This is a genomic window from Pseudomonas sp. HMSC063H08, from assembly GCF_001813645.1.
Taxonomy (GTDB): domain Bacteria; phylum Pseudomonadota; class Gammaproteobacteria; order Pseudomonadales; family Pseudomonadaceae; genus Pseudomonas; species Pseudomonas aeruginosa.
This window is the reverse complement of the sequence record NZ_KV813465.1, coordinates 95202-185473: the sequence shown is the minus strand read 5'-3', so window position 1 is coordinate 185473 and position 90272 is coordinate 95202. Positions and strand designations below refer to the sequence as shown.

Sequence of the window (90272 nt, the reverse complement as noted above, 5' to 3'; positions counted from 1 at the left end):
AGGGGGATGAAGGTGGAAGGGGACTGTGCGGTGACGGTTTTGCCCGGACAAGGCGCCGCTCGGGCAAGGTGCGAAGCGCTTCACAAAATGCCAAACAGAGGGCGAGCGCATCCCAGCGCCAACACGCAATCGCCTTGAATGGCCGCTTCGATTCCTCGTCATGCGGGGATGCCGTGCCCGGCTCCAGCGCATCGCCACCCACACCGGAAACCCCATGCCCTACCGCGTTCTCCTGCTCATCCTGGCCCTGACGCCCGCCCTCGCCTCCTCCGCCACCCTGGACGAACGCCTGGGCGACCTTGAACACGCCTTCAAGCCCGACCTCGACGGGACGGAAAGCGCAAAGCCGGCCAGCCCGCCGCCGGAGCGGTTCAAGCTGGCGCCGCTGGGTAGCGTGGTGCGCAAGAAAGAGTGCGCAACGTCGAACCTGCCGGATGAGCAGTCCAGCTGCGCGGCGCTGGAGTTCTGCACGGACTGCGCGCAGTAAGCGCAGCCTCCAGGCGGAGCGCCGGCAATCTCACTTGGCGAACAACTGGTCCATGTCGCGGAAGCTCTTGAACTCCAGCGCGTTGCCGCAGGGGTCGAAGAGGAACAGCGTGGCCTGCTCGCCGACCTGGCCCTTGAAGCGGATATAGGGCTCGATCACGAAGCGGGTGCCGCGCTGCTTCAGGCGTTCGGCCAGGGCGTGCCAGTCGTCCCAGGCGAGGACCACGCCGAAGTGCGGCACCGGCACGTCGTGGCCGTCCACCGGGTTGCTACCGGCGTGGCGCTGGGAGTCGGTCTGCGGGTGCTGGTGGATGACCAACTGGTGGCCGAAGAAGTCGAAGTCGACCCAGTGCTCGGCGGAGCGGCCTTCGCTCAGGCCGAAGACCTCGCCGTAAAAGCGCCGGGCGGCGGGCAGGTCGTGGACGGGGATGGCGAGGTGGAAGGGCATCAGGCTCATGGCGCGGTTCCTCTGTGGGTGTGCCGGGATTATTTGCCGTGCCGATTTCGATGGAAAGCGCATAATATTTCGCCTGAGCAATACTTTTTTCGAGGCTTGGATGATCCGCGAACTCCGCACCCTGGTCGCCGTGGCGCGCCGGGGCTCCTTCGCCGCGGCGGGGGAACAGGTGGGGCTGACGCAGTCGGCGGTGAGCGCGCAGATCCGCGCGCTGGAACGCAGCGTCGGCGTCGAGTTGTTCAAGCGCACGCCGCGCGCGGCGAACCTGAACGAGGCCGGGCGGCAGGCGGTGCGTACGGCCGAGCAGATCCTCGCGCTGTTCGACGGCATCGGCCAGGGCGACAGCCCGCGCGGACGCCTGCGCATCGGTGCGGTGAACACGGCGCAGACCGGGCTGCTGCCGGAGGTGCTCAAGCGCCTCGCCGAACAGGCGCCACACATCGAGCCGCAGGTGGTGCCGGGCGTCTCGCTGCACCTGCTGGACCAGGTGGACGCCGCCGAACTGGACCTGGCGATCCTCATCCGCCCGCCGTTCAACCTGCCGCGCGGGCTCTCCGCGCAACGGGTCGAGCGCCAGCCGTTCGTGCTGATCGCGCCGCCGCAATGCACCGCGACGGATGCGCTGGAATTGCTGCGCACGCAACCGTTCATCCGCTACGACCATGTGTCCTTCGGCGGTCGCCTGGTGGGCGATTTCCTCGAGGCGCAGCAGCTCAGGCCGCGCCAGGTGATGGAGCTGGACGAGATCGACGCGATCGCGCGGATGGTGGAGAACGGTCTCGGCGTGGCGCTGCTGCCCCGGGCCGGGCTGTGGCTACGCGAGCCGGCGCGGGTACGGGTGATCGAACTGGGCGCGCTGGAATTCCAGCGCGAGCTGGTGATGGTCAGCCGCAGCGGTTCGGCGCAGGACGACCTGGTCGGTGAATTCCGCCGCGCCCTGCTGGCCGAGACGGCGGCTCAGGAGGCCGCGCCGACCACCGCGTAGCGCGGCGCCGGGCGCGCCAGCTCGCCGAGGAAGGTCCACAGGCGTTCGGCCTCGCCGGGTAGCGGCAGGCGGCGACGGATCAGGGTGTAGCGCAGCGGTACGTCGAAGCGCTGGCCGCCGGCGCGCACCAGGCGACGGCTGGCGAGGTCCTCGCGGACCAGGGTATGCGGCAGCCAGGCGACGCCCAGGCGCGATTGGGCGAAGAAGCGCAGCCCCTCGGTCTGGCTGGAGCTGTGATGGCGCTGGAGGAACAGGCCGCTGTCGCGCAGCAGCGGTTCCAGGGCCCAGCCCAGGTGGCATTCCTCGGAGTAGCCGAGGAACGACAGCGCTTCGGTCTGCAGGCGGTCGAGGTTGAACAGCGGCTGGCCGGCGGCGTCCGGCGCGCAGACCGCCACCAGTTGTTCGTGACCAAGCTCCAGGCGCTGGAACTCGGCTTCGCTGTCGATGCCCAGGCGGCGCGACACCGCCTCGCCTTCGTCGAGCAACGCCACCACGTAGTCCACCGAGCCGTCGCGCAGGCGCGACAGGCATTGCGGCAGGTAATCGCAGTCGACGCTGAACTTGGCGCTGCGGAAGTCCGCCTGCAGACGCGGAATCCAGTGCGGGAAAAACACCGAGGAGAGGATGTGCGGGGCGCAGAAACGGATGCGCCGCTGGGCGTCTTCGTCGCGCTCGCGGATCGACTGGCGCAGGTTGTCCAGGGCGCGCACCGCGTCCTGCGCCACGCCTTGCAACTGACGGCCGGCCTCGGTCAGTTCGAGGGCGTGCTTGTGGCGCTCGAACACCGGTGCACCGAGCCACTGTTCCAGGGTCTGGATACGCCGGCTCAACCCGGACACGGAGACATGGCACTCCTGCGCCGCACGGCTGAAGCTCTTGATCCGACAGAGGACGAGGAAGTCCTTGAGCATCACCAGGTCGATCATCGTTGCGCGTTCCTCAACGGTCGGGCGTTTTCAGTCTACTTCGCGCGGCGGTGCCTGTTGCAAGGCTAAAGTTCGGTTTGTTTTGCCGATTTGGCAAGCAGCTCGTCGACTCCCGCAAAACAGACCGGGAAAACCGGCCCACAGTAGTGAGGTCGCGCTTTTCCAGCCATCGACCCGCCCGAGCATCGTGGCCGGGCGGGTCCGCCACGAGGACAGGACCATGCAGACATCCCCCGCTCCGGCCATCGTCGCCGGCGGCGCCTACCAGCCGGTGGTGCTCCACGCCGGCATCGCCTACGTCAGCGGCCAGTTGCCGCGCCAGCACGGCGAGCTGCGCTGGACCGGCAAGGTCGGCAGCGAACTCGACCTGGAACAGGCCCGCCAGGCCGCCCGGCTCTGCGCGGCGCGCTGCCTGCTGGCGCTGGAGGAGGCGCTGGGCGGCCTGCAACGGGTCGAGCGGCTGCTCAAGGTGACCGGCTACGTCGCCAGCGCGGCGGGTTTCGTCCAGCAGCCGGCGGTGATCGATGCCGCCAGCGAGTATTTCGACGAGGTGCTCGGCGCGCGCGGCGGCCACGCCCGCGCCGCCGTCGGCGTGGCCGAGCTGCCGCGCGGCGCCGCGGTGGAGGTGGAACTGATCGCGGCGGTGCGGCCATGAGCGCGCTCTTCCCCGCCGGCCCCGACGCCTTCGGTGCCGACGAACTGCTGCGCCTGCGCCGCGAGACCCCGGCCTGGGGCAGCTACGCGCACTTCGCCCATGGCTCCGCCAGCCTGCCGCCGCAGGTGCTCTACGACGCCCTCGACAGCTGGCTGGAAGCCGAGCGGCGCTGGGGCGTGCAGCGCGCCGCCGAGCATTTCGCCGAGCCCTTGCTGGCGGTCCGCGACAGCGTCGCGCGAGTGCTCGGCACCCAGCCACGGCACATCGCCCTGCTCGACTGCGCCAGCCGCGCCTGGTCGGTGGCCTTTGCCGCGGCCCTGGCCGCCCATCCACGGATACGGGCGATCAGCAGCTTCGACGAATACGGTTCCAACAGCCTGTGCCTGCTCGCCGCGCGCCAGCAGCGCGGGCTGGAGCTGCGCCTGATCGACGCACGCGGCGACGCCGCACAGCTGTTGCAACGGCTCGACGAGCAGTTGCACGACCTCGCCCCCGGCCAGACGCCGCTGCTGTCGCTCAGCGCGGTGCCCACCGGGCATGGCGCGGCTACCGCGCTGGAGGGCGTAGCCGAGCGCATCCGCGCCCATGACGGGCTGTTCTTCCTCGATGCCAGCCATGCGGTCGGCCAGTTGCCGCTGGCGGTGGAGGCGACCGGCTGCGACGTGCTGGTGTTCCCGCCACGCAAGTGGCTGCGCGGGCCAAAGGGACTCGGCGTGCTCTATCTCGGCGAACGCGCCCTGGAGCGCCTGGCCCTGCCCGACGGGCTGGACGTCGGCGGCGCGCAATGGAGCGACGCCTTCGCCTTGCAGGCGCGGGATGACGCGCGGCGCTTCGAATGCTCGGAGTTCAACCCGGGGCTGCGCCTGGCGCTCAAGGCCAGTTGCGACTACCTGTTGCAGACCGACGTCCGGCGCATCGCCCGGCGCAACCGCCAGTTGCGCGAACGCATCGCCCAGCAGCTCTACCGCCGGCTCGGCTGGACGCCGCTGGAACAAGGGCCGCACGCCAGCGCGCTGATGACCTACGCGGCCCCCGAACTGAGCGGCGAGCAATGGTTGAAGCGCCTCCACGCGCGCGGCGTGAACGCCTCCTACATTGGCCCGCAGTATGCCCGCTGGGCGCTGCGCGAGCAGGCGCTGCCGGGGGTCCTGCGCCTGACTCCGCACTACCTGACCGACGACGGCGAGATCGAGCGCCTCGGCGAGGCCCTGGAGGATTGCCTGCGACAGCGCGCCGCCAGTTGAGCGAGCTTGCGCGAATGGCAACGTTGCGCCGCCGTGCCGGCGGTTGGCGCAACGCCGGGCGATTTGCGCAAGGTCTTTGTGCCGGCGGCAACGAGCGTTGCCGAATGCGCCGCGCACGGCCGCCGCCATGCGGTTTAAATCCCTCTCGTAGAACAACGCATAACGATCCCGCCAGCGACATCTTTCACCTGCCTGAGACACCGACGACTTTCGACGCCCTGGGCAGCCTTTCGGTCCGCCGCGGACCGCTCCGCCCTCAATGGAATGATGAATGGAGGAAAGACGACCATGACCGGATCCCGGAAAACCCTGATTCTCGGATGCGCCTCCACCGGCGCCAAGTTCACCCCGCGCAACCACGCCGCCACCGGCGACCGCCTGCTCGACAGCATCTGCACCGGCGCCACCATCCGCACCGCCCCCGGCGAACTGCTGGACGAAGCGCGCCAGCTCTACGAGATGGGTTGCCGCTACTACCACTATCACGCGCGCAACCCGCTGACCCAGGAACAGACCACCGACAACGACATCTACCAGGCGGTCAGCCGCGCCCTGCAGAACCGCTTCCCCGACCTGATGCTGAGCTTCGGCGCCAGCCGCAACGGCAGCGAGGTGCAGGAGAACATCCGCCGCTTCGGCGAGTGGGAGCGGGTCAGCCACTGCGCCATCCCGCTGCATCTGGGCGGTGCGCACTTCGTGACGATCCAGGCGGCCATCGAATTGCAGGTGATCTGCGAGCTGGAGAAGCAAAGGCGCAAGCTCGACCTCGACTATGCCTCCAGCCCGGCCTTCCTCGCCGACCTGCGCGACTACCAGCCGTCCACGGCGCTGGAAAAGGCCGAGTTGCAGACCCACTCCACCAGCAAGGGCGCCGACTACGGGGTGACCTCGCCGATGACCCAGTTCCAGGTCTACCGCAACGCCATCCAGGCGCGCCAGAAGCTCGGCCTGTTCCACGAGGTGGAGTGGGTGCAGCATGTGCGCAGCTACGCCATGACCCGTTTCGCCGTGGAGCACCCGCGCCTACGCCTGGGCGGTTCCGGCCAGTTGAACGTGATCCTGCTGTTCGGCTTCTCGCCACGCCTGCCGTTCCCGGAGACCTACCAGCAGTTCCGCGCGGTGATCGAGAGCGCCAAGAGCCTGGAGTACGACATCGGCGAACCCGGCGTGCGCAAGCGCAAGGTCAGCATCACGGTCGGCGCGGCGGTGATGCCGCAGCATGCCGCGCAGCACTTCCGGCCGCTCGACGTCGGTCCTCGCGCCGGCACCCCGCTCTGCGCGGTGCGCCGGCTGGCCGCCTATGCCGCGCAGGCGGACAGCCAGGTCGATGTGCTGCGGGTCGGCATGGAGGACACGCCCTACGCGGTGGACGATGACGGCCGGGTGACGCTCAGCGACAACTGCCAACTGCTGCGCCAGGCCCTCGACGAACTGCGCGCCAACGGCGCCGAGGCCGAGCTCGACGGCGAACGGATCTTCCAGCGCATGGGCATGGAACGCACCCTCGGCGAATACCTGTCGCTGCAGCGCCTGCATCCGCTCGGCGAAGCCAACTTCACCCTCGCACGGGAGTTCGTCCAGTGACCGCCGCCCTCGCCGCGAACCCGACCCAGCGCTACCGCTGGGTCATCCTGCTGATCGCCACCTTCGCCCAGGCCTGCGCCTGCTTCTTCGTCCAGGGCATCGGCGCGATCGCCGTGTTCATCCAGAACGACCTGCAACTCTCGTCGCTGCAGATCGGCCTGCTGGTGTCGGCGGCGCAGCTGGTGCCGATCGTCGGCCTGCTGGTGGCCGGCGAGCTGCTCGACCGCTACTCCGAACGGCTGGTGGTCGGCCTCGGCACGCTGATCGTCGCGCTGGCCCTCTGCGCCTCGCTGTGGGCCACCGACTACCTGACCATCCTGCTGTTCCTGGTGGTCGTCGGCGCCGGCTACAGCACGGCGCAGCCGGGCGGCAGCAAGTCGGTGTCGCGCTGGTTCGCCAAGACCCAGCTGGGCTTCGCCATGGGCATCCGCCAGGCCGGGCTGCCGCTGGGCGGCGCGCTGTCCGCCGCGCTGCTGCCGTACCTGGCGGGAGTCTACGGCTGGCGCAGCGCGTTCCTCGCCGGCGGCCTGGTGGCGTTCCTCGGCGCGCTGGCCTTCATGCTCTTCTACCGCACCCCGCCGGACGCCCCGGCGCCCGGCGCGAACCCCGCCGAACGCGACCTGGGCGCGGTGGTGAAGTCGCGGCTGGCGATGATCACCGACCCGGCGATGAAGAACATCGTCTGTTCCGGGGTGGCGCTGATCTCGGTGCAGTACGGCATCCTGGTGTTCACCGTGCTCTACCTGCACGAGGCCCTGGAGATCGGCATCGGCATGGCCGCGACCCTGCTGTTCGTCGCCCAGGGCAGCGGCGTCGCCGGGCGCATCCTGCTGGCCGCCTGGAGCGACCGCTGCCGCGCCGGGCGCTACTTCCCGGTGATGGTCTGCCTCGGCGCGGTGATCCTCGGCCTGCTGGCGCTGGTCCTGCTGCCCCTGCAATCGCCGTTGGGGATGGGCCTGGTAGTGGCCTGGCTGGGCTTCTTCGGCTTCGGCTGGTACGGTCCCTGGGTGGCCTATGTGGCGGATACCGCGCCGGTCGGCAAGACCGGCTTCGCCCTCGGCCTGGCGATGGCCATCAACCAGCTGGCGATCGTTCTCGCGCCGCCGGCGCTGGGGCTGCTCAAGGACTTCAGCCACAGCTTCGTCCCCGGCTGGCTGGCGCTCTGCCTGATGGCGGCGGTAGCCCTTGTGGTCACCGCCTGGAGCGGCCGCGGCCTGCCCACGGCGCTGCCACAGAAGCACTGAAGCGATGACGGCCATGGCCGAGGAGGCACGATGCGCGCGATCCTGTTCGATGTGTTCGGTACCCTGGTGGACTGGCGTTCCAGCCTGATCGAGCAGTTCCAGGCGTTGGAGCGCGAACTCGGCGGAACCCTGCCCTGCGTGGAACTGACCGACCGCTGGCGCCAGCAATACAAGCCGGCGATGGACCGGGTACGCAACGGCCAGGCGCCCTGGCAGCACCTCGACCAGTTGCACCGGCAGAGTCTCGAGGCCCTGGCCGGAGAGTTCGGCCTGGCGCTGGACGAGGCCCTGCTGCAACGTATCACTGGCTTCTGGCACCGCCTGCGGCCGTGGCCGGACACGCTCGCCGGGATGCACGCGCTGAAGGCCGACTACTGGCTCGCCGCGCTGAGCAACGGCAACACCGCGCTGATGCTCGACGTCGCGCGGCACGCCGGGCTGCCCTGGGACATGCTGCTGTGCGCCGACCTGTTCGGCCACTACAAGCCCGACCCGCAGGTCTACCTCGGCGCCTGCCGCCTGCTCGACCTGCCGCCGCAGGAGGTGATGCTCTGCGCGGCGCACAACTACGACCTCAAGGCCGCGCGCGCCCTCGGCCTGAAGACCGCGTTCATCGCCCGGCCGCTGGAATACGGCCCCGGCCAGACCCAGGACCTCGCCGCCGAGCAGGACTGGGACCTGATCGCCAGCGACCTGCCGGACCTGCACCGGCAACTGGCGGCCTCGGCCTGACCGAATTCCTACTTCCTGCCCCTGAACCGCTCGCCCAACCCGCGCGCTACGGCGCGCCGGGAAAGGCGCGCAGCGCCGGCACGCGTCCGGCAGGAGCTTCGTCATGTCCGCGAAGGATACCCCGGCCACCCAGGCCGCCGAGCCCGGTCGCGCACAACCGGTCGAAGTCCCCGGTGGCGGCCACTGGTGGCGCCGCCTGCTGGCCTTCGCCGGCCCCGGCTACCTGGTCGCGGTGGGCTACATGGACCCGGGCAACTGGGCCACCGACGTCGCCGGCGGCGCGCAGCTGGGCTACCTGCTGCTCTCGGTGATCCTGCTCTCCAGCCTGATGGCGATGCTGCTGCAGGCGCTGTCCGCGCGCCTGGGCATCGCCAGCGGCCTGGACCTGGCCCAGGCCTGCCGCGAACGCTACTCGCCGAGCACCTGCCGCCTGCTGTGGCTGGCCTGCGAGACGGCGATCATCGCCTGCGACCTGGCCGAGGTGATCGGCACCGCCATCGCCCTGAAGCTGCTGTTCGGCCTGCCGCTGGCCTGGGGCGCGTTGCTCTGCGTGGGCGACGCGCTGCTGGTGCTGGTCCTGATCGGACGTGGCCAGCGGCCGCTGGAGGCCTTCGTGGTGGCGTTGCTGACACTGATCTTCGCCTGCTTCGCGGTACAGTTGCTGCTCTCGCGCCCCGAACTCGGCGAGGTGCTCCAAGGGTTCTTGCCGAGCCCGCGAGTGCTCAGCGACCCGGCTGCCCTGTACCTGGCGATTGGCATCGTCGGCGCGACCGTCATGCCGCACAACCTCTACCTGCATTCCTCGCTGGTGCAGAGCCGCGCCTACCCGCGCAGCCTTGCCGGCAAGCGCCAGGCGCTGCGCTGGGCGGTGGCCGACAGCAGCCTGGCGCTGACCCTTGCGCTGCTGGTCAACGCGGCGATCCTGATCGTCGCCGCCAGCGTGTTCCACCGCAACGGGCACACCGAAGTGGTCGATATCGAGCAGGCCCACGCGCTGCTCTCGCCATTGCTCGGCCTGGAACTCGCCTCGCTGCTGTTCGCCGTGGCGCTGCTCGCGTCCGGCCTCAACTCGACGGTCACCACCACCCTGGCCGGGCAGATCGTCATGGAGGGCTTCCTCCGCCTGCGCCTGGCGCCCTGGGCGCGGCGCCTGCTGACCCGGGGCGTCGCGGTGCTGCCGGTGCTGCTGGTGACCCTGCTCTACGGCGAGGACGGCACCGCGCGGCTGCTGATCTTCAGCCAGGTGATCCTGTCGATGCAGTTGCCGCTGGCGGTGATCCCGCTGCTACAGTTCGTTTCTGACCGGCGCCTGATGGGCCCGCTGGCGATCGGCGCCGGGACCCGGTGGCTGGCCTGGGCGGTAGCGCTGGCGATCGTCGGCCTGAACCTGCAACTGCTGGCCGACTTCGCGTTCGGCTGAGCATTGCCTGAAGGCACGCTGCGCGGTGCGGGACGCGCACTCAGGCAATGCTCAGCCATCGAGGCCGCGGGGAAAACGGTCGGCCACCAGGTTCAAGGCGATGCCATGCTCCAGGCAGGCCTTGAGTCCGGCCAGCACCAGGGTGAAACCTTCGGTGGCGTCGACCACCCGCGGGATGACTTCTTCCGGGGTGCCAACGAAACCGCTGTTGCGGATGCTGACGAAGGTCCCGGCGCCGGGCAGTTCCTCGAACAGCCACTCCACCTGGGAAGGGTTGCTGTCGCCATTCGGCCATTCGATGAGGATGCGGCGGTTCGTCTGCAGGTCCTTCACTTCGATTTCCTGGGAAACCCCGTACATGTCCCAGTGCCAGCGCAGCCGTTTCCCGGCTTCGAGGCGGGCATCGCCGCGGCTGAACCAGAACCTGGCGGTGATGGCCGGATCGACGAAGGCTTCGAAGACCTCGGCGATGGGGCGGCGGATCAGCATTTCCGCCTTGGCGACGACCTGTGCGACGGCAGTCATGGCAAGTCCTCCATGGGGGTGGGCAAGGGAGCGGCCGCCGCATCGGGCGGCCGCTCGCGGTTAATGGCTCAGGCCGGGTATTTCTCGTTCAGAGCGTAGAGGATCGCCGCCGTCTCCACATCCAGCGCGCCGTCGTAGTTCTCCGGGCGGAAATGCATCTGGAAGGCGCGCAGCAGGCTGGCGAAGTAGGCGTCGTCGACCGTCGCCGGCAGCGCATAGCCGTACAGGCGGAACGCCTCCAGCAGGTCGGCGCGCGGCGGCAGGCCGTCGCGCTCGAAGCCTTCGCGATAGCGATCGCGGGTGGCGTCGTCGTACCAGGCGCCGATACCGGCCTCGTAGAGTTCCTTCCAGGGCAGCTTCGGACCCGGGTCGGACTTGCGCCCGACGGCGATGTCGGAGTGGCCGACCACGTTCTTCGGGGTCATGTCCGGGTAGCGCTGCAGGATGTTCTTCGCCAGTTGCTTGAGTGCGTTGATCTGCGAGCGCTCGTAGTCGGGGAAGGTGAACACGCCGTCGTCGTCGCGGGCGAGGTTGACGATCTCGATGCCGATGGAAGTGTCGTTGAGGTTGTCGCGGCGCGCCCAGCCGCTGACGCCGGCGTGCCAGGCGCGGTCTTCCTCGGCGACCAGGTTGAAGATGCGCTGGCCCTTGAAGCCGGCGGCCTTGTAGCTGGGGTCGTGCGGCGCCGGGATCAGGTAGTGGGCGCTGGCGGCGCCGGTGGTCAGCGCCTTGACCGAGGCGGCGAAGTCGAGCGCGGTGTAGTGCAGCACCAGGAAGCGCACGCGTTTGCCGTAGGGGGTAGTGGTGCGATAGCTGTTGTAGTCGATGGTCAGCATGGTTTTCACCTTTTTGCGGATGATGGAAAGCCCCCGGCCACAGGCTCGCCTGTAGCTAGGGACGTCGATGCAGCGATGAGGTTCAGGGGCCGGCCAAGGAAACGCGGGCCCCGGCTAAACCGGAAGGAAGAAGACCGGGCATAAAAAAGCCCGGCACGCGGCCGGGCAAAAGGGATACACCAAAGGCAAGCCCCAGCGAACTGGGGGTACGGGGGCTCACCGAGGCCACTGAACGATGGCGTTATGACAGCACCCGGCACAACCGAACTTTAAGTTGGCCGGACGCCGTGCGGGCGCACCCCAGAGCCTTTCGCACCGGTCGCCGCCCGCTGCGTCCGGTTGCGCGGCGGGCGGAAACGACGAAGCCCGGCGCTGGGGCCGGGCTTCGAGGGCGACCACGGGAAACGTGATCATGGGAAAAAACTACCGCGAGCGTCCCGCCGCGTGCAACACCGTTCGTCCGTTGGCCGCTCTACTTTGCACTTCTTCACAAAGTTCACCAATAGCCATACAGACCCTCGACAGAGCGGCTACTACTCTATCCACGCCAGGTCCGATTGCTCCTCCATCTCCTGGCATTCCCGGCCACTGTCCACCCCCGCACAGTGGCTTTTTTTCGCCTGCGCCTAGCGTTGTGCCAGCGGCGCCTCGTCCCGCGCCAGCATCAGCGCCAGGATGCAGCCGAGGAGGAACGCCTGCAGCGCCAGGCGAGCGGCCAGCAGCGTCGGCGGGAAGGATGGGAACAGGTCGGGGTGCTGCCACATGTAGAGGTTGGCCGGGGTCACGCAGAGGGTCAGGATGAACAGCCCGCACGCCGCCAGCCGGCGCCATGCCGGCACCAGCAGGGCGGCGGCGCCGAGCAGTTCGAAGACCCCGCTGACCCACACCGCCGCCAGCGGCCAGGGCACGTAGGGCGGGACGATGCCGACGAAGAAATCGGTGAAGACGAAATGGCCCAGCCCACCCAGCAGGAACCAGGCGGACACGAAGGCCACGAGCAGCGTGCGAGCGGGCGACGGCATGGATAACCTCGGCGCGGCGATGGAACGGCAATCCTGCCACGCGCCGCCGACGCCAGGCCCATAACCTTTGCCCGGTTGGCAGGCGTCCGCCGAAACAAATGCTCAAACATTCCCGCCGCCGGGACGACATCTGCTCAAAAAATGTCCTGGCCTTTCTTCGTCGAAAGACATAGAATCCGGGACTGCGTACCAAACTGAAAGTCAATCAGGCTTTACCCCACGACCGGGCCCACAGATGAAAAGGGCTCTACCATCAGGGTTACAGCCTTCCGATGGTTCTTCGGTCGCCACTCTTCTGAAGCAATCCCCTGCCACGCAGGGCCGATGGGAAGACCGGCGTCCCGCAATACCACCCGCAGATTGATCAGGATCCTGGCCTGGAAACTTTCCTGCCAATCGATCCTCTGATTAGTACCTGAACTGCCAGCTTGCTCTTTTCGAAAAAAGCCGGCATAACCAGTACGTTCCCCCGACACAAAGCTTTCTTGGCACTGTCACGGAGCGGGAACATTTGCAATATACGCTGCTCCATAAGCGTGAAAGTAAAGGAACATAAGAATATGTCTATTCAACATCGTACTCAGGATGCAATTCGCACCCTAACCGCCGCATTTGCGCCGTTCGACTGCCTGATCCAGGCAACTCGTAAAGGAAACTTCAGTTTCACCATCGTTGACCAGCATGGCGTGGCCTGCCACAGCGAGCGCCTGTATCCGGAGCAGTACGACGACTCCGGCAAAATGGAAGAAGTGATCAATCGAGTTCGCAAGAAAACACTGGCTGCCTGAATCATGCAAGCATCAGCGCGAATGCAAGGAAAAGCCCCGTCCCCGACGGGGCTTTTTTGTGGGACAGCGAAAAATACAGGTTAAGTTGAAGAAAGTTCCCACGCAGGAAATAAATATTTACTTATTCCTTTTTAAATATTTCCTCGGCAACTTCGTCATATTCCCGTGGCCAGGGGAAACAAGCGCAGGCCGTTTCTCCCGTACTCCACTCAGACGATCGCCAGGTTTCGCTTGCGGGTAGGCGGCGGGAACGCCTGGTCGAGCGCCCGCAGGTCGTCGGCGCTCAGTTCCAGGTCGGCCGCCGCCGCATTCTGGCGGATGTGAGCGGACGTCACCGCCTTCGGGATCGCGATCACCCCCTGCTCCAGTAGCCAGGCCAGGGCGACCTGGGCGCTGCTGGCGTCGTGGCGCGCGGCGATCTCGCCGAGCGCCGGGTGCCGTAGCAGCCTGCCGCCCTGCCCCACCGGACAGTAGGCCATCACCGGCATGCCGCGCTCCTGGCACCAGGGCAGCAGGTCGTATTCGATACCGCGTTCCTCCAGGTTGTACATCACCTGGTTGGCGGCACAGGCGCTGCCGTCCAGTTCGTACATGTCGCCCAGGTCGAAGTTGGACACGCCCCAGCGCAGGATCTTGCCCTGGTCGCGCAACCGCTCGAAGGCTTCGATGGTTTCCTCCAGCGGATACCGGCCCTGCCAGTGCAGCAGGTAGAGGTCGATGGTTTCGCAACCGAGCCGGCGCAGGCTGCGCTCGCAGGCCGCCGGCAGGCCCTTGCGGCTGGCGTTGTGCGGGTAGACCTTGCTGACCAGGAAGACCTCTTCGCGGCGTCCCGCGATAGCCGCGCCGACCACGTCTTCGGCGCCGCCCTCGGCGTACATCTCGGCGGTATCGATCAGCGTCATCCCCAGCTCGATGCCTTCGCGCAGCGCCGCGACCTCGCGCTTGCGTTCGCCGGGCTGCTCGCCGATATGCCAGGTACCCTGGCCGATGGCGGCGACCTCCTGGCCATCGATCAGCGTGAGCGTTTTCATGCAGCGTCTCCTGTGGTGAATGGACGGGGCCTCATGCCCAGGGATCATAGCTGCCGAAGCTCCAGACGTGGCCCTCCGGATCGCGGCAAGTGAAGCCGCGACCGCCGTAGTCCTCGTCCTTGATGTCGATGACGATCTCGGCGCCGGCGGCCTGGGCGCTGCGGAACAGGGCGTCGGGATCGGCGACCACCAGGTAGAGGCTCTGGGTATTGCCGCCGGCTTCGTCGACGTGCCGCATCAGCCGACCGTAGGCGTTGTCGCGGACGCTCGAACCGAGCATCAGCATGCCGTTGGCGCCGTTCGGGCTGGCGTAGGTCAACTCGGCGTGGAGCACCTGTCCGTCCTCGCCGGGCACCACCAGCTTGCGCTGGAAGCCAAAGGTCCGGCACAGCCAGTCGATGGCGGCCGGCGCATCGCGGTAACGCAGGCAGGGAATGACGCTGGCGACGGTGTTGCTGGCGGGCGTGTGCATGGCGCATACCTCCGGGGGAAAGCACGACCACCAGCATAGACGCTGGACCGGGCCGCCCCCGAGGCACGGATGGGCGGCGCGCCCTTCAGCGCAGCAGCGCCAGCACCCCGCCGAGCAACGGCACTCCGGCGGCGCAAGGCAATGCCCAGCGTGGCCGCCAGGCGAGCAGCAGGACCAGCGTGCCGGCCGCCAGCATCAGCAGGCAGGACCAGAAGACGATGCCGATCTCCACGCCCTGCCGGTGGATCGAGAAGGCCAGCGCCAGGCCCAGGTCGAGCAGCGCCACGCCGCGTAGCAGAAGCACCCGGGAAGCCGACGGCTGGTGGCCGAGGAGGTTCTTGTGGTGGCGGTTCATGGCCAGGCAGAGAGCGGTGAAGGCCAGCAGGTTGAGGCCGAAGACCAGCAGCATCAGGCCACCTCCTGGACGTTCAGGCGTCGCCGGGCGGGCTTGCTCGACGCTTGCCGACGTCGCCAACCTAGCCAGGCGCAGAGCAGGCCAAGGCCCAGCAGGCTGAGGTCGACGCCGGCCAGCACCCAGTCGCCGCGCTGCAGGCTGGCCAGCAGGTTGCCTTCCGGGCTACGCAGCAGGCCGAGCAGCGGCAGGCCCAGCGCCAGCACGGCGGCGAGGCGCAGTTGCGTGCGACCGAGGGTCCCGCTGTTGCGGCGGACGATGGCCCACAGCGCGACCAGCGCCCAACTGGCGCAAAACACGCGGATCTCCCAGGTGTCGCGGCCGGCCAGTTGCGTCGGCAGCAGGCGGTTGCCCCACAGCAGCGCCAGGCTGGCCAGCGGCAGGCCGCCGCAGACCGCCAGGTTCAGCGCCCGCACCAGACCAACGCCACGACTGCCGCGGACCTCGCGCTTGGCCAGCCAGACCTGCAACCCGCCGAAGATCATCATCGCCCCGGACAGCCCGAGCAACAGGTACATCCAGCGCACCAACTGGCCGCCCCACTGGATCATGTGCAGGCCGGTCAGCCAGCCGTAGGTGGCGTAGCCGGGCGCATAGGACGGCTGGGCATGCAGCAGTTCGCCGCTGGAGGCATCGAAGTTGACCGTGCGCTGGTCGTCGAGGATGCGCGAGGCGTCGCGCCGGCGGATGTCCACGGTGGCCGCCTCGTCATAGGGATGGTGGACGCTGATCCAGCCCGGCGCGCCGCCGTCGGCCCAGACCTTGCCGGCCTCGACGATCAGGCCGTCGATGGACGCCGGCGGCCCCGCCGGGCGGCCGACTTCCTCGCGTTCGTAGGAGCCCTGCACTTCATGGAAGAAGCGCTCGCCATCGTTCTGGTAGACCACCTGCAGGCCCGCCTGCATGTAGTAGACGATGAAGATCACCAGGCCGGTGTAGGCGATCATCAGGTGGAACGGCAGGCCGATCACCCCCAGCACGTTGTGCGCGTCGAGCCAGGCGCGCTGCCGCGCCGCCTGCGGGCGCAGGGTGAAGAAGTCCTTGAAGATCCGCCGGTGCACGATGGTCCCGCTGACCAGCGCCACCAGCATCAGCATCCCGGCGATGCCGACGATGTACAGGCCGACCATGCCGGCGTGCAGGTCGTAGTGCAGGGTGAAGAAGAACTCGCCGCCGACCGTCTTCGGCAGCGGCTGGCCGCTCACCGCGTCCAGCTGGAAGACCTTGAACTCGCTACCGTCGCGCGGCTCCCAGCCGGCGTTCCAGTAGGGCGCCCGCTCGCTCGGCGGCAGCATCCACCAGGCATGGGCATCGGGCGCGCGCTGGCGCAACCAGTCGCGCACCTGGTCGGCGCCCAGCGACTGCGCGCCGGGCAGGTGCAGGTCCGGCTGCATCCAGCGGGTCAGCTCCTTGTCGAAGCTGGCCAGGCTGCCGGCGAAGACGATGACGAACAGCAGCCAGCTGACCAGCAGCCCCGACCAGGTATGCAGGCCGGACATCGATTGACGCAGGTTCATGGACGCGCTCCGTAGTCGAGGCCGAGCCAGGCCAGGCCGCCCAGCGCCAGGCTGGCCAGCGCCAGCACCCAGCAGGCGCGCCAGGCGCTGCGCGCGGCGAAGGCGTAGACGATGGCCGCGACCCACACGGCGAAGCAGCCGAGGCTGCCGAACGAGACCCGGTCGGGACGCGGCAGCGGCAGGTAGATGCTCAGGCAGGCGGTGACCGCATAGGCCAGCGCGTAGCCAAGCAGGACCGCGACGAGGATGCGGCCGGTGACGGATAGTCCGCCGGCCAGGGCCTGGCTGGTCATGGGGCGGCGTCCCGGGTGGAAACAGGGCCTTGCATCGTCGCTACCTCGTCTGGCTGGCACGGCGACGCCGCGCTCGCGGGTGGCGAGGCGGTCGTCGATTCGGAAGGTTTGCGACTGTATCTCAATTACGTTCGCATTTGTACTTGCTCCGGACGACCGCCAGGTCGCGGCACGCCTGGGATTGCCGGGGTCCGACGAGAGCGGGTCGTATCCCGCCGTCCCCGCCCGCCTCGCCATACGTCCATCTCCGCTCTGCGCAAGCGCGTCGAGCTTGGTAATATCGGCTGTTTGCGGTTTCGGCTGGTTCCGCCGAAGGACATACCGGATGACTTCACCCTCCGCCCCAGACACCCAGCTCAGCCTGGCCATCGACCCGGCCCGGCCGTATGCGCGGCTGACCCTCGGCAGCCACGTGCACAGCGGCTACGACCTGCGCAGCGGACGCATGCAGAGCATTTCCCGGCACCGCGCGGCGCTGGCCTTCATCTATGCCGGCGAGGCGGTTTCCGGGCGTCCCGGCAGCGAGCCACGGGTGGCCCAGCGGCGTATAGAACGGCGTCCGGCGCACGAGCAGGAATACCGCGAGACCCTGCGCCGCCTCGGCTTCAAGCCGGCGACCCGGCGCAGCGACGCGCTCGAGGAAAGCGCCGGCGAGATGTTCGAACTGCCCGGCGACAACGCCTGGCTGCACTTCATGCAGGACGACCTGCCGCGCCTGCGCCAGCAGGGCTGGTTCATCGACATCCGCGCCGACTTCGCCTACGACCTGACGCCCATCGACGCCTGGTACGCCGAGGTCGAGGAAGCCGACGACCGCCAGTGGTTCGAGCTGGAACTGGGCATCCAGGTCGCCGGACAGCGGGTCAGCCTGCTGCCGGCTCTGACCGAGCTGATCCGCCGCAGCCCGGCCCTGCTCGATCCGCGCGCCCTCGCCCGGCACGCCGACGAAGAGCAACTGGTGCTGCGCCTGGAACTCAACCCGCCGCTGCGCGTGGCGCTGCCCTTCGGCCGCCTGAAGCCGGTGCTGGCGACGCTTTCCGACTTCTACCTGGGCGACCCCGAACCGCAGCGCAAGCTGCGCCTGGGCGCGCCGGACGCGGCGCGCCTGGCCGATCTCGACGAGTTGCCGCTGGCCTGGGAAGGCGGCGACAACCTGCGCGACTTCGCCCGCCGCCTACGCAGTTTCCAGGCTCGTCCGGCGACCCCGCCGCAAGGCCTGCGCGCCGAACTGCGGCCCTACCAGCTCGAAGGCCTGAGCTGGATGCAGACCCTGCGCGAACTCGACAGCGGCGGCGTGCTGGCCGACGACATGGGGCTGGGCAAGACCTTGCAGTCGCTGGCCCACGTGCTCCTGGAAAAGCAGGCCGGGCGGCTCGACACGCCGGCGCTGGTGGTGATGCCCACCAGCCTGATCCCCAACTGGCTGGACGAGGCCGAGCGCTTCGCCCCCGATCTGCGCGTGCTGGCCCTGCACGGCGCCGGCCGGCGCCGCGACTTCGCCCGCATCGACGAGCACGACCTGGTGCTGACCACCTATGCCCTGCTGCCACGCGACGCCGCCGAGCTGGGCAAGCGGCGGTTCCACCTGCTGATCCTCGACGAGGCGCAGAACATCAAGAACGCCACCACCAAGGCCGCCGTCGCCGCCCGCGAGCTGGCGGCACGGCATCGCCTGTGCCTGACCGGCACGCCGCTGGAGAACCACCTCGGCGAACTCTGGTCGCTGTTCCATTTCCTGATGCCCGGCTGGCTCGGCGACGCCCGCCAGTTCGCCCAGGACTACCGCACGCCGATCGAGAAGCACGGCGACGAGGCACGCCTCAGCCACCTGGCCGCGCGCCTGCGGCCGTTCCTGCTGCGACGGACCAAGGAACAGGTGGCCTCGGAACTGCCGCCGAAGAGCGAGTTCACCCAGTTCGTCGAACTCAGCGAGGCGCAACGCGAACTCTACGAGACCGTGCGCCTGGCGCTGGACCGCAAGGTCCGCGAGGAGATCGCCCGGCGCGGCCTGGCGCGCAGCCGCATCGTGATCCTCGAGGCGCTGCTCAAGCTGCGCCAGGTCTGCTGCGACACGCGCCTGCTGCAACGCCAGGAAGACGGCGCGCGCAGCGGCCGGGCGCTCAGCTCGGGCAAGCTGGCCTACCTGCTCGACATGCTCGACGAACTGATCGCCGAGGGTCGCCGGGTCCTGCTGTTCTCGCAGTTCACCTCGATGCTCGCGCTGATCGAGGACGCCCTGCGCCAGCGCGGCGTCGACTACGTCCTGCTGACCGGCGAGACCCGCGACCGCCGCGCCCCGGTACAGCGCTTCCAGAGCGGCAAGGTGCCGGTGTTCCTGATCAGCCTGAAGGCAGGCGGGGTCGGCCTCAACCTGACCGCGGCGGACACCGTGATCCACTACGATCCCTGGTGGAACCCGGCGGTGGAGAATCAGGCCAGCGACCGCGCCTACCGCATCGGCCAGGACAAGCCGGTGTTCGTCTACCGGCTGATCGCCCGCGGCACGGTGGAAGAGAAGATCCAGCACCTGCAGCAGGAAAAGGCCGCCCTCGCCGACGGCCTGTTCAGCGAAGGCAACGGCGACGGCTGGAAGCTCGACGAGGCCGATATCGACGCGCTGTTCGCGCCCTTGCCCAAGGCGCTCTGAGCGCCGCCCGGATTCAGCGCGCGACGCCGCGGTAGACGTAGGTCATCGGCCGCGGCCCGGGCAGGTAGCCCTGTTCCAGCTCGTCGATGCGAAAGCCGGCCTCGCGCAGCAAGGCCGGCATGTCGCGGTCCAGGTGACAACCGCCGGCCAGCGGTTTCCACCAGGGCGTCAGGCGCCGTTGCCAGGCCAGCACCGAGGCGTCCGGCGCGCGCCCGTGCTCGCAGAACAGCAATTCGCCGCCACGCTTCAGCACCCGACGCATCTCGCCCAGCGCCGGCAGCGGCGCGGCGATGGAACAAAGGGTGAAAGTGCAGACGATGGTGTCGAAGCTTTCCGCCTCGGCGCGGATCTCGCCAAGCTCGAGGGCGACCATTTCCACCGGGATGCCGATTTGCGCCGCGCGCTCGCGGGCCAGCGCCTGCATTTGCGCGGCCGGGTCGACGCCGACGATCGCCGACACCTTCGCCGCGTCGTAGAAGCCCAGGTTGAGCCCGGTGCCCAGACCGATCTCCAGCACCCGCCCATGGGCGCGCGGCACCAGCAGCGAACGCTGCTTCATCACGTCGCCCATGCCGCAGGCGAAGTCGATCAGGCGCGGCAACACGTAACGGTCATAGATGCCCACGAAACTCTCTCCTGGCACAGCGGCTGGAGGGGAAAGCATAGACCAGCGATGCATTAGACGATTGTCGACAATCAAGCGACGAATGATTGACCCCACGCAATCCAGGCGGTAGCTTTCGCAAACATTGTCGACACATCTACCTGGACAGCCAGTACCATGACCCAGAACCCGCCCCCTCTCGAAATTGCCCATGACGACGGCGAGACCTTGTCGGAACACGTCTTCCGCAAGATCCAGAGCGCCATCGTCAGCGGCGAGATCGCGCCGGGCAGCAAGATCTCCGAGCCGGAGCTGGCGCGCACCTACGGCATCAGCCGCGGCCCGCTGCGCGAGGCGATCCACCGCCTGGAAGGCCTGCGCCTGCTGGTGCGGGTGCCGCATGTCGGGGCGCGGGTGGTGTCGCTGAGCCACGCCGAGCTGATCGAACTCTACGAGATCCGCGAGTCCCTGGAAGGCATGGCCTGCCGACTGGCCGCCGAGCGCATGAGCCAGGCCGAGATCGACGAACTGCGCCGGGTGCTCGACACCCACGAGCGCGACGAGGCGTTCCAGGCCGGGCGCGGCTATTACCAGCAGGAAGGCGACTACGACTTCCACTACCGGATCATCCAGGGCAGCGGCAACGCCACCCTCACCCGCATGCTCTGCGGCGAGCTCTACCAACTGGTGCGGATGTACCGCATCCAGTACTCGACCACACCGAACCGGCCGCGCCAGGCCTTCGCCGAACACCACCGCATTCTCGACGCCATCGCCGACCGTGACGGCGAACTGGCCGAGCTGCTGATGCGCCGCCACATCAGTGCGTCGCGCCGCAATATCGAGCGCCAGCTGGAACCCCAGCCGGCGAAGCTCGCCTCCGCTTCCTCCACCGTCTAAGAGGTCCGTGATGAGCCAGACGTCCCTTACCCCCGGCCAGCGCTTCCGCGAAGCCGTGGCCACCGAGCACCCGCTGCAGGTGGTCGGCACCATCAACGCCAACCACGCCCTGCTGGCCAAGCGCGCCGGCTTCAAGGCCATCTACCTGTCCGGCGGCGGCGTCGCTGCCGGTTCCCTGGGCCTGCCGGACCTGGGCATCAGCGGCCTCGACGACGTGCTCACCGACGTGCGCCGGATCACCGACGTCTGCGACCTGCCGCTGCTGGTGGACGTCGACACCGGCTTCGGCTCCTCGGCGTTCAACGTCGCCCGCACGGTGAAGTCGATGATCAAGTTCGGCGCCGCCGCGATGCATATCGAGGACCAGGTCGGCGCCAAGCGCTGCGGCCATAGGCCGAACAAGGAGATCGTCTCGCAGCAGGAGATGGTCGACCGCATCAAGGCCGCCGTCGATGCCCGCAACGACGACTCCTTCGTGATCATGGCGCGCACCGACGCGCTGGCCGTGGAAGGCCTGCAGGCCGCCATCGACCGCGCCTGCGCCTGCGTCGAGGCCGGCGCCGACATGATCTTCCCGGAAGCCATGACCGAACTGGCCATGTACAAGGAGTTCGCCGCCGCGGTGAAGGTGCCGGTGCTGGCCAACATCACCGAGTTCGGCGCCACCCCGCTGTTCACCACCGACGAACTGGCCTCCGCCGACGTGTCCCTGGTGCTCTACCCGCTGTCGGCCTTCCGCGCCATGAACAAGGCGGCGGAGAACGTCTACACCGCGATCCGTCGCGACGGCACCCAGAAGAACGTGATCGATACCATGCAGACCCGCATGGAGCTGTACGATCGCATCGATTACCACAGCTTCGAGCAGAAGCTCGACGCGCTCTTCGCGCAGAAGAAGAACGCCTGAGCATCGAGCCCGGCGTGCGCCTGAGCGCCGGTCCGCGAACCCCGTGAAACCGAGTTGCAGCATCCAGAAAAAATTCAAGAAAGGAGAGAGCAATGGCTGAAGCAAAAGTACTGAGTGGCGCCGGCCTGCGTGGCCAGGTGGCCGGCCAGACAGCCCTGTCCACCGTCGGCCAGGAAGGCGCCGGCCTGACCTACCGTGGCTACGACGTCCGCGACCTGGCGGCGGCGGCGATCTTCGAGGAAGTCGCCTACCTGCTGCTCTACGGCGAACTGCCGAACAAGCAACAGCTCGACGCCTACCTGAAGAAGCTCCAGGGCCAGCGCGACCTGCCGCAGGCGCTGAAGGAAGTTCTCGAACGGATTCCCAAGGACGCCCACCCGATGGACGTGATGCGCACTGGCGCCTCGGTCCTCGGCACCCTGGAACCGGAGCTGAGCTTCGACCAGCAGCGCGACGTCGCCGACCGCCTGCTCGCCGCCTTCCCGGCGATCATGACCTACTGGTACCGCTTCACCCACGAAGGCCAGCGCATCGACTGCAACAGCGACGAGCCGACCATCGGCGGGCACTTCCTCGCCCTGCTCCACGGCAGGAAGCCCAGCGAGCTGCACGTGAAGGTGATGAACGTCTCGCTGATCCTCTACGCCGAGCATGAGTTCAACGCATCCACCTTCACCGCGCGGGTTTGCGCCTCGACCCTGTCCGACCTGTACTCCTGCGTCACCGGCGCCATCGGCTCGCTGCGCGGCCCGCTGCACGGCGGCGCCAACGAGGCGGCGATGGAACTGATCGAACGCTTCTCTTCGCCGCAGGAAGCCACCGCCGAGCTGCTGAAGATGCTCGAGCGCAAGGACAAGATCATGGGCTTCGGGCATGCCATCTACAAGGATTCCGACCCACGCAACGAAGTGATCAAGGGTTGGTCGAAGCAGCTCGCCGACGAGGTCGGCGACAAGGTCCTGTTCGCGGTTTCCGAGGCCATCGACAAGACCATGTGGGAGCAGAAGAAGCTGTTCCCCAACGCCGACTTCTACCACGCCTCGGCGTATCACTTCATGGGCATCCCGACCAAGCTGTTCACGCCGATATTCGTCTGCTCGCGGACCAGCGGCTGGACCGCCCACGTCTTCGAACAGCGCGCCAACAACCGCATCATCCGCCCGAGCGCCGAGTACACCGGCGTCGAGCAGCGCGCGTTCGTGCCGCTGGAGCAACGCTGATCCACGCCGTCCGGCGCGCCGAACGCGAGCGCGCCGGACGGTTGCCGCACCCAGAATTCGAAAGGCCGGCGTGGGCTGCGCCACGGCGCGAGCGACACGCTTCCGAACACCCCGTGATTGAGTCCGAGCCATGAACAGCGCACACCGCAAACCGCTCCCCGGCACCCGCCTGGACTACTTCGACGCCCGCGAGGCGGTCGAGGCGATCCAGCCCGGCGCCTACGCCAAGCTGCCCTATACCTCCCGCGTGCTCGCCGAGAACCTGGTGCGCCGTTGCGACCCGGCGACCCTGGAGGCTTCGCTGCGCCAACTGGTCGAGCGCAAGCGCGACCTCGACTTCCCCTGGTACCCGGCGCGGGTGGTCTGCCATGACATCCTCGGGCAGACCGCGCTGGTCGACCTCGCCGGCCTGCGCGACGCCATCGCCGACAAGGGCGGCGACCCGGCCCAGGTCAACCCGGTGGTGCCGGTGCAACTGATCGTCGACCACTCGCTGGCGGTGGAATGCGGCGGCTACGACCCCGAGGCCTTCGCCAAGAACCGCGCCATCGAGGACCGCCGCAACGAGGACCGCTTCCACTTCATCGACTGGACCAAGCAGGCCTTCCGCAACGTCGACGTGATCCCGCCGGGCAACGGCATCATGCACCAGATCAACCTGGAGAAAATGTCGCCGGTGATCCAGGCGCGCGACGGCGTGGCCTTCCCCGATACCTGCGTGGGCACCGACAGCCATACCCCGCACGTCGACGCCCTGGGCGTGATCGCCATCGGCGTCGGCGGCCTGGAAGCGGAAAACGTGATGCTCGGCCGCGCCTCCTGGATGCGCCTGCCGGACATCGTCGGCGTCGAGCTGAGCGGCCGTCGCCAGCCGGGCATCACCGCCACCGACGTGGTGCTGGCCCTGACCGAGTTCCTGCGCAAGCAGAAGGTGGTCGGCGCCTACCTGGAGTTCTACGGCGAAGGCGCCTCCAGCCTGACCCTCGGCGACCGCGCGACCATCTCCAACATGGCTCCGGAATACGGCGCCACTGCGGCGATGTTCGCCATCGACCAGCAGACCATCGACTACCTGCGCCTCACCGGCCGCGACGACGAGCAGGTCGCCCTGGTGGAGGCCTATGCGCGCACCGCCGGACTCTGGGCCGACAGCCTGGTCGACGCCGAGTACGAGCGGGTACTGAAGTTCGACCTGTCCAGCGTGGTGCGCAACATGGCCGGCCCGTCCAATCCGCACGCCAGGGTCGCCACCAGCGAACTGGCGGCGAAAGGCATCGCCGGCAACCTCGAGCGGGCCCGCGCCGAGGAAGCCGAGGGCCTGATGCCGGACGGCGCGGTGATCATCGCCGCGATCACCAGTTGCACCAACACCAGCAACCCGCGCAACGTGATCGCCGCCGGCCTGCTGGCGCGCAACGCCGACCGCCTCGGCCTGGTCCGCAAGCCATGGGTGAAGACCTCGCTGGCACCCGGCTCCAAGGTGGTCACCGAATACCTGCGCGAAGCCGGCCTGCTGCCGCACCTGGAAGCCCTCGGCTTCGGCGTGGTGGCCTACGCCTGCACGTCCTGCAACGGCATGTCCGGCGCCCTCGACCCGGCGATCCAGCAGGAGATCGTCGAGCGCGACCTGTACGCCACCGCGGTGCTCTCCGGCAACCGCAACTTCGACGGGCGCATCCACCCCTACGCCAAGCAGGCCTTCCTCGCCTCGCCGCCGCTGGTGGTGGCCTACGCCATCGCCGGGACCATCCGCTTCGACATCGAGCGCGACGTGCTCGGCGTGGTGGACGGCAAGGAGATCCGCCTGAAGGACCTCTGGCCGAGCGACGAGGAGATCGACGCAGTGGTCAGGGCGGCGGTGAAGCCCGAGCAGTTCCGCCAGGTCTACATCCCGATGTTCGACATCACCCACGGCGAGCGCGAGAAGGTCGACCCGCTCTACGCCTGGCGCCCGACGAGCACCTACATCCGCCGCCCGCCGTACTGGGAAGGCGCCCTCGCCGGCGAACGCACCCTGCGCGGCATGCGCCCGCTGGCGGTGCTGCCGGACAACATCACCACCGACCACCTGTCGCCGTCCAACGCGATCCTCGCCGACAGCGCGGCGGGCGAGTACCTGGCGAAAATGGGCCTGCCCGAGGAGGACTTCAACTCCTACGCCACCCACCGCGGCGACCACCTCACCGCGCAACGCGCGACCTTCGCCAACCCGAAGCTGTTCAACGAGATGGTGCGCAACGCCGACGGCAGCGTGAAGCAGGGTTCGCTGGCGCGGGTCGAGCCGGAAGGCAAGGTGATGCGCATGTGGGAAGCCATCGAGACCTACATGGAGCGCAAGCAGCCGCTGATCATCGTCGCCGGCGCCGACTACGGGCAGGGTTCTTCGCGCGACTGGGCGGCCAAGGGCGTGCGCCTGGCCGGGGTGGAGGCGATCGTCGCCGAGGGCTTCGAGCGCATCCACCGCACCAACCTGATCGGCATGGGCGTGCTGCCGCTGGAGTTCAAGCCGGGCACCACCCGCCTGACCCTGGGGATCGACGGCAGCGAGACCTTCGACGTGCTCGGCGCTCGCCGGCCGCGCGCCGACCTGACCCTGGTCATCCACCGGCGCGACGGGGAGCGGCTCGAAGTGCCGGTGACCTGCCGCCTGGACAGCGACGAGGAAGTCTCCATCTACGAAGCCGGCGGCGTACTGCAACGCTTCGCCCAGGACTTCCTGGAGGCGGCCGGCGCCTGATGGCGCCGGCGAAACACCCTGGTAGGACGGGCGACGCGTAGCGTCATCCGCCGACGACCGGCAGCGGCTGTCGAACGCAGCCGCTGCCCTTGAATTCGATTGCCGAGGACGACGACGCATGGCCCACCCCCCCCAGATCCGCATCCCCGCCACCTACCTACGCGGCGGCACCAGCAAGGGCGTGTTCTTCCGCCTGGAAGACCTGCCGGAATCCTGCCGGGTCCCCGGCGAGGCGCGCGACCGGCTGTTCATGCGGGTGATCGGCAGTCCCGACCCCTATGCCGCGCACATCGACGGGATGGGCGGCGCCACCTCCAGCACCAGCAAGTGCGTGATCCTCTCGAAGAGCAGCCAGCCGGGCCATGACGTCGACTACCTCTACGGCCAGGTCTCCATCGACAAGCCCTTCGTCGACTGGAGCGGCAACTGCGGCAACCTCTCCACCGGGGCCGGCGCCTTCGCCCTGCACGCCGGGCTGGTGGATCCGGCGCGGATACCGGAAAACGGCATCTGCGAGGTGCGCATCTGGCAGGCCAATATCGGCAAGACCATCATCGCCCACGTGCCGGTGAGCGGCGGCCAAGTCCAGGAAACCGGCGACTTCGAACTGGACGGAGTGACCTTCCCGGCGGCCGAGATCGTGCTGGAGTTCCTCGACCCGTCCGACGACGGCGAGGACGGCGGCGCCATGTTCCCCACCGGCAACCTGGTGGACGACCTGGAGGTGCCGGGGGTCGGCACCTTCAAGGCGACCATGATCAACGCCGGGATTCCCACGGTGTTCGTCAATGCCGAGGAGATCGGCTACCGCGGCACCGAGCTGCGCGAAGAGATCAACGGCGACCCGCAGCAACTGGCGCGCTTCGAACGGATCCGCGTCGCCGGCGCCCTGCGCATGGGCCTGATCAAGACCCCCGAGGAAGCCGCGACCCGCCAGCACACGCCGAAGATCGCCTTCGTCGCCCCGCCCCGCGACTACCGCACCGCCAGCGGCAAGCTGGTGGCGGCCGGCGATATCGACCTGCTGGTCCGCGCGCTGTCCATGGGCAAGCTGCACCACGCGATGATGGGTACCGCGGCGGTGGCCATCGGCACCGCCGCGGCCATTCCCGGCACCCTGGTGAACCTCGCCGCCGGCGGCGGCGAACGCAGCGCGGTACGCTTCGGCCATCCCTCCGGCACCCTGCGAGTGGGCGCCGAGGCCAGCCAGGCGAACGGCGAATGGACGGTGACCAAGGCGATCATGAGCCGCAGCGCGCGAATCCTCATGGAAGGCTGGGTGCGCGTACCCGGCGAGGCCTTCTGAACCGACCTATCCTTGCTCCGGCCTTCCGCCACCGCGAAAGGCCGGGGCGTCTTGCAGCCACGACAAGAAAAACCATCCCCGAACCAGCCTGACCCGAGAGGAAACCCACCACTTACGAACCACTGGAGTACGCGATGAGTGCCAACGTCGATCTCAACCAACGTCCCGACTACGACGCCGTCCTGCAGGACATCGCCGACTACGTGCTGGACTACCGCATCGATTCCGCGGAGGCCCTGGACACCGCCCGCAACTGCCTGATGGATACCCTCGGCTGCGGCCTGCTGGCGCTGCGCTTCCCGGAATGCACCAAGCACCTCGGCCCGCTGGTCGAGGGCACCCTGGTCCCGCACGGCGCGCGGGTGCCGGGCACCTCCTTCCGGCTCGACCCGGTCAAGGCCGCCTGGGACATCGGCTGCATCGTCCGCTGGCTGGACTACAACGACACCTGGCTGGCCGCCGAGTGGGGCCATCCCTCGGACAACCTCGGCGGCATCCTCGCCGTCGCCGACCACCTCTCGCAGAAACGCCTGGCCAACGGCGAAGCGCCGCTGAGCATGCGCCAGGTACTGGAAGCGATGATCATGGCCCACGAGATCCAGGGCGTGATCGCCCTGGAGAACTCGTTCAATCGCGTCGGCCTCGACCATGTGCTGCTGGTCAAGGTCGCGTCCACCGCCGTCTGCGCCAAGCTGATGGGGGCCGACCGCGAGCAACTGCTGGCCGCCCTCTCCCACGCCTTCGTCGACGGCCAGGCCCTGCGCACCTACCGTCACGCACCGAACGCCGGCTCGCGCAAGTCCTGGGCCGCTGGCGACGCGACGAGCCGCGGCGTACGCCTGGCGGACATCGCCTTGCGCGGCGAGATGGGCATCCCCGGCGTGCTCAGCGCGCCGCAGTGGGGTTTCTACGATGTCCTGTTCAGCCACACCAGCAAGGACCTGGCGACCAAGCCCGAGGACAAGCGGCGCTTCAGCTTCCCCCAGGGCTACGGCAGCTACGTGATGGAAAACGTGCTGTTCAAGATCAGCTTCCCCGCCGAATTCCACGCGCAGACCGCCGCCGAGGCCGCCGTGCGCCTGCATCCGCTGGTGAAGGACCGCCTGCAACGGATCAGCCGCATCGTCATCACCACCCACGAGTCGGCGATCCGCATCATTTCCAAGGTCGGCCCGCTGGCCAACCCCGCCGACCGCGACCATTGCCTGCAGTACATGACCGCCGTGCCGCTGATCTTCGGCGACCTGGTGGCCGAGCACTACGAGGACGCCTTCCACGCCGCCCACCCGCTGATCGACCGCTTGCGCGAGAAAATGGAGATCGTCGAGGAGCCGCGCTACAGCCGTGAATACCTGGAGGCGGACAAGCGCTCCATCGCCAACGCCCTGGAAGTGTTCTTCGACGACGGCAGCAGCACCGGCCAGGTCGCCGTGGAGTACCCGCTCGGCCATCGCCGCCGGCGCGCCGAAAGCATTCCGCTGCTGCAGGAGAAGTTCAAGGCCAACCTGGCCACGCGCTTCCCGCCGCAGCGCTGCCAAAGGATCTTCGACCTGTGCAGCCACCAGGCGTCACTGGAAGCCACGCCGGTGAACCGCTTCATGGACCTCCTGGCGATCTGAGCGCGCCCGCCTGGAAGGCGCTGGGCGGCTGGCCGAGGACCCGGCGGAACATGGTCGAGAAGGCTGCCGGGCTCTGGTAGCCGCAGTCCAGGGCGATGGCGGTGACCGTTTCGCCGCCGGCCAGCCGCGCCAGTGCCTGCACCACGCAGGCGCGTTGCTTCCAGGCCCCGAAGCTGAGGCCGGTGTAGCGACGGAAGGTGCGGTTGAAACTGCGCAGGCTGGTATGCAGCAGCCCGGCCCAGCGCTCGGCGCTGGCGCGGATGTCGGGCTCGACGAGGAACGCCTCGCAAAGCGCCAGCCAGCGCGGCTCGGGCGGCAAGGGCACGTGCAGCGGCAGCGTCTCGGCCGCCGCCAGCTCATGGAGCAACAGCGTCGCCAGCGCGCCGTCGCGACCTTCGGTGTCGTATTCCAGGGGCATGTCCACCGCCGCCAGCAACAGTTGCCGCAGCAACGGCGACACCGCCAGCACCTGGCAGTACGCCGGCATCGCCGTGGCGCTGCCGGGCTCGATGTACAGGCTGCGGGTGCTCACCCCGAGCATTCGCACCTCATGCTCGACGCCCGGCGGAATCCACACCGCGCGCTGTGGCGGCACCACCCAGCCGGCGTCGCCGGTACGCACCTGCATCACTCCGCTGGCACCGTACAGCAATTGCGCGCGACGGTGCCGATGGCGCGGCAGCAGGTAGCCGTCGGGATAGTCGGTACCCATGGCCACCACGGCCCGGGGCGTGGCGTCGTACTGCTCGATGGAAGCGTTGCGCATGGTCGAAGCACCTGGCCGAAACACGAATAGTATTGGCCAACCTCGCGAAGCGGGCCAACCCCGGGACACCTAAGCTGGCCTTCCGCTCTCGTTCCGGAAACCCGCCATGTTCTATCTCCTGCTCTTTCTCTGCGGCTGCCTCACCGGGGTCAGCGCCGTGTTGTTCGGCTTTGGCGGCGGCTTCGTGGTGGTGCCGCTGCTCTATCACCTGCTGCAACTCGGTCGCGCCGCCGACGACCCGCTGGCCCAGGCGGCCATGCAGGTCGCGGTGGCCACCTCGACCTGCGTGATGATCGTCAACGCCGCCCTCGCCACCTATCGCCACCGGCGCGCCGGCAGCCTGCTGCGCGCCTATGTCTGGCCGCTGGGCGCGTACATCGGTGTCGGCGCGGTGCTCGGCGCGGCGCTGGTCGGCCTGGCCAGCGGCGACTTCATCCGCCTGGCCTTCGTCGCCTACCTCGCCATCACCATCCTCGACTGCCTGTTGCGCCGCGGCTTCCTCAGCCGCGCCGAGGAGCGCCAGGCGCGGCCGCTGGGTGTCGGCGAGACGCGCCTGGGCGGAACGCTGATCGGTGCGATCGCCACCTTCCTCGGCGTCGGAGGCAGCGTGATGACCGTACCGCTGCTGCGCCGCTGCGGGCTGAGCATGACCCAGGCGACCTCCATGGCCAACCCGCTGAGCCTGCCGGTGGCTCTTGGCGGCACCCTTACCTATCTGGTCCTGGCCGGCTACCAGGAGCAAGGCCTGGGCCGAGGCTTCGTCGGCTACATCGACCTGCTGGCCTTCGCCACTCTGGCCGGCGGCGGCTGGCTCGGCATCCGCCTGGCGACCCCGCTGATCGGGCGGATTCCCGATGCGCTGCATGCGCGGGTGTACGTCGGCCTGCTGGCGGCGGTGATGCTGAGCATGCTGGCGGGCTGATGCCCCAGCCTGGGTAGGGCGAATAACGCCAACGGCGTTATCCGCCGGATGCACCGGACCGGATATCGGCGCAACGAAAAAAGGGCCTCGTCCGAGGCCCCTTTTCTTTTCCGGCGCTACACCGCTCAGGACGCCGCGCGGCTTACCGAGCCGGTGCCGGCAGGCTCCTTCGGCGCCAGGTTGAAGGCGTAGTACAGGACGGTCAGCAGCAGGATGAACGGCGGGCCGATGTAGAGGGCGATGCGGGTGTCCTCGAAGAAGGCCATCAGCACCACCACCATCACCAGGAACGCCAGCGCCAGGTAGGAACTGAGCGGGTACAGCCACATGCGGTATTGCAGCTTGTCGCACTCGGCCGGGCTGAGCGTCTTGCGGAAGCGCAACTGGGCCAGCAGGATCATCGCCCAGGTCCAGATCGCGCCGAAGGTGGCGATGGAGGTCACCCAGACGAACACCTTCTCCGGCACCAGGTAGTTCAGCAACACGCCCAGCAGCAGCGCCAGGATCGACAGGATCAGCGCCCGGCGCGGTACGCCGCTGCGCGAGGCCTTGCCGAAGAAGGCCGGGGCCTGGCGATGCTGGGCCAGGCTGTAGAGCATGCGCCCGGTGCTGAAGATGCCGCCGTTGCAGGACGACAGCGCGGCGGTGATCACCACGAAGTTGATGATCCCGGCGGCGGTCTTGATGCCCATGCGCTCGAAGGTCATCACGAAGGGGCTGCCCTGGGTGCCGATCTCGTTCCACGGATAGAGCGACATGATCACGAACAGCGAGCCGACATAGAACAGCAGGATGCGCCAGAACACCGAGTTGATCGCGCTGGGAATGGTCTTGGTCGGGTTACGCGCTTCGCCGGCGGTGAGGCCGATCATTTCCACCCCGAGGTAGGCGAACATCACCATCTGCAGCGACATCAGCACGCCCTGGATGCCATTGGGCATGAAGCCGCCGTGGGCCCAGAGGTTGGAGATGCCGGTGGCGATGCCGTCGTTGCCGAAGCCGAAGGCGATCATGCCGATGCCGACCACCACCATCGCCAGGATGGTGACGATCTTGATCAGGGCGAACCAGAACTCGAACTCGCCGAAGGCACGCACCGCGATGAGGTTGATCGTGCCCATGCTCGCCAGGGCCGCCAGGGCCCAGATCCAGCGCGGCACGTCGGGGAACCAGATGCCCATGTAGACGGCGACGGCGGTGATCTCGGCGACACAGGTCACCAGCCAGAGGAACCAGTAGTTCCAGCCGGTGATGAAGCCCGCCAGCGGGCCCAGGTAATCCTTGGCGTACTGGCTGAAGGAACCGGCCACCGGATTGTGTACCGCCATCTCGCCGAGGGCGCGCATGATCACCAGGATCGCCAGGCCGCCAAGGATGTAGGAGATCATGATGGCCGGGCCGGCCATCTGGATGGCCTTCGCCGAGCCCAGGAACAGGCCGACGCCGATACAGGCGCCGAGCGCCATCAGGCGGATGTGTCGCTCACCGAGCTCGCGCTTCAGGGAGCCGTCTTGAACCTTCTGTTCGCCGACAGACGACATGGGAACAACCTCATTTTGTTATTGAGATAGATCAGTTGCGGACTCGCTCGTACGGTCGGGGTAGGGAAGCGGATTTCACCAACGGCGCGGCCCCTGCGCGATACCGCACAGCGGGCGACGACGGGGCGTCATAGGTTCCAGGACTGCACACCGGAAGAGGCTGTCCGCTCTCGTGGAGCGAACGTGGGCATTGCGGGAGTCGACTACAACTGAGGTCGGGCCGGAGTTTTACACAAGATTTCGAGGCCGTCATGCCCCGCGACAGGGCAACTGGACCAAAGGCGTAAGCGCTCTGCAACGCCCATTGCGGGGCTGAAAGGTTTCATTCGGCGAGTCCCGCCCGCAGCAACAGGGACAGCGGCCTGCCGAGCCGGGGATGGACGGTTTCGCTCAGGCCCCGCAGGCGCCAGCCGCTGCCGTCGAGCAGCGCCAGCCAGGACTCCAGGGTGCGGAAATACCAGGGCATGCTGTCGCGGAAGCCTTCGCCGAAACCGTCGAAGCGCTCCTCGCGCCAGCCGTCGCGGTAGTCCTCGTCGCCGGCGGCCCAGGGATGCAGGGTCTGGATCAGCAACTCGCCGCCGCTTTCCAGCAGAGCCGGCCAGGCCGCCAGGCAACCGGCAAGGTCTTCGTCGAGCAGGGAGAAATTGCACACCAGGGCGTCGAAACGACCGAGCCCCGAGGCCGCATCCAGCTCGCGGTAGGCCAGGCGCCGGAAGCTACCGCCGCCCGCCGCGCGGGCGAGTTCGATCAGTTCCGGCGAGGCGTCGATGCCGACGCATTCGCCGACCTCGCCGGCCAGCGCCCGGCACAGCCAGCCCTCGCCGCAGCCGATATCCAGCAGGCGCCGCGGCGCGCGCTGGCGCAGCGCCTGGAGAATCGCGTCGTCGGTGGCCAGGCGGCGGCTTTCCAGGCGTCCCTCGCGCACGGCGCGGGCCCAGGCCTCGGCATTGCCGCGCCAGCTGCGCTCGAGCCGTCGGCTGCGCTCCATGGGGTCAGCGCAGGGGTTCGCGGCAGCGGAGGTCGCGGTAGGGGCCGTCGAGCCTGACCCAGCCGTCTCCCGGCGAGGTCTGCATGCAGGCGACCTGGCCGTCGAGCTTGCTCTGCCATTTGTAGAAGGGCGCCGGCGCGGCCTGCGCCGCGAGGCCGGAGAAACCCGCCAGGACGACACCGACGAGAAGGGGGAAAAGTGTGCGCATCGACATTCCGGACCCGAAACACAAGGAACTCAGACAGACACTCTAACCCCTGCGCCACGCCGCTCCAATCCTCGGTCGTCCGATTGCCGCCGGGGAGATTTTCCTTGCACGAATGACAGCAGGGTTGCAGCGGGACAACTAGACTTCCCCCCAGGTGCGGATGAATTGCGCAGCTACAGGCGGTGCGAGCATGGGTGCATCAGAACGATCCACGAACGACCCTTCCGAGCTGCAACCCTGCAGTCTCCCTGCCTCCGCTTCTCCTCGAAAAAGCCGTCTCCGCCAACGCCTGATGCTGATCGGCTTCGCCTTGCCGATCCTCGCCGCGGTGGGCATCGTGGTACTTCACGAAGCGCACACCTCGCGGCTGCAGGCACGCGAGCTGGCACGCTACGCTGCGACCCTGGACTACGAGGTGCGCCAGGGTCCCAGCGAGGCCATCCTGTTCCCGGCGGACGGCCCCTTCGACCGCCGCCTCGGCTACCAGTTGCTGCCTTCGTTCATGCAGCGCCTGTACGACCGCGACTACGCCATCACCCGCCAGGCGCACTTCTCCCCGGCGCTGATGCGCTACGCCGAACACCGGCTGTTCCCGCCCTACGCGGAAAAGGCCCAGGCCGGGCTGGACATCGCCGATTGCCGCGGCGTGCCGATCTACGACTTCCGCTATCCGCAACGGCGCTACGCGAACTTCGCCAGCCTGCCGCCGCTGGCGGTGCAGAGCCTGCTGTTCATCGAGAACCGCGACCTGCTCGATCACGAACGCCCCTACCTCAACCCGGCGGTGGACTGGGGTCGCTTCACCCAGGCGGCGCTGTCGCAGGTCGGCAAGATGCTCGGCTTCAGCGCGCACTCCTCCGGCGGCAGCACCCTGGCGACCCAGATCGAGAAATACCGCCACTCTGCCGAAGGGCGCACCGGCAGCATCGGCGACAAGCTGCGGCAGATGCTCTCGGCCAGCGTACGCAGCTATCGCGAAGGCCCGGCCAACTTCGCCGCGCGCCAGGACATCGTGCTCACCTACCTCAACTCGGTGCCGCTATCGGCGGCGCCGGGCTACGGCGAGGTCACCGGCCTGGCCGATGGCCTGTGGGTCTGGTACGGCGCCGACTACCGGCAGGTCGGCGAGGCCCTCGACGGCAAGGCCGGACTCGCCGCCCAGGGCCTGGCCCTGCGCCAGGTGCTGGCGCTGATGATCGCCCACCGCCGGCCTTCCTTCTATCTGGCGCCGCGCGGCCGCGACGAGCTGGACCGGATGACCGACAGCCACCTGCGGGTCCTGACCCAGGCCGGCGTCATCGAGGCGCCGTTACGCGATGCGGCGCTGGCGCAGAAGCTGGCGTTCCGCGACCCACGCAGCCAGCCGACGGTGCAACCGCTGCCGACCAACAAGGGCGTGACCCTGGCTCGCACCCGCCTGGCCGGGATGCTCGGCGTGCCACTGTACGACCTCGACCGTCTCGACCTGCGGGCCAATACCACCCTCCAGCACGAGTTGCAGGAAAGCGTCACCGCCTACTTGCAGAAACTCGCCGACCCGGACTACGCCGCCCAACTCGGGCTGATCGGCGAACGCCTGCTGACCCCGACCTCGACCCGCTCGGTACGCTACAGCTTCACCCTGTTCGAACGTACGCCGAGCGGCAACCAGGTGCGGGTGCAGACCGACAACACCGACCAGCCCTTCGACATCAACGAAGGCAGCAAGCTGGAGCTGGGCTCCACCGCCAAGCTACGGGTGCTGGCCAGCTACCTGGAGACCGTCGCGCAGATCCACCGCGACTATGGCGGCATGAGCGTCGCCGAGCTGCGCAAGGTGGAAGTGGAGCCGCTCGATTTCATCCTCCGCTGGGGCATCGACCACCTGGTGGCCAGCCGCGACCGCGATCTTTCCGCGATGCTCCAGGCGGCCATGGAACGGCGCTATTCGGCCAGCCCCTACGAGAGCTTCTTCACCGGCGGCGGGCTGCACACCTTCAACAACTTCCGCAAGGAAGACAACGGCCGCCGGCCGATGCTGCTGGAAGCCCTGCGCGAATCGATCAACCTGCCCTTCGTGCGCCTGCTGCGCGACCTGATCCGCCACGACATCTACCAGAACGCCGGGAGCAAGGTGCAATTGCTGGCCGACGACAAGGACCCGCGCCGCGCCGACTACCTCGACCGTTTCGTCGACAAGGAAAGCCAGGTCTACCTGCGCCGCTTCTGGGTCAAGTACCGCGACAAGGACGCCAACCAGCGCCTGGAGACCTTCCTCGACGGCCTGCGTCCCTGGCCGGTGCGGCTGGCTGCGATCCATCGCTACCTGCAGCCACAGGCCGACCTGGCGAGCTTCAGCGCCTTCCTCCGCGAACGCCTGCCCCGCGGCAGCCTGACCGACAAGCGCGCCGCCGAGCTGTACGAGCGCTACGGCCCGGGCAAGTTCAACCTCAACGACCAGGGCTACGTCGCCCGCGTGCACCCGCTGGAGCTATGGCTGCTCGGCTATCTGCAGAAGCAGCCGCAGGCGACCTTCGGCGAGGCGGTGGCGGCCAGCGGCGCCGAGCGCAAGGAAGTCTACGGCTGGCTGTTCAAGTCGCGGCACAAGAACGCCCGCGACAAGCGCATCCGCATCCTGCTGGAGGTGGAGGCCTTCCTCGACCTGCACCAGCAATGGAAGAAACTCGGCTATCCCTTCGATCACCTGGTGCCGTCCTACGCCACCGCCCTGGGCAGCTCCGGCGACCGCCCGGCGGCGCTGGCCGAACTGATGGGGATCATCGTCAACGATGGCGTGCGCATGCCGACCCTGCGCCTGGAGCACCTCGACTTCGCCCTGGGTACGCCCTACGAGACGCGCTTCGCCCCGGAAGCCACCCTCGGCCAGAGAGTGATGACCTCGGAGGTCGCCGCCACCCTGCGCAACGCGCTGTCCCAGGTGGTCGACGCCGGCACCGCGCGGCGCCTGCAAGGCACCTTCAGCCGTCCGGACGGCGCGCCGCTGGTGATGGGCGGCAAGACCGGCACCGGCGACAACCGCCTGCAGACCTTCAGCGCCGGCGGCCACGTGCGCAGTTCGAAGGCACTGAACCGCACCGCCACTTTCGTCTTCTACATCGGCCCGCGGCACTTCGGTACCCTCACCGCCTACGTCGACGGCAGCGAGTCGAGCCAGTTCAAGTTCACCTCGGCCCTGCCGGTGCAGGTACTCAAGGGCATGGCACCGCTCCTCAGGGACTACCTCGACCCACGCACCGCCACCCGCTGCCAGGTACCGTTGTCGCCGCAACAGATCGGCCGCCTGTAGCGGTTCAGCGCACCGGCCAGTACCAGGCCGGCCGGTCCAGCTCGCGCAGCCCCTGGATGCGGGTCTCGCCGAAGTCCTTCTCCAGCCCCAGCGAATGGCATTCCGGGTGTTCTTCGAGCGTCGCGACAAGCCGCGCGGCGTGCGACACCACCAGCACCTGGGAGTGCTGCGCGGCCTGGCCGACCAGGCGCCCGAGGGCCGGCAGCAGGTCGGGATGCAGGCTGGTTTCCGGTTCGTTGAGCACCAGCAGCGCCGGCGGCCGCGGCGACAACAGGGCGGCGATCCACAGCAGGTAGCGCAGGGTGCCGTCCGACAGCTCCGCGGTGCGCAGCGGCCGCAGCAGGCCGGGCTGCTCGATCAGCACTTCGAAGCGCCCTCCCGGGTTGTCGATGTGCAGGCGGCTGCCGGGAAAGGCATCGTCCACCGCCTCGTCCAGCGCCGCCGCATCGCCGATCTCGCGGATGGTCTGCAGGGCCGCGGCCAGGTCGGCGCCGTCGGCGCCCAGCACCGGCGTATGGGTGCCGATCTGCGGGCGCCGCGCCGGTGCCTCGGCGTCGCTGCGGAAATGGTCGTAGAAGCGCCAGGAGCGGATCCGCTCGCGCAGGCCGAGCAGTTCCGGCACCTGTCGCGGGTCCACCGCCGCGCCCAGCATGCTGTCGAAGGTGGCGAGGTGCTGCGCCGCCACTTCCCAGCGACCGCCGCCGCCGCGTGCGCGCAACAACGGCCCGCGACGGTCGACCAGGACATTGGCCGGGCGCAGGAACGGGCCGGCCCAGATGCATTCGCGCTTGATCACCGGGTCGAGACCGAACTTGCTCTGGCTTGGCTCCGGCAGGCCGAGGTCGATGCAATAACCGAAATCCTCCCCGGCGAAGCCCAGGCGCAGGTTCACCGACTGCCGGCGCACGCTGCCTTCGATCGGCTGGGCGCCACTGCGCATGGCCCGGCTGATGTCCTCCGGTCCCGCCCACAGGGTCGATGGCAGGCCGCCCTCGCGCGCCAGCGACGGGATCACTTCGCCGCGCGCGCTGTCCGCCAGCAGGCGCAAGGCCCGGTAGACGTTGGACTTGCCGGCGCCGTTGGCGCCGGTGATCAGGTTCAGGCGCCGCAGCGGCATCACCAGGTCGCGCAGGGTGCGGTAGTTGGACACCGCCAGGGTGGTCAGCATGGCTGCTCTCGAAGGAACGGAAACGCGGCCGATTGTAGGCCAAGTGCCGCATCGCTTACTTGAGCCCGGCCACCCCGGCGACGATCAACCCGACAGAAATCAGCTTCACCGCCGTCAGGCTCTCGCCAAGCAGCAGGACGCCGAGGAACACCGTGCCCAGCGAACCGATCGCGGTCCAGATCGGATAGGCGACGCTGACCGGCAACTCGCGCAGCGCCAGGGTCAGGAAATAGATCCCGCCGATCGCCGCGACCACCGTCAGCAGCGATGGCCAGAGCTTGCCGAAGCCGTTGGAGAACTTCATGCCCATGGCGAAGGCGACCTCGAAGGCCGCCGCCACCAGCAGATGGAACCAGGCCATGGCGGCTCCTCAGGCCGACTGCGCCAGCGCCAGCAGGCGCTGTTCCGCCTCGGCGCAGGAGTCCTCGAAGGACCTGCCGCCGGATTCCTCGCCTTCCGCCGCGACCACCGTGACCTCGTCGATGCCGATGAAACCCAGCGCGGTGCGCAACCAGGGATCGGCGTGGTTCATCGCCTGGTTCTCGCCGCCCGGGCCGAAGCCATGGCCACCGCGACTGGTGACGATCAGCGCACGCTTGCCGCGCAGCAGCGGCCGGTACTGGGCGACGCCATTGTCGAGGACGAAATCGAAGGTCACCCCGAGGCGCACGATCTGGTCGATCCAGGCCTTCAGGCCGCTGGGCACGCTGAAGTTGTACATCGGCGTGGAGATCACCAGTAGGTCGCTGTCGAACAGTTCACCGACCAGTTGGTCGCTCAGCGCCAGGTCGGCCTGCATCGCCAGCGAACGCTGTTCCGGCTGGGGATGGAAGGCGGCGGCGACGAAGGCCTCGGTGACCGCCGGAAGCGGTACCCGGCCGACTTCGCGGCGAGCCACGCGGGCCTGCGGATGGGCTTCGCGATAGGCCGCCAGGAAAACCTCGGCGAGACGCCGGGACTGCGAGCGCTCGCCTCGCGGACTGGCATGCACTGCAAGAATTCTACTCATCTGTATCTCCTTGGATTCGGCTAGACTCGAATGGCCTCAAGGCCCTTCTCCTGGAGCCAGAAATTATTGGCAGCGGGGGTTCCCGACAAATGAGCAATAGTTGTTCAGGGTGAATTCAGTTCACCCATGGAGATTCCCATGTTCGCTTCCCTGCCGCTGACCGCGTTGCGCACCTTCGAATCGGCGGCCCGCCAGTCGAGCTTCAAGGCCGCCGCCGAGGAGCTTGCGGTAACGCCAACCGCGGTTTCCCACCAGATCCGTTCGCTGGAAGCCTGGCTCGGCGTTCCGCTGTTCCAGCGCCTGCCACGGAAAGTGCGCCTGACCGACTGCGGCGAAAGGCTGTTCCGCAGCCTGCACGGGGCCCTACTGGAAATTTCGCAGAGCGTCGACACCCTGCGTCCGCAGCGCAGCGGCGGCAACCTGACGGTCTCCACCACCCCGGCCTTCGCCGCCCTCTGGCTGGTGCCGCGTCTCGGCCGCTTCTACGCCGCGCACCCGCAGATCAACCTGCGCCTGGACACCAACTGCGAAGTCCTCGACCTGCACCAGGACGCCAGCATCGACCTGGTGATCCGCTACAGCCTCGACGACTACCCGAACTTCTACGGTCTCTGCCTGTTCGACGAATGCTTCGCGGTCTACGGCTCGCCGGCCCAGGTCGCCCTGGCCGGAGAACGGCAGCCGACCCTGATCAGCGTGCGCTGGCACAACTCCAGGCTCTACGCCCACGGCTGGGAGGCCTGGTGCGCTCAGGCCGGCGAAGACTGGATGGAGGGCCAGCCGGTGATCCGCCAGTACGACGAGGAGCACTATGCCCTGCAGGCGGCCATCGCCGGCCAGGGACTGGTGCTGGCCAGTTCGATCCTGGTTTCGGAAAGCGTCGCCAGCGGCCTGCTGCAACCCTACAGAGCGGATATCAGTGTCGACGGCGCCGGCTACAGCGCGCTATGCGTGCCCGGACGGGAACGTCATCCGCCGGTGAAGGCATTCTTCGAATGGCTGAGGCTGGAGGCACGACAGTCGGGGCACGCTTGCCGGCTGGAGCGGGACGCCTGAGCGGCGCGGCGGGACAGGAACAACGCGGCTGCCGTTATCCGTCCTGCGCGGCCAGGCGCAGCAGCCGCCGGAAAAAACGACGGCCCGCACCTTGCGGGGCGGGCCGTCTCCATGCGCGGGCGCTTCACGCGCCCACAGGCTCGATCAGCGCTGGGTTACCGGAGCGGCGGAACCCTGGTGCGCCTCGCGGTACTCCTGCTCCGCATCGTCGAAGCGCTTGAGCATGCTCGTCGAAGGCGCCTTGCCGAGCAGGCTGAAGACGACGATGGCGACGCTGGCGAAGAGGAAGCCGGGGATGATCTCGTACAGGCCGGTCCAGCCCAACAGGTTCTTCCACAGGATCACTGTCGCTGCGCCGACGATCATGCCGGCCAGCGCACCGTTGCGGGTCATCCGCTTCCACAGCAGGGAGAACAGCACCAGCGGGCCGAAGGCGGCGCCGAAGCCGGCCCAGGCATAGGACACCAGGCCGAGCACGCGGTTTTCCGGGTTGGCGGCCAGCCAGATGGCGATCACCGCCACCAGCAGCACCATGGCGCGACCGACCCAGACCAGTTCCAGCTGGCTGGCGCCCTTGCGCAGGAAGGCCTTGTAGAAGTCCTCGGTGAGCGCCGAGGAGCAGACCAGCAGCTGGCAGCTCAGGGTGCTCATGACCGCGGCGAGGATGGCGGACAGCAGCACGCCGGCGACCCACGGGTTGAACAGGATCTTGGCCAGCTCGATGAACACCCGCTCGGGGTTGTCGCTGACCGCGCCGGCCTGCTCCGGATGCGCCTGGAAGTAGGCGATGCCGAAGAAGCCCACGGCCACGGCGCCGCCGAGGCAGAGGATCATCCAGGTCATGGAGATGCGGCGCGCGGCCGGGATCGATTTCACCGAATCGGCGGCCATGAAGCGCGCCAGGATGTGCGGCTGGCCGAAGTAGCCCAGGCCCCAGGCCATCAGCGAGATCACGCCGATGAAGGAGGCGCCCTTGAGCATGTCGAAGCTGGTCGCGTCCTTCAGCTCGATGGCGGTGAAGGTCGGCTCGACGCCGCCGGTGGCGAGCATCACGATCACCGGGGTGAGGATCAGCGCGAAGATCATCAGCGAGGCCTGCACGGTGTCGGTCCAGCTCACCGCGAGGAAGCCGCCGATGAAGGTGTAGGCGATGGTCGCCGCGGCGCCGGCCCACAGCGCAGTCTCGTAGGAGAGGCCGAAGGTGCTCTCGAACAGGCGCGCACCGGCGACGATGCCGGAAGCGCAGTAGATGGTGAAGAACACCAGGATCACCAGGGCCGAGAAGATCCGCAGCAGGCGGCTGTTGTCCTCGAAGCGGTTGGTGAAGTAATCGGGCAGGGTCAGCGCGTTGCCGTTGTGCTCGGTCTGCACCCGCAGGCGGCCGGCGACGAACAGCCAGTTGAGGTAGGCGCCGACGATCAGGCCGATGGCGATCCAGCTTTCGGACAGGCCGGACAGGTACACCGCGCCGGGCAGGCCCATCAGCAGCCAGCCGCTCATGTCGGAGGCGCCGGCGGACAGCGCCGTGACGAAGCTGCCGAGGCTGCGGCCGCCGAGGATGTAGTCGGAGAAGTTGTTGGTGGAGCGATATGCCGCCAGGCCGATCAGGACCATGGCCGCGATGTAGATCACGAAGGTGATCAGCGTGGGCGTATTGACACTCATAGGGACTCCCCTATTGCTTGTTTTTATCCGGGCCCTTGCGTGTGCAAGCAACGGGTAGCGGGCCCTTGGTTGGCAGAATGGCGCTTGTGGCGTCACTCCGTGAGCGCTTGCCGGAGCAAGCCGGAAACGTGGGTGGCCTCAAACGAGTCCGAACAGGCCCACGCCTCACGATCCTTCCCCTGTCGGGCAGGGAAAATCGTCCTTTATGGTCCGTTCCGGGCACGCACCGGAACGGCGGTCATTTCCCTCGGCGTTCGCTGCGGCGAACCCCGGAAACCGACCCGGGCGCCAAGGCGCCCGGGAACGGAGTATCACTCGGCGTCGGCCAGCGACAGCAGCGACGCGTTGCCGCCCACCGCGGTGGTGTTCACCGACGTGGTGCGCTCGCTGACGAAACGCAGCAGGTAGTTCGGCCCGCCGGCCTTGGGACCGGTGCCGGACAGCCCGTGGCCGCCGAACGGTTGCACGCCCACCACCGCGCCGATCTGGTTGCGGTTGATGTAGAGGTTGCCGACCCGCGCCAGCTCTTCGATGCGACGGGCGGTTTCCTCGTTGCGGCTATGGACCCCCATGGTCAGGCCGAAACCGGTGGCGTTGATCGCCTGCACGACCTTTTCCAGGTCCTGCGCGGCATAACGCACCACGTGCAGCACCGGGCCGAAGTTCTCTTTCTTCAGCTCGTCGATGCCGCTGATCTCGAACGCGACGGGAGCGACGAAGTGACCGTTCAGGTTGCCCGGCACCTTGGTCTCGGCGATCAGCTTGCCGGCGGCCTTCAGCGCGGCGATGTGCTGCTCCAGGCCGGCCTTGGCCTCGGCGTCGATCACCGGGCCGACGTCGCTGACGCGCACGTCGGTCGGGCCGACCTTCAGCTCGGCCATGGCGCCCTTGAGCAACTCGATCACCCGCTCGGCGATGTCCTGCTGCACGTACATCACGCGCAGCGCGGAGCAGCGCTGGCCGGCGCTGGTGAACGCGGATTGTACCGCATCCTTGATCACCTGTTCCGGCAAAGCGGTGGAATCGACGATCATCGCGTTCTGCCCGCCGGTCTCGGCGATCAGGGTGGCGATGGCGCCGGGCTTCTCGGCCAGTTGGCGGTTGATGATGCGGGCGGTGTCGGTGGAGCCGGTGAAGGCCACCCCGGCGACCCGCGCGTCACGGCAGAACACGCCGCCGAGGGTGGCGCCGTCGCCCGGCAGCAGGGCGATAACGTCCCTCGGCAGGCCGGCTTCGAACATCAGTTCGACGGTGCGCGCGGCGATCAGGCTGGTCTGCTCGGCCGGCTTGGCCAGCACGGTGTTGCCGGCCACCAGCGCGGCGCTGATCTGGCCGAGGAAGATCGCCAGCGGGAAGTTCCACGGGCTGACGCAGGCGAAGATGCCGCGGCCTTCGTAGAACAGCTCGTTGCGCTCGCCGGTCGGGCCGCGCAGTTCCTCGCGGACCAGGCGCTGGCGGGCCTGCTGGGCGTAGTAGCGGCAGAAGTCGACCGCCTCGCGGATCTCGTCGATACCGTCCTGCAACGACTTGCCGGCTTCCAGGGTGCACAGCGCCATCAGCTCGCCGCGCTGGGCTTCCAGCAGGTCGGCGAGACGTTCGAGGATGCCGGCGCGCTCGTCCACCGGGGTGGCGCTCCAGCGCGGCCAGGCCGCCTGCAACACGTCGAGGGCCTTGCCGGCCTGCTCGGCGGACGCGTACTGGACGCTGCCGACCAGCCTCTCCAGGTCGTACGGGCAACGCACTTCGTGGGCCGGGCCGGAAAGTTTCTCGCCGTTGACGATCGGCGCGGCTTGCCACTGGCGGGTCAGGTGCGGCTTGTAGGCGAGCTCCAGCTCGTTCCACTGGTTCTGGATGTTCATGTTGATGCCCTGGGAGTTTTTCCGCCCGGCGCCGAAGATCGCCTGGGGCAGAGGGATACGGTCGTTGGCCAGCGTCTTGAACTGGCGCAGTTGGGTAACCGGGTGCTGGATCAGCGTCTCCACCGGCACGCGCGGGTCCACCAGCTTGTGCACGAAGGAAGAGTTGGCGCCGTTCTCCAGCAGGCGCCGGACCAGGTACGGCAGCAGGTCCTTGTGCGCGCCGACCGGGGCGTAGATGCGCACGTTGCGGCGGTACTTCTCGATCACCGTGTCGTACAGCGCGTCGCCCATGCCGTGCAGGCGCTGGAACTCGAAGTCGCGCTCCTCGCCGCCGGCGGCCCTGGCTTCGTCGGCCAGGGCGAGGATGGCGGTCACGGTGTGGGCGTTGTGGCTGGCGAACTGCGGGTAGATCACCCCGCGGGTGTGCTCGCTGAGCAGGTAGCGGGCGCAGGCCAGGTAGGAAGTGTCGGTGCCTTCCTTGCGGGTGTAGACGGGGTAGCCATCGGCGCCCTGCACCTGGCACTGCTTGATCTCGCTGTCCCAGTAGGCACCCTTCACCAGGCGCAGCGGGATGCGTGCGCCAAGCTCGCGGCCGAGCAGGGTCAGCCATACCAGCACCGGCAGGCAGCGCTTGGAGTAGGCCTGGATGACCAGGCCGAACTCGCCCCAGCCGGCGATGGCCGGGTCGCGCATCAGCTTCTCGTAGAGTTCGAGGGACAGCTCCAGGCGATCGGCTTCCTCGGCGTCGATGGTGATGCCGACGTTCAGCTTGCGCGCGCGCACCGCCAGTTCCAGGACGTTGGCGAACAGCTCGCTGAGCACCCGCTCGCGCTGCGCCACTTCGTAGCGCGGATGCAGCGCCGAGAGCTTGATCGAGATCGACGGCCGCGGCCCCGGACCGACCTGCGGCTCGGCGCCGACAGTGTCGATGGCCTGGCGGTAGTCGGCCATGTATTTCTCGGCGTCGGCGGCGGTCAGCGCGGCCTCGCCGAGCATGTCGAAGGAATAGGTGTAGCCCTGCTCGCGGCATGGACGACCGTTCTTCAGCGCTTCGGAGATGGTCCGGCCAAGCACGAACTGCTTGCCCATCAGCTTCATCGCCTGATTCATCGCGGCGCGGATCACTGGTTCGCCGGAGCGCTGCACCAGCCGGCTGATGACGCTCGGGGCGCGGCCGTCGGTGCGTTCGTCGATGTTCACCACCTTGCCGGTCATCACCAGGCCCCAGGCGGCGAAATTGACCAGAACGTTGTCGCTCTGGCCGAGATGGCGCTGCCAGTCGGCGGCGGACAGCTTGTCGCGGATCAGCGCGTCGGCGGTCGCCGCGTCAGGCACACGCAACAGCGCCTCGGCCAGACACATCAGCATCAGGCCTTCCTGGGTGTCCAGGCTGTATTGGCGCAGGAGTGCGTCGAGGGTATCGACGGCGTTGTCCCGGCTGCGCACGGTTTCGATCAGTGCGCGGGCGTTGCGGCGGATAGCCTCGATGCCGTCGGGACCGGGGTCGGCGAGCTGCAGCAGTTCGCCCAGGTAGGCTTCCTCGTCGACCGCGTAGTTGGCGCTGATGACAGGGAAGAATTCGGCTGCGGACCGGGTCTGGTCCTCGCCCTGCAAGACGTGACTGGCTTTGAACATCACGCCCTCCTCTTGTGGAGCCATTGTTATTGAAAGAAGTCCAGCCAGGCGTCCATTGCCCGGGGCACCGCCGCCGACGGGTTGTGCCGGCGGCGCGGCACGTCCTGTGGCGCGGGAATACGGATCAGTATGGGTCAGGCCCATTCCGCCGGCGCGAGGCACCAGCGGATAGCGGAATGTAGTGGCTGCGAGAGGGGCGATTCTTGCGAAAGACTCTGGAGTTTTTGCGGAAAACTCCTGGCCGCGGAACTTTCCCGTTCCTCTTCGCCGGCAGGCATGCGGACATTGCCGCTGCTCGTCGGCACGACGCCATGCAGAGTGGCTACGCGGGTCTATCGACACAAAAAGAAATAATATAACATCCCAATAAATACGCCGACCCGACCCCGTCGCCCCTCCTCCGGGAAGGGCCTGGGTTCGCTTTGGCCTGAAAAAAGTCCGACCCATGACCATGGAGCCCGCAATGTCCTCTTCCGGCCTTTTCCCTTCCCGTCCGCTCTGGCCTCTCACGCCACTGGCGCTGGCCTGCCTGATCGTTTCGGGGGAAACGCTCGGCGCCGACGGCCGCCCCAGCGAATTGCCCTCCCAGGTGATCACCGCCAACCCACTGGGCAACGAATCTCCCGCCACGCCCAGCAGCGTGCTCGAAGGCGACGAGCTGACCCTGCGTCAGAAAGGCAGCCTCGGCGAAACCCTCAACGGCCTGCCCGGGGTGTCCTCCACCTACTTCGGACCGGGCGCCAGCCGACCGGTGATCCGCGGCATGGACGGCGACCGCATCCGCCTGCTGCGCAACGGCGTCGGCGCGCTCGACGCCTCGTCGCTGTCCTACGACCACGCGGTGCCGGAAGACCCCAACAGCGTCGAACGCCTGGAAGTGGTACGCGGCCCGGCCGCCCTGCTCTACGGCGGCAATGCCATCGGCGGGGTGGTGAACAGCTTCGACAACCGCATCCCCAGCGAACCCGTCGACGGCATCCACGGCAGCGGCGAACTGCGCTATGGCGGCGCCGACACCACCCGTAGCCGCTCCGGCGCACTGGAGGCCGGCGACGGCAACTTCGCCCTGCACGTGGACGCCGCCAGCCGCGAGTTCAACGACGTCAGGATTCCCGGCTACGCCCATTCCAGCCGCCAGCGGCAGATTGACGGCGACACCGGCAAGCATCGGGTGCAGAACAGCGACGGCCGCCAGGACGGCGGCGCCGTCGGTGGCTCCTATCACTGGGAGCACGGTTACGCCGGCCTCTCCTACAGCGGCTACGACAGCAACTATGGCTCGCCGGCCGAGGACGACGTACGCCTGAAGATGCAGCAGGACCGCTACGCCTTCGCCTCCGAGATCCGCGACCTCGAAGGCCCGTTCACCTCGCTGAAGCTGGACGCCGCCTATACCAAGTACGAGCACAAGGAAATCGAGGACGGCGAGACCGGCACCACCTTCAAGAACGAAGGCTACGAAGGCCGCATCGAGGCCCGCCACCGCCCGCTCGGCCCGCTGAACGGGGTGGTCGGCGCGCAGTTCGCCAACAGCCGCTTCTCCGCCCTCGGCGAGGAAGCCTTCGTGCCGCACACGGAAACCGACAGCGCCGCGCTGTTCGCCCTGGAGGAATGGAAGCTCAGCGACCGCCTCGACCTCAGCTTCGGCGCCCGCCTGGAGCACACCCGCGTGGACCCCGACGCCAAGGGCAACGAGCGCTTCGCCGAGAACGACGGTTCACAGAGCTTCACCACCGGCAGCCTGTCCACCGGCGCGGTGTACAAGCTGACGCCGATCTGGTCGCTGGCCGCCACCCTCAGCTACACCGAGCGCGCACCGACCTTCTACGAGCTGTACGCCAACGGTCCGCACGCCGCCACCGGCACCTACGAGGTAGGCGATGCCGACGCGGACAAGGAAAAGGCGGTCTCCACCGACCTCGCCCTGCGCTTCGACAACGGCGTGCACAAGGGCAGCGTCGGGGTGTTCTACAGCCGCTTCTCCAACTACATCGGCCTGCTCGCCAGCGGTCGCCATCGCAACGAGGAAGGCGAAGTGGTCGCCGCCGGCGACGACGAGGCGCTGCCGGAATACCTCTACAGCGGCGTTCGCGCGGACTTCTACGGCGTCGAGGCGCAGGACCGCATCCACCTGCTGGAAAGCCCGTACGGCAACTTCGACCTGGAACTCTCCGGGGACTACACCCGCGCCAAGAACAAGGACACCGGCGAACCGCTGCCACGCATCGCCCCGCTGCGCCTGAACACCGCGCTGATCTGGGAGTTGCAGCAGTGGCAGGCGCGGGTCGACGTCGAACACGCCGCCTCGCAGCACCGCGTGCCGGAGGAAGAACTCTCCACCGACGGCTACACCACCCTCGGCGCCAGCCTCGGCTACAACTTCGACCTCGGCGAGAGCCGCTGGCTGGCCTTCGTCAAGGGCACCAACCTGACCAACCAGACCGTGCGCTACGCCAGTTCGATCCTGCGCGACCGAGTGCCGGCGGCGGGACGCGGCATCGAGGCGGGGGTGAAGGTGGCGTTCTGAGACAGGCCGTGCGGGACGAATTCGCTCGGCGGATGACGTCCGCGCCGTTATCCGTATATGGACTCCTGCCGGTAGGGCGAATAACCGCCTGCGGTTATCCGCCGAAGGTGGCGGACGGCGCTCAGCCCTTGCGCAGCGACTTCGGCGTCAGCCCCAGGTAGCGGCGCATCGCCGTGGTCAGCGCGCTCTGGCTGGAGAAGCCGCATTCCTCGGCGATCCGCACCAGGGGCAAGCGGCTTTCCCGCAGCAACCGCGCGGCGCAGTCGAGGCGGACTTTGAGCAGGTACTGGTGCGGGGTCAGGCCGACGCTGTCCTTGAACTGCGCGTGGAAATGGCTCGGGCTGAGACAGGCGACCTGGGCCAGTTCGGCGACCGTGATGCGTCGCGCCAGGTTCCGCACGATATGCGCGTCCAGGCGCTCCAGGTCGAGCGGCCCGCTGGCCGCCAGGGGCTGCTGCTCGCCGAACAGGCGCAGGTGCAGGGCGCGGATCAGCACTCCGCCGAGGGCACGGGTCAGCAACGGGTCGCTGCCGTAGCGGGCCAGTTCGGCGCCGGCGTAGCTGAGCAGGTTCTGGAAGTCGGCGTCCAGGGTCGGGTAGCGCGGCGCCTCGAACAGGCGCGCGAGCAGGTCGGGGTCTTCCGGGGTCGGGTTGTCCTCGCCCAGGTCGATGATCAGCATGCGGTTGTCGCCCACCCCGGCGAACACGTGGCCCGCCTCGCCCGGCACCAGGCAGGCGCGCATCCGGCAGACTTCCCCGCCACAGCCGTTGACCTCGAATTCGGCGCGCCCGGCCAGCGACATCACCAGTTGATGATGTTCGTGGGCGTGGGTGTGCGACTGGTCGGGCAGACGGATGAGACGGGTGTCGAACATGAACGGCAACTGCTCAATTTTTGCGCACTCTACTCGACTTGCCCGACGCTGCCCAGCACCTTGCCGCAAGTGGTACCCGCGTACCGCGTGCTGCGTGGAAACCTTCGGCAACATCCTTGAACGGACAGGGATTGAAACCCGCCCCCGGGGCCCCATCTAGACTCTCATGTTTCAGTCAGTCAGGTGCCTCATGAGCGACCAGGACGTTAATCCCGAACACATCAGCGACGCGCAGCCCGCCGGCACCGGCCTGGTGCTGCCCGGCCAGACCCTGCCGACCACCCTCTACGTGATCCCGATCCACAACCGCCCGTTCTTCCCGGCGCAGGTGCTGCCGGTGATCGTCAACGAAGAACCCTGGGCGGAAACCCTCGAACTGGTGGCCAAGACCGACCACCATTCGCTGGCCCTGTTCTTCATGGACAATCCTCCGGAAGACCCGCGCCACTTCGACGTCAACAGCCTGCCCGAGCACGGCACGCTGGTCCGGGTGCACCATGCCTCGCGCGAGGGCGGCAAGCTGCAGTTCGTCGCCCAGGGCCTCTCGCGGGTGCGTATCCGGGGCTGGATCAAGCGCCATCGTCCGCCGTTCATGGTGGAGGTGGACTATCCGAAGACCCCGATCGATCCCAGTGACGAAGTGAAGGCCTACGGCATGGCCCTGATCAACGCGATCAAGGAGCTGCTGCCGCTCAACCCGCTGTACAGCGAGGAACTGAAGAACTACCTGAACCGCTTCAGTCCCAACGACCCGTCGCCGCTCACCGACTTCGCCGCGGCCCTGACCACCGCGCCCGGCGGCGAACTGCAGGAAGTGCTGGACACCGTGCCGATCCTCAAGCGGATGGAGAAGGTCTTGCCGCTGCTGCGCAAGGAGGTGGAAGTCGCGCGCCTGCAGAAGGAGCTGTCCGCCGAGGTCAACCGCAAGATCGGCGAACACCAGCGCGAATTCTTCCTCAAGGAACAGTTGAAGATCATCCAGCAGGAGCTGGGCATCACCAAGGACGACAAGAGCGCCGACGCCGACGAATTCCGCGCCCGCCTGGAAGGCAAGGTGCTGCCCGAGCAGGCGCGCAAGCGTATCGACGAAGAGCTGAACAAGCTGTCGATCCTCGAGAGCGGCTCGCCCGAGTACGCCGTCACCCGCAACTACCTGGACTGGGCCACCGCCCTGCCCTGGGGCGTGTACGGCAAGGACAAGCTCGACCTCAAGCATGCGCGCAAGGTCCTCGACAAGCATCACGCGGGCCTCGACGACATCAAGGATCGCATCCTCGAATTCCTCGCCGTGGGTAGTTTCAAGGGCGAGATCGCCGGTTCCATCGTGCTCCTGGTCGGCCCGCCGGGGGTGGGCAAGACCAGCATCGGCAAATCCATCGCCGAGAGCCTCGGCCGGCCGTTCTACCGCTTCAGCGTCGGCGGCATGCGCGACGAGGCGGAGATCAAGGGCCACCGCCGCACCTACATCGGCGCCCTGCCCGGCAAGCTGGTGCAGGCGTTGAAGGAAGTCGAGGTGATGAACCCGGTGATCATGCTCGACGAAATCGACAAGCTCGGCGCCAGCTACCAGGGCGACCCGGCCTCGGCGCTGCTGGAAACCCTCGACCCGGAGCAGAACGTCGAATTCCTCGACCACTACCTGGACCTGCGCCTGGACCTGTCCAAGGTGCTGTTCGTCTGCACCGCCAACACCCTCGACTCGATCCCCGGACCGCTCCTCGACCGGATGGAAGTGATCCGCCTGTCCGGCTACATCTCCGAGGAAAAACTGGCCATCGCCAAGCGTCACCTGTGGCCCAAGCAGTTGGAAAAGGCCGGCGTGCCCAAGGGCCGCCTGAGCATCAGCGATGCCGCGCTGCGTGCGGTGATCGAGGGCTATGCGCGGGAAGCCGGGGTGCGCCAGTTGGAGAAACAGCTCGGCAAGCTGGTGCGCAAGTCGGTGGTCAAGCTGCTGGAGGATCCCGAGTCGAAGGTGAAGATCGGTCCCAGGGACCTCGAGGACTACCTCGGCATGCCGGTGTTCCGCAGCGAGCAGGTGCTTTCCGGGATCGGCGTGATCACCGGGCTGGCCTGGACCAGCATGGGCGGCGCCACCCTGCCGATCGAGGCGACCCGCATCCACACGCTGAACCGTGGCTTCAAGCTCACCGGCCAGCTCGGCGACGTGATGAAGGAATCCGCCGAGATCGCCTATAGCTACATCGGCTCGCACCTGAAGAAGTATGGCGGCGACCCGACCTTCTTCGACCAGGCGTTCGTCCACCTGCACGTGCCGGAAGGCGCCACGCCCAAGGACGGCCCCAGCGCCGGCGTCACCATGGCCAGCGCCCTGCTCTCCCTGGCGCGCAACCAGGTGCCGAAGAAAGGCGTGGCGATGACCGGCGAACTGACCCTGACCGGCCAGGTCCTGCCCATCGGCGGGGTCCGCGAGAAGGTGATCGCCGCGCGCCGGCAGAAGATCTTCGAGCTGATCCTGCCGGAAGCCAACCGCGGCCACTTCGAAGAGTTGCCCGACTATCTCAAGGAAGGGCTCACCGTGCATTTCGCCAAGCGCTACGGCGACGTGGCCAAGGTGCTGTTCCCGGCCTGAGCCGGCGGCGGATGCCCGACCGGTTCGGCCATCCGCCGTGCCAACCTTGGCGCTCGGGCGCCGGCAGGGTTTATGCTGGCGCCCTTTCCATTCGAGCCGAGGAGCGCTGCATGTCCTTTTCCCCCTCCCGTCTGCTGCTGCCATTGTCCATCGTGGTCCTGGCCGGCTGCGCCGGGCAACAGAAGCCGGTGGTCACCCTGGACGACGCCGACGACTGTTCGCCGCTGAAGCTGACGCAAGGCCAGGAACTGGTGCTGACCCTGCCGAGCAATCCCACCACCGGCTTCCGCTGGGAACTGCGCAACCCCGCCGCCAGTGTGCTCAAGCGCCTTGGCCCGGAGGTCTACAGCAATTCCGAAGAAGACAGCGGCCTGGTTGGCAGCGGCGGCGAATCGACCTGGCGCTTCCGCGTCGCCGCCAGCGGCGACGACCGCCTGGAACTGGTCTACCGGCGGCCCTGGGAAAAGGACGCGGAACCGGCGGAAAGCTTTTCCTGCGCGATCCAGGTGCGCTGAAACCGCTGCCCGCGGCGGACACATTCTGTACGAAGACCGACGTCCTGCGCCGTGGCGACCTGGCCTATCCTGACAGGCCCCGTCGCCCCGAGGACTCCATGCTCCGCGCCGCCTTCGTCCTGCTCGCCCTGTCCTGCGCCGCTCCTCTGCCCTCGCTGGCCGAACCGTTGCGCTTCGCAGGCGACGACGGCTGCCCCTACCTGTGCCCTGGCACGCCGCAGCGGCCCGGCTACCTGGTCGAGGCGCTCAGCCAGGTCCTTCGGGAGCCACCGCACTTCGACAGCCTGCCCTGGCCGCGCGCCGTGCAGATGGTCCGCGACGGCCATCGCGACGGCCTGGTCGGCGCCTATGGACTCGACGGCCTGCGGGTCGGCAGCGAGCCCATCGGCTGGGTCGGGCTGGCCTTCTACACCCGCCACGACAGCGACTGGCGCTACTCCGGCGATGCATCCCTGCTCGGCCAGCGCCTGGGCCTCGCCCAGGGCTACGTGAACAATCCGCGCTTCGAAGCCTGGCGCAGCCAGGCCGGCGACGACGACCTGCACCTGCAGGTCCTCGGCGGCGAGCGCGTGCTGCCGCGCAACCTGCAGAAACTGCTGCTCGGCCGCATCGACGTGCTATTGGAAGACCGCGACATCATCGAGCACTACCTGGAGCATCATCCGCAGCTCGCCGGACAGGTCCGCCGCGCTGGCGAACTGCCCGGGCGGCAGCCGCTGCACGTCGGCCTCAGTCCGCACCTGCCGGAGGTCGACGCGCGTCTCGCGGAACTCGACGAAGGGCTGCGCCAACTGCGTCGCGAAGGCACCCTGAAGGTCCTCGGCGAGCGCTATAGGCTTTCTTTCGAATGACTTTCCGGGCCGCCGGAAATCCGCCGCCAGACCAGCAACCACGCTGCTTTCAGCCGATTGAATAAATTCCGGCAGGCCTTTTTGGCGTCGTCTATTACTCAATCTACGACGGCACCGAAAGGAGGCGCGTCATGGGCACCGCTCTTCGTTACTCACTACTCTGGGCATCCACTGTCTTCGTTTCCTCCTGCGGCAGCCTGCTGCCCAGCGAACGAGCGGAAGTCCAATCCCCCTTCGTCGACTACCTCGATGCCGAACTGCGCTATTCCCAGGCGCAACCCGGCAGCACGACCCGTTCGCAGCTGTTCGGGTTGGGTTTCGATCCATTGACCCAGGGCAACGGCCGCATGCTGTCGTTCATCGACGTGCGGCTCATGTTCATCCAGCCGAACATCCCCATCGATTACCTGCCGGGCGGCCTGGTGCAATGCCTGGAAGCGAAGGACCGCTGCATCGGCTACGCCTTCGATTTCAGCAAGACCGACACCCAGCGGGTCGGCAGCTTCTGGGCGGACGTGTTCAACTTCCGCAAGAAACGGGAGTTGCAGGGCTGGTCGTTCAAGGCAGTGTTCGTCTTCGTCAACGACGTGCTGGTGCACAAGGTCAGCAACGGCGAACCGAACATCCATCGCCTGGAAGACAAGAAGAACCCGCTGGGTCCGCTGCAGGGCGCGGGAGAGTACTTCTCCGACAAGCTCAGGTGATTCGCCTGCGCGCATGGGTGAATCGTCGCCGCGCAGTTGGGCGACGCTCGTCCCTCGGCTACAATTCGGCCCCCTGAAAAGCCGTGATGCCCGAGGTCACCCGCGTGAGCGAGTCCGATCGCCTGTTCGCCCAACCCCAGCAACGTGTCGCCGACTTCGTATTCAACGAAGACGTGGTGCGCGTGTTCCCCGACATGATCAAGCGCTCCGTGCCGGGCTACCCCACCATCGTCGAGAACATCGGCGTACTCGGCGCGCAGTTCGCCCAGCCGAACAGCGTGCTCTACGACCTCGGCTGCTCGCTCGGCGCGGTCACCCAGTCGCTGCGCCGCCACGTCCGCAACGACGGCTGCCGGGTGATCGGGGTGGACAACTCGCACGCGATGATCGAGCGCTGCAGTGAATACCTGCATGCCCAGGACGCCATGTACCAGGAGCTGCTGCCGGTCGAGCTGATCGAGGCCGACATTCTCGCCCTGGACCTGCAACCCACCTCGCTGGTGGCGATGAACTTCACCCTGCAGTTCGTCGCCCCCGGCCAGCGCCTCGGCCTGCTGCGCAGGATCCGCCAGGCACTGCTGCCCGGCGGCGCGCTGATCCTCTCGGAGAAACTGCGCTTCGCCGATGCGCAGGAGCACGCGCTGCTCACCGACCTGCACATCGCCTTCAAGCGTGCCAACGGCTACAGCGAGCTGGAAATCGCGCAGAAACGCAGCGCGCTGGAAAACGTCATGCTCCCCGACACCTTCGAGGAACACCGTGAACGGCTGCTGGCCGCCGGCTTCAGCCGGGTCAGCCAATGGTTCCAGTGTCTCAACTTCGCCTCGATGATCGCCCTGCCATGATCCAGCACCTCGCCCTCGACGCCCTCCAGCGACACCTCGCCGGCTCGCCGCTGTACGGCTGGGCGACCAGCCTGCCCGCGCAGATCGCCGCGCGCATCGAGGAAGGCCACGGCGACCTGGCCCGTTGGTGGAGCGCGGTCCAGCGCCTGCCCCAGGTGCCCGCGCCGAAGGTCGAACTGGCCCAGCGCTTCGCCCTGCACAGCGACCACGATGCGGCGCTGCAAGCGCAGGTGAAGGAAGCGCTGCAAGGGCTGATTCCCTGGCGCAAGGGGCCGTTCGACTTCTTCGGCGTACAGGTCGATACCGAATGGCGTTCCGACTGGAAATGGGAGCGTGTCTCGCCACATGTCGAACTGCGTGGCAAACGCGTCCTCGACGTCGGCTGCGGCAACGGCTACTACCAGTGGCGCATGCTCGGCGCCGGCGCGGAAAGCGTGGTCGGGGTCGATCCGAACTGGCTGTTCCTCTGCCAGTTCCTCGCCGCCAAGCGCTACCTGCCGGAGCTGCCGGCCTGGCACCTGCCGCTGGCCCTGGAAGACCTGCCGGAGAAGCTCGAAGGCTTCGACACGGTATTCTCCATGGGCGTGCTCTATCACCGTCGCTCGCCCATCGACCACCTGCTGGCGCTCAAGGACTGCCTGAAGCGCGGCGGCGAACTGGTCCTGGAGACCCTGGTGGTGGAAGGCGACGCCAGCACCGTGCTGGTGCCCGAGGACCGCTACGCGCAGATGCGCAACGTCTGGTTCCTGCCCTCGGTGGCAGCCCTGGAGCTCTGGCTGCGCCGCGCCGGGTTCGCCGACGCGCGCTGCGTCGACGTCAGCCTGACCAGCGTCGAGGAACAACGCTCCACCGAATGGATGCGTTTCCAGTCGCTGCCGGAATTCCTCGATCCGCAGGACCGTTCGCGAACCGTCGAAGGCCTGCCGGCACCGATGCGCGCCACGCTGGTGGCGCGCAAGCCCTGACAGCGAATAGGGAAAAGCCCATCCTCAGATGGGCTTTTTTTCATGGCTTCATCCGCCCCGCAGGTCGACGGCAAGCGGGGCGCGATTGCCTCAGCGCTTGGTCGCCGCGGCCAGCATCAGCGCTTTCATCTCGGCCACCGCCTGCCTGAAGCCGACGAACAGGGCGTGGGCGACGATGGCGTGGCCGATGTTCAGCTCGTTGATGCCGTCGATGGCCGCGACCGGCTCGACATTGTGGTAGTGCAGGCCATGCCCGGCGTTGACGATCAGGCCGAGGGAACGCCCGAGGGCCACGCCCTCGCGTACCCGCTGCAGCTCACGGGCCTGCTCCTCGGGGTCTTCGGCGTCGGCGTAGCGACCGGTATGCAGTTCGATAGCCGGCGCGCCGACCCGGGCGGAGGCCTCGATCTGCCGCGGATCGGGATCGATGAACAGCGACACTTCGCTGCCCACCGCAGCCAGGCGTCGTACCGCGTCGCGGATGCGCTGTTCCTGGCCGGCGACGTCGAGGCCGCCCTCGGTGGTCAGTTCCTCGCGGCGCTCGGGGACCAGGCAGCTATGCGCCGGCCGGATCTCCTCGGCGAAGGCGAGCATTTCCTCGGTGACCCCCATCTCGAAGTTCATCCGCGTCTGCAGCACTTCCTTGAGCACCCGCACGTCGCGTTCCTGGATATGCCGGCGGTCCTCGCGCAGGTGCACGGTGATACCGTCGGCGCCGGCTTCCTCGGCGTCCAGGGCGGCCTTCACCGGGTCCGGATAGCGGGTGCCCCGGGCCTGGCGCAGGGTGGCGACGTGATCGATGTTCACGCCGAGCAGAATTCGAGTGGCTTCAGTCACGGGGTGACTCCTTACGGTTCATGAACAGCTCGCGGCTGACCAGCGGCCGGCCGCCCAGATGGGGAGCGAGCGCCTGGCGCATCAGGCGCTTGGCCGCCGCCAGGGCGCCGGGGGCGCTCCAGTCGGCGTCGGCCATGGATAACAGTTCGGAGCCCTGGAACAGCCCGGGTTGCAGCTGCGCCACCGGCTCCAGGCCGGCCTCTGGCAAAAGCTGGTACAACGCCTGCGGCTCGATCGGGCGCCCATCGATGTCGACATCGAGAGCGAAACCATAGCCCAGTTGCTCCAGCAGGCGCCATTCGAACGCGCGCAGCAGCGGTTCGATGGGTCGCCCCGCCGCCAGCAGCGGCAGGGTCGCGGCGTAGTGGGCGAAGATTTCCGGCTGCGGGTCTTCCGTCGGCAACAGGCGGATCAACAGCTCGTTGAGATAGAGACCGCTGAACAGCGCCTGGCCATTGAGCAGGTTGGGAATGCCGGCGCTTTCCAGGCGGGCCACGGTCTTCAGTTCGCCGCGCCCACGCCACTCCGCTTCCAGCGGCACGAATGGCCGCGCCAGGGCGCCAGCCTTGCCGCGGGCGCCGCGCAGGACCGCGCGCAGGCGACCCAACGGGGTGAAGAAGTCCACCAGGGCGCTGGTTTCCTTGTACGGCCGGCTATGCAGCACGTAGGTGGCTTGGGCGGCGGCGAAGGACATGGCGGGTCGACCGGGCGCGAGAGGAATGGCGCCCGGCTGGCGCCGGGCTGCCGGGAACGGTCAGAGGTCGCCGTAGCCCAGCGAGCGCAGGGCACGCTCGTCGTCGGACCAGCCGCCCTTGACCTTGACCCAGAGGTTGAGCATGACCTTGGAGTCGAACAGCACTTCCATGTCCTTGCGCGCGTTCTGGCCGATGCTTTTGATCCGCTCGCCCTTGTCGCCGATGATGATCTTCTTCTGCCCCTCGCGCTCCACCAGGATCAGCGCATGGATATGCAGGATGCGACCTTCCTGCTTGAACTCCTCGATCTCCACGGTGATCTGGTAGGGCAGCTCGGCGCCGAGCTGGCGCATGATCTTCTCGCGGACCAGCTCAGCGGCCAGGAAGCGGCTGCTGCGGTCGGTGATCTGGTCTTCGGGGAAGAAGTGCTCGCTTTCCGGCAGACGCTCGGCGACCAGCTTCTCCAGCACGTCCAGGTTGGTCCCGTGCTGCGCCGAGATCGGTACTACCTCGGCCTTCGGCAACTGCTGGGTGAGCCATTCGAGGTGCGGCAGCAGGTCGGCCTTCTCCTCGATGCGGTCGGTCTTGTTCACCGCGATCAGCACCGGGCAACTGACGTACTGCACGCGCTCCAGGACCATCTGGTCCTCTTCGGTCCAGCGGGTGCGGTCGACCACGAAGATCACCACGTCGACATCCTTCAATGCCGCGCTGGCGGTACGGTTCATGTAGCGGTTGAGGGCCTTCTCGCCGCTCTTGTGCAGGCCGGGCGTATCGACGTAGACGGCCTGCACCTCGCCCTCGGTCTTGATCCCGAGCATGTTGTGACGGGTGGTCTGCGGCTTGCGCGAGGTGATCGCCAGCTTCTGCCCGAGGATGTGGTTGAGCAGGGTGGACTTGCCCACATTGGGGCGCCCCACGATCGCCACGTAGCCGCAACGGCTGCCGGCGGGGATGTCGTCGTGCATGTCAGTCATGGCCATTCTCCACGCCCAGGGCCACCAGCGCGGCGGCCGCGGCCACCTGCTCGGCGATGCGGCGGCTGCCGCCGTGCCCGTGGGTCTTGTCGCTCAGCAGGGCCACTTCGCAATCGACGAAGAAGGTCCGGCAATGGGGTTCGCCCTGGATATCCACCACCTCGTAGCGCGGCAGGTCGCAGCCACGCGACTGCAGGAACTCCTGCAGGCGGGTCTTGGGGTCCTTGTTGGTGTCCACCGGGGTCAGCTCGCGCAGTTGCGGTCCGAGCCAGGCGATGATCCGCTCGCGCGCGGAGTCCATGCCGGTATCCAGGTAGATGGCGCCGATCAGGGCTTCCATCGCATCGGCGAGGATCGACTCGCGGCGGAACCCGCCGCTCTTCAGCTCGCCCGAGCCCAGCCGCAGGTAGTCGCCCACCTCGAAGCCGCGCGCCAGCAGGGCCAGGGTCTCGCCCTTGACCAGTCGCGCGCGCAGGCGCGAAAGCTGGCCTTCGCGAGCCTGCGGGAAGTGGTGGAACAGCGCCTCGCCGATGACGAAGTTGAGAATGGCGTCACCGAGGAACTCCAGGCGCTCGTTGTTGCGCCCGGCGTAGCTGCGATGGGTCAGGGCCAGGACCATCAGGTCCCGGTCTTTGAAGGTATAGCCGAGCTTGCGCTCGAGTCGGTCCAGCGAATTACTCACGGCATGCGTACACGGAATTCTTTGTCGAAGTGGACCACCAGGTCGATGTTGCTGATCAGTGGCTCGCGTTTTTCATATTTCAGGTGCGCCCGGAATTGGTTGTCTTCCAGTTGCACCTCCAGGGCCTTCTCCAGGTCCAGGTTGCGGATGCCGTTGATCTGCATCCCCTTGCCGACGTAGCTGTAGAACTCCGGCACGGAACGCACCTCGGCCGCCTTGTCGGTCTCCACGGAAGTGATCACCTTCTCCAGCGAGTAGTAATCCATGTAGTGCGGGATGATCTTGAATGCGGCGCTGGCGAAGAACGCCACCACGCCCAGCACCACCAGCCACCCCAGCAGGGACATCCCCTTCTGCGAACGCGCGAACCTCATGTCGGACCTCATGTCAGTGTAGTTATTCCGTCCAGCGAGCGGTAACGCCATCGGGCAGGGCCCTGCGGCGGCGTTCGCGGAAGTGAAAGCGGGGCTGCCCTCGGGAGCAGCCCCGCTTCGCGATTATTCAGCAGGAGCGCCCTTCCGCGTGGCGAACCTGCGCACAGGTCAGTGAATCACGCCGACCCGGGAGAAGTTCGGCAGGTTGCTCATCTTCGGATCGGGCCAGCTCATCCACACGGCGAAGGCCTTGCCGACGATATTGCGGTCCGGAACCATGCCCAGCAGATCCTTGGGGATCTTCGGATCGTTCCAGTAGCGGCTGTCGTTGGAGTTGTCGCGGTTGTCGCCCATCATGAAGTAGTGGCCGGCGGGAATGGTCCACTGGCGGTCGGGCTCGATGCGATAGCGGCTCATTTCCTTGCGGATCAGGTGCTCGGCCTGGCCCAGCTTCTCCTGGTACAGGGTCACGCTGCCCAGGGTGCCCGGTTCCTCGCCGACCAGCTTCTCCGCTACCAGCTCACCGTTGACGTACAGGCGCTTTTCCTTGGTATAGCGCACGGTGTCGCCGGGCAGGCCGACCACGCGCTTGATGTAGTTGATGTTCGGTTCGCTGGGATAGCGGAACACCATGACATCGCCGCGCTGCGGATCACCGATCGGGATCACCTTGGTGTCCAGCACCGGCAGGCGGATGCCGTAGGCGAACTTGTTGACCAGGATGAAATCGCCGACCTCGAGGGTAGGTTTCATCGACCCCGAGGGAATCTGGAACGGTTCGACCAGGAAGGAACGCAGCACCAGCACGATGAACAGCACCGGGAAGAACGACTTGCCGTACTCCACCAGCAGCGGTTCCTTGTTGAGCTTCTCCAGCACCGCCGGATCGGGCTCGTTCACCTGCCCTTCGTAGGAAGAGATCGCGGCCCGCCGACGCGGCGCGAACAGCACCAGGTCGACCAGGGCCAGGGCGCCGCATACAGCCACGGCGATGACCAGCAACAACGGGAAATTGAGTGTCATGGGTTCTAGCTATCCACTTTGAGCACGGCGAGGAAGGCTTCCTGGGGAATTTCCACGCTACCGACCTGCTTCATCCTTTTCTTACCAGCCTTCTGCTTCTCCAGCAGCTTGCGTTTACGGCTCACGTCGCCACCGTAACACTTGGCCAGCACGTTCTTCCTGAGCGCCTTGACCGTCGAGCGGGCGATGATCTGCCCACCGATGGCTGCCTGGATCGCCACGTCGAACATCTGCCGCGGGATCAGTTCCTTCATTTTCTCCACCAGCTGGCGGCCCTTGTAGGGGGCGTTGTCGCGGTGGACGATCAGGGCGAGGGCGTCGACCTTCTCGCCATTGATCAGCACGTCGAGACGAACCAGGTTGGACGGCTCGAAACGATCGAAGCTGTAGTCCAGGGAAGCATAGCCGCGGCTGGTGGACTTGAGGCGATCGAAGAAGTCGAGCACCACCTCGTTCATCGGCAGGTCGTAGACCACCTGCACCTGGCCGCTGAGGAAGTGCATGTCGCGCTGCACGCCGCGCTTCTCGATGCACAGGGTGATCACGTTGCCCAGGTGGTCCTTGGGCACCAGGATGGTGGCGCGGCAGATCGGTTCGCGCATTTCCTGGATCGACGCCAGGTCCGGGAGCTTGGACGGGTTGTCGACGTAGATGATCTCGCCGTTCTTCTGCACGATCTCGAAGACCACCGTGGGCGCGGTGGTGATCAGGTCCAGGTCGTATTCGCGCTCCAGGCGCTCCTGGATGATCTCCATGTGCAGCATGCCGAGGAAGCCGCAACGGAAGCCGAAGCCCAGTGCTTCGGAGCTTTCCGGCTCGTATTGCAGCGACGAGTCGTTGAGGGTCAGCTTCTGCAGGGCGTCGCGGAAGTCCTCGAAATCGTCCGAGCTGACCGGGAACAGGCCCGCGTAGACCTGCGGCTTGACCCGCTTGAAGCCCGGCAGGACCTCGACGTCCGGCGTGTTGTTCAAGGTCAGCGTATCGCCCACCGGCGCGCCGTGGATATCCTTGATACCGGCGATGATGAAGCCCACCTCGCCCGCCTTCAGGTCGACGGTCTCGGTGTGCTTCGGAGTGAATACCCCGACGCTGTCCACCTGGTGGACCTTGCCGGTGGACTTCACCAGGATCTTGTCGCCCTTCTTCACCCGGCCGTTCTTCACCCGCACCAGCGAGACCACGCCGAGGTAGTTGTCGAACCAGGAGTCGATGATCAACGCCTGCAGCGGCGCCTCGATCTCGCCTTCCGGGGCGGGGATGGCGGTCACCAGGCGCTCCAGCACCTCCAGCACGCCCATCCCGCTCTTGGCGCTGCAGGCCACGGCGTCGGTGGCGTCGATGCCGATGATGCTCTCGATTTCCTCTTTCACCCGCTCCGGCTCGGCCTGGGGCAGGTCCATCTTGTTCAGCACGGGCATCACTTCCAGCCCCTGCTCGATGGCGGTATAGCAGTTGGCGACGGACTGCGCCTCGACGCCCTGGCCGGCGTCCACTACCAGCAGCGCGCCCTCGCAGGCGGCCAGCGAGCGGCTGACTTCGTAGGTGAAGTCGACGTGGCCGGGGGTATCGATGAAGTTGAGCTGGTAGGTCTTACCGTCCTGCGCCTTGTAGTGCAGGGTCACGCTGTGGGCCTTGATGGTGATCCCGCGCTCGCGCTCCAGGTCCATGGAGTCCAGGACCTGGGCCTCCATTTCGCGATCGGAGAGACCGCCGCACATCTGGATGAAGCGATCGGCCAGCGTCGACTTGCCATGGTCGATATGGGCAATGATGGAGAAATTGCGGATATGGCTCAGGTCGCTCACGGCTCAACACACTCGAAAAGGGCAAGGGCGGCAATCCGCCGAAAAATAGCCGGGGAGTTTACCTGATGCTCGGGCAAGGCGTCACGCAGGTAACGGATTGACGGGCATGAAAAAGGGCGGTGGAAACCGCCCTTTTTTCGCCAGCCGGCTTATTCGGCCAGCTTGAAGGTGATGAAGCTGGCGCGCCCCTGGCGCAGTACCCGCATCGAAACCGAACGGTTCTTCGGCAGGGCCTTGGCCACGTCGGCGAAGATCTTGGTCGAGGTCACCGCCTTGTTGTCCAGGTGGGTGATGACATCGCCCGGACGCAGGCCGATGACCGCGGCCGGACCGTCCTGGACTTCCTTGATCACCACGCCGCCCTGGATATCCAGGCTCTTGCGCTGCTCGGCGGTCAGGTCGGCGACGGTCACGCCCAGGCGGTTGCTGCTGCGCTCGGCGCCCGGAGCGCCCATCGAGGCGATTTCCTCGTCGTCGTCCGGAAGGCTGCCTACCGCCATGCTCAAGGACTTGCGCTGGCCGTTGCGAATCACGTCCAGGTTGATCTTGTCGCCCGGCTTCATGTTGCCCACCAGGTGCGGCAGGTCGGCGGACTCGTTGATCGACTGGCCGTTCAGGCTGAGGATCACATCGCCCACCTGCAGGCCGCCCTTGGCCGCCGGGCCGTCTTCCACCAGTTGCGCCACCAGCGCGCCGGACGGCTTGTCGAGGCCGAAGGACTCGGCGAGATCCTTGTTCACTTCCTGGATCACCACACCCAGCCAGCCGCGGCTGACCTTGCCGGCTTTCTTCAACTGGTCGGCGACGTTCAGCGCGACATCGATCGGGATGGCGAAGGACAGGCCCATGAAGCCGCCGGAACGGGTGAAGATCTGCGAGTTGATGCCGACCACTTCGCCCTCCAGGTTCAGCAGCGGACCGCCGGAGTTGCCCGGGTTGATCGCCACGTCGGTCTGGATGAAGGGTACGTAGCTCTCGTTCGGCAGGCTACGCCCCTTGGCACTGACGATACCGGCGGTGACCGAGTGATCGAAGCCGAACGGCGAACCGATGGCCAGGACCCATTCGCCCACTTTCAGCTTGTTCGAATCGCCCAGTTTCAGGGTCGGCAGGTTCTTCGCCTCGATCTTCAGCACCGCCACGTCGCTGCGCGGGTCCGCGCCGACCAGCTTGGCCTTGTGCTCGCTACGGTCGGACAGGCGCACCAGGATCTCGTCGGCATCGGCCACGACGTGATTGTTGGTGAGGATGTAGCCGTCGTTGGAGATGATGAAGCCGGAACCCAGCGATTGCGCCTCGCGCTGCTGGCCGCGCGGATTGCGCGGAACCTGCGGGATGCTGCGCTCGAGGAAGTCGCGGAACATCGGCGGCAGCCCTTCGAGGTCGGGGATCGACAGCTGCCCGCGCGCCATGGCGCGATCCGGCAGCTTCTGCCGCGTACTGATATTCACCACCGCCGGCGACGCCTGTTCGACCAAAGGCGTGAAGTCCGGCAGTTCTGCCCGGGCCGTCATCGCCAGGCTCAAGGCCAGCAAGGCCACCATCGCAGCCATACAGCGTTTTAGGGTATGCATCGACTACAGCTCCCGTGATGTTCGAGGGAAGAGAAAGACTCAGGCCGAATCGGACGGCCCGGAAATCAGCGCTCGCAGAACCACCGGCTGCGAGGCTGGATCATCGGCATGACGACGAGCATGCCGACGCACCAATAGCCAGGCCGCCAGCAAACCCGCCAGCCCGGACACGATGATCAGAGGTTCGACAAGGCCCGCCCGGGTCGCCAGCAATGCTGCCACGAAAAACCCGAGCAGAGGGAAAAGATAGAAGAGGACGGAGGCGCGCAACAACAGGTCTTCATGAATTCCTAGGACGACCGCATCGCCGACCCGCAGGCTCAGGTCGCTCAACGCGCGCACCCGGGCACGCCCCGCGCCGACGCCCAGGCGCTGCATCAGCCCCTGGCCGCAACCGGCATTGGCCGAGCAGGACGAGCAGGTACTGCGGCGCACGGTCTCGACCCATACCGCTCCCGGCTCGGTCGCCACCACTCGCCCCTGCTCCTCGATCATTTCTGGGCGGCGGCCTCGGGCCGGATGGACAGCGCCACCCGCTCGGCGGTGCCCAGCGGCACTTCGCCGACGACGGTCACCATCTGGCCGCCGTCATCGGTCTGCAGGCGCTTGGAAACCACCACGGTCGGGCCGAGCTGGCTGCGCGCGTCGCCAACCATGGCACCGTGCAGCGGCTCGATGAACACCGAGAATCGTGCCAGGCCATCGCCATAGGTCAGGCAGGCGACCGGATCGGGGGTGACCGGACTGCGACGCATGAAACTGCGGGTCAGGGTGAAACCTGGCGGCAGCCACTCCGAGCGCCAGGCCACGGCCTTCTCGCCGTCGGCCTTGGCCGGGCCGACGACCTGGCATTCGGCGCCCGCCTGCAACTGGTCTTCGGCAGGTGCCGCGCCGGTATTCAACTGGGTGAACTGGAAGCGCTCGAGCAACTGCCCCTTCTCGTTCAGCAGCAGCGATTTCAACGGCAGGCCGGTGTCGCGGTCCAGGTGCAGCTCGAAGCCGTAGCGATGCTGGTCGCGCGGGGTCACCGCGAGGACCACTGCCGGGCGGCCGGCGACACGGGATTCGCCGACCAGGCGCAGGTCGTACCAGGAAGCCAGTTGGGAAGGATCGAACTTGCGCACCGGCCACAGCTGGGCATCGGCCAGTTGGTCGGCAAGGCCGCCGCTGATGCACTGGGTGCGCCCATCGACCCGGACCACTTCCTGGCGCGCGCCGTCGAGCTGGAGCAGGCGCTCGCGAACCGCGCCATCGCTCTCCACGCGATGCCAGATCTCATGGGTGGAGAAGCTGCCATTGCGCTCGTAGACGAAGGTGCCTTGGAAACTGTTCTGGCGATCGGCCTCGGCGAGACGATTCAGCCAGTCGGAAGCGTCGGCAGCCTGAGTGGCGGGAACCGCCATCAGGCTGCCAAGCAAAAGCAACAGGGAGGTGGTGCGCATGTCTCTCCTCAGCGGTTTTCCAGGCTGGCTGCCCGAGCGTAGGGCAGCGCGCTCTCTGTACCACTGACGGCGGATTGTTGCACGTGCTGACGCAGGTAGATCGGCAGACGCTGCTCATGCCAGCGGGTATCGCTGGACGAGGAGTTGGTGATCACCTGCGGCGCCCCCTGCTCTTCGCTGTAGCCGGCCAGCACGGCCGGGCCTTTCACCTGCGGCAGGGCGATCTGCGGGGTGGTCCCCTGTTGCGCCATCTGCGGCAGGGCGTCGTTCTGGTTGTACAGACGCACGCCGGCCAGCACCGCCAGGGTCACCGAGGCAGCGACCGCCAGGCGACCGACCATCCGCCACGGCCCCTTCTCCGCTTTCGGCGGAGCGGCCTCGTCGGCCAGGGCAGCCGAGACCGCCGCAGCGATATCCAGCTTCGGCAGGGTAGGCTCGCGGTGCATGACGGACCGCGCCAACTGGTAGCGCGACCAGGTGGAACGCAGCTCGGCATCCTCGCCGCAAGCTGCGAGCACCCGCCGCAACTCGAGTTCATCCGCTTCGTTATCCATCACAGCGGACAGAGTTTCCTGCAGGGCTTCACGACTCATAGCGATACCTCTCTTGGCATTTGCCGCTGTGTCAGGCTTCTCGCAACAAAGGCTGCAGAGCTTTGTCGATTGCTTCACGAGCGCGGAAGATCCGCGACCGCACCGTCCCCACCGGACACTGCATCACGGTGGCGATATCTTCGTAACTCAAACCTTCGAACTCGCGCAGGGTCAGGGCCGTGCGCAAATCCTCGGGCAACTGCTGGATGGTCTGGTGCACGGTGGCCTCGATCTCATCCCGCAACATCGCCCGTTCCGGCGATTCGATGTCCTTCAGGGCGTGGTCGCCCTCGAAGAACTCCGCATCCTCTGCGGTCACATCGCTGTCCGGTGGCCGACGCCCGCGAGCGACCAGATGGTTCTTCGCGGTGTTGATGGCGATCCGATACAGCCAGGTATAAAAAGCACTATCGCCGCGGAAATTGCCGAGCGCGCGGTATGCCTTGATGAAGGCTTCCTGCGCTACGTCCTGGGCTTCCTGAGCGTCGTGCACGAACCGCACGATCAATCCCAGTATCTTGTGCTGGTATTTCAGTACCAGCAGATCGAAAGCCCGCTTGTCTCCGCGCTGTACCCGTTCAACCAGTTGCTGATCCTGTTCCTGGGTTAGCATGAAAGCTCCTCTTCGAACCTGGAGGAGCTTCGAGCGTCCCAGCGAATCGTCTTGCCAAGATAGACTCGGGCTTCTTGCAAAAGTTCTCCCCTCCAAGCATGCGTCACGAGTTTTTTCCTCGCTCGTGACGTGCGGCCCCGGACATCGTGTCCGGGCCCCGCGAAAATGGATTGCATCGGGCTCAGGGCCCGGCCTCTGTGCCGCTGGGTAGGCCAACCGGACGAGGTCTTCAGGCATCCTGCTTTGGAACCGATGCGTCTAAGAAAGTTCCAGCACTACATCGCCCCGCTCTGATGACGCCTGCCGATGACAGGCCCGCAGCTCATCCGCCGGACCGGCAGCGGGGGTGCGCTATTGTGCCGCCAGGCCCTTCTATATACTAGGGCTCCACCACGGGGAAATGCGGGCATGAGCCAACATTATCAACACGATGTACTGGTCATCGGCAGCGGCGCCGCCGGCCTGAGTCTGGCCCTGACCCTTCCGGAACACCTGCGCATCGCCGTCCTCAGCAAGGGCGAACTGTCGCAGGGCTCGACTTACTGGGCCCAGGGCGGCGTGGCCGCCGTGCTGGACGATACCGACACCGTGGAATCCCACGTCGAGGACACCCTGGTCGCCGGTGGCGGCCTGTGCCGCGAGGACGCGGTGCGCTTCACCGTGGAGCATAGCCGCGAAGCGATCCAGTGGCTGATCGAACAGGGGGTGCCCTTCACCCGCGACGAGCAGCACAACCACGAGGAAGGCAGCTTCGAATACCACCTGACCCGCGAAGGCGGGCACAGCCACCGGCGCATCATCCATGCCGCCGACGCCACCGGCGCCGCGATCTTCAATACCCTGCTGGCCCAGGCCCGGCGGCGACCGAACATCGAGTTGCTGTCGCAGCGAGTGGCGGTCGACCTGATCACCGAGCGCAAGCTAGGCCTGCCGAGCAAGCGCTGCCTGGGCGCCTACGTGCTGAATCGGGAAAGCGGCGAAGTCGATACCTTCCGTGCCCGCTTCAGCGTGCTGGCCTCCGGCGGCGCGAGCAAGGTCTACCTTTATACCAGCAATCCCGACGGCAACTCCGGCGACGGTATCGCCATGGCCTGGCGCGCCGGCTGCCGGGTCGGCAACCTGGAATTCAACCAGTTCCATCCGACCTGCCTGTACCACCCGCAGGCCAAGAGTTTCCTCATCACCGAGGCATTGCGCGGCGAAGGCGCCCTGCTCCGCCTGCCCAATGGCGAGCGTTTCATGCCGCGCTTCGATCCGCGTGGCGAACTGGCGCCCCGGGACATCGTGGCCCGCGCCATCGACCATGAAATGAAGCGCCTGGGGATCGACTGCGTCTACCTGGACATCAGCCACAAGCCGGCCGAGTTCATCAAGGCGCACTTCCCCACCGTCTACGAGCGCTGCCTGGACTTCGGCATCGACATTACCCAGCAACCGATCCCGGTAGTGCCAGCCGCGCACTATACCTGCGGCGGCGTGCTCGTCGACCAGCACGGGCATACCGACGTGCCAGGCCTCTACGCCATCGGCGAGACCACCTTCACCGGCCTGCACGGCGCCAATCGCATGGCCAGCAATTCGCTGCTGGAATGCTTCGTCTATGCCCGCTCTGCCGCCGCCGACATGCTCCAGCGCCTGCCCGGCACGCCCCTGCCGGAAAGCCTGCCGAGCTGGGACGCCAGCCAGGTCACCGACTCCGACGAGGACGTGATCATCGCGCACAACTGGGACGAACTGCGGCGTTTCATGTGGGACTACGTCGGTATCGTGCGCACCAACAAGCGCCTGCAGCGCGCCCAGCACCGGGTGCGCCTGCTGCTCAGCGAGATCGACGAGTTCTACAGCAACTACAAGGTCAGCCGCGACCTGATCGAGTTGCGCAACCTGGCACTGGTCGCCGAACTGATCATCCGCTCGGCCATGCAGCGCCGCGAAAGCCGGGGCCTGCACTACACGCTGGATTATCCGGACCTGCTGCCCGAAGCCCGCGACACTATCCTGGTGCCGCCCATCTACGGCGACTGAAGCGCAGGCGGACACGCAGGCGCCGATGGCTGTCGGCGCCCAACGCATCGGCCGGGATACAGCAGCCAAGGATGCGCCAGCGGCCCGGCAGGCGCACGCGCAGTACGATCAGCCAGGGCAGCGCCAGGCTGTCAGGGCGCAATTGCACCGCTTGCCAGCCGCTTCCGGCGCTCCACAGCTGCCAGCCCCGCTCGTCATGGCGCAACCCACGGAAGGCCCGCGAGCCGCGCAGCAGTACCTGGCGGTACAGCCCCCAGGCACCGTAGGCCAGGCAGACCAGCGCCAGCGGCGGCTTCAGCCAGACCGGCAGCGCCGCCAGCAGGATCGACAGCAGCGCCAGGGCCCACAGTGCCAGGCTCGCCGCCAGCAGGATCGGAGAGACCCGCCAGCGGCATTCGAACGGCTCAATCCGGCTGGACACGGTCCAGGATCATCCGCACCATCCGCCGCAGGTCGGCGTCTTCCGGCTCGCCGCGCTGCATGAACCAACCGAACATGTCCTGGTCCTCGCACTCCAGCAGCTTGCGGAAGCGCGCCTGGTCCTCGGCGTCCAGGCCCGGGTAAACCTCCTGCACGAAAGGCACCAGCAGCACATCCAGTTCCAGCATGCCGCGACGGCTGTGCCAGTAGAGTCGTTTCAGTTCGGTTTCATCTGCCATGTTCGGGCTCCTCGAAAACGCCCGGCATTATAGGGCGGTTGCGCTCGAATGGCGCGGCCCGATGACGAGGCGTCGCTCCGCCGGCGTCCGCCCTTGGTCGTATTGCCCGGCAAACCAAGGGCATCCGCGCGGGACGCAGGCCCATGCCGACGGCGGCCTCGGAAGTGTCCGACAACCGTCAAGGCGGATGCGCCAGGCATTCTTGCCCGCTGACAAGCCTCGGACCGAGTTCTATGATGACGGTCCTGACTGACTGACCGCGCAGCATCGCAATGGCCGACCCCGCTTTCCACACCCCGCTAGTCCATGAAGGCATCCTCGCCGTCCGCGGCCCGGACGCCGCCAAATTCCTCCAGGGCCAGTTGACCTGCAACCTCGCCTACCTGAACGACGAGACCTCCGGCCTCGGCGGCCGCTGCAACATCAAGGGCCGCCTGCTATCGAGCTTCCGCATCCTGCCCGAGGGCGACGGCCTGCTGCTGGCGATGGCCGGCGAGCTGCTCGAGGCCCAGTTGGCGGACCTGAAGAAATACGCCGTATTCTCCAAGGCCAGCCTTGCCGACGAGAGCGCGGCCTGGCTCCGCATAGGCTTGCGCGACGCCAGCGAGGCACTGCGCGCCCTGGGGATAGACACCCCGGCGGAGAGCGGCAGGATCGCCCGCCACGGCGACCTGCTCGCCGTCGCCCTGGGCGACGCCCGCGTCGAGCTATGGGTTCCGGCGCAGCGCGCCGAGGCGGTGCTTGCCACGCTCCGCGAGCACAGCCGCGAGGCGCCGCTCGACGATTGGCTGCTCGGCCAGGTGCGCGCCGGCGTCGGCCAGGTGTTCGGCGCTACCCGCGAGCTGTTCATCCCACAGATGATCAACCTGCAGGCGGTCGGCGGGGTCAGCTTCAAGAAGGGCTGCTATACCGGCCAGGAAATCGTCGCCCGCATGCAGTATCTCGGCCGCCTCAAGCGCCGCCTGTATCGCCTGGCGCTGGGCGGAGACGAGGTGCCGGCGCCCGGCACCGGGCTGTTCTCGCCGGTCCATTCCACCAGCGTCGGCGAAGTGGTACTGGCCGCCCGTACGCCGGAGAACAGCGTGGAATTGCTCGCCGTGCTGCAGGACGACGCCGTCGCCGACGGCCGGATCAGCCTCGGAAGCGCCGAAGGAGCGCCGCTCGTCCTCCTCAATCTGCCTTACACGCTGGACAGCGACCGCGAAATCCAGCGCTGACCGTAAACTGTGCCTCGCCGTCCGCGGACGGCCCGCCAGTATTCCCATGGCCGGTGCACGTACAGCGTGCTCCGGCCATTGCGTTTTCAAAGGAAATGCCATGAGCAAGCTTGCCGACAAAGTCCAACAGGACCTGATCCGCGCCATCGATCAGGATGAACTGGTGCTGCCGACCCTGCCCGAGGTGGCCCTGCAGGTCCGTGAGGCGGCGGAAGACCCGGATGTCAGCATCCAGGCCCTGAGCAAGGTGATCGGCAACGACGCGGCGCTGACCGCGCGCATCATCCGCGTGGTGAACAGTCCGCTGCTGCGCAGCCCGAAGGAAATCACCGACCTGCAGATGGCGATCAGCCGGCTGGGCATCAACTACACCTGCAACCTGGCCACCGGCCTGGCCATGGAGCAGATGTTCCAGGCCACCACCGACGTGGTCGACCGCAAGATGCGCGAAGTCTGGAACAAGAGCACCGAGATCGCCGGCATCTGCCACGTGCTGGCCCGTCACTACACCCGCCTGGCGCCGGACCAGGCGACCCTGGCCGGGCTGGTGCACCAGATCGGCGTGCTGCCGATCCTCACCTACGCCGAGGATCACAACGAGCTGCTGTCGGACTCCATCAGCCTGAGCCACGTGATCGAGCGCATCCATCCGCTGATCGGCGAGCGCATCCTCAAAGCCTGGGATTTCCCCGCGCCGATCGCCGAGGTCCCGCGCCAGCACCTGGACTTCACCCGCAACTCGCCGCGCGCCGACTATACCGACCTGGTCCAGGTCGCCACCCTGCAGAGCTACCTTGGCAGCGAGCATCCCTATACCCGCCTGGACTGGAGCCAGATCCCGGCGTTCGCCAAGCTCGGCCTCGAACCGACCGTCGACATGAAGGAAGACGAGGACCTCTCCAGCGCCCTGGAAGCCGCCACCAGCATGCTGCAATAGGCCCGCCCTACTCCGCCGGGAAGCGCACCCGCACCAGCAAGCCGCCCAGTTCGCCCTGGTCGAGCTGGATCTGCGCCCGGTGCGCCCGGCAGACCTCGCCGACGATCGCCAGCCCCAGGCCGCTGCCGGGGCTGTCGCCGCGCCGGTAGAAGCGCTGGAAGACCCGCTCGCGGTCGGCGGCGGGAATTCCCGGACCATCGTCTTCCACTTCCAGCACTCCCCCCTCCAGCACCCTGAGGATCACGTTGCCGCCCTGCGGGGTGTGCGCCAGCGCGTTGTCCAGCAGGTTGCTGAGCAATTCGTTGAGCAGCGTCGGTTCACCCTGGATCCACACCGGCCCGGCGCTTTCCAGCGCCAGCGAGGCTCCCCGCGCATAGGCCAGCGGCGCCAGCGCCAGGCCCAGTTCCCGGGCCAGGGCGGTCAGGTCGATACGCTCGGCGCCGCCCTCGGCGATGGCCTGGGCGCCGCTTTCGATGCGCGCCAGGGAGAGCAGCTGGTTGGCCAGATGGATCAGGCGGTCGGTGTTCTTCGCCGTGGTCTCCAGGGTCGAACGCCAGGCTTCCGGCTCCTGCTCGCGCAGGCCCAGTTCCAGGCGCGCCTTGAGCGCCGCCAGCGGCGTGCGCAACTCGTGGGCGGCATCGGCGATGAACTGCGACTGCCGCTCGAACAGGCTGCGCAGGCGCTGGGTGAAGTGGTTCAGCGACTCCACCAGCGGCCGCAATTCATGCTGGACCTCGAGCATCGGCAACGGCCGCAGGTCGTCCGGCTGGCGCTCTTCCACCTCGCGGCGCAGGCGATCCAGCGGACGCAGCGCGGCGCTCACCGCCAGCCACACCAGCACCAGCGCGCCGACGCCGAGGACGCCCAGGCGCAACAGGGTATCGGTCATCAGGCTGCGCGCCATGCGCTCGCGGGCGCCTTCGGTCTCGGCCACGCGGATCTCCGCCATGCCGCTCATGCTCGGTTCGCTGACCGGCTGCAGCAGGCTCACCACGCGTACGTCGACGCCCTGGTAGACGCCGTCGTAGAACTTCGCCAAGGCCGGGTAGTCGTCGGTGCGCAGGGTCTCGGCGGGTGCTGCCGGAAGATTCTCGTAGCCGGAGATCATCCGACCATGGATGTCGTTGACCTGGTAGAAGATCCGCCCGGCGCTGTCGTAGGCGAAGGTATCCAGCGCCACGTAGGGGACGTCGGCGCGCAGGGTGCCGTCCTTCTCGTAGAGCCCGTCGGCGATCGCCCGCGCCGAGGCCAGCAAGGTCCGGTCGTAGGCGGTGTCGGCCACCTCGCGGCCGTTCCAGTAGGCGCTCAGGCCGCTCGCCAGGAGCACCAGCAGCAGGAGCAGGGCCAGCCACAGCAGCAGCCGTCCGCGCAGACTGCCGGCATCAGTCACCCTGCGCCTCCAGCAGGTAGCCGAGGCCGCGGAAGGTGACGATGCGCACGGCGCCGCCTTCCAGCTTCTTGCGCAGGCGGTGGACGTAGATCTCGATGGCGTCGGCGCTGGCCTCCTCGTCCAGGCCGAAGACCTGGGCGGCCAGTTGCTCCTTGCTCATCACCCGCCCCGGACGGGCGATCATCGCTTCCAGCACCGCCTGTTCCCGCGAGGTCAGGGTCAGCGGCTGCTCGTCGAGGCTGAAGCGCCGAGTGCCGAGGTCGTAGACCAGGGCGCCGCAGCGCTGCAACTGTTCGCCGCCGAGCACGCTGCGGCGCAGCAGGGCCTTGACCCGCGCCTCCAGCTCGGACAGTTCGAAAGGCTTTGCCAGGTAGTCGTCGGCGCCGAGATTGAGGCCGTGCACCCGGTCCTTCACCTCGCCGCGCGCAGTCAGCATCAGCACCGGCAAGGTCTTGCCGCGCCCGCGCAGGCGCGCTAGCACCTCGAAGCCGTCCATCCGCGGCAGGCCGACGTCGAGAATCGCCAGGGCGTACTCCTCGCTGGCCAGGGCCAGGTCGGCGGCCACCCCGTCCTGCAGCAGGTCTACCGTCCAGCCAGCGCCCTTGAGCGCCTGGACCACGCTTTCGGCGAGCTGCGGATGATCTTCCACCAGAAGGATGCGCATGGACGGTTCTCCACCACCGGATGAGGGCACAAGAGGCGAAGTGTACCGGGGAAAACCCTCCGGTAAATGGCTTCTCTGCCACCGGGGATTGCTGAAAGCCTGGCGAAAGCTTGGCGTCTTAGGATCAATCGATGGACGGCGCAGATCGTCCGCCAAAACGCCCTGCAGCGTGGTGCTCGGCGTACAAGAACAAGAATCGGAGACCACTGCATGTCGACTTCCCTGCCGCAGGCCGCAAGGTCTGTACGTTTGTCCCGCAGCACCACCCTGACCACCACCGCCGTCGTGCTCGCCGGCATCGCGCCCCTGGGCAACGCCGCCGGCTTCCTCGAAGACAGCAAGGCCAGCCTGGAAACCCGCAACTTCTATATGAACCGCGACTTTCGCGACGGCCCCGGCCAGTCCAAGCGCGAGGAGTGGGCGCAAGGCTTCATCCTCAACCTGCAGTCCGGCTACACCCAGGGCACCGTCGGCTTCGGCCTCGACGCCATGGGCATGCTCGGCGTCAAGCTCGACTCCGGCCGCGGCCGCAGCGGTACCGGACTGCTGCCGAAGGATTCCGACGGCCGCGCGCCGGACACCTACTCGAAACTGGGCCTGACCGCCAAGGTCAAGGTCTCGCAGAGCGAGCTGAAGGTCGGCACGCTGATTCCGAAGCTGCCATCGGTACAACCGAACAACGGGCGGATCTTCCCGCAGATATTCGAAGGCGCGCTGCTCACCTCGAAGGAGATCAAGGACCTCGGCTTCACCGCCGGGCGCCTGGAAAAGACCAAGATCCGCGACTCCAGCGACTCCGAGGACCTCGCGCTGAACGACAAGAACGGCCGCTTCGCCGGGGTCAGCGCCGATCACTTCGACCTCGGCGGACTGGACTACAAGCTCACCGACCAACTCACCGCCAGCTATCACTACAGCAACCTGCAGGACGTCTACCGCCAGCACTTCGTCGGCCTGCTGCACAGCTGGCCGATCGGTCCCGGCGAACTGACCAGCGACCTGCGCTTCGCCCGCAGCACCGACAGCGGCTCGGCCAAGGCCGGCGGCATCGACAACAAGTCGCTCAACGGCATGTTCACCTACAGCCTTGGCAACCATGCCTTCGGCGCGGCCTGGCAGCGAATGAACGGCGACGACGCCTTCCCCTACCTGGAAGGCAGCAACCCGTACCTGGTCAACTTCGTCCAGGTCAACGACTTCGCCGGCCCCAAGGAGCGCTCCTGGCAACTGCGCTACGACTACGACTTCGTCGGCCTCGGCATTCCCGGCCTGACCTTCATGACCCGCTACGTCAAGGGCGACAATGTCGAACTCGCCGGGCAGCGCGGCGAAGGCCGCGAATGGGAACGCAACACCGAACTGCAGTACGTGTTCCAGAGCGGCGCGCTGAAGAACCTCGGAATCCGCTGGCGCAACGCGACCTTCCGTTCCAATTTCACCCGCGACATCGATGAGAACCGCCTGATCGTCAGCTATACCCTGCCGATCTGGTAAGCCAGAACAAGAACTCCACAGGAGCACCGATGATGATGAAACTGTCTTTTCGTCCCCTCGCCTTGGTTGCCGCCGGCCTGCTGCTGGCCGGCGCCGCCGTGGCCGAACCCAAGCGTCCCGAATGCATCGCCCCGGCGTCCCCCGGCGGCGGTTTCGACCTCACCTGCAAGCTGGCGCAGAGCGCCCTGGTCGAGGCCAAGCTGCTGAGCAAGCCGATGCGCGTCACCTACATGCCCGGCGGCGTCGGCGCGGTCGCCTATAACGCGGTGGTCGCCCAACGCCCCGGCGACGCCGGCACCATCACCGCCTTCTCCAGCGGCTCGCTGCTGAACCTGGCCCAGGGCAAGTTCGGCCGCTTCGACGAGAACGCGGTGAAATGGCTGGCCGCCATCGGCACCAGCTACGGCGCCATCGCGGTGCGCACCGACTCGCCCTACAAGAACCTCGACGACCTGGTGAAGGCGCTCAAGGCCGACCCGAGCAAGGTGGTGATCGGCTCCGGCGGCACCGTCGGCAGCCAGGACTGGATGCAGACCGCGCTGATCGCCAAGGCCGCCGGGATCAATCCGCGCGACCTGCGCTACGTGGCCCTGGAAGGCGGCGGCGAGATCGCCACCGCGCTGCTCGGCGGGCACATCCAGGTCGGCAGCACCGACATTTCCGACTCCATGCCGCACATCCTCAGCGGCGACATGCGCCTGCTCGCGGTGTTCTCCGAAGAACGCCTGCCGGAGGCCGCGATGGCCAACATCCCCACCGCCAAGGAACAGGGCTACGACATCGTCTGGCCAGTGGTTCGCGGGTTCTACCTCGGGCCGAAGGTCAGCGACGAAGACTACGCCTGGTGGAAGAACGCCTTCGACCAACTGCTGGCCTCCGAGGACTTCGCCAAGCTGCGCGACCAGCGCGAGCTGTTCCCCTTCGCCATGACCGGCGAGGAACTCGACGGCTACGTGAAGCAGCAGGTCCAGCAGTACAAGCAACTGGCCAAGGACTTCGGCCTGATCCAGTAAGCCAGCCCGCGCGCGGCCGGGCCCCGGCCGCGCCACGAGGATAGTCCCATGACCCGTTCCAACCTGTACCAGCGCCTGTTCGCCGGGCTCTGGCTGCTCGCCTGCGTCGGCCTGGCGGTCGCCGGCTGGCGTTACCAGGCGCCGTTTTCCTACGAACCGGTCGGCCCGCGCGCCTACCCGCTGCTCTGCCTGGCGCTGATGGGCGCCGGCCTGGCCTGGTTGATCGTGCGGCCGACGCCGATCCGCCACGCCGAGGACGAACAGCCGCTGAGCGGCGCCGTGCTGCTCAAGGTGCTCGCCTGCATCGCCCTGCTGCTGGTGTTCGCCGGTCTATTCGAAGCGCTCGGTTTCATCCTCAGCGCCGCCCTGGTCGGCTCCTGCATGGCCATTCTCTACGGCGCCCGGCCACTGCCCGCGGTGATCACCGCGAGCCTGCTCGGGATCGGCCTCTACTGGCTGTTCGACCGCGCCCTGGACGTCCCGCTGCCGCTGGGCGTTCTCGACTTCCTGCCGCTGTGAGGACTTCGCGATGGAAACCTTGAACTACCTCGGCCAGGGCTTCGGCGTCGCGATGACCCCGACCAACCTGATCACCGCGCTGATCGGCACCCTGATCGGCACTATCGTCGGCCTGCTGCCGGGCCTCGGCCCGATCAACGGCGTGGCGCTGCTGATCCCGGTGGCCTTCGCCCTGGGCCTGCCGCCGGAAACCGCGCTGATCCTGCTCGCCGCCGTGTACCTGGGCTGCGAGTACGGCGGGCGGATCAGCTCGATCCTGCTCAACATCCCCGGCGAAGCCTCGACCGTGATGACCACCCTCGACGGCTACCCGATGGCACGCAAGGGCCTGGCCGGCGTGGCCCTGTCGCTGTCGGCCTGGAGTTCCTTCATCGGCGCCTTCATCGCCACCTGCGGGATGGTCCTGTTCGCCCCGCTGCTGGCCAAGTGGGCGATCGCCTTCGGTCCGGCGGAATACTTCGTACTGATGGTCTTCGCCATCGTCTGCCTCGGCGGCATGGCCGGCGACAAGCCACTGAAGACGCTGCTGGCGGCGTTGCTCGGGCTGTTCCTGTCCTGCGTCGGGATCGACGCCAACAGTGGCGTGTACCGCTTCACCGGGGACAGCATCCACCTCGCCGACGGCATCCAGTTCGTGGTCCTGGTACTGGGTCTGTTCTCGGTCAGCGAGATTCTCCTGCTGCTGGAAAAGACCCACCACGGCCAGGAAGCGGTCAAGGCCACCGGGCGGATGATGTTCAACTTCAAGGAAGCCGCCAGCGTATTCCTGGTCAACCTGCGCTGCGGCGTGCTCGGCTTCGTCATGGGCGTGCTGCCCGGCGCCGGCGCGACCCTGGCCAGCGCCGTGGCCTACATGACCGAGAAGAAGCTGGCCGGCGCCAAGGGCGAGTTCGGCAAGGGCGACATGCGCGGCCTCGCTGCCCCGGAGACCGCCATTGGCGGCGCGGCCTGCGGCGCCATGGTGCCGATGCTGACCCTCGGCGTGCCCGGTTCGGGCACCACTGCGGTGATGATCGGCGCCCTGACCCTGTACAACATCACTCCCGGCCCGCTGCTGTTCCAGCAGCAACCGGACATCGTCTGGGGCCTGATCGCCTCGCTGTTCATCGCCAACGTCATGCTGATCATCCTCAACGTGCCGATGGTCCGTGTGTTCACCCGCATCCTCGCGGTGCCGAACTGGGCCCTGGTGCCGGCCATCGCGATCATCACCGGGATCGGCGTGTACGGCGTGCACGCGACTACCTTCGACCTGTTCCTGATGGTCGGCATCGGCGTGCTCGGCTACATCCTGCGCAAGCTCGACTTCCCGCTCTCGCCGCTGCTGCTGGGCTTCATCCTCGGCGGGCTGATGGAGCAGAACCTGCGCCGCGCGCTGTCGATCTCCAACGGCGAACTGGGCATCCTCTGGTCGAGCCCGATCAGCCTGGTGACCTGGGCCCTGGTGGTGGTGATGCTGCTGTTGCCGCTGGTCCGTGCCTGGCGCCGCCGCGCGACCCGTCGCGCGACAGGGCTGGCCGATGCCTGAGCGCGTCACCTGGAGGCTGTACTGGGCGACGCCGTTGGTCGGCGCCCTTGGCGGCTGGCTGGCAAGCCTGGTCGGCTGGCCGCTGCCGTGGATGATCGGCTCGCTGCTGGCGGTGATGCTGGTGCGCTGCCTGGCCGACCTGCCGCTGGCCGAAGTGCCGGGGGCACGCAAGTGCGGGCAATGGATCGTCGGCATCGGCATCGGCCTGCACTTCACCCCGGCAGTGATCGAGCAAGTGCTGGCGCACAGCGCGATCATCGTTTTCGGCGCCGTGGCCACCACGCTTTCCAGCGTACTGGCGATCGCCTTCATGCGCCGCAGCGGCGAGGACCGCGCCACCGCGTTCTTCGCCAGCATGCCCGGCGGCGCCAGCGAGATGGTCAACCTCGGGCAGCGCCACGGCGCGGTGCTCAGCCGCGTCGCCGCAGCGCAGAGCCTGCGCCTGTTGCTGGTGGTGCTGCTGGTGCCGGCGGCGTTCCAGTACCTGCTCGGCGGCGGCCAGCCGGGCCCGCACCAGGCCGCGCCGGTGGACTGGCGCTGGCTGGCCCTGCTGTTCCCGGCCGGGGCGCTGGTCGCGCTGGGCTGGCAGAAGTTGCGCCAACCCAATCCCTGGCTACTCGGCCCGCTGCTGCTGGCGGCCAGCGTCAGCCTCGGCTTCGACCTGCATATCGGCCTGCCGGCCGGTTCCAGCGGCGTTGGCCAATGGCTGATCGGCAGCGCCCTGGGTTGCCATTTCAACCGCAGTTTCTTTCGCAGCGCTCCGGCCTTCGTCAGTCGCACCCTGGTCTGCACGCTGTGGATGATGTTCGCCGCGGCGCTCGCCGCCGAGTTGCTCGGCTGGCTGACCACCCTCGACCACCAGTCGCTGATGCTCGGCATGATGCCCGGCGGCATCGCCGAGCTGAGCCTGACCGCCGAAGCCTTGCAGCTCTCGGTGCCGCTGGTCACCGCCCTGCAGGTGCTGCGGCTATTGCTGGTGCTGTTCCTCGCCGAGCCGTGCTTCCGCTACTGGAGGAAGCGCGCCGGCTGATCGAGCCACGCCGCCACACTGGATGTGTGGCGTTTTCCAGCCCGCCTCGTGCGGGCTTTTTTATTCCGCGCGCGGCCAGAGGGCACACAGCGGCGCCCGCCATGTGAAGAGCTGGGCGACAGTGGTCAGAGGTCCGGCAGCGACCAGTCGATAGGCGTCTTGCCGTTCTGCTCGAGGAACTTGTTGGTGCGGCTGAAGTGACCGTTGCCGAGGAAACCGCGGTAGGCCGACAACGGCGACGGGTGCGCCGACTTGAGGATCAGGTGGCGCTGCGGGTCGATCAGCTTCTGCTTGCTCTGCGCGTGGCTGCCCCAGAGCAGGAACACCAGGCGCTCGCAACGCTCGTTGACCACCTCGATGACGCGGTCGGTGAACGGCTGCCAGCCGGCATTGGCGTGGGAGCCGGCCTTGGCCTGCTCGACGGTCAGCGAGGTGTTGAGCAACAGCACGCCCTGCTCCGCCCAGCGCTGCAGGTAGCCGTTGTTGGGAATCGGGATGTTCAGGTCGCGGTTGAGTTCCTTGTAGATGTTCTGCAAGGACGGCGGCGTCGGCACGCCGGGCTGCACCGAGAAGCAAAGGCCGTGGGCCTGGCCCGGCCCGTGGTAGGGATCCTGGCCGATGATCACCACCTTGACGTTCTCCAGCGGCGTGGTGTTCAGCGCGTTGAAGATCAACGGCCCGGGCGGGAAGATCGCCTTGCCGGCGGCTTTCTCCTGGCGCAGGAACTCGCCCAGTTGCTTCATGTAGGGCTTGTCGAATTCCTCGCGCAGCGCTTCCTTCCAGCTCGACTCGAGCTTGATGCGGTCGTCGTTATCGGTCATGGAACCCCCTGTCTCGGTACTGAAAAAGTCGTCCGGCCTTTTTCAGAAGGTCGCCGACAGCCTGTGGCCGCGGAACCGTAGAAAAGCGCGCCGCGCTTGTCAATCTCGGGACAGGCGGGCCTCCTCCAGCGGATACTTCACGCGCACCCGATTGCGGTACAGGCACTCGCTGGCCAGCAGGGTGCCGGCCTGGCCCTTTTCCCGGATGTCGCGCCAGATCTCGTTGAGCCTCAGCACTGCCTCGCCGTCGCGGACAAAACGCTGGGCCCTCTCGTAGACGTGGTAGCGCACAGGGCGCGGCGCGCTGCACAGCAGTTCGCCTTCCAGTTGGTGGGCGGCGATATGGAAGCGCAACTGGAAGGTTTCCGCCGTCGGATTGTGCAGCACCAGGTCGATGAAGTTGTAGAAGATCGCCGCGCCCGAGCCGAACGGCAGGATCCGTCCCTCGTCGGGAAACGGGTCGAAGCTGTGGTTGGCCCGCTCCACCACGCGCAGCGGCGAATGCAGGGCCATCCAGTGGATCAGGTTGCTCAGTTGGCAGATGCCGCCGCCGATTCCGCTGCGCGCCTCGCCGAAGGACAGCTCCATGCCTTCGACGAAGCCACGCCGGGCGCTGGGCCGACCGACCAGCCGGCAGAACGAGAAGTACTCGCCGGGGCCGATGCGCACGCCGTTCATGCAGTCCACCGCCAGGCGCAGGTTGACCACCTTGTTGCGTTGCAGGGCGAGGTCGCTGTCGCCGAGGCGGCGGATCAACTTCGAGGTGTGCTTGATGTAGCGGTACGGCAGGCGCTCGTCGACCGATGGCAGCCGCACGTAGCGACGGCCGCCAAGACGCCAGCGGCAGTGCCGCCAGAGACGTCGTTGCCAGACCCGCAGCCAGTAGAGCCAGGGGTGGTAGAGCGATAGGGGTTTGCGCATCGACGATCCTTGTCGGTCTCGGCCCACGGGCCGGAGGCAGCATTATGCCCGGAGCACTAGCCCTGGTGCAGCGCCCGGTAGTGACTGGGCGCCATGCCCACCACCTTGCGGAACAGCCGCGAGAAGTAATAGGGATCGGCGTAGCCGAGCTGCTCGGCGATCTGCCGCACCTCCAGCGCGCCCTCGTCGAGCAGGCGGCAGGCGTGGGCCATCTTCATCTGGATGAAGTCCTGGATCGGCGCCTGGCCGGTCAGGGCGCGGTAGGTCTTGGCGAAATGGAAGCGCGACAGCTTGAACTGCGCCGCCAGCTCGTCGAGGTTGAGGCTGTCGTGCAGGTGCGCGCGCATCAGCGCCTGCACCGCGTCGATGTCCAGCACCCGCCCGGATTTCAGGCTGGCCCGCGCCGGACGCACCGCCAGCGAGGTGAGCAGGCCCTGCAACAGGTGCGCGGCATGGATGAAGTGCGGCAGGCTGAGGCCCTGGCGACGCAGCGCCAGCAGCGCGTCGAACTCCGCCAGCAGGCGCGGCTGCATGCCCAGGCGCAGGCGCGGAGCGCTGCCCAGCGGGCGCAGGAAGTCCTCCGCCAGGAGGCCTTCGAAATGTACCCAGTAGATGCTCCAGGGCCGCTGCGGGTCGGCGCCGTAGGCGTGTTCCAGGCCCTTGGGCAGGACCAGCAGGTCGCCGCCGCCGACCTCGACGCGCTCGTCGGCGCACTCCAGCCAGCCGCGTCCGGCACGGCAGTAGATCAACAGATGGTCGTCCGGCGCGCGCCGCTGCATGTGGTGGCCATGCGCCTCCGGGTAGTAACCGAGGGCCAGTGGGTAGCAGGCCTGGCCGAGCGGATGGCGGGCCAGGGCGCGACGCAGGCGGGGCGGCGTGATGAAACGCACCCCCTGGTTGGGCAGGGGCCAGGCGGAGGTCTGTACGGAACGCTTCACGGCGACGCGACTCGGCAGTCTGAATCCCAAGATCGTCCATCCCTTGCGCAAGATCGTCAATCCACAGGCGGCTTGCGGCCGGCTATAACGACTCAAAACAACATCCCGGTCCACCGGGAAGCGGAGGCGACGATGGCCAAGGCAATCCCCCAGCTGATCGACGGCGAATGGCGCGGCAGCCGTTCCCGCGAACTGATCGAAGTCACCGACCCGGCGACCCAGGACGTCCTCGCGCTGGCGCCGAAGGCCACCGCCGACGAGATCGAGCAGGCCATCGCCAGCGCCCAGCGCGCCTTCGAGACCTGGCGCGAAGTCCCGGCTCCCGAGCGAGCGCGGTTGATGCTGCGCTACCAGCACCTGCTCAAGGAACACCACGACGAACTCGGCGAACTGCTGGCCCGGGAGACCGGCAAGAACCTCGCCGATGCCAAGGGCGACGTGTGGCGCGGCATCGAGGTGGTCGAACACGCCGCCAACGTGGCCAGCCTGATGATGGGCGAGACGGTGGAAAACGTCGCCCGCGAGATCGACACCGCCAGTTGGATCCAGCCCCTCGGCGTGTGCGCCGGGATCACCCCGTTCAATTTCCCGGCGATGATCCCGCTGTGGATGTTCCCGCTGGCCATCGCCTGCGGCAACACCTTCGTCCTCAAGCCCTCCGAACAGGATCCGCTGACACCCAATCGCCTCGCCGAGCTGTTCCTCGAGGCCGGCGCGCCGAAGGGCGTGCTGCAGGTGATCCATGGCGGCCGCGAGCAGGTCGATGCCCTCCTCACCCACCCGGACATCCGGGCGATTTCCTTCGTCGGCTCGGTCGCCGTCGGCCAGCACGTGTACCGCACCGGCACCGCGCACCTGAAGCGGGTGCAGGCCTTCGCCGGGGCGAAGAACCACATGGTGATCCTCCCCGACGCGAACAAGGCCCAGGTCCTCGGCAACCTGGTCGGCGCCAGCTGCGGCGCCGCCGGCCAGCGCTGCATGGCGATCAGCGCGGCGGTGTTCGTCGGCGCGGCGCGCGAGTGGATTCCCGAGCTGGCCGAGCGGATGGCCGCCCTGCGCCCCGGCCACTGGCAGGACCCGGACGCCGCCTATGGTCCGCTGATCAGCCCGCAGGCGCGCCAGCGCGTGCTGCGCCTGATCGCCGAAGGCAAGGCAGAAGGCGCCGAGTGCCTGCTCGACGGCTCGCAGTGCCAGGTCGAAGGCTATCCCAACGGCAACTGGCTCGGTCCCACCCTGTTCCGCGCAGTGACGCCGAAGATGGGCCTGTACCGCGAGGAGATCTTCGGCCCGGTGCTGGCTTGCCTGGAGGTCGATACCCTGGAAGAGGCGATTGCCCTGGTCAACGCCAATCCCTATGGCAACGGCACCAGCCTGTTCACCCGCTCCGGCGGCGCCGCTCGGCGCTACCAGCACGCGGTGCAGGTCGGCCAGGTGGGTATCAACGTGCCGATCCCGGTACCGCTGCCGTTCTTCTCCTTCACCGGCTGGAAGGGTTCCTTCTACGGCGACCTGCACGCCTACGGCAAGCAGGCGGTGCGCTTCTATACCGAGACCAAGACCGTCACCAGCCGCTGGTTCGACGATGAACCGACGACCGACGAATCGTCGGCCGGCCCGAACATGACCATCCATCTCAAGTGACCCGAGGACCTATGGATTTCGACCTCACCGAAGAACAACGCCTGCTGGTGGAGAGCGCCCGCGCCTTCGCCCGCCACGAACTGGCGCCGAAGGCGGCCGACTGGGACCGCGACCATCACTTCCCGGTGGAAGTCATCCGCGCCGCCGCCGAACAGGGCTACCTCGGCCTGTACATCGCCGAGGAAGACGGCGGCCTGGGCCTGTCGCGGCTGTCCACTTCGCTGATCTTCGAGCAACTGGCCGCCGGCTGCGTGGCCACTACCGCCTACATCAGCATCCACAACATGGCCGCCTGGATGCTCGCCTCGTTCGGCGACGCGGCGCTGAAGGAGGCCTGGCTGCCCGGCCTGATCGGCGGCGAGTCGCTCGCCTCCTATTGCCTGACCGAGCCCGATGCCGGCTCCGACGCCGCGCGCCTGCGCACCCGCGCCCGCCGCGAGGGCGACGAATACGTGCTGGACGGCAGCAAGTGCTTCATTTCCGGCGCCGGCAGCACCCAGGTGCTGATCGTCATGGCGCGCACCGGCGAGGACGGCGCCAGGGGCATCTCCTGCTTCCTGGTGCCGGCCGACGCGCCCGGCATCCGCTACGGCCGCAACGAGGACAAGATGGGCTGGCGCGCGCAGCCGACCCGCACCATCACCTTCGAAGGCGTGCGCATCCCCGCCGGCAACCGCATCGGCCCGGAGGGCCAGGGCTTCGTCTATGCCATGAAAGGCCTCGACGGCGGCCGCCTGAACATCGCCAGTTGTTCGCTGGGCGCCGCCCAGGCGGCGCTGGAGCAGTCGATGCGCTACGTCGAGGAGCGCGAGCAGTTCGGCAAGCCGCTGGCGACCTTCCAGGCCTTGCAGTTCAAGCTCGCCGACATGCTCACCGAACTCACCGCCAGCCGCCAGATGGTCCGCCTCGGCGCCCATCGGCTGGACCGCGGCGACGCCGAGGCGACCCTGTACTGCGCAATGGCCAAGCGCTTCGCCACCGACCGCTGCTTCGATGTCTGCAACGAGGCCTTGCAACTGCACGGCGGCTACGGCTATCTCAACGATTATCCGCTGGAGCGCTGGGTACGCGACACCCGCGTGCACCAGATCCTCGAAGGCACCAACGAAATCATGCGGGTGATCGTCGCCCGCCGCCTGCTGGAGCAGGGCGGCATGCTCGATCGCCTGCTGTGAACGCCGCGAACCATCGCATCCGATAGTGCCGGGACGCCCCGGCCCATGATCCAGTGAGGGACTTCATGAACACTGCCGTCGAACCCTACAAGGCTTCCTCCTTCGACCTGACCCACAAGCTCACCGTGGAAAAGCACGGGCACACCGCGCTGATCACCATCAACCACCCGCCGGCCAACACCTGGGACCGCGACTCGCTGATCGGCCTGCGCCAACTGATCGAGCACCTCAACCGCGACGACGATATCTACGCCCTGGTAGTGACCGGCCAGGGGCCGAAGTTCTTCTCCGCCGGCGCCGACCTGAACATGTTCGCCGACGGCGACAAGGCCCGCGCTCGCGAGATGGCCCGCCGCTTCGGCGAAGCCTTCGAGGCGCTGCGCGATTTCCGCGGGGTGTCGATCGCGGCGATCAACGGCTACGCCATGGGCGGCGGCCTGGAGTGCGCCCTCGCCTGCGACATCCGCATCGCCGAGCGCCAGGCGCAGATGGCCCTGCCGGAGGCCGCGGTGGGCCTGCTGCCCTGCGCCGGCGGGACCCAGGCGCTACCCTGGCTGGTGGGCGAAGGCTGGGCCAAGCGGATGATCCTCTGCAACGAGCGGGTGGATGCGGAAACCGCCCTGCGCATCGGCCTGGTCGAACAGGTGGTGGACAGCGGCGAGGCGCGCGGCGCCGCCCTGCTGCTGGCGGCCAAGGTGGCACGCCAGAGCCCGGTGGCGATCCGCACCATCAAGCCGCTGATCCAGGGTGCCCGCGAACGCGCGCCGAACACCTGGCTGCCGGAGGAGCGCGAGCGCTTCGTCGATCTGTTCGACGCCCAGGACACCCGCGAAGGGGTCAACGCCTTCCTCGAGAAGCGCGATCCCAAGTGGCGCAACTGCTGAGCCTTCCCATCGAACCCGGCGGGCTGCGCCACAGCCCGCCCGAGCCGAGAGCCCCGACATGAACGTGCTTTTCGAAGAACGCCCGAGCCTGCATGGCTTCCGCATCGGCATTGCCACCCTGGATGCGGAAAAGAGCCTGAACGCCCTGTCCCTGCCGATGATCGAGGCCCTGGCGGCGAAACTCGACGCCTGGGCCGAGGACGCCGGCATCGCCTGCGTGCTGTTGCGCGGCAACGGCGCCAAGGCCTTTTGCGCCGGCGGCGACGTGCGCAAGCTGGTGGACGCCTGCCGTGAGCAACCCGGCGAGGTACCGGCCCTGGCGCGACGCTTCTTCGCCGATGAATACCGCCTCGACTACCGCATCCACACCTACCCGAAACCCTTCATCTGCTGGGCCCACGGCTATGTAATGGGCGGCGGCATGGGGCTGATGCAGGGTGCCGGGATTCGCATCGTCACCCCGTCCAGCCGCCTGGCGATGCCGGAGATCGGCATCGGCCTGTACCCGGACGTCGGCGCCAGTTGGTTCCTCGCCCGCCTGCCCGGCAGGCTCGGCCTGTTCCTCGGCCTGAGCGCGGCGCAGATGAACGCCCGCGACGCTCTCGACCTCGACCTGGCCGACCGCTTCCTTCTCGACGACCAGCAGGACGCCCTGCTCGCCGGCCTGGTGCAGATGAACTGGAACGAGTCGCCCCAGGTGCAACTTCACAGCCTGCTTCGCGCCCTCGAACACGAGGCCCGCGGCGAACTGCCGGAGGCCCAGTTGCTCCCGCGCCGGCCGCGCCTGGACGCACTGCTCGACCAGCCGGACCTGGCGAGCGCCTGGCAGGCGCTGGTGGCGCTGCGCGACGACGCCGACCCGCTGCTTGCGCGTGGCGCGAAGACCCTGGCCGAGGGCTGCCCGATGACCGCGCATCTGGTCTGGCAGCAGATCGAGCGTGCGCGCTACCTGTCGCTGGCCGAGGTGTTCCGCCTGGAATACGCCATGAGCCTGAACTGCACGCGCCATCCGGACTTCGCCGAGGGGGTACGCGCAAGGCTGATCGATCGCGACAACGCACCGAACTGGCATTGGCCGCAGGTGGAATCGATCCCGCAGGCGGTGATCGAGGCGCACTTCGAGCCGACCTGGGAGGGCGAGCATCCGCTGGCGGGGCTCTGATCCGCCGCGCCGCCCTCTGCCGTAGGAGGGCGCGCGCCCGCCGCGTCCATAGCGTCTAAGCTGTTTCACAGCATCCCCAAGAGGCCTCGCGGCCGCCACAGGAGGAGCTCCATGAAACAGATCGCCTTCATCGGCCTCGGCCACATGGGCGCGCCGATGGCCACCAACCTGCTCAAGGCCGGCTACCTGCTGAACGTCTTCGACCTGGTGCAGAGCGCCGTCGACGGCCTGGTCGCCGCCGGCGCCAGCGCCGCCCGCAGCGCCCGCGACGCGGTGCAGGGCGCCGACGTGGTCATCAGCATGCTGCCGGCCAGCCAGCACGTCGAAGGCCTGTACCTCGACGACGATGGCCTGCTCGCGCACATCGCCCCCGGCACCCTGGTGCTGGAATGCTCGACCATCGCCCCGACCTCGGCGCGCAAGGTCCACGCCGCCGCCCGCGAGCGCGGCCTGGCGATGCTCGACGCGCCGGTGTCCGGCGGCACTGCCGGCGCGGCAGCCGGCACCCTGACCTTCATGGTCGGCGGCGACGCCGAAGCCCTGGAGAAGGCCCGGCCGCTGTTCGAGGCCATGGGTCGGAACATCTTCCATGCCGGCCCCGACGGCGCCGGCCAGGTCGCCAAGGTGTGCAACAACCAGCTCCTCGCGGTGCTGATGATCGGTACCGCAGAAGCCATGGCCCTGGGCGTGGCCAACGGCCTCGAGGCGAAGGTGCTGGCCGAGATCATGCGCCGCAGCTCCGGCGGCAACTGGGCGCTGGAAGTCTACAACCCCTGGCCGGGGGTGATGGAGAACGCTCCGGCGTCGCGCGACTACAGCGGCGGCTTCATGGCCCAGTTGATGGCCAAGGACCTCGGCCTGGCCCAGGAAGCCGCCCAGGCCAGCGCCAGCAGCACGCCGATGGGCAGCCTGGCGCTGAGCCTGTACCGCCTGTTGCTGAAGCAGGGCTATGCGGAGCGGGACTTTTCCGTGGTGCAGAAATTGTTCGATCCGACCCAAGGCCAATAGACAGGCAGGCGGGTCCGCGCCCAGGCTGGTCGATTCGACGATGCGAGGAGCCCGCCTTGAACGCCCTGCTGCTGCGTTACCGTTTCCGCCTGCTGTTCTTTTCCACCGTGCTGTTCACGGCGATCCTCGGCCTGCCGTCGAGCACCAAGCCACGGGTGCTCGGCAGCCTCCTGCTGCTGGTGCTGGCCGGGATGAACACCTTGCGCAGACGCAGTCCGCTGGTCTACCTGACGGCCTTCTTCGGCCTGTTCAGCCTGGCCCTGTACACCACTGCGGACTTCAGCAGTCCCTACTCCAGCCTGCCGCCCGGCCTGCTGCGCGGGCTGAGCCTGATCCTGCTGTATCTGACCCTGTTCGCCGCGCTGTTCCGCCGCGTCACCCAGGAGCGCCCGGTGACCCACGAGCTGCTCTACGGACTCTGCGCGCTCTACCTGCAGATGGCGCTGGCCTTCGCTCTCGCCTACTACATGGTCGAACAGATGCAGCCAGCCAGCTTCATCGCCAGCCATGGCGCACTCGGCCTGGATACCTTCGTCTACTACAGCCTGGTGACCCTGACCACCGTGGGCTACGGCGACATCCAGGCGATCAACCCGCTGGCGCGCCTGCTGGCCGGCAGCGAAGGAGTGATCGGGGTCCTGTTCATCGCCCTCGCCGTGGCCCGCAGCCTGACCCTGATGAGCGACAGCGAGGAGGTCTGATTATTAAGCTGGGCTAACGAGTGCATCCCCCTCGCAGCGGTTTATCCCGGCGAGCGCAGGGCGGATGATGCTGATCGACGCCGCTCTGCGGCATTTCTCGAACGGAAGGTGCAGCATGAAAATCGCCCTGATCGGCGCCACCGGCCACGTCGGCCACTATTTCCTCAACGAAGCCCTGCAACGCGGCCACGCGGTAACCGCCCTGGTCCGCGACCCGAGCAAGCTGGCGGCGCGCGACGGCCTCGGCGTAGTGCAGGCGGACGTCAGCGACCCGGCCCAGGTGGCCAGCGCCGTGGCAGGCCACGAGGTGGTCATCAGCGCTTTCAACGGCGGCTGGGGCAGCGCCGACCTCCGCGCCCGCCACGCCGCCGGCAGCCAGGCCATTCTCGACGGCGTGAAACGCTCCGGCGTGCCGCGCCTGCTGGTTCTCGGCGGCGCCGGGAGCCTGGAGATCGCCCCCGGCCAGCGCCTGGTGGACAGCCCGGAATTCCCCGAGCAGTGGAAGCAGGGCGCCCTCGGCGCCGCCGACGCCCTCGACCAACTGCGCGGCGAGCAACGACTGGACTGGGTGTTCCTCAGCCCGGCGATGCTCCTCGAACCCGGCCAGCGCAGCGGCAAGTTCCGCCTCGGCGGCGACCAGGTCCTGTTCGACGCCAAGGGCGAGAGCCGGATTTCCCTGGAAGACCTGGCGGTAGCCATGCTCGACGAGGCCGAGCAGCCCCGTCATCATCGCCAGCGCTTCACCGTGGCCTACTGAAAAGACCAGGCGCCCCTCTCGGGCGCCTTCGTCGTCAGCCTTCGGACTTCGCCGCCGGCGTGACGATATCGAACCAGAAGTCGAAGTCGCCGAGCATGCCGAACAGTTGCCCCAGCAACAGCGGATTGCCGGAACTCTTCAGTTTGCCCTCGAAGACCAGGCGTACCGCCGATACCTCCTTGAGCAGCAGCCGGTTGAGATCGGTGCGGTCGATGCTCACGGTCTGCCCGGCGTCCTCGCTCTGCACGCCGCGCAGGTTGTTCAGGTGCGAGTTCTTCAGTTCCAGCAGGTAGTTCTCGCCGATGTCCGGCAGGCGCAGGTTGATGCTCAGCGCCTTGCCTTCCGCAGCGCCGGCGTCCAGGCGCACGCCGAGATAGTCGAACAGCAGGCCGGTGTCCATCGCCGCCAGGGCATCGGCGCTGCCGGCCTTCATCGTCGGCTGGTCGCGCGGTACGCCGTGGCGCAGTTCGTAGGCGGCGCTGAGGTAGCTGTTGCGCCAGCCGGCGTTCTCCGCCTGGTAGCCGAGTTGCTCCAGGGCGTCGGCCTGCAGCTCGCGCGCGGCCCGATTATCCGGCTCGGCGAAGACCAGCCTGTTGACCACCTCGACCACCCAACGGTATTCGCCCCTGGCGTACGACGCCCGCGCTTGCTCCAACAGGCGCTCGGCGCCGCCCATGTATTCCACGTAGCGGCCCGCCGAGTCCTCCGGGCTGAGCGGGTCGAGGCTCGCCGGGTTGCCGTCGTAGTAGCCCAGGTAGCGGTTCAGCACGGCCCGTGCGTTATGGCTGACCGAGCCGTGGTAGCCGCGGTCGTACCATTCCTGGTCGAGGCTGGGCGGCAGGCGCAGGCGGTTGTGCACCTGGCCGATGGTCACGCCCTGGTTGGCCAGGTGCAGGGTCTGGTCGTGCAGGTAGCCGTACAGGTCGCGCTGCTTCTCCAGCACCTCGACGATCTCCGCGTTGCCCCAGCGCGGCCAGTTGTGCACCGCGAACATCACCTCGGCCTGCCTGCCGAAACGATGCAGCGCCTGGTTGATGTACTTGCTCCAGCCCAGCGCATCACGTACCTCGGCGCCGCGCAGGGTGTACAGGTTGTGCAGGGTACCGACCACGTTCTCGGCCATCAGCAGGGCCTTCTGCCGCGGCAGCCAGATGTTCATCTCCGCCGGCGACTCGGTGCCCGGCGTGTTCTGGAAGGTGAACGGCACGCCGTCCAGCACCAGGTCCTCGCCCTCGCCTTCGATCAGGCGGGTCGGCGCCAGCAGGCTCAGCGGTCCGCGCGCCAATCCCTTGCCGATGGCCATGTCGACCTGCCCCTGCGGCCCCTTGGGCAGTTGCGTGCCGTACTGGTAGGTGGCGCGGCGCATCATGGCGTTGCCGGCCAGGACGTTCTCCTTGATCGCCGCCTCCATGAAGCCGGCCGGAGCGATGATCTGCACCGCGCCGCTGGCGACCTGCTGCGGCTCGACCAGACCGCGCACGCCTCCAAAGTGATCGGCGTGGGCGTGGCTGTAGATCACCGTACGGATCGGCCTCTCGCCCAGCTCGCGGCTGACCAGCTCGTAGGCCGCCCTGGCGGTGGCCGGGGTGGTCAGGGTGTCGACCACGATCCAGCCGCTGTCGCCGCGGATGAAGGTGATGTTGGCCAGGTCGAAGCCGCGCACCTGGTAGATACCCTCGGCAACCTCGAACAGGCCGTACTTGAGATTGAGCAGGGCCTGGCGTTGCAGGCTGGGATTGATGCTGTCGCGGGGCTTGCCGTCGAGGAGGAAGTCGTAGCCGCCGAGCTGCCAGGCGACGCTGCCGTCGGGGTTGCGGATGAGCACCCGCTCCGGGCGCCGGATCAGGCCGCGTTCGGCGCGCTCGAAGTCGGCACGGTCGGCGAACGGCAATTCCGCTTCGACCCGCCGCTGGGCCTCGACGGTGAAGGCGCTGGGCGGCTTGGACGCGGAGGGTTCGGCGGCGCCGGCGAGTAGCGGGGCGAGCGCCAGGAGTGCGAGCAGACGGCTCATCGGATGCTCCGTTTTATTGTTGTGAGGTTCGGCTGGCACTATGCCGAGCGGCACGACAATAATTCCAATGCATTCCAGGTCCACATTCGATGCGGAGTCCGCATGAGCGATCTACGCCAGTTCCGCCACTTCGTCGCCCTCGCCGAGCACGGCCACTATGCCCGCGCCGCCGAAGCGGTGAATCTCAGCCAGCCGGCGCTGTCCCGCAGCATCCAGGCGCTGGAGGGACAGTTGGGTTGCACCCTGGTGGAGCGCGGCAGCCGCGGCGTGGCCCTCACGGCCCACGGCCGGCTGGTGCTGGAACACGCTCGGCGCCTGCTGGCCGGGCATCGCGCACTGCACAACGCGGTAAGCCAACTGGGCAATCTCGACAGCGGCGAGCTACGCCTGGGCGGCGGTCCCTTCCCCGCCGCACGGCTGTTGCCCGAGGCACTGGCCGGTTTCTCCAGCGCCCACCCACGCGTGCGCGTCGCACTGCTCATCGAGGACTGGCAGACCCTGCGCCAGCGCCTGCTGGATGACGCCGTCGAACTCTTCGTCGCCGATATCCGCGAGCTGCAAGGCGATCCGCAGTTGCGCATCCACCCGCTACGCGAGCATCCCGGCGTACTCTTCTGCC

83 protein-coding genes (1 of these 83 only partly in view) are annotated in these 90272 nt (G+C 67.6%); 42 read left to right on the top strand and 41 right to left on the bottom strand.

All coding sequences use genetic code 11. The features are described 5' to 3' along the window. Window positions 1–214: 214 nt before the first annotated feature. The gene (locus HMPREF2924_RS17885; protein ID WP_004364121.1) at window positions 215–487 is read left to right on the top strand and encodes a hypothetical protein; all 273 of its coding nucleotides are present in this window, start codon (window positions 215–217) and stop codon (window positions 485–487) included. Window positions 488–517: 30 nt separating this feature from the next. On the opposite strand, the gene HMPREF2924_RS17880 is transcribed toward HMPREF2924_RS17885, so the two are convergent. Continuing rightward, window positions 518–943 (bottom strand): VOC family protein, encoded by a 426-nt coding sequence (locus HMPREF2924_RS17880; protein WP_003116492.1) that lies wholly within the window; start codon window positions 941–943, stop codon window positions 518–520. 100 nt (window positions 944–1043) lie between these two features. On the opposite strand from HMPREF2924_RS17880, the gene HMPREF2924_RS17875 reads away from it, so the two are divergent. Continuing rightward, window positions 1044–1928, top strand: a complete 885-nt coding sequence (locus tag HMPREF2924_RS17875; RefSeq protein ID WP_004364122.1) for a LysR family transcriptional regulator — start codon at window positions 1044–1046, stop codon at window positions 1926–1928. Here HMPREF2924_RS17875 and HMPREF2924_RS17870 read toward each other — a convergent pair. Then, a complete protein-coding gene (locus HMPREF2924_RS17870) occupies window positions 1901–2854 on the bottom strand; it encodes a LysR family transcriptional regulator (RefSeq protein WP_003085661.1) in 954 nt (317 codons plus the stop codon). The two genes, HMPREF2924_RS17875 and HMPREF2924_RS17870, sit on opposite strands and share 28 nt — an antisense overlap. Before the next feature lie 220 nt (window positions 2855–3074). Between HMPREF2924_RS17870 and HMPREF2924_RS17865 the strand changes: the two genes are divergently transcribed. The 6 genes from HMPREF2924_RS17865 to HMPREF2924_RS17840 all read left to right on the top strand — a co-directional run bounded on the left by HMPREF2924_RS17865 (window position 3075) and on the right by HMPREF2924_RS17840 (window position 9733). Continuing rightward, entirely contained in the window at window positions 3075–3509 is a 435-nt protein-coding gene (locus tag HMPREF2924_RS17865) for a RidA family protein (RefSeq protein WP_003158601.1), read from the top strand. Then, window positions 3506–4753, top strand: coding sequence for an aminotransferase class V-fold PLP-dependent enzyme (locus HMPREF2924_RS17860; RefSeq protein ID WP_003140896.1), 1248 nt, complete (start codon window positions 3506–3508; stop codon window positions 4751–4753). The genes HMPREF2924_RS17865 and HMPREF2924_RS17860 overlap by 4 nt, the downstream gene beginning before the upstream one ends. A gap of 288 nt (window positions 4754–5041) precedes the next feature. After that, entirely contained in the window at window positions 5042–6337 is a 1296-nt protein-coding gene (locus tag HMPREF2924_RS17855) for a 3-keto-5-aminohexanoate cleavage protein (RefSeq protein WP_003118649.1), read from the top strand. Then, a complete protein-coding gene (locus HMPREF2924_RS17850) occupies window positions 6334–7581 on the top strand; it encodes an MFS transporter (RefSeq protein WP_004364126.1) in 1248 nt (415 codons plus the stop codon). The genes HMPREF2924_RS17855 and HMPREF2924_RS17850 overlap by 4 nt, the downstream gene beginning before the upstream one ends. Window positions 7582–7611: 30 nt before the next feature. After that, window positions 7612–8313 (top strand): haloacid dehalogenase type II, encoded by a 702-nt coding sequence (locus HMPREF2924_RS17845; protein WP_003116497.1) that lies wholly within the window; start codon window positions 7612–7614, stop codon window positions 8311–8313. Window positions 8314–8416: 103 nt separating this feature from the next. Continuing rightward, window positions 8417–9733, top strand: coding sequence for an Nramp family divalent metal transporter (locus HMPREF2924_RS17840; protein WP_003109741.1), 1317 nt, complete (start codon window positions 8417–8419; stop codon window positions 9731–9733). Between the two features lie 51 nt (window positions 9734–9784). Here HMPREF2924_RS17840 and HMPREF2924_RS17835 read toward each other — a convergent pair whose 3' ends face one another. The 3 genes from HMPREF2924_RS17835 to HMPREF2924_RS17825 form a co-directional block, all read right to left on the bottom strand. Beyond that, the gene (locus HMPREF2924_RS17835; RefSeq protein ID WP_003085649.1) at window positions 9785–10258 is read right to left on the bottom strand and encodes an SRPBCC family protein; all 474 of its coding nucleotides are present in this window, start codon (window positions 10256–10258) and stop codon (window positions 9785–9787) included. A gap of 68 nt (window positions 10259–10326) precedes the next feature. Next, window positions 10327–11094 (bottom strand): N-acetylmuramoyl-L-alanine amidase AmpDh3, encoded by a 768-nt coding sequence (ampDh3, locus tag HMPREF2924_RS17830; protein ID WP_003114198.1) that lies wholly within the window; start codon window positions 11092–11094, stop codon window positions 10327–10329. 626 nt (window positions 11095–11720) lie between these two features. Beyond that, window positions 11721–12116, bottom strand: a complete 396-nt coding sequence (locus HMPREF2924_RS17825; RefSeq protein ID WP_004364129.1) for a DoxX family protein — start codon at window positions 12114–12116, stop codon at window positions 11721–11723. 560 nt (window positions 12117–12676) lie between these two features. Between HMPREF2924_RS17825 and HMPREF2924_RS17820 the strand changes: the two genes are divergently transcribed. Beyond that, on the top strand, window positions 12677–12904 hold the full coding sequence (locus HMPREF2924_RS17820; RefSeq protein WP_003085644.1) for a hypothetical protein: 228 nt from the start codon (window positions 12677–12679) through the stop codon (window positions 12902–12904). Window positions 12905–13113: 209 nt separating this feature from the next. On the opposite strand, the gene HMPREF2924_RS17815 is transcribed toward HMPREF2924_RS17820, so the two are convergent. The 5 genes from HMPREF2924_RS17815 to HMPREF2924_RS36075 form a co-directional block, all read right to left on the bottom strand. Next, window positions 13114–13935 carry an aldo/keto reductase gene (locus HMPREF2924_RS17815; protein ID WP_003109743.1) on the bottom strand — a complete coding sequence of 274 codons (822 nt, stop codon included), beginning with the start codon at window positions 13933–13935 and terminating at the stop codon, window positions 13114–13116. 31 nt (window positions 13936–13966) lie between these two features. Next, window positions 13967–14407 carry a VOC family protein gene (locus HMPREF2924_RS17810; RefSeq protein WP_003085641.1) on the bottom strand — a complete coding sequence of 147 codons (441 nt, stop codon included), beginning with the start codon at window positions 14405–14407 and terminating at the stop codon, window positions 13967–13969. Window positions 14408–14492: 85 nt separating this feature from the next. Beyond that, a complete protein-coding gene (locus HMPREF2924_RS17805; RefSeq protein WP_004364132.1) occupies window positions 14493–14816 on the bottom strand; it encodes a DUF3325 domain-containing protein in 324 nt (107 codons plus the stop codon). Beyond that, a complete protein-coding gene (locus HMPREF2924_RS17800; RefSeq protein WP_016253809.1) occupies window positions 14816–16336 on the bottom strand; it encodes a PepSY-associated TM helix domain-containing protein in 1521 nt (506 codons plus the stop codon). The genes HMPREF2924_RS17805 and HMPREF2924_RS17800 overlap by 1 nt, the downstream gene beginning before the upstream one ends. Further along, window positions 16333–16629 carry a DUF3649 domain-containing protein gene (locus HMPREF2924_RS36075; protein ID WP_003085639.1) on the bottom strand — a complete coding sequence of 99 codons (297 nt, stop codon included), beginning with the start codon at window positions 16627–16629 and terminating at the stop codon, window positions 16333–16335. Before HMPREF2924_RS36075 ends, HMPREF2924_RS17800 begins: the two co-directional genes overlap by 4 nt. Before the next feature lie 655 nt (window positions 16630–17284). Here HMPREF2924_RS36075 and HMPREF2924_RS17790 point away from each other — a divergent pair. Then, window positions 17285–19276 carry a DEAD/DEAH box helicase gene (locus HMPREF2924_RS17790; protein WP_003140910.1) on the top strand — a complete coding sequence of 664 codons (1992 nt, stop codon included), beginning with the start codon at window positions 17285–17287 and terminating at the stop codon, window positions 19274–19276. Window positions 19277–19289: 13 nt separating this feature from the next. On the opposite strand, the gene HMPREF2924_RS17785 is transcribed toward HMPREF2924_RS17790, so the two are convergent. Next, the gene (locus HMPREF2924_RS17785; RefSeq protein ID WP_003118644.1) at window positions 19290–19940 is read right to left on the bottom strand and encodes a class I SAM-dependent methyltransferase; all 651 of its coding nucleotides are present in this window, start codon (window positions 19938–19940) and stop codon (window positions 19290–19292) included. A gap of 117 nt (window positions 19941–20057) precedes the next feature. Between HMPREF2924_RS17785 and HMPREF2924_RS17780 the strand changes: the two genes are divergently transcribed. The 6 genes from HMPREF2924_RS17780 (at window position 20058) to prpD (ending at window position 28569) form a co-directional block, all read left to right on the top strand. Next, the gene (locus tag HMPREF2924_RS17780) at window positions 20058–20780 is read left to right on the top strand and encodes a GntR family transcriptional regulator (RefSeq protein WP_003085635.1); all 723 of its coding nucleotides are present in this window, start codon (window positions 20058–20060) and stop codon (window positions 20778–20780) included. 10 nt (window positions 20781–20790) lie between these two features. Beyond that, a complete protein-coding gene (gene prpB, locus HMPREF2924_RS17775) occupies window positions 20791–21687 on the top strand; it encodes a methylisocitrate lyase (protein ID WP_003085630.1) in 897 nt (298 codons plus the stop codon). A gap of 92 nt (window positions 21688–21779) precedes the next feature. Beyond that, the gene (gene prpC, locus HMPREF2924_RS17770) at window positions 21780–22907 is read left to right on the top strand and encodes a bifunctional 2-methylcitrate synthase/citrate synthase (RefSeq protein ID WP_003085628.1); all 1128 of its coding nucleotides are present in this window, start codon (window positions 21780–21782) and stop codon (window positions 22905–22907) included. A gap of 130 nt (window positions 22908–23037) precedes the next feature. Next, entirely contained in the window at window positions 23038–25644 is a 2607-nt protein-coding gene (gene acnD / locus HMPREF2924_RS17765; RefSeq protein WP_003085627.1) for a Fe/S-dependent 2-methylisocitrate dehydratase AcnD, read from the top strand. 118 nt (window positions 25645–25762) lie between these two features. Continuing rightward, window positions 25763–26950, top strand: a complete 1188-nt coding sequence (gene prpF / locus HMPREF2924_RS17760; RefSeq protein WP_003109749.1) for a 2-methylaconitate cis-trans isomerase PrpF — start codon at window positions 25763–25765, stop codon at window positions 26948–26950. A gap of 134 nt (window positions 26951–27084) precedes the next feature. After that, on the top strand, window positions 27085–28569 hold the full coding sequence (prpD, locus tag HMPREF2924_RS17755; protein WP_003140919.1) for a 2-methylcitrate dehydratase: 1485 nt from the start codon (window positions 27085–27087) through the stop codon (window positions 28567–28569). Here the strand turns inward: prpD and HMPREF2924_RS17750 are convergent. Then, window positions 28547–29335 carry an AraC family transcriptional regulator gene (locus tag HMPREF2924_RS17750; protein WP_003109751.1) on the bottom strand — a complete coding sequence of 263 codons (789 nt, stop codon included), beginning with the start codon at window positions 29333–29335 and terminating at the stop codon, window positions 28547–28549. The genes prpD and HMPREF2924_RS17750 overlap by 23 nt on opposite strands. A 106-nt stretch (window positions 29336–29441) precedes the next feature. Here HMPREF2924_RS17750 and HMPREF2924_RS17745 point away from each other — a divergent pair, with 106 nt between their 5' ends. Then, window positions 29442–30257, top strand: coding sequence for a sulfite exporter TauE/SafE family protein (locus HMPREF2924_RS17745; RefSeq protein ID WP_003085615.1), 816 nt, complete (start codon window positions 29442–29444; stop codon window positions 30255–30257). Between the two features lie 125 nt (window positions 30258–30382). Here the strand turns inward: HMPREF2924_RS17745 and HMPREF2924_RS17740 are convergent, their stop codons facing one another. From HMPREF2924_RS17740 to HMPREF2924_RS17730, 3 genes are all read right to left on the bottom strand, one after another. Further along, window positions 30383–31798, bottom strand: coding sequence for an amino acid permease (locus tag HMPREF2924_RS17740; RefSeq protein ID WP_003140920.1), 1416 nt, complete (start codon window positions 31796–31798; stop codon window positions 30383–30385). Window positions 31799–32120: 322 nt separating this feature from the next. Continuing rightward, the gene (locus tag HMPREF2924_RS17735; protein WP_003140921.1) at window positions 32121–32786 is read right to left on the bottom strand and encodes a class I SAM-dependent methyltransferase; all 666 of its coding nucleotides are present in this window, start codon (window positions 32784–32786) and stop codon (window positions 32121–32123) included. Between the two features lie 4 nt (window positions 32787–32790). Continuing rightward, window positions 32791–33000, bottom strand: a complete 210-nt coding sequence (locus HMPREF2924_RS17730) for a hypothetical protein (RefSeq protein ID WP_009875978.1) — start codon at window positions 32998–33000, stop codon at window positions 32791–32793. Between the two features lie 154 nt (window positions 33001–33154). Between HMPREF2924_RS17730 and HMPREF2924_RS17725 the strand changes: the two genes are divergently transcribed. Beyond that, window positions 33155–36280 (top strand): transglycosylase domain-containing protein, encoded by a 3126-nt coding sequence (locus HMPREF2924_RS17725; RefSeq protein WP_003140922.1) that lies wholly within the window; start codon window positions 33155–33157, stop codon window positions 36278–36280. A gap of 4 nt (window positions 36281–36284) precedes the next feature. Here HMPREF2924_RS17725 and HMPREF2924_RS17720 read toward each other — a convergent pair whose 3' ends face one another. The 3 genes from HMPREF2924_RS17720 to azoR1 are packed head-to-tail and all read right to left on the bottom strand — an operon-like array spanning window position 36285 to window position 38457. Continuing rightward, window positions 36285–37448, bottom strand: a complete 1164-nt coding sequence (locus tag HMPREF2924_RS17720) for an AAA family ATPase (RefSeq protein WP_003109755.1) — start codon at window positions 37446–37448, stop codon at window positions 36285–36287. Between the two features lie 55 nt (window positions 37449–37503). Further along, window positions 37504–37809, bottom strand: coding sequence for a DMT family transporter (locus HMPREF2924_RS17715; protein ID WP_003109756.1), 306 nt, complete (start codon window positions 37807–37809; stop codon window positions 37504–37506). A gap of 9 nt (window positions 37810–37818) precedes the next feature. Then, window positions 37819–38457 carry an FMN-dependent NADH-azoreductase AzoR1 gene (gene azoR1, locus HMPREF2924_RS17710; protein ID WP_003085596.1) on the bottom strand — a complete coding sequence of 213 codons (639 nt, stop codon included), beginning with the start codon at window positions 38455–38457 and terminating at the stop codon, window positions 37819–37821. A gap of 126 nt (window positions 38458–38583) precedes the next feature. Here azoR1 and HMPREF2924_RS17705 point away from each other — a divergent pair, with 126 nt between their 5' ends. After that, window positions 38584–39513, top strand: coding sequence for a LysR substrate-binding domain-containing protein (locus HMPREF2924_RS17705; protein ID WP_004348238.1), 930 nt, complete (start codon window positions 38584–38586; stop codon window positions 39511–39513). Window positions 39514–39657: 144 nt separating this feature from the next. Here the strand turns inward: HMPREF2924_RS17705 and putP are convergent, their stop codons facing one another. Together putP and putA are read right to left on the bottom strand one after the other, a co-directional pair. Continuing rightward, the gene (putP, locus tag HMPREF2924_RS17700; RefSeq protein WP_003085592.1) at window positions 39658–41178 is read right to left on the bottom strand and encodes a sodium/proline symporter PutP; all 1521 of its coding nucleotides are present in this window, start codon (window positions 41176–41178) and stop codon (window positions 39658–39660) included. Between the two features lie 311 nt (window positions 41179–41489). Further along, window positions 41490–44672 carry a bifunctional proline dehydrogenase/L-glutamate gamma-semialdehyde dehydrogenase PutA gene (gene putA, locus HMPREF2924_RS17695; RefSeq protein ID WP_003140924.1) on the bottom strand — a complete coding sequence of 1061 codons (3183 nt, stop codon included), beginning with the start codon at window positions 44670–44672 and terminating at the stop codon, window positions 41490–41492. A 463-nt stretch (window positions 44673–45135) separates the two neighbouring features. On the opposite strand from putA, the gene HMPREF2924_RS17690 reads away from it, so the two are divergent. Further along, on the top strand, window positions 45136–47199 hold the full coding sequence (locus tag HMPREF2924_RS17690; RefSeq protein WP_003101985.1) for a TonB-dependent receptor: 2064 nt from the start codon (window positions 45136–45138) through the stop codon (window positions 47197–47199). A gap of 121 nt (window positions 47200–47320) precedes the next feature. Here the strand turns inward: HMPREF2924_RS17690 and HMPREF2924_RS17685 are convergent, their stop codons facing one another. Next, on the bottom strand, window positions 47321–48073 hold the full coding sequence (locus HMPREF2924_RS17685) for an AraC family transcriptional regulator (RefSeq protein WP_003085585.1): 753 nt from the start codon (window positions 48071–48073) through the stop codon (window positions 47321–47323). Between the two features lie 190 nt (window positions 48074–48263). Here HMPREF2924_RS17685 and lon point away from each other — a divergent pair, with 190 nt between their 5' ends. From lon to cmoB, 6 genes are all read left to right on the top strand, one after another. After that, complete coding sequence (gene lon, locus HMPREF2924_RS17680) at window positions 48264–50663, top strand: endopeptidase La (RefSeq protein ID WP_003085583.1); 2400 nt, start codon at window positions 48264–48266, stop codon at window positions 50661–50663. A gap of 110 nt (window positions 50664–50773) precedes the next feature. Beyond that, window positions 50774–51178 (top strand): protease inhibitor I42 family protein, encoded by a 405-nt coding sequence (locus HMPREF2924_RS17675; protein WP_003085581.1) that lies wholly within the window; start codon window positions 50774–50776, stop codon window positions 51176–51178. 98 nt (window positions 51179–51276) lie between these two features. Then, window positions 51277–52029 carry a substrate-binding periplasmic protein gene (locus HMPREF2924_RS17670; protein WP_004364140.1) on the top strand — a complete coding sequence of 251 codons (753 nt, stop codon included), beginning with the start codon at window positions 51277–51279 and terminating at the stop codon, window positions 52027–52029. Window positions 52030–52160: 131 nt separating this feature from the next. Then, window positions 52161–52733: a hypothetical protein gene (locus HMPREF2924_RS17665; protein WP_003085577.1), complete on the top strand. Its 573-nt coding sequence runs from the start codon at window positions 52161–52163 to the stop codon at window positions 52731–52733. Between the two features lie 104 nt (window positions 52734–52837). Then, on the top strand, window positions 52838–53578 hold the full coding sequence (cmoA, locus tag HMPREF2924_RS17660; protein WP_003124239.1) for a carboxy-S-adenosyl-L-methionine synthase CmoA: 741 nt from the start codon (window positions 52838–52840) through the stop codon (window positions 53576–53578). Then, a complete protein-coding gene (gene cmoB / locus HMPREF2924_RS17655; RefSeq protein ID WP_003085573.1) occupies window positions 53575–54543 on the top strand; it encodes a tRNA 5-methoxyuridine(34)/uridine 5-oxyacetic acid(34) synthase CmoB in 969 nt (322 codons plus the stop codon). Before cmoA ends, cmoB begins: the two co-directional genes overlap by 4 nt. A 90-nt stretch (window positions 54544–54633) precedes the next feature. Here the strand turns inward: cmoB and pdxJ are convergent, their stop codons facing one another. From pdxJ to rpoE, 12 genes are all read right to left on the bottom strand, one after another. Then, entirely contained in the window at window positions 54634–55380 is a 747-nt protein-coding gene (pdxJ, locus tag HMPREF2924_RS17650; protein ID WP_003101974.1) for a pyridoxine 5'-phosphate synthase, read from the bottom strand. Beyond that, window positions 55373–56074: a DNA repair protein RecO gene (gene recO, locus HMPREF2924_RS17645; protein WP_004364144.1), complete on the bottom strand. Its 702-nt coding sequence runs from the start codon at window positions 56072–56074 to the stop codon at window positions 55373–55375. The genes pdxJ and recO overlap by 8 nt, the downstream gene beginning before the upstream one ends. A 60-nt stretch (window positions 56075–56134) precedes the next feature. Further along, window positions 56135–57052, bottom strand: coding sequence for a GTPase Era (gene era / locus HMPREF2924_RS17640; RefSeq protein WP_003085566.1), 918 nt, complete (start codon window positions 57050–57052; stop codon window positions 56135–56137). Beyond that, complete coding sequence (gene rnc, locus HMPREF2924_RS17635; RefSeq protein WP_003085565.1) at window positions 57045–57734, bottom strand: ribonuclease III; 690 nt, start codon at window positions 57732–57734, stop codon at window positions 57045–57047. Before rnc ends, era begins: the two co-directional genes overlap by 8 nt. Next, a complete protein-coding gene (locus HMPREF2924_RS17630; RefSeq protein WP_003085562.1) occupies window positions 57731–58108 on the bottom strand; it encodes a DUF4845 domain-containing protein in 378 nt (125 codons plus the stop codon). The genes rnc and HMPREF2924_RS17630 overlap by 4 nt, the downstream gene beginning before the upstream one ends. A 168-nt stretch (window positions 58109–58276) precedes the next feature. After that, window positions 58277–59131, bottom strand: coding sequence for a signal peptidase I (gene lepB / locus HMPREF2924_RS17625; protein ID WP_003101969.1), 855 nt, complete (start codon window positions 59129–59131; stop codon window positions 58277–58279). A gap of 5 nt (window positions 59132–59136) precedes the next feature. Beyond that, window positions 59137–60936: a translation elongation factor 4 gene (lepA, locus tag HMPREF2924_RS17620; protein WP_003085555.1), complete on the bottom strand. Its 1800-nt coding sequence runs from the start codon at window positions 60934–60936 to the stop codon at window positions 59137–59139. A 149-nt stretch (window positions 60937–61085) separates the two neighbouring features. Further along, window positions 61086–62510: a serine protease MucD gene (gene mucD, locus HMPREF2924_RS17615; protein ID WP_004364147.1), complete on the bottom strand. Its 1425-nt coding sequence runs from the start codon at window positions 62508–62510 to the stop codon at window positions 61086–61088. A gap of 39 nt (window positions 62511–62549) precedes the next feature. After that, window positions 62550–63005, bottom strand: coding sequence for an alginate biosynthesis regulator MucC (mucC, locus tag HMPREF2924_RS17610; protein WP_003110245.1), 456 nt, complete (start codon window positions 63003–63005; stop codon window positions 62550–62552). Next, a complete protein-coding gene (gene mucB / locus HMPREF2924_RS17605; RefSeq protein WP_003085548.1) occupies window positions 63002–63952 on the bottom strand; it encodes a sigma factor AlgU regulator MucB in 951 nt (316 codons plus the stop codon). Before mucB ends, mucC begins: the two co-directional genes overlap by 4 nt. An 8-nt stretch (window positions 63953–63960) precedes the next feature. Then, a complete protein-coding gene (mucA, locus tag HMPREF2924_RS17600; RefSeq protein WP_003101958.1) occupies window positions 63961–64545 on the bottom strand; it encodes an anti-sigma factor MucA in 585 nt (194 codons plus the stop codon). Window positions 64546–64576: 31 nt separating this feature from the next. Next, window positions 64577–65158, bottom strand: a complete 582-nt coding sequence (gene rpoE / locus HMPREF2924_RS17595; RefSeq protein ID WP_003085543.1) for an RNA polymerase sigma factor RpoE/AlgU — start codon at window positions 65156–65158, stop codon at window positions 64577–64579. Between the two features lie 408 nt (window positions 65159–65566). Between rpoE and nadB the strand changes: the two genes are divergently transcribed. After that, a complete protein-coding gene (nadB, locus tag HMPREF2924_RS17590) occupies window positions 65567–67183 on the top strand; it encodes an L-aspartate oxidase (RefSeq protein ID WP_003110247.1) in 1617 nt (538 codons plus the stop codon). Here nadB and HMPREF2924_RS17585 read toward each other — a convergent pair. Then, on the bottom strand, window positions 67152–67604 hold the full coding sequence (locus HMPREF2924_RS17585; RefSeq protein WP_003454678.1) for a protein YgfX: 453 nt from the start codon (window positions 67602–67604) through the stop codon (window positions 67152–67154). The two genes, nadB and HMPREF2924_RS17585, sit on opposite strands and share 32 nt — an antisense overlap. Then, a complete protein-coding gene (locus HMPREF2924_RS17580) occupies window positions 67588–67842 on the bottom strand; it encodes an FAD assembly factor SdhE (RefSeq protein ID WP_003085532.1) in 255 nt (84 codons plus the stop codon). The genes HMPREF2924_RS17585 and HMPREF2924_RS17580 overlap by 17 nt, the downstream gene beginning before the upstream one ends. A gap of 272 nt (window positions 67843–68114) precedes the next feature. Between HMPREF2924_RS17580 and HMPREF2924_RS17575 the strand changes: the two genes are divergently transcribed. Both HMPREF2924_RS17575 and HMPREF2924_RS17570 read left to right on the top strand, forming a co-directional pair. Further along, entirely contained in the window at window positions 68115–69059 is a 945-nt protein-coding gene (locus HMPREF2924_RS17575) for a CAF17-like 4Fe-4S cluster assembly/insertion protein YgfZ (protein ID WP_003134361.1), read from the top strand. A gap of 100 nt (window positions 69060–69159) precedes the next feature. Next, window positions 69160–69996, top strand: a complete 837-nt coding sequence (locus HMPREF2924_RS17570; RefSeq protein ID WP_003085528.1) for an HDOD domain-containing protein — start codon at window positions 69160–69162, stop codon at window positions 69994–69996. Between the two features lie 7 nt (window positions 69997–70003). On the opposite strand, the gene HMPREF2924_RS17565 is transcribed toward HMPREF2924_RS17570, so the two are convergent. Together HMPREF2924_RS17565 and HMPREF2924_RS17560 are read right to left on the bottom strand one after the other, a co-directional pair. Next, window positions 70004–71386: a sensor histidine kinase gene (locus tag HMPREF2924_RS17565; protein ID WP_003085526.1), complete on the bottom strand. Its 1383-nt coding sequence runs from the start codon at window positions 71384–71386 to the stop codon at window positions 70004–70006. Further along, entirely contained in the window at window positions 71379–72050 is a 672-nt protein-coding gene (locus HMPREF2924_RS17560; RefSeq protein WP_003085524.1) for a response regulator, read from the bottom strand. Before HMPREF2924_RS17560 ends, HMPREF2924_RS17565 begins: the two co-directional genes overlap by 8 nt. A 210-nt stretch (window positions 72051–72260) precedes the next feature. Between HMPREF2924_RS17560 and HMPREF2924_RS17555 the strand changes: the two genes are divergently transcribed. The 5 genes from HMPREF2924_RS17555 to HMPREF2924_RS17535 are packed head-to-tail and all read left to right on the top strand — an operon-like array spanning window position 72261 to window position 77634. Beyond that, on the top strand, window positions 72261–73544 hold the full coding sequence (locus HMPREF2924_RS17555; protein WP_003134362.1) for an OprD family porin: 1284 nt from the start codon (window positions 72261–72263) through the stop codon (window positions 73542–73544). 29 nt (window positions 73545–73573) lie between these two features. Further along, on the top strand, window positions 73574–74557 hold the full coding sequence (locus HMPREF2924_RS17550) for a tripartite tricarboxylate transporter substrate binding protein (RefSeq protein ID WP_003085519.1): 984 nt from the start codon (window positions 73574–73576) through the stop codon (window positions 74555–74557). Between the two features lie 48 nt (window positions 74558–74605). Next, window positions 74606–75076, top strand: coding sequence for a tripartite tricarboxylate transporter TctB family protein (locus HMPREF2924_RS17545; protein ID WP_003085516.1), 471 nt, complete (start codon window positions 74606–74608; stop codon window positions 75074–75076). 10 nt (window positions 75077–75086) lie between these two features. Next, complete coding sequence (locus tag HMPREF2924_RS17540) at window positions 75087–76604, top strand: tripartite tricarboxylate transporter permease (protein ID WP_003085514.1); 1518 nt, start codon at window positions 75087–75089, stop codon at window positions 76602–76604. Further along, complete coding sequence (locus HMPREF2924_RS17535; RefSeq protein WP_003134364.1) at window positions 76597–77634, top strand: AbrB family transcriptional regulator; 1038 nt, start codon at window positions 76597–76599, stop codon at window positions 77632–77634. The genes HMPREF2924_RS17540 and HMPREF2924_RS17535 overlap by 8 nt, the downstream gene beginning before the upstream one ends. A 125-nt stretch (window positions 77635–77759) precedes the next feature. On the opposite strand, the gene ung is transcribed toward HMPREF2924_RS17535, so the two are convergent. The 3 genes from ung to HMPREF2924_RS17520 all read right to left on the bottom strand — a co-directional run bounded on the left by ung (window position 77760) and on the right by HMPREF2924_RS17520 (window position 80314). Further along, complete coding sequence (gene ung, locus HMPREF2924_RS17530) at window positions 77760–78455, bottom strand: uracil-DNA glycosylase (protein WP_003134365.1); 696 nt, start codon at window positions 78453–78455, stop codon at window positions 77760–77762. A gap of 99 nt (window positions 78456–78554) precedes the next feature. Next, window positions 78555–79376, bottom strand: a complete 822-nt coding sequence (locus HMPREF2924_RS17525) for a VanW family protein (RefSeq protein WP_003134367.1) — start codon at window positions 79374–79376, stop codon at window positions 78555–78557. Between the two features lie 56 nt (window positions 79377–79432). Beyond that, on the bottom strand, window positions 79433–80314 hold the full coding sequence (locus HMPREF2924_RS17520) for an AraC family transcriptional regulator (RefSeq protein WP_010793852.1): 882 nt from the start codon (window positions 80312–80314) through the stop codon (window positions 79433–79435). A 132-nt stretch (window positions 80315–80446) separates the two neighbouring features. Between HMPREF2924_RS17520 and HMPREF2924_RS17515 the strand changes: the two genes are divergently transcribed. From HMPREF2924_RS17515 to HMPREF2924_RS17485, 7 genes are all read left to right on the top strand, one after another. After that, window positions 80447–81955: a CoA-acylating methylmalonate-semialdehyde dehydrogenase gene (locus HMPREF2924_RS17515; RefSeq protein WP_003085501.1), complete on the top strand. Its 1509-nt coding sequence runs from the start codon at window positions 80447–80449 to the stop codon at window positions 81953–81955. Window positions 81956–81966: 11 nt separating this feature from the next. After that, a complete protein-coding gene (locus tag HMPREF2924_RS17510) occupies window positions 81967–83130 on the top strand; it encodes an isobutyryl-CoA dehydrogenase (RefSeq protein ID WP_003085499.1) in 1164 nt (387 codons plus the stop codon). A gap of 65 nt (window positions 83131–83195) precedes the next feature. Beyond that, entirely contained in the window at window positions 83196–84014 is an 819-nt protein-coding gene (locus HMPREF2924_RS17505) for an enoyl-CoA hydratase (protein ID WP_003085498.1), read from the top strand. A 58-nt stretch (window positions 84015–84072) separates the two neighbouring features. Then, the gene (locus tag HMPREF2924_RS17500; protein ID WP_003114169.1) at window positions 84073–85176 is read left to right on the top strand and encodes an enoyl-CoA hydratase/isomerase family protein; all 1104 of its coding nucleotides are present in this window, start codon (window positions 84073–84075) and stop codon (window positions 85174–85176) included. A 111-nt stretch (window positions 85177–85287) separates the two neighbouring features. After that, the gene (gene mmsB / locus HMPREF2924_RS17495) at window positions 85288–86184 is read left to right on the top strand and encodes a 3-hydroxyisobutyrate dehydrogenase (protein ID WP_003116513.1); all 897 of its coding nucleotides are present in this window, start codon (window positions 85288–85290) and stop codon (window positions 86182–86184) included. Window positions 86185–86240: 56 nt separating this feature from the next. Beyond that, window positions 86241–86885 carry a potassium channel family protein gene (locus tag HMPREF2924_RS17490; protein ID WP_003085490.1) on the top strand — a complete coding sequence of 215 codons (645 nt, stop codon included), beginning with the start codon at window positions 86241–86243 and terminating at the stop codon, window positions 86883–86885. A 115-nt stretch (window positions 86886–87000) separates the two neighbouring features. Further along, on the top strand, window positions 87001–87642 hold the full coding sequence (locus HMPREF2924_RS17485; RefSeq protein WP_003098346.1) for an NAD(P)-dependent oxidoreductase: 642 nt from the start codon (window positions 87001–87003) through the stop codon (window positions 87640–87642). A gap of 34 nt (window positions 87643–87676) precedes the next feature. Here HMPREF2924_RS17485 and HMPREF2924_RS17480 read toward each other — a convergent pair whose 3' ends face one another. Beyond that, window positions 87677–89653, bottom strand: coding sequence for an alkyl/aryl-sulfatase (locus HMPREF2924_RS17480; RefSeq protein WP_003134380.1), 1977 nt, complete (start codon window positions 89651–89653; stop codon window positions 87677–87679). 102 nt (window positions 89654–89755) lie between these two features. Between HMPREF2924_RS17480 and HMPREF2924_RS17475 the strand changes: the two genes are divergently transcribed. Beyond that, window positions 89756–90272, top strand: the 5' portion of a protein-coding gene (locus HMPREF2924_RS17475; RefSeq protein ID WP_003134382.1) for a LysR family transcriptional regulator. The gene runs 398 nt beyond the window's last position; the window shows 517 of its 915 coding nt (coding positions 1–517); it begins with the start codon at window positions 89756–89758; its stop codon lies beyond the right edge, outside the window.

Coding starts and splice junctions, on each gene's coding strand:
- HMPREF2924_RS17835 (WP_003085649.1), bottom strand. CDS start 10,258: ATGACTGCCGTCGCACAGGTCGTCGCCAAGGCGGAAATGCTGATCCGC.
- HMPREF2924_RS17865 (WP_003158601.1), top strand. CDS start 3,075: ATGCAGACATCCCCCGCTCCGGCCATCGTCGCCGGCGGCGCCTACCAG.
- HMPREF2924_RS17580 (WP_003085532.1), bottom strand. CDS start 67,842: ATGGCAGATGAAACCGAACTGAAACGACTCTACTGGCACAGCCGTCGC.
- mucC (WP_003110245.1), bottom strand. CDS start 63,005: ATGATCGAGGAGCAGGGGCGAGTGGTGGCGACCGAGCCGGGAGCGGTA.
- nadB (WP_003110247.1), top strand. CDS start 65,567: ATGAGCCAACATTATCAACACGATGTACTGGTCATCGGCAGCGGCGCC.
- azoR1 (WP_003085596.1), bottom strand. CDS start 38,457: ATGAGTAGAATTCTTGCAGTGCATGCCAGTCCGCGAGGCGAGCGCTCG.
- HMPREF2924_RS17725 (WP_003140922.1), top strand. CDS start 33,155: ATGAATTGCGCAGCTACAGGCGGTGCGAGCATGGGTGCATCAGAACGA.
- HMPREF2924_RS17840 (WP_003109741.1), top strand. CDS start 8,417: ATGTCCGCGAAGGATACCCCGGCCACCCAGGCCGCCGAGCCCGGTCGC.
- HMPREF2924_RS17880 (WP_003116492.1), bottom strand. CDS start 943: ATGAGCCTGATGCCCTTCCACCTCGCCATCCCCGTCCACGACCTGCCC.
- rpoE (WP_003085543.1), bottom strand. CDS start 65,158: ATGCTAACCCAGGAACAGGATCAGCAACTGGTTGAACGGGTACAGCGC.
- HMPREF2924_RS17685 (WP_003085585.1), bottom strand. CDS start 48,073: ATGTTCGACACCCGTCTCATCCGTCTGCCCGACCAGTCGCACACCCAC.
- HMPREF2924_RS17870 (WP_003085661.1), bottom strand. CDS start 2,854: ATGATCGACCTGGTGATGCTCAAGGACTTCCTCGTCCTCTGTCGGATC.
- HMPREF2924_RS17575 (WP_003134361.1), top strand. CDS start 68,115: ATGGCCGACCCCGCTTTCCACACCCCGCTAGTCCATGAAGGCATCCTC.
- HMPREF2924_RS17480 (WP_003134380.1), bottom strand. CDS start 89,653: ATGAGCCGTCTGCTCGCACTCCTGGCGCTCGCCCCGCTACTCGCCGGC.
- HMPREF2924_RS17570 (WP_003085528.1), top strand. CDS start 69,160: ATGAGCAAGCTTGCCGACAAAGTCCAACAGGACCTGATCCGCGCCATC.
- mucA (WP_003101958.1), bottom strand. CDS start 64,545: ATGAGTCGTGAAGCCCTGCAGGAAACTCTGTCCGCTGTGATGGATAAC.
- HMPREF2924_RS17800 (WP_016253809.1), bottom strand. CDS start 16,336: ATGAACCTGCGTCAATCGATGTCCGGCCTGCATACCTGGTCGGGGCTG.
- HMPREF2924_RS17690 (WP_003101985.1), top strand. CDS start 45,136: ATGTCCTCTTCCGGCCTTTTCCCTTCCCGTCCGCTCTGGCCTCTCACG.
- HMPREF2924_RS17825 (WP_004364129.1), bottom strand. CDS start 12,116: ATGCCGTCGCCCGCTCGCACGCTGCTCGTGGCCTTCGTGTCCGCCTGG.
- HMPREF2924_RS17885 (WP_004364121.1), top strand. CDS start 215: ATGCCCTACCGCGTTCTCCTGCTCATCCTGGCCCTGACGCCCGCCCTC.
- HMPREF2924_RS17705 (WP_004348238.1), top strand. CDS start 38,584: ATGGAGATTCCCATGTTCGCTTCCCTGCCGCTGACCGCGTTGCGCACC.
- HMPREF2924_RS17665 (WP_003085577.1), top strand. CDS start 52,161: ATGGGCACCGCTCTTCGTTACTCACTACTCTGGGCATCCACTGTCTTC.
- HMPREF2924_RS17875 (WP_004364122.1), top strand. CDS start 1,044: ATGATCCGCGAACTCCGCACCCTGGTCGCCGTGGCGCGCCGGGGCTCC.
- HMPREF2924_RS17545 (WP_003085516.1), top strand. CDS start 74,606: ATGACCCGTTCCAACCTGTACCAGCGCCTGTTCGCCGGGCTCTGGCTG.
- HMPREF2924_RS17515 (WP_003085501.1), top strand. CDS start 80,447: ATGGCCAAGGCAATCCCCCAGCTGATCGACGGCGAATGGCGCGGCAGC.
- HMPREF2924_RS17630 (WP_003085562.1), bottom strand. CDS start 58,108: ATGAGGTTCGCGCGTTCGCAGAAGGGGATGTCCCTGCTGGGGTGGCTG.
- cmoB (WP_003085573.1), top strand. CDS start 53,575: ATGATCCAGCACCTCGCCCTCGACGCCCTCCAGCGACACCTCGCCGGC.
- ampDh3 (WP_003114198.1), bottom strand. CDS start 11,094: ATGCTGACCATCGACTACAACAGCTATCGCACCACTACCCCCTACGGC.
- HMPREF2924_RS17715 (WP_003109756.1), bottom strand. CDS start 37,809: ATGGCCTGGTTCCATCTGCTGGTGGCGGCGGCCTTCGAGGTCGCCTTC.
- HMPREF2924_RS17790 (WP_003140910.1), top strand. CDS start 17,285: ATGTTCGAACTGCCCGGCGACAACGCCTGGCTGCACTTCATGCAGGAC.
- putA (WP_003140924.1), bottom strand. CDS start 44,672: ATGTTCAAAGCCAGTCACGTCTTGCAGGGCGAGGACCAGACCCGGTCC.
- prpB (WP_003085630.1), top strand. CDS start 20,791: ATGAGCCAGACGTCCCTTACCCCCGGCCAGCGCTTCCGCGAAGCCGTG.
- HMPREF2924_RS17810 (WP_003085641.1), bottom strand. CDS start 14,407: ATGCACACGCCCGCCAGCAACACCGTCGCCAGCGTCATTCCCTGCCTG.
- HMPREF2924_RS17735 (WP_003140921.1), bottom strand. CDS start 32,786: ATGGAGCGCAGCCGACGGCTCGAGCGCAGCTGGCGCGGCAATGCCGAG.
- HMPREF2924_RS17540 (WP_003085514.1), top strand. CDS start 75,087: ATGGAAACCTTGAACTACCTCGGCCAGGGCTTCGGCGTCGCGATGACC.
- HMPREF2924_RS17535 (WP_003134364.1), top strand. CDS start 76,597: ATGCCTGAGCGCGTCACCTGGAGGCTGTACTGGGCGACGCCGTTGGTC.
- HMPREF2924_RS17485 (WP_003098346.1), top strand. CDS start 87,001: ATGAAAATCGCCCTGATCGGCGCCACCGGCCACGTCGGCCACTATTTC.
- HMPREF2924_RS17745 (WP_003085615.1), top strand. CDS start 29,442: ATGTTCTATCTCCTGCTCTTTCTCTGCGGCTGCCTCACCGGGGTCAGC.
- HMPREF2924_RS17750 (WP_003109751.1), bottom strand. CDS start 29,335: ATGCGCAACGCTTCCATCGAGCAGTACGACGCCACGCCCCGGGCCGTG.
- mmsB (WP_003116513.1), top strand. CDS start 85,288: ATGAAACAGATCGCCTTCATCGGCCTCGGCCACATGGGCGCGCCGATG.
- HMPREF2924_RS17855 (WP_003118649.1), top strand. CDS start 5,042: ATGACCGGATCCCGGAAAACCCTGATTCTCGGATGCGCCTCCACCGGC.
- HMPREF2924_RS17860 (WP_003140896.1), top strand. CDS start 3,506: ATGAGCGCGCTCTTCCCCGCCGGCCCCGACGCCTTCGGTGCCGACGAA.
- HMPREF2924_RS36075 (WP_003085639.1), bottom strand. CDS start 16,629: ATGACCAGCCAGGCCCTGGCCGGCGGACTATCCGTCACCGGCCGCATC.
- HMPREF2924_RS17815 (WP_003109743.1), bottom strand. CDS start 13,935: ATGAAAACGCTCACGCTGATCGATGGCCAGGAGGTCGCCGCCATCGGC.
- putP (WP_003085592.1), bottom strand. CDS start 41,178: ATGAGTGTCAATACGCCCACGCTGATCACCTTCGTGATCTACATCGCG.
- HMPREF2924_RS17505 (WP_003085498.1), top strand. CDS start 83,196: ATGAACACTGCCGTCGAACCCTACAAGGCTTCCTCCTTCGACCTGACC.
- lon (WP_003085583.1), top strand. CDS start 48,264: ATGAGCGACCAGGACGTTAATCCCGAACACATCAGCGACGCGCAGCCC.
- mucD (WP_004364147.1), bottom strand. CDS start 62,510: ATGCATACCCTAAAACGCTGTATGGCTGCGATGGTGGCCTTGCTGGCC.
- HMPREF2924_RS17740 (WP_003140920.1), bottom strand. CDS start 31,798: ATGTCGTCTGTCGGCGAACAGAAGGTTCAAGACGGCTCCCTGAAGCGC.
- HMPREF2924_RS17780 (WP_003085635.1), top strand. CDS start 20,058: ATGACCCAGAACCCGCCCCCTCTCGAAATTGCCCATGACGACGGCGAG.
- acnD (WP_003085627.1), top strand. CDS start 23,038: ATGAACAGCGCACACCGCAAACCGCTCCCCGGCACCCGCCTGGACTAC.
- HMPREF2924_RS17730 (WP_009875978.1), bottom strand. CDS start 33,000: ATGTCGATGCGCACACTTTTCCCCCTTCTCGTCGGTGTCGTCCTGGCG.
- HMPREF2924_RS17500 (WP_003114169.1), top strand. CDS start 84,073: ATGAACGTGCTTTTCGAAGAACGCCCGAGCCTGCATGGCTTCCGCATC.
- prpD (WP_003140919.1), top strand. CDS start 27,085: ATGAGTGCCAACGTCGATCTCAACCAACGTCCCGACTACGACGCCGTC.
- HMPREF2924_RS17820 (WP_003085644.1), top strand. CDS start 12,677: ATGTCTATTCAACATCGTACTCAGGATGCAATTCGCACCCTAACCGCC.
- HMPREF2924_RS17720 (WP_003109755.1), bottom strand. CDS start 37,448: ATGCTGACCACCCTGGCGGTGTCCAACTACCGCACCCTGCGCGACCTG.
- HMPREF2924_RS17525 (WP_003134367.1), bottom strand. CDS start 79,376: ATGCGCAAACCCCTATCGCTCTACCACCCCTGGCTCTACTGGCTGCGG.
- era (WP_003085566.1), bottom strand. CDS start 57,052: ATGACTGACATGCACGACGACATCCCCGCCGGCAGCCGTTGCGGCTAC.
- HMPREF2924_RS17805 (WP_004364132.1), bottom strand. CDS start 14,816: ATGCTGCTGGTCTTCGGCCTCAACCTGCTGGCCTTCACCGCTCTCTGC.
- HMPREF2924_RS17510 (WP_003085499.1), top strand. CDS start 81,967: ATGGATTTCGACCTCACCGAAGAACAACGCCTGCTGGTGGAGAGCGCC.
- HMPREF2924_RS17675 (WP_003085581.1), top strand. CDS start 50,774: ATGTCCTTTTCCCCCTCCCGTCTGCTGCTGCCATTGTCCATCGTGGTC.
- prpF (WP_003109749.1), top strand. CDS start 25,763: ATGGCCCACCCCCCCCAGATCCGCATCCCCGCCACCTACCTACGCGGC.
- ung (WP_003134365.1), bottom strand. CDS start 78,455: ATGACCGATAACGACGACCGCATCAAGCTCGAGTCGAGCTGGAAGGAA.
- HMPREF2924_RS17550 (WP_003085519.1), top strand. CDS start 73,574: ATGATGATGAAACTGTCTTTTCGTCCCCTCGCCTTGGTTGCCGCCGGC.
- HMPREF2924_RS17560 (WP_003085524.1), bottom strand. CDS start 72,050: ATGCGCATCCTTCTGGTGGAAGATCATCCGCAGCTCGCCGAAAGCGTG.
- mucB (WP_003085548.1), bottom strand. CDS start 63,952: ATGCGCACCACCTCCCTGTTGCTTTTGCTTGGCAGCCTGATGGCGGTT.
- HMPREF2924_RS17785 (WP_003118644.1), bottom strand. CDS start 19,940: ATGCTTTCCCCTCCAGCCGCTGTGCCAGGAGAGAGTTTCGTGGGCATC.
- HMPREF2924_RS17555 (WP_003134362.1), top strand. CDS start 72,261: ATGTCGACTTCCCTGCCGCAGGCCGCAAGGTCTGTACGTTTGTCCCGC.
- recO (WP_004364144.1), bottom strand. CDS start 56,074: ATGTCCTTCGCCGCCGCCCAAGCCACCTACGTGCTGCATAGCCGGCCG.
- prpC (WP_003085628.1), top strand. CDS start 21,780: ATGGCTGAAGCAAAAGTACTGAGTGGCGCCGGCCTGCGTGGCCAGGTG.
- HMPREF2924_RS17670 (WP_004364140.1), top strand. CDS start 51,277: ATGCTCCGCGCCGCCTTCGTCCTGCTCGCCCTGTCCTGCGCCGCTCCT.
- lepB (WP_003101969.1), bottom strand. CDS start 59,131: ATGACACTCAATTTCCCGTTGTTGCTGGTCATCGCCGTGGCTGTATGC.
- HMPREF2924_RS17845 (WP_003116497.1), top strand. CDS start 7,612: ATGCGCGCGATCCTGTTCGATGTGTTCGGTACCCTGGTGGACTGGCGT.